This window comes from Streptomyces sp. NPDC019443, from assembly GCF_044389785.1.
Taxonomy (GTDB): Bacteria; Actinomycetota; Actinomycetes; order Streptomycetales; family Streptomycetaceae; genus Streptomyces.
On the sequence record NZ_JBIRYJ010000009.1, the window covers coordinates 227,460 to 319,875 of the forward strand.

The window sequence follows — 92,416 nt, forward strand, 5'->3', positions numbered from 1 at the left end:
AGAGCATGCGCTCGCTGATGCCCGGGATGGCCCGTCGCAGCTCCGCGAAGTGCACAGCGCGCTGCATCAGAACCGAGACGATCAGCCCGGTCCAGCGCTTGCCGAGCAGCTCGAAGACGCGCGTGATGCCCCCATCGACCCTCTTGCACGCCTCTTCGCTGTGTTCCGCCATGCCTCCAGAGTACTGCGCCATCCCCATGAACTTACGAAAGATAAGTACCTATGCTATCTATAGGTGCGTACGGAATTTCATCAAGCACCGCCCCCTCATGGAGAACCTCATGGCCACACTGCTGCACCTCGACTCCGCCGTCTTTCCTCAGGGCTCGGCCTCCCGCGACATCACCGCCTCCTTTGTCCAGGCCTGGCAGGAGCAGCACCCTGAGGGCACGGTCGTCTACCGCGATCTCGCCGCCACGCCCCTGCCCCACCTGGACTTCGCCGCCGTTTCAGCGGGGATAGAGGACGCGCTGCGCGCCGAGCTCGCTGCCGAACTCGAAGCGGCGGACGCCGTTGTGATCGGCGCACCGATGTACAACTTCACGATCCCGTCCACCCTCAAGGCATGGCTGGACCAGGTGATCGTCGTCGGCCACAACGCGGGCCCCGACGGTCCGGTGGCAGGCACCCCGGTCACGGTCGTCGCCAGCCGCGGCGGTTCATACGCTCCGGGCACCCCGCGCGAGGACTACGAATTCGTCCAGAACTACCTGGAGAAGGTGCTGACCGGCATGCTCGGCGCTGAGGTCGACTTCATCGTCCCCGAGCTGACACTGGCTCACTCCAAGCCCGAGATGGCGGAGCTGATTCCGCTCGCCGACGCCTCCCGTACGAAGGCGCTGGACGAGGCCGCCCAGAAGGGCAAGGCCCTGGCTGCGCGTCTCGTCGCCTGACCGCAGGTGACGCGCGCCTGACCACAGGTGCCGCGCGCCGCGGACACCTCACGCGAACGCCCGCGGAGAGTCCAACGTCCGCGGGCGTTTCACGTGAAACACGTCAACGCGAATGTTCCACGTGAAACGTCAGCGCCCGTCAGGACGCCCACAGGCACGCACGACGCCCGCCGCCCGCAAGCAGGCGCCCACGCCCAACCCGCTCACCACCCACCGTCCAGCCCGGCGTCCCGCGCCAGCAGTGCCGCCTGCACCCGGTTCTCGCACTCCAGCTTCGCCAGAATGCGGCTCACATACGTCTTCACCGTGGCCTCGCTCATATGCAGCCGCCTCCCGGCGTCCGCGTTGGAGAGCCCCTCCCCGAGCAGCGCCAGCACCTCCCTCTCGCGGGCGCTCAGCCCGGCAACGCGAGCCCGCGCCTCCTCGCCGCGCGCAGCCGCCCGCCCGGACGCAAGCTGGTCCACCACATGCCGGGTCGCTCCGGGGGAGAGATACGCGTCTCCCGCGGCCGCGGCACGTACCGCCCGGATCAGCTCCGCGGGTGCAGTGTCCTTGAGCAGGAACCCGGCGCCCCCGTGTTCCAGTGCCCGCAGTACGTTCTCCCGCTCACCGAAGGTCGTCAGCACGATCACCCGCGTCGCCGGTGCCGCCCTGCGGAATTCCCCCAGCGCCGTGAGCCCGTCCATCACCGGCATCTGGATGTCGAGGAGCACCACGTCGGCGGTGTGGGAACGTGCCAGGTCGATGGCCTCGCGCCCGTTCGCAGCCTCCGCCACAACCTCTATCTCGCGGTCCGAGGTGAGGATCATCCGGATCCCTGCCCTGATGAGCGGCTCGTCATCAGCGACGACGACCCGGATCGGCGACCCGCTCGGCGACCCTGTCGACGCACCCGTCGGCGACCCCGTCATATGCACCCCCACACCACAGGCACCCCCACGACACATCCGCCCTCACGCCTACCGGCACCCGCCGCCCACCGACCTCAGCGGCTGACCTCGTAGGACTTCTTCTCGATCAGCTTGCCGTCCTTGAAGCAGAACCGGAACACCGGCTCGGTCTCGATACTGTCCCCCACCTCCGAGGACATCAGCACCAAGCACTTGGAGTCCGCAGGCTCCTTCGGGCCCTTGCCGCTCAGCCCCGTCGTCGAGATCGTGTCCCCGCTCGGCAGCTGGTCGCGCACCTCTTCCTCGGACGCCCCGATCTTCACCTGCTCGTACTGGGCCGGGTCGATCATCCCGTCGCTCACCGACCCCACCAGGAAGAACATCCCGAAGACACCCGCCACCACCAGCACAAGCAACGCCGCCAGGGCAATCCCGCATCCCAGCGCGAACCCCCCACCACGGCTCTTCCCACCCATCGCCAACTCCCGCTCCGAAACAGTCCAGTCCATGACCGGATCACCGTTCCCGAGCACGGCCTTCGGCGACTGCTGGCGGAAGTCGTCCTCCGCAGCGACGAACGGCGCGGCCTCCACGACTCCGTACGGCAGCACTCCAGCCACCCGGAAGCCCCCGCCGTCCGCCGGCCCCGCATGCACGATGCCGCCGACCAGCCGCGCCCGTTCGCGCAGCCCGGTCAGCCCCTGCCCGCCGCTGACCACCTCGCCGGGTGCCGACGCCCCAGCCGCCCCGCTGACGATCTCGACGACGACCGAGTCCGGCTCGTATCGCAGCTCCACGTCGATCGGAGCGCCAGGAGCGTGCTTGTACGCGTTGGTCAGCGCCTCCTGCACGATGCGATACGCCGCATGGTCGGCCGCCGCGGCGAGCGCCCGCACCTCGCCCTTGCACCGCAACTCCACCGCGTTGCCCGCCGCCCGCGCGGCCTCCACGAGCCCGCCGATACCGGCCGTCCCACGCGCGACCCGCCCCGACTCGTCAACCGGCGCCGGCCCCTCGACCCCGTCCCGCAGAATCCCGACGACCTCACGCAGTTCATGCATCGCGTTCACCGAAGCGTCCCGCAGCACCCCGACCGCCTCCCGCTGCCGCGGCGTCAGCTCGGGATCCACCTCCAGCGCGCCGGTGTGCACGGAGATCAGCGCCAACTGGTGACCGAGGCTGTCGTGCATGTCCTGAGCGATCCGCTGGCGCTCACGCAGCCGCGCCTGCCCCGCCACCATTGCGCGCTCCCGCAACAGCTGGACGTTGCGCTGCTGCAGGGTGTGCAGCAGGGTCCGGCGCTGCGTCCAGTAACGGCTGGCCAGGCCCGGTACGACCGCCGTCGCAAGGAAGTACAGAGTGGCGAGCAGCACCAGCGTCATCGGCGTCTGCTCGGACCAGGTGTCGACGAGCATGATGCCGACAAAGAGGCCGTACGCGACGGTGAACGCGATCATCGTCCGCCCTGCGCCCACGATCCTGCGCCCCGCCGACCAGCCCACAACCATCAGCAGCGGCGCGAAGCCGCTCATGAGCGGCGCGAGCGCCCCGGTGACCACCAGCACCGGCAGGGGCATCCGGCGCCGCAGCAGCGACAGCAGCGCGGCCGCCGCCCCGACGCCGAGCAGCCGCAGCCCCGCGCTGCCCGTCAGTTCCTCGGTTCCGGCGGCCATGAGACCGAGCACCAGCGCGAGCACCACCTCGCCGACGGTCCGCCTCCGCGACCAAAGCTCGGGTGCCGCCAGCCACGTCCAGCCGGCCCATATCTTCGATGACGCGTTCACGCCCGCACCCTAAGCAGCCCGCCCCGCCGCCCACGGCCCACTTTCGTCTCGCCCCGGAGCGACGAACGTCGCACAGTCGCACATCCCACACTCCGGCAGCCCGCGCGGAGGACACCCCGGGTGGGATGACGGCAACGCAGAAGCCCCGTAGGTCGATGACCTACGGGGCTTCTGATCTGTGCGCGAGGGGGGAGTTGAACCCCCACGCCCTTTCGGGCACTGGAACCTGAATCCAGCGCGTCTGCCTATTCCGCCACCCGCGCATTGGGTACTGCCGCCTTGTGCCCCACCCGTTCGGTGTGACCCCCTGGCGACATCCAGAAGATTAGCACGCGGCACAGGGTGCATTCACACTCGATTGTTTCGGCAGAGCCGACGAAGGAAGAGGGAACGGAGAGCGGTCTCCCCCCACTCCTCTTGGGTGCACCCTGAGTGCGGGACACTGTCAGGAGGCCGCCTCTACGATCCGTGTGAGAGGTGACACTCATCGACGGGGCAGACAAGGGGAACCAGCCGATTTCCCGACGCGTGGATACGATCAGTAAGCAGTACCAGGACGGCAACGACGGAGGAGGTGCCTCATGGGAGTCCTGAAGAAGTTCGAGCAGCGACTCGAAGGTCTGGTCAACGGCACCTTCGCCAAGGTGTTCAAGTCCGAGGTCCAGCCCGTCGAGATCGCGGGCGCGCTCCAGCGCGAGTGCGACAACAACGCGACGATCTGGAACCGCGAGCGGACAGTCGTCCCCAACGACTTCATCGTGGAGCTCAGCGCGCCCGACTTCGAGCGCCTGAGCCCGTACTCCGGCCAGCTCGGCGACGAGCTCTCCGGCCTGGTCCGCGACTACGCCAAGCAGCAGCGCTACACCTTCATGGGGCCCATCAAGGTCCACCTCGAGAAGGCGGAGGACCTCGACACCGGTCTGTACCGGGTGCGCAGCCGCACTCTCGCGTCGAGTACGTCACAGTCGCCCGAGCGGGCCCCCGCCGGCCCCGGGCCGGCCGCAGTCCCTCAGCGCGGCGCCCGCGGCGGCTACGGCTATCCGCCCGCCGGTGCACCTCCCATGCCGGCCGCGCCGCCTCCGGGCGGCGGCCGACCCGGTCCCGCGCCCGCCGCGGACCGCCGTTCGGCACCCGGCCCAGGCCCGATGCCGAGCACTCAAGTACGACGCTGGATCGAGATCAACGGCACCCGCCATCAGATCTCCCGCCCGACGCTGGTGCTGGGCCGCAGCACCGACGCCGATGTGCGGATCGACGACCCCGGCGTATCGCGCCGGCACTGTGAGATCCGGACCGGAACGCCCTCGACGATCCAGGATCTCGGGTCTACCAACGGCATCGTGGTAGACGGGCAGCACACAACCCGCGCTACGCTCCGCGACGGCTCGCGGATCGTCGTGGGCAACACCACCATCGTTTACCGGCAAGCCGAAGGGTGAAGCGGGGGCAATGTCAGAGCTGACCCTTACGGTCATGCGGCTAGGTTTCCTGGCCGTTCTGTGGCTGTTCGTGATCGTGGCCGTTCAGGTCATCCGCAGTGACCTGTTCGGTACGCGCGTCACGCAACGCGGCTCACGCCGCAACGCCGACGCGCGTCCCCAGCAGACGCGCCAGACCGCCGCGCCGCCGCAGCAGCGCCAGCAGGCTGGCGGCGGCCGCCAGCGCCGTGGGGCCCCCACCAAACTTGTTGTGTCCGAAGGCACCCTCACGGGCACCACGGTCGCCCTGCAGGGCCAGACCATCACACTGGGCCGGGCGCACGACTCCACGATCGTGCTGGACGACGACTACGCGTCCAGCAGGCATGCCAGGATCTACCCGGACCGTGACGGCCAGTGGATCGTCGAGGATCTCGGGTCCACCAATGGCACATATCTCGACCGGACCCGACTCACCACCCCGACACCGATTCCGCTGGGCGCGCCGATCCGCATCGGCAAGACCGTCATCGAGCTGCGGAAGTAGTACGACAATGAGCGAGCGGAGCGAGCGAGCCGCAGCGGTCCCGACAGCGGACCGGGACGGGCTCCCGACCGGAGGGTGGGCAGTGTGGCTCGAGACCGGCTGTACCCCGAGCCGACGGGCGAGGTGCGCATGAGTCTGTCTCTGCGCTTCGCCGCCGGATCGCACAAGGGCATGATCCGGGAGGGCAACGAGGACTCCGGCTATGCCGGCCCCCGCCTTCTGGCCATCGCCGACGGCATGGGCGGCCAGGCCGCCGGCGAGGTCGCCTCCTCGGAGGTCATCTCCACGCTCGTCACGCTCGACGACGACGTGCCCGGCTCGGACATCCTCACCTCGCTCGGCAGTGCCGTGCAGCGCGCCAACGACCAGCTGCGGCTGATGGTCGAGGAGGACCCCCAGCTCGAGGGCATGGGCACCACGCTCACCGCCCTGCTCTGGACCGGCCAGCGCCTCGGCCTCGTACATGTCGGCGACTCGCGCGCCTATCTGCTCCGCGACGGCGTGCTGACGCAGATCACCCAGGACCACACCTGGGTGCAGCGCCTCGTCGACGAGGGCCGGATCACCGAGGAAGAAGCCACCACCCACCCGCAGCGCTCCCTACTGATGCGCGCGCTGGGCAGCGGCGACCATGTCGAGCCCGACCTCTCCATCCGGGAGGTCCGCGCCGGCGACCGCTATCTGATCTGCTCCGACGGACTGTCCGGCGTGGTCTCCCACCAGACGATGGAGGAGACCCTCGCCAGCTACCAGGGCCCGCAGGAGACGGTCCAGGACCTGATCCAGCTCGCGCTGCGCGGCGGCGGCCCCGACAACATCACCTGCATCGTCGCCGACGTCCTCGACACCGACTCCAACGACACCCTGGCCGGGCAGCTCAACGACACCCCGGTCGTCGTCGGCGCGGTCGCCGAGAACCAGCTCCAGCTGAACGACGGCGGCGCCATGCAGACCCCTGCGGGACGCGCGGCCGGCCTCGGCCGCCCCTTGCCCCCGCAGGGGAACGGCAGCTTCGGCCCGCCCGGCAGCGGCGACGGCATGGGATACGGCGGCATGCCGCCCGAGGGCAGCTTCGGGGCGTACTCCGACGAGGACTTCGTCAAGCCGCGCGGCAGCCGCAAATGGCTGAAGAGATCCTTCTACATCGTGCTCGCCCTGGCGGTTGTCGGCGGCGGTCTGTACGGCGGCTACCGCTGGACTCAGACCCAGTACTACGTCGGCTCCCAGAATGAGCACGTCGCGCTCTACCAGGGCATCAGCCAGGACCTGGCCTGGGTCTCGCTCTCGAAGGTCGAGAAGGACCATCCCGAGATCGAACTCAAGTACCTCCCGCCCTACCAGCGCAAGCAGGTGGAGGCGACGATCACCGCCGACAGCCTCGGCAAGGCACGCGCGAAGATCGACGAGCTCGCCGTCCAGGCCACCGCCTGCAAGAAGGACGAAGAGCGCCGCGAGGCGGCCGACCGCGCGAGCACCCCGCCGCCCGGCGAGGGCGAGGCCGGTGGCACCACCGGCAAGCCGACCACCCAGAACGCCAAGACCAAGCCGACCGCAGCTACTCCCTCTCCGGGTCCCACCCTCTCGGAGGAGGAGCAGAAGCTGGCCTCGAACTGCGGAAAGCAGTAATCGGCCGTAGGGGGCCTTCTCCACCATGAGCGTTGTCACCAACACCACCACGATCGGCGCGATCGAAGCACCGAGCCGCCGCAACACCGAGCTGGCGCTGCTCGCCTTCGCAGTCGTCATCCCGGTGTTCGCGTACCTCAACGTCGGCCTCGCCCTGAACGGCGAAGTACCGGCCGGACTGCTCGGATACGGGCTCGGCCTCGGCCTGCTCGCCGGCGTGGCCCACCTCGTGGTGCGCAAGTTCGCCAAGTACGCCGACCCGCTGCTGCTGCCGCTGGCCACCCTGCTCAATGGCCTCGGCCTGGTGATGATCTGGCGCCTCGACCAGTCGCCCCGGCTGATCCAGCGGGCGACGACGCTCTTCGGGGGCTTCAGCCCCGACGCCCCCAAGCAGCTGCTGTACTCGGCGATCGGCATCGCCCTCTTCGTCGGCGTACTGATCCTGCTCAAGGACCACCGGATCCTGCAGCGCTACACCTACATCTCGATGGCGGTGTCGCTGGTCCTGCTGATCCTGCCGGTGTTCTTCCCCGCGGTGAACGGCGCGAAGATCTGGATCAGCCTCGGCCCCTTCACCATCCAGCCAGGTGAGTTCGCAAAGATCATCATCGCGATCTTCTTCTCGGGCTATCTGATGGTGAAGCGGGACGCCCTGGCGCTCGCCAGCCGCCGGTTCATGGGCCTGTACCTGCCGCGCGGCCGTGACCTCGGACCCATTCTGGTGGTCTGGGTGATGTCGATCCTGATCCTGGTCTTCGAGACCGACCTGGGTACCTCGCTGCTGTTCTTCGGCCTGTTCGTGATCATGCTGTACGTCGCCACCGAGCGCACCAGCTGGATCGTCTTCGGTCTGCTGATGTCCGCGGTCGGCGCGGTCGGCGTGGCCACCTTCGAGCCGCACGTCCAGCAGCGCGTCGAGTTCTGGCTCAACCCCTTCGCCGAGAAGACCTGGGCGCAGAGCGAGCAGATCGGCCAGGCCCTGATGTCGTTCGGCTCGGGCGGCACGCTCGGCACCGGCCTGGGCCAGGGCGACTCCGACCTCATCGGCTTCGCCGCCAACTCCGACTTCATCCTCTCCACCTTCGGCGAGGAGCTCGGACTCGCCGGGATGATGGCGTTCCTGCTGATCTACGGCCTGATCGTGGAGCGCGGCGTGCGCACCGCCCTCGCCGCCCGCGACCCCTTCGGCAAGCTCCTCGCGATCGGCCTCTCCGGCGCCCTCGCCATCCAGGTCTTCGTGGTCGCCGGCGGTGTGATGGGTCTCATCCCGCTGACCGGTATGACCATGCCGTTCGTCGCGTACGGCGGCTCGTCCGTGATCGCCAACTGGGCCCTGGTGGGCATCCTGATCCGCATCAGCGACACCGCCCGCCGTCCCGCTCCCGCGCCCGCCCCGTCCCCCGACGCCGAGATGACCCAGGTGGTCCGACCGTGAACAAGCCCCTGCGCCGGATCGCGATCTTCTGCGGGCTCCTCGTGCTGGCACTGCTCGTGCGCACGAACTGGCTCCAGTACGTCGAGGCCGAGGAACTCAACACGCACTCGAAGAACCGCCGTGTCCTGATCGAGCGGTACGCCAACGAGCGCGGGAACATCATCGTCGACGGCAAGCCGATCACCGGCTCCGTGGAGACGAACGACACGGACTTCAAGTACAAGCGCACCTACGTCGACGGCCCCATGTGGGCGCCGGTCACGGGTTACGCGTCGCAGGCCTTCGACGCCAACCAGATCGAGAAGCTCGAGGACGGCATCCTCACCGGCAACTCCGATCAGCTCTTCTTCGACCGCACGATGGCGATGTTCACCGGCGACAAGAAGAAGGGCGGCAACGTCGTCACCACCCTCAACGGCGCCGCGCAGAAAGCCGCCTTCGAGCGCCTCGGCTCCAAGAAGGGCGCGGTCGCAGCGATCGACCCGCAGACCGGCAAGATCCTCGCCCTGGCCTCCACCCCCTCCTACGACCCCTCGACCTTCGCCGGCTACTCCGGCAAGGATGAGAAGGCGTGGCTGGCACTGGAGCGGGACAAGGACAAGCCGAAGCTGAACCGCGCGCTGCGCGAGGTCTACCCGCCCGGCTCCACCTTCAAGGTGCTCACCGCGGCAGCGGCCCTGGAGCACGGCGTCGTCGACGACATCAACGCGGCGACGGACACCCCGGAGCCGTACATCCTGCCCAACACCCGCACGCCGATGGTCAACCACGCCAACGGCTGCGAGAACGCCAGCCTGAACCAGGCGCTCAAGGTCTCCTGCAACTCCGTCTTCGCCAGCCTCGGTGACAAGGTCGGCCGGGACAAGATGGTGGAGACGGCCCAGAAGTTCGGCTTCAACAACCCCGAGATCGACACCCCGGTGCGGGCCGCCGCCTCCGTCTACGACAAGACGATGGACCGCCCCGGCAATGCCCTGTCGTCCATCGGCCAGTTCAACACCGCCACCACCCCCCTCCAGATGGCCATGGTCACCGCGGCGATCGCCAACGACGGCAAGCTGATGAAGCCGTACATGATCGACCGGCTGGAAGCGCCCAACCTGGAGGTCATCAAGAACAACGAGCCGCAGGAGATGAGCCGCCCGCTCTCCCCGAAGAACGCGCAGCTCCTCCAGGAGATGATGGAGAACGTCGTCAAGCAGGGCACCGGTGGCAACGCCAAGATCGACGGCGTCGAGGTCGGCGGCAAGACCGGTACCGCCCAGCACGGCGAGAACAACAGCAAGAACCCGTACGCCTGGTTCATCTCGTACGCGAAGTCCGCCGACGGCGGATCCCCGGTCGCTGTCGCCGTCGTGGTCGAGGACAGCGAGGCCAAGCGGGACGACATCAGCGGCGGCGGTCTCGCCGCCCCCATCGCCAAGGCCGTGATGAAGGCGGTACTGGACAGCAAGAAGTGACGCGGATCACGTCTGGCGTCCATACCTGCACATTGCGATACCGGTCGGGTATCAGGTGACGGTCACAGGCGGATCAGGTGCGGCGTGCCCGGTAGCGTATGCGCGAACAGCACACCGCCGGACCACACACGGGTGCGGTCGGGACTGACGGAGAGGGCTGGAACAGTTATGGAAGAGCCGCGTCGCCTCGGCGGCCGGTACGAACTGGGCTCGGTGCTCGGCCGTGGTGGCATGGCAGAGGTCTACCTCGCCCACGACACCCGGCTCGGCCGCACCGTCGCCGTGAAGACGCTGCGGGCCGACCTCGCCCGCGATCCGTCCTTCCAGGCCCGGTTCCGCCGTGAGGCCCAGTCTGCCGCCTCGCTCAATCACCCGGCGATCGTCGCGGTCTACGACACGGGCGAGGACTACGTCGACGGGGTCTCGATCCCGTACATCGTCATGGAGTACGTCGACGGGTCAACGCTCAGAGAGCTGCTGCACTCCGGGCGCAAGCTGCTGCCCGAGCGCACGCTGGAGATGACCATCGGCATCCTCCAGGCGCTCGAGTACTCGCACCGCAACGGCATCGTCCACCGCGACATCAAACCGGCGAACGTCATGCTGACGCGCACCGGTCAGGTCAAGGTGATGGACTTCGGCATCGCCCGTGCGATGGGCGACTCCGGCATGACGATGACGCAGACCGCGGCCGTCATCGGCACCGCCCAGTACCTCTCCCCGGAGCAGGCCAAGGGCGAGCAGGTCGACGCGCGCTCCGACCTGTACTCCACGGGCTGCCTGCTCTACGAGCTCCTCACCGTGCGTCCGCCCTTCGTGGGCGACTCCCCGGTGGCGGTGGCATATCAGCATGTGCGGGAGGAGCCGCAGCCGCCGAGCAACTTCGACCCCGAGATCACGCCCGAGATGGACGCCATCGTCCTGCGGGCCCTGGTCAAGGACCCCGACTACCGCTACCAGTCGGCCGACGAGATGCGCGCGGACATCGAGGCCTGCCTCGACGGCCAGCCGGTCGCGGCGACGGCGGCGATGGGCGCGGTCGGCTACGGCGGGTACGCCCCGGACGACCAGCCGACCACGGCGCTGCGCCAGGCCGACCCGGGCGGCCAGACGTCGATGCTCCCGCCGATGAACCCGGACGACGGGGGCTACAACGGCTACGACGACCGACCGGACCGCCGCCGCCAGAAGAAGTCGAACACCTCGACGATCCTGCTGGTGCTCGCGGGCATCCTGGTGCTGGTCGGCGCGGTGCTGATCGGCAAGTCGGTCTTCAGTGGCAATGACGGCGGCAACAGCGATGTGCCGGTGCCGCAGCTGGTGGGCAAGCCGTTCGAGCAAGCCCAGAGCCTCGCGACCAACGCGGGCGTCAAGGTCGCGCAGTCCGATACGCAACGCTGTGACCAGCCCAAGGGCAGCATCTGCAGCCAGACGCCGGCCGAGGGCAAGATGGCTCAGGGCGAGACGATCCAGGTGGTCGTCTCGGAGGGTGCTCCCAAGGTCGAGGTGCCCGATGTCACGGAGAAGTCCGTGGCGAACGCCAAGGAACAGCTGCAGGGCAAGGAATTCAAGGTCGAGGTCAAGGAAACCGAGTCCGACGAGGAACCGGGCACCGTGCTCGAACAGGACCCCAGGGGCGGCACCCAGGCGGAGAAGGGTTCGACAGTCACCCTCACCGTGGCCAAGCAGTCCAAGATCAACGTGCCCCGGGTCGTGGGCCAGCAGTTCGATGCCGCCAAGGCTCAGCTCGAGACCCTCGAGTTCACTGTCGCGCGGGTCGATGTGGACTCCAACCAGCCTGCGGGCCAGGTCATCGAGCAGTCCCCGTCGGGCGACTCGCGGGCGGCCAAGGGCACGCAGGTCACTCTGAAGGTCTCCAAGGGCCCGCAGCAGACGCTGGTGCCGGTTCCCGAGATCAGGACCAAGAAGGTGTCCGAGGCCAAGCAGATCCTGGCGCAGAGCGGCTTCACGAACATCCAGTTCGCGCCGGGCAGCTCCCCGGACGACAACGCCTTCGTGAGCAACTCCGACCCGCAGCCCGGCACTCCGGTGGACCCGGCGACCACAACGATCACGCTCACGACGGTCGGTGGCAGCGGCGGGAACGGCGGCGGCGGGAACGGCGGCGGCGAGTTCATCGGCGGCGCCGGCGACTAGCCGACCGACAAGGCTCCGTACAGCGTGAAGCCCCGGCACCCACCCAAGGGTGCCGGGGCTTCTTGCGTCCGTTCGTACGGGCTAGCGCAGCTCCTCCGGCAGCGTACGGTCATGGTCGACCTTCTCCGTGCGCGTCAGCTCGCCCCACACGATGTAGCGGTAGTCCGACGTGTACAGAGGCGTGCAGGTCGTCAGCGTGATGTAGCGGCCCGGCTTCGTCTTCCCCGACTCCTTCGGGACCGGCTGCAGCACATCAACGTTGTACTTCGAGGTCTCCGGGAGCCTCTTGTAGACCTTGTAGACGTACCAGGTGTCCCGCGTCTCGAAGACGATCGGGTCGCCGTCCTTCAGCTTGTGGATGTTGTGGAACTTCGCGCCGTGGCCGTCGCGGTGCGCGGCGAGCGTGAAGTTCCCCTTGTCGTCCCAGGGGAGCGCCGACTTGACCGGGTCGGTGTAGTAGCCGGCGATACCGTCGTTCAGGGCCTCGGAGTCGGTGCCCTTCTTCACCAGCACCTCGCCGTTGTTCATGGCGGGTACATGGAGGAAGCCGATGCCGTCCTTGATGTCGAGGGCGCCAGGCCCGCGGCTCGCCCAGCCGTCGCGGATCTGGTCGCCCTGTTTGGAGGCCTCACGGTCGGCGAGAACGTTCGTCCACCACAGTGAGTAGACGACAAAGAGCCCCAGCACCACGCCCGCAGTGATCAGCAGTTCGCCGAAGACACTGATGACGCCGGCGATCCGGCCACGAGCACGTGCCACTGCACCTTTTCCCGTCTTGAAGTCTCACAGCGCTTCAGCGTCTCAGCCGACAAGCGCGTCCGGCTTTCCCTTGCTGCGCGGCCGTTCCTCGACCATTTTGCCCCACACGATCATTCGGTACGTACTCGTGAATTCCGGCGTACACGTCGTCAGCGTGATGTACCGGCCCGGCTCCGTGAACCCGGAACCCGGCGGCACCGGGCCGATCACGCCGATGTTCGACGGCGAGGTCTGGGGGAGGATGTTCGCCATCTTGTACGTGTAGTACGCGTCCTGCGTCTCAACAACGATCGGGTCCCCCGGCTCGAGACGGTTGATGTACCGGAAGGGTTCGCCGTGAGTGTTGCGATGGCCCGCGACCGCGAAATTACCCGATTTGTCCGACGGCATCGCGGTCTTCAGCTTCCCCTCGGCATAGTGCCCGACCATGCCGCGGTCGAGGACCTTGGGCTTGCTGATGCCCTCGGCGATCGGGACGACGACATCCAGCTTGGGGATGTGCATTATGGCGAAGCCCTGCCCGGGCTCGAACACACCGGGCTTGCGGCCGTTCGCCCAGTCGTCCTGGATCTTGTTCGTCGCCTGGTTGGCCTGCTGGCCGGCGCGGATGTTCGTCCACCAGAGCTGGTACGTGACGAACAGCAGCATCAGTACGCCGAAGCTGATGAACAGTTCACCTATGGCGCGGCTGGCGATGACGGCGGGGCTGTCCTTCGCCGCACGCGCGGCACGGCGGGCCTCGACCCGCGAAAGGGGCCTGCCGGACTCGGACGTCGTCGAGGGGGCGGGCTCAGGGCGCTTACGGCCCCGCGCCTTGGCCGCCCGGCGGCGCTCCGCCCGGCCGGGACCCGCGGGGGTCTCCAGCGCGCGACGGGTGTCAGCCGTACGCAGAGCGACGGTCTCGTCGTCCGGTACCGGAATCGGGCCGGACACCGGCGCCGGCTCGGCTATCTGCTGCGGCATCGGCACAGGCTCCGGCTCCGGCTGCGCTACGGCTACTGACCCCGGTTCCGGTACCTGCACCGCTTCAGGCTGGGCGTACCAGTCCCGCTGATAGTCCGCAGGGTCGTCTACGGAGTACTGGCGGTAGTCAGACCACTCCTGCGGGGCGGGCGGGGGCTGCTCCTCCTGCTCCGGAACGCTCGTCGCCCGGAACCACGGCGAGCCGCTCTCCCCCGGCGGCAATGGGTCCGTCAGCGGGTCGTACTCGTACCCGTCCTCAGGGCGTGGACCACTCACGCCACGGCCTTGCCCACCACCGGTGCGAGCCCCGCGGAACGCCCGACCGCCCCGGTGTCGCCGCACTGCTCCAGCCAGTTGGCCAGCATCAGATGCCCGTGCTCGGTCAGGACCGACTCAGGGTGGAACTGCACGCCCTCGACAGCCAGTTCACGGTGGCGCAGCCCCATGATGATGCCGTCCGCGGTCCGTGCCGTGACCTCCAACTCGTCCGGCAGCTCCGCCGGCTCCGCGGCCAGCGAGTGGTAGCGGGTCGCGGTGAAGGGCGAAGGCAGCCCGGCGAAGACGCCCTTGCTCTCGTGCGTGACCAACGAGGTCTTGCCGTGCAGCAGCTCGGGGGCGCGGCCCACCACACCGCCGTACGCCACCGCCATGGACTGCATGCCCAGGCAGACGCCGAAGACCGGGACGCCGGTGTCCGCGCAGTGCCGCACCATCTCGATGCACACACCGGCCTGCTCGGGCGTGCCGGGCCCGGGGGAGAGCAGCACCCCGTCGAAGCCGTCCTGGGCGTGCCTGGGCGCCACCTCGTCGTTGCGCAGGACCTCGCACTCGGCGCCGAGCTGGTACAGGTACTGGACGAGGTTGAAGACAAAGCTGTCGTAGTTGTCGACGACAAGGATGCGCGCGCTCATCGGGCCGCCCCCGCTCCGTCGACCGTCACATCGTTGAACGGAAGCAGCGGCTCCGCCCACGGAAAGACGTACTGGAACAGCACGTAGACGACCGCGAGGGCCAGCACGAGCGAGATGAAAGCCCGCACCCATGCGTTGCCCGGCAGATGCCGCCAGATCCAGCCGTACATGCTGTCCCTTTCCGTTCGGTACCGCACCAGACTAAAGGGCGGCAGGGGCACATGGGTCAGCTGCGCAAAGCTTCCGGTTTGCCGTCGGTCACAGGCTGGGTGGCGTCCAGATGCGCCCAGACGATCAGCCGGTGGCTGCTGCCCCACTCCGGGTCGCAGGTGGTCAGCGTCAGATAGCGCCCCGTCCCGTCGAAGCCGGACTTACGCGGGACGGGGTCGATGACGCCGACGTCGCTCGGCACGGTCCGGTAGGGCTCCTTCTCGATGCGGTACGTGAACCAGGTCGTGCCGTCCGTCAGCACCACCGCGTCCCCGGCGCGCAGCTTCGGGAAGTCCTTGAAGGGATCGCCGTACGTGCGCCGGTGGCCGGCGACCGAGAAATTGCCGCTGTCGCCGAGCGCGGCGGTGGAGGCGTAGTGCCCGAGGCCCTTCTTGAGGGTGCCGGTCCTGGTGCCTTCGAGGACCGGCCAGTCCCAACTCCCGCCAAAGCGGGGGATGTACATGACGGCGAAGGGCTTGCCATCCTCGTACGTCTTCGGAGCCGGCGACACCGTCCGTTCAGGCGCGGCGGCCAGGGCCGGACCCTGCGACCACTCGTCCTGGAGCCGGTCGATCTGGCCGTCCGAGACACTGTCGGCCTTGATACCGGTCCAGAACAGCACATACGCCACAAAGAGCACAATCAACGTGCCGACGGTGATGCAGAGTTCACTGAAGGTCCTGACGACCAGCCGCACCGACACCGACTCCCCCAAGCACTACCCAACGGGCTTCGCGTAGTGGAGATCCACTGTGCCCGAGTAGGCGGGGAGAGTCACCGCCTCACGCTCGCCGACTTTCCAGCCGAGGCCGTACGCCTTCACATACAACTGGTAGTTCTGGATCGCCGGAGAAGCGGCGATCGCGTTCTTGAGCGCGCCCTGGTCACCGACAGCGGTGATCTTGTACGGCGGGGAGTAGACACGGCCCTGCAGGATCAGCGTATTGCCCACACACCGCACGGCGCTGGTGGAGATCAGCCGCTGGTCCATGACCTGGATGCCCTTGGCGCCGCCCTTCCACAGGGCATTGACGACGGCCTGCAGGTCCTGCTGGTGGATGACCAGGTCGTTGGCCTGCGGCTCGGGGTAGCCGGGGGCGGCCTGAGCGTTCGGCGGGGCGTCGTTGAGGGTGACCGTGAGGGCGGGGCCGCTCAGCTTCTTGGTGCCCGCGGCCCACTCCAGGGCGCCGAGCTTCTCGTCCTCGGCCCTGGTGGAGCCGTCGTCGCGCTGGGCGAGGGCGTCAATGTCCCCGCGCAGCGCCGCGGTGGACTCGTTGAGGTCGCCGTTCTTCGCGCTGCGCTGCTGGATGAGGTCGGAGAGCTTCAGCAGCGAGGCGTCCGTACGGATGTTGGTGCCCTTGGCAGTGTTGAAGCTGGTCACGAAGATCAGCCCGGCGAGGGCGAAGACGGCAGCCGTCAACAACCGGACAGTCCCGCCCGCCAGTCGGCCACCACCCTTCATCGGACTTCGCCCACCTTCCTGTCCTTCGAAGCGGTTGACCGGCCCTTGGGGGTGGTCGGCAGAATTGCTCAACGTACCCTTATCTCCTCAGGCGCCGCGGAAGCACTACGCTAACGGACGCCCGGGGGAGGCAGTGGCCCCCCTCGCTCCACCCCCCGGCGCCAGCCACAGTTCCCTGCGCGGTCACGCAGCGCATCGACAGGAGAGTCCCTCGTGCCGAAGTCACGTATCCGCAAGAAGGCCGACTTCACGCCGCCGCCGGCATCGAAGCAGGCGACGAGCATCAAGCTGACCAGCCGTAGCTGGGTGGCACCAGTGATGCTCGCGCTGTTCCTGATCGGTCTTGCCTGGATTGTCCTCTTCTATGTGACCGAGGGCGACCTGCCGATCAAGAGCTTCGGCAACTGGAACATCGTCGCCGGCTTCGGCTTCATCGCCGCCGGCTTCGGCGTCTCCACCCAGTGGAAGTAGCTTTTCCGCAGTCCCGCCGTCAAGCCCTGCCCTGAGGTTATCCACAGCGTTGTCCACAGTGGGGAAAAGGTCAGACGATCTGTGGATAACCCTCGGAGCATTGACGCCGGTGTGACTGCATCGGCCATCTTGGTGAAGCGACCGGCCCCTTGCCCTTACTGGGGAAACCCAGCTCAGCGACAAGGGGCACGCTTGTTCCATACAGCATGCACAAGATCCACCACACGCTGTGGACAACTTTGGGGAAAGGTCTCGCTCAGGTGAGCGAGGCGGTTCTCGCCAGCACGACCACGACGGTCACCAGGAAGACGAGTGCACAGGTCCCGACCTGCACCAGAGTCCGGTGCTCGCGCGGCGCGTAGACGAGGCCGAGGGTGACCAGACCGCCGGCCACCAGGCCGCCGATGTGCCCCTGCCATGAGATGTCCGGCCATGTGAAGGTGAAGAGCAGGCTCAGCGCGAGCAGGGCGACGACCGGCCGCATGTCGAGGTTCGTACGCCGTACGAGCACGGCGAACGCGCCCATGAGGCCGTAGATCGCGCCGGAGGCGCCCAGCGAGGGCTGGTTGGGCGCTGCCAGCAGATAGGCGAGAGCGCTGCCGGCGAGGCCCGAGAGCAGATAGACGGCGAGATAGCGTGTGCGGCCGAGTGCCGGTTCGACGAGCCTGCCCAGGAACCACAGGGTCAGCAGGTTGAACAGGATGTGCGGCACCTGTTGGTGCAGGAACGCCGCGGTGATCAGCCGGTACCACTCGTCGTCCGCCACTCCGACGATTTCGCCGCCGAGCTGTGGACTGCGGGCGAGTCCGATCAGCTCCATCTCGGCGACGAACCGGTCGCCGAGCGCGAGCACCACGCCGTACACCGCGATGTTGACTGCGATGAGGATCTTGGTGACCAGGAAGGGGTCCGCCTCGACGGTGCCGCCCGCGAGCGTCCGCGGCTGGTTGGCGGTGGGGGAATGTCCCGTACCGGATCCGGTACGGACGCACTCCGGGCACTGGAAGCCGACCGAGGCGCTGACCATGCAGTCCGGGCAGATCGGCCGCTCGCAGCGGGTGCAGCTTATGCCCGTCTCGCGGCCCGGATGCCGGTAGCAGCTCGGCAGGCCGTGCGTGCCCTGCGGCTCCTGCGGACTGCCTGGCGCCTGGTCCATGAGGTCCCCACAATCTCTCCGGCTCATCACACCGCCCCGCCCATCCATACGGACGGGCGGGGCGAAAAGGTTCCCTTGGGATCACGCGTGGATCACGACGTGGGATCACACGGGTTCACACGGGATCACACGGGTTCACACCCGGGGATCCGGGAATCAGCCCTCACGGGTCTCGACGACGACCGACTCGATCACGACGTCGTTGACCGGGCGGTCGGTGCGCGGGTTGGTCTGGGTGCCCACGATGGCGTCCACGACCTTCTTCCCGGCCTCGCTCGTGACCTCACCGAAGATGGTGTGCTTGCGGGTCAGCCAGGCGGTGGGCGACACGGTGATGAAGAACTGCGAGCCGTTGGTGCCCGGGCCGGCGTTGGCCATGGCCAGCAGGTACGGCTTGTCGAAAGCCAGGTCAGGGTGGAACTCGTCCTCGAACTCGTACCCCGGGCCTCCTGTGCCGTTGCCCAGCGGGTCGCCGCCCTGAATCATGAAGCCGCTGATCACGCGGTGGAAGACCGTACCGTCGTACAGCTTGTCCGTGGACTTCTTGCCGGTCGCCGGGTGGGTCCATTCACGCTCACCCTTGGCGAGCTCGACAAAGTTCTTGACCGTCTTGGGCGCGTGGTTCGGCAGAAGCCGGATCTCGATGTCGCCTTGGTTGGTCTTCAGGGTGGCGTAAAGCTGCTCGGCCACGATCTGCCTTCCGTAAGTCTTCTCTGACGTTCCCCGATCCTCGCACGGAAGAGCCGCCCGGGGAGAAAGGGCGCCGAGTCGTCGCGCGACCGGCGCGCTGAAGGGCGAACCGTGGCATCGTCGTCCGCAAAGCTCCCTTCATGACCCGGATGCCCGCCCCGCATGCCGAGGCGGCCGTCAACAGGCATGATTTTCAAACGGGTGGAAAGGCGAAACTGTGCCCAACTGGGGATGAACCCCAGCACCCCAGAACGCCACCGAGGAGGAGGATCCCGTGACCCGCATGGACAGCGTGCGCGCCGCGACCGGTACGGCGAAGGAGAGCGTGCTGCACGCCGCGGAAGTGGTGGCGCCCTACGCCGGCACGGCCAAGCACCAAACGGCGCATTATGCACACGAGACTCGCGTACGGCTCGCGCCCAAAGTCTCGAAGGCCGCGAATCAGGCCCGTCATCAGTACGACGCGCGAGTAGCGCCGCATGTGCCGCCCAAGGTCGACAAAGCCGCGCACCGAGCTGCGGTGAAGGCCCGTAAGGCCGCTCGTCAGGCGGCGGATTACACCGTGCCGCGTGTCGAGCACGCGGTGGCCGTCGCTCAGCCCATAGGGGAAGAGGCAGCGGCCCGCTCCACTGCCGCACTGGCCGCTCTGCGCGGGCAGGTGACGTCGAAGGACATTCAGAAGCTGGTGAGGAAGCGCGAACGGCGGTCCAGGGCCGGACGTCTCGCCAAGGGTCTCGCGATCATCGGCGTGCTGGCCGGCGGAGCTTTCGCGGCCTGGAAGTGGTGGGACAAGCAGGCCAACCCCGATTGGCTGGTGGAACCGCCCGCTGCCACGGAGGTCTCCGACCGCGCACCGCTGACGTCCGTAGACGGCACTGGACAGGAAGATCTCGATCCTGAGGTGCAGGCGAAGCAGGCCGAGGCGGAGGCCAGAGACCGCGACGACCGTCGCTGATCGCATACCGCCCCTGTGGCCGGTGGCGTCGGGAGGAGTGTGAGTTCCCGGCGCCTCATGCGGCGGCGAGGGCCAGATCCGCGCCGGGGGCGAAGGCGGTGCTCAGCGCACTGTAGGCGCTGTAGGCGCCGTAGGCGTCGACCACGGGCCGGTGTCTGGTGGCGGGTGAGGAGCCATGGGCCTCGGCGCGGATGCGCTGCTTGATGGTGGGTGGCAGTGACCTGCCGCGCGCGATGGGGCTCCATCGTGTAGTGGGGGCCACTGTCGCCCGGACACCCTGCGGACGCGTCTGCTTCGGCAGGTCCACTCGGCCCGGCATCCGCACGGCCGGCTGCTGAGCGGCGTTTGCGGCGGTGGTCAGACCCACCGACGCAAGCAGCGCAAAGAGCGCGGTGATGAACGCGGCCCACAGATTCTTGACCTTGAAGGCGGCCATGACCCCTCGCTTTCGGGTTGAGCGATCTACATACCTTCCTCATGATGTGTACGCATCTTGGGAAGTGGGGGACCTACGCCGCCGCCGTGCAGTTCTTCGGATGAACACCACCCGTACGGTCCAGTGGCGGCCGTCGCCCGCAGCGGCAAGGACGAGCGGGGGCGGCACACAGCGGTGCAATGACCCGCAGAAGATCGGCGAGGACAACTTCGACTGCAGGCTCCAGAGAGTCCTCGACAGCCTGGAGGCCCGGCCCGGCCCTGCGTACGGGCGGCCAGGCGCGCGGCGACCGGTGAGCCGTGCCCATCGTAAGAGAAAAGACCCCCTCCAACCGCGTTTCCACAGGTCAAAGGGGGTCTTGAAGCGTGGAGCCTAGGGGAGTCGAACCCCTGACATCTGCCATGCAAAGACAGCGCTCTACCAACTGAGCTAAGGCCCCGGAAAGGTGGATACGACCGAGCAGAGACGTGCCTCGGCCACCGCCGCAGACCAGAGTACCGGGTGACCCCCGTGATCCTGCAAAAGGATTAGGGCTCCCGGTCGGCGACCACGCTCCGTAAGATGCTCGGCGTGGTTCGCAGCAGCGAAGCCCGCTTGGGGAAGCGATGGGGAGACGCGATGGACGCCGCACAACAGGAAACGACCGCAAGAGCCAGAGAACTGCAGCGCAGCTGGTACGGAGAGCCACTGGGGGCGCTCTTCCGTCGGCTCATCGATGATCTGGGTCTGAACCAGGCTCGCCTCGCGGCGGTGCTCGGGCTGTCGGCGCCGATGCTCTCCCAGCTGATGAGTGGCCAGCGGGCCAAGATCGGCAACCCTGCGGTGGTCCAACGGGTGCAGGCGCTGCAGGAGTTGTCGAGTCAGGTCGCCGACGGCAGCGTCAGCGCGGTCGAGGCCACCGACCGGATGGAAGAGATCAAGAAGTCGCAGGGCGGCTCCGTGCTGACCGGCACCAGCCAGAGCACGAGCAGCTCCGGCGCGCCGACTGTGCGCCGCGTCGTACGCGAGATCCAGTCGCTGTTGCGCTCCGTCTCGGCGGCGGGCGACATCATCGATGCGGCGGACTCCCTCGCCCCGAGCCACCCCGAACTGGCAGAGTTCCTCCGGGTGTACGGCGCCGGGCGCACGGCGGACGCAGTCGCCCACTACGAGTCGCACCAAAGCTGATCGAGGCAGGACGCCTCACAAGGGAACGGGGAGCGGGCGCAGCGCGATGGGTGAGGTCTTCGCTGGTCGGTATGAACTGATCGACCCGATCGGGCGCGGCGGTGTCGGTGCGGTCTGGCGCGCCTGGGACCACCGGCGCCGTCGCTATGTGGCGGCCAAGGTGCTGCAGCAGAGCGATGCGCACACACTGTTGCGCTTCGTCCGCGAGCAGGCTCTGCGGATCGATCATCCCCATGTCCTCGCCCCGGCCAGCTGGGCCGCGGACGACGACAAGGTGCTGTTCACCATGGATCTGGTGAGCGGCGGGTCGCTGGCGCATGTGATCGGCGACTACGGCCCGCTGCCGCCCCGTTTCGTGTGCACCCTGCTCGATCAGCTGCTGTCCGGTCTGGCCGCGGTGCACGCGGAGGGGGTCGTGCACCGCGACATCAAGCCGGCGAACATCCTGCTGGAGGCCACCGGGACCGGACGGCCGCACCTGCGGCTGTCCGACTTCGGGATCTCGATGCGCAAGGGTGAGCCGCGGCTGACCGAGACCAACTATGTGGTGGGCACGCCCGGTTACTTCGCGCCCGAGCAGATGATGGGCGCGGAGCCGGACTTCACCGCGGATCTCTTCGCGGTCGGCCTGGTCGCGCTCTATCTGCTCCAGGGCCAAAAGCCCGACTCCCGGGCTCTGGTCGAGCACTTCGCCAGCCACGGCACTCCCGGCGCCCCCCAGGGCATGCCGGAACCGCTGTGGCAGGTGCTGGCCGGTCTGCTGCAGCCCGACCCGCAGGCCCGGTTCCGTACTGCCACGGGTGCGCGCAAAGCGCTCACGGCGGCTGTCGAGATGCTGCCGGAGGCCGGCGCCGGCGACGAGCCGGTCGAGGTCTTCGACCAGATCGGGCCGCTCCCCGCGGGGTTCGGCCCCACCGGTCCCGTAACCGACCCCCAGGCAGGCCAGCAGGCAGGTCAGCAGGGAGCGCAGGCTCCCGTGCAGCAGCCGCTCCCCCCGTCGGAGACCGGCAGTTTCCATCTGGCCCCGCCGCCCCAGCAGCCGCCCGTACAGCAGCACAACACACAACTGCCGTACGCGGCGCAGCCGTCCACGCCTCCCCCCATGCCTGCGGCCGCGGAGCCAACGCCGACCCCCACTCCGATCCCCGCCCCCACACCCGTACCAGCGCACAGCGCCTCACCCCCTTACGCCCCAGTGCCCGAGCAGCCAGCGCAGTCGCAGACCGCTCCGACCGCCCCGGTGCAGTACGAACAAGCTCTTACTCGTGCTTACACCGCTCAGAGACCGCAGGTTCCGCTCCCGCACGCACCGATTCCGACGGCGGCCACAAAGCGACCGGGACCGCCCCCGAAGGTTGCGGTCCCGGTGCTGCTCGTTGCTCTGCTCTGTTTCGCGGTCGGCATCTGGGCGCTGACCCAGTCCTGAGCCGCCAGTCCTGAACTACCAGGAGGGCGGCGGCCCGTACTGCCCCGGCCCGGGCGCCTGCCCCGGCCCGGGCGCCTGCCGCGGCGCTGGCGCCTGCCCGGGCACCTGTCCCTGACCAACAGGACCCGGCGTCGGCGCCGCCCCCAGCCCCGCGGTCGCCGTCGCCGTCCGCCGCCGTGCCAGCAGCGTCCACACCCCGAGTCCGAGCACCAGCACGATCCCGGCGCCGATCCCCGCGGCGGCGACCAGCTGCATCGTGTCGCTCTTCGCCGCCTCCGGCGCGCTCTTCCCGCTGTCCGCGGCCTCCTGGTCGTCCTTGGTGACCTCGAAGTCCCCCGCGGGCCCCGCGTACGCCGGAGCGCTCTCCGCCTCGCCCTCGACGTTCACCCGCAGGGTCAGCGGGATCGCCGTCTCGCCGAACTCCTCGCCGACTTCCGGGTTGAGCGTGACCGAGAGGTAGTACCAGCCGGCGAACCGCATGGCGCTGGTGGAGGGGTCGGAGTCGTAGCGGTTCTCGTACGCCACCGGCGGCACCGGATCCATCGCCAGCGACTTCTGCTTACCGTCGTAGTACACGCTCGACGCGTCCTGCACGATCCCGCGGGCCGGGTTGTGCAGAGCCAGCACGAGGGCGTTGCCGACGCCCTGCGCGCTGTCGTCCGCCGCGCTGGTGCCGAGGTCGGCGCTGGCGAAGATCTGCTGTCCCCAGTCCACCGGCACCCGGTAGAAGAGCGTCTGGCCGGGCGTGATCTTGTCCTGCCACTCGCCCTGCGTGAGGCCGGTGGCGTCGGTAAAGCTCGTGCCGCCGTGCCGCTTCTCCGGGCCGCCGCCGGGCGCGGCGGGCGATGCGGACGGCCAGCTCTCGGGCGGTGCCGTCGGGCCGGCGGACTTCAGACCCGGCTCCGAGGCGAAACGGATCTCCACGTCCCATGGCTCGGGCGTCGACGTGCCCTCACTGGAACGCTCCAGAAGCACGTAGTACGCGCCCGCCTCCTGGCAGCTGCTGCTGTCCTTGTCGATCGTCCGGTCCGCGTACGCGGCGACCGGCCTGACGTACGTGGCGGAGCCGAACTGGGCGTCGTCGTCACCGCACTTGGTGCCGGATCGGTCCTCGATACTCACCGTCAGCTTGTCCGCGTACCCGACCTTGGTGGCCAGCTTGGGGACGGCTACCGCCGAGACGTACGCATTGGTCTTGGCGTCCAGGTCGACACGGTAGTAGCGCTTCTCGCCGGGCCTGATCGTGTCCTTGTAGGTCGATCCGGCCGTCAGGGGCGGCCCATCGCTGTTGACCGCCGAGCCCCGCACCGCCTTGGCCTCGCTGTCGAAGGCGTACGGATTGGGCTCGCCGACCGCCCACGCCTGCCCGGGCAGCGCCGCCACCGCGCACATCGCCGCCATGCCGGCCAGCGCCACCCGGCCCCTGCCGCGCTGCCTCTTCACGCGCTTCTCCTTGGTGTGGTCGTGTCCGTGGCGGTGCCCGTCGCCGGCTTGCGCCGTACCAGTACGAGCACCAGGCCCGCGATCAGGATGACCGCCCCGCCTGCTGCTGCGGCGATCGCGGTGCCGGTCCATCCTGCCCCGCCAGTCGCATCGCTGTCTGCGCGGGCAGCCGAATCACCCTTCTTGTCCGCCTTGTTCGCGAGGGCTGGCGCGTTGTGCTGCGGCCCGGCCAGCTCGTCGCCCATCACCGCCACCCGCAGCACCACACCGATCTGCGGGTTCTCGGCGATCTCGGCAGCCTTCGCGCCGAGCGTGACGGCGATGTAGAAACCGCCCTTGGTGTGCACCGGGACGACATTGGGGTGGGACTCGTGGCGGTTGGTCCAGGCGACCGGCACGGTGCCCATCTCCAGCGCCATGGGCCGGCCGTTGTAGATGGCCTGCGGGCCGAACTCCCCGGTGCCGCCGCCGACCGGCGCCCGCCCCGGCGTGAAGACCTGCGTCGCTCCGTAGGACCACACCGACGAAGAGCCGTCCACAGTGGGCTCGTTGGCGAACTCCACGTCGTACCGCAGCTGCTGCCCCCAGCCGACCGGAACCTTGTACCAGAGCGTCTGCGACGGCAGCACCTTGTCCCGCCACACCCCCTGCCCGATCTCCTTGGCGTCGTTGAAGCCGGTGCCGCCCGTCACATCGCGCGGGTCCCCGGTCGGCAGCAGGGCGTCCTTGTCGCCCTTCCCGTACTCAGGCTGCGACTGAGCCGGCGTCACATCCTCGGGCAGCGGCTGCTCGACGCCGTACGTCAGCTCCAGCGGCCAGCGCGCGGCGTCCGAGTTCTTCTTGCTCTCCCGCTCGACGACCAGCCAGTACCGGCCCGCCTTGTCGCAGCCCCTTGTGCCCTTCTCGCTCGGAATCCTGGCTACGGCCGAGGTCAGAGGGGTCGCTCCCTCCTTCTGGAAGAAGTGCTCGGTGCTGGTGGCGCAGGCACTGTCAGTGCCGTACGCAATCCTGGTGCGCAGGACGTCGAAGGTGTCGACCGCCGCCCCGGGCTGCGGCACCGCCGTCGCGGAAAACTCCACAGTGGATTCGGCATCCAGGTCGACCGCGTAGTACCGCCTCTCGCCGGGTCCTATCGTGTCCAGATACTGCCCCGGTACGAGAGAGGGCGCCGCGTCCCGGCGCAGCGCGCCCTCGACCCGCTTGCCACGGAAGCGGTATCCGTCGGCCGACAGCTGGGCGGAGCGCTGAAGCTGGCGGGCGAGCGCCTTGGCGTCGGGTGCGTCGTAGTAGCGCCCGTTGCCCGCCTTCGCGATGCACTCCAGCTGCTGCCGCGCCGCGCCCCGCACCTGGAATCCGACCGTGTCGACGCGCAGCCCGACTCCGTCCCTGGAGAGCTGCTCGGCGACCTCACAGGGCGGCGGAGAGCCGCAGTTGTCGTCACCGTCGGAGATGAGCAGGATCGTACGGGTCCCGATCGCGCCGTCGGCGGGTTTCGGGAGGTCCTCGGCGGCCTTCTGCAGCGAGAGCCCGATGGGGGTGTCGCCCTTGGGCCGCAGTGCCCCCACGGCCTGCTTCATGCCCGCACGGTCGAGCGGCTCGACAGGCCGGACCAGCCGGGTGTCTGTGCAGCCCTTGGGCCGATCGGCGCCGTAGACCCGCAGACCGGTGGGAAAGCCGTCGGGGAGGGCGTCGACCACGGTCCCGACGGCCGCGCGGGCGGAGGCCATCCGGGTCTGCCCGCTGCCGTCGTCGTCGGCCATGGAGCCGGAGGAGTCGAGCACCATCACCAGGCCGCTTTTGCCGTCCGGCGCTTCAGTCTGCCGCGCTTGCCCCGCCCGACTCGCCTCCCCCGCCTGCCCGTTCCGCCCCGCTTGCCCGACCTGCGCAGCCGCACTCGCCGCCGGCAGCGGGCCCGCAGCCAGGGCGAGCAGCGCCGCGCCGATCATTGCCACCGTCGTACGGCGGCCCAGTCGTGCCTTCACCCGTGTTCCCCTCCCCAGCCCCCGAAGTTTGCTCTTGCAATCTAATGATTTGCTTCGGTGAATTCAAGAGCAAGATTGTCACGGTCACGCCACAGCGGGGGAGGTTGTGTGCAGCGGGCAGGCTGCGGGCAGCAGGAAGCCCCGGCCGCTTCAGCGACCGGGGCTTCGTACCAAGACTGCTGCGTCTCACACACCCGAACCTGCGGGTACGGAGTCGGTCGCCTCCGTCCACAGATCCTGCTCGGCGCGATCCGCCTGGATCTGGCGGTACACGAGGAGCCCGCCGATGGCGGCCAGTGCGACCAGGAGAAGCTTCTTCACCGCGCGACCTCGTCTTTCCTTGACGTATGAGGACTTCTGGCGCCCGACTATACACACCGACCGATACCGATCGGTGACCTACGTACGACGTGCGAGGGACCGCCGAACGCCCCAACTCGAGCCCCGGACAAAGCGATCGGCCCGGACGGAGAAGCTCCGTCCGGGCCGAATCACAACTGTGGGGCTAACAGGATTTGAACCTGTGGCCTCATCCTTATCAGGGATGCGCTCTAACCAACTGAGCTATAGCCCCGCCGCGCTGCGCGCTGACCTCTGAAGATTAGCGCACGTCCGGGGCAGTACCAAAATTGCTTACTCGTCCTCCGCCAGGGTCAGCTCCACGCCACCGACGAAACCCGCGGACAGGTTGTAGATGAACGCGCCGAGCGTCGCGAGAGCCGTGGCCAGCACCACATCGATCACCGCGATGACCGAGGTGAAGATGAGCACCCGCGGCAGCGAAAGGAACGACTGAAGGTCGAAACCATTGCTCTCGTTGGAGCCGGTGGCCTCGCTGATCGTCCCGCCGACCGTGGAGAAAACGCCCATCGCGTCCATGACCATCCACAGCACCGCGGCCGCGATCACCGTGCAGATGCCCAGCGCGATGGAGAGCAGGAAGCTGACCTTCATCACCGACCACGGGTCGGCCTTGGCCACCCGCAGCCTCGCCTTGCGGGTGCGCGGCGTCGTACGCGCCCCGGTCCGCGGCCGGCGCACAGCGCCACCCGCCTGCGGCACGCCGCCACCGCCCTGGGGCGAGGGATACGCCTGCGGCGGGTGGTACGGCTGCCCGGCCTGCTGCGGCGCCGGCTGCTCGCCGCCAAATCTCTCGTACGGGGGTGTGTGCCCCCGGGTGTCCGTCACCGTAACCCCTTGGGAGTCCGCGGCAGGGCCACGAGCACCGTTCGCTCCGGAATCGGCCGATCCGGCGCCCGTGGCTCCACTCACGCTTTACTCCTCGTGCTCCCCGGTCGAAGGCTCCGTGCCCTCGACCACCGCCTCGACCGCCTCACCGTCGGCCTCTTCGGTCCCGTCGACCTCTTCGGCCTCGCGACCCGCCTCGGCGTTACGCGCGATACCGACCACGGCGTCGCGCTTGCCCAGGTTGATCAGTTGGACGCCCATGGTGTCACGGCCCGTCTCCCTGACTTCGTTGACTCGCGTACGAATCACACCGCCCCCGAGGGTGATGGCGAGGATCTCATCCGTCTCCTCGACCACCAGCGCACCCACGAGCGAACCACGGTCCTCCACAATCTTGGCGGCCTTGATGCCGAGGCCGCCGCGACCCTGGACGCGATAGTCGTCGACGGCGGTCCGCTTCGCGTACCCACCATCGGTGGCAGTGAACACGAACGTACCGGGCCGGACGACATTCATCGAGAGCAGTTCGTCGCCCTCACGGAAACTCATGCCCTTCACACCCGACGTCGCACGCCCCATCGGACGCAGCGCGTCGTCGGTCGCGGTGAACCGGATCGACTGCGCCTTCTTGCTGATGAGAAGCAGATCGTCCTCGGCCGACACCAGCTCGGCGCCGATCAGCTCGTCGTCGCTGCCGTCCTCCGTCTCACGGAGATTGATCGCGATGACGCCACCCGAGCGGGGCGAGTCGTAATCCTTCAGAGACGTCTTCTTCACCAGACCGCCCTTGGTGGCGAGCACCAGGTAAGGCGCGGCGTTGTAGTCGCGGATCGCCAGGATCTCGGCGATCTGCTCGTCCGGCTGGAAAGCCAGCAGGTTGGCGACATGCTGACCGCGCGCGTCGCGGCCGGCGTCGGGGAGTTCGTACGCCTTGGCGCGGTAGACACGGCCCTTGTTGGTGAAGAACAGCAGCCAGTGGTGCGTCGTTGAGACGAAGAAGTGGTCGACGATGTCGTCTTCCTTCAGCTTCGTGCCGCGTACGCCCTTGCCGCCGCGTTTCTGCGAGCGGTAGTCGTCCGTCTTCGTGCGCTTCACATAGCCGCCGCGCGTGATGGTGACGACGATGTCCTCCTCGGCGATCAGGTCCTCCATGGACATGTCGCCGTCGAAGGGCACCAGCTTGGAGCGCCGGTCGTCGCCGAACTTCTCGACGATGACGGCCAGTTCCTCGCTGACGATCCGACGCTGCTTCTCGGGCGAGGCCAGGATCGCGTTGTACTCGTTGATCTTCGCCTGCAGTTCGTCGTGCTCGGCGACGATCTTCTGGCGCTCCAGGGCGGCCAGTCTGCGCAGCTGCATCTCGAGGATGGCGTTGGCCTGGATCTCGTCGATCGTGAGCAGGCCCATCAGGCCCTCGCGCGCGACCTCGACCGTGTCACTGCGCCGGATCAGCGCGATGACCTCGTCGATCGCGTCCAGCGCCTTGAGCAGACCGCGCAGGATGTGCGCCCGCTCCTCCGCCTTGCGCAGGCGGAACTTCGTACGCCGGACGATGACCTCGATCTGGTGGTGCACCCAGTGGCGGATGAAGGCGTCCAGCGACAGCGTGCGCGGCACGCCGTCGACCAGCGCCAGCATGTTCGCGCCGAAGTTCGTCTGCAGGTCGGTGTGCTTGTAGAGGTTGTTCAGCACGACCTTGGCGACCGCGTCGCGCTTGAGCACGATGACCAGGCGCTGGCCCGTACGGGAAGAGGTCTCGTCGCGGACATCCGCGATGCCGCCGATCTTGCCGTCCTTCACCAGGTCGGCGATCTTCTGCGCGAGGTTGTCCGGGTTGGTCTGGTACGGAAGCTCGGTGACCACCAGGCACTGCCGGCCCTGGATCTCCTCGACCTCGACGACCGCGCGCATCGTGATGGAGCCGCGGCCGGTGCGGTACGCCTCCTCGATGCCCTTGCGGCCCACGACCAGCGCACCGGACGGGAAGTCCGGGCCCTTGATCCGCTCGATGAGCGCGTCGAGCAGCTCCTCGTGGGTGGCCTCGGGGTGCTCCAGTGCCCACTGTGCGCCGGCCGCGACCTCGCGCAGATTGTGCGGCGGGATGTTGGTGGCCATGCCGACCGCGATCCCCGCCGAGCCGTTGACCAGCAGGTTCGGGAAGCGCGCCGGCAGGACCGTCGGCTCCTGGTTACGGCCGTCGTAGTTGTCCTGGAAGTCGACGGTCTCCTCGTCGATGTCCCGGAGCATCTCCATCGACTGCGGCATCAGCTTGCACTCGGTGTACCGCATGGCGGCGGCCGGGTCGTTGCCCGGGGAACCGAAGTTTCCGTTGGAGTCCACCAGCGGCATGCGCATCGACCACGGCTGGGCGAGACGTACGAGCGCGTCGTAGATCGAGGAGTCGCCGTGCGGGTGGTACGTACCCATGACGTCACCGACGACGCGGGCGCACTTGTAGAAGCCCTTCTCGGGCCGGTAGCCACCGTCGTACATCGCGTACAGCACGCGTCGGTGGACCGGCTTGAGGCCGTCCCGTACGTCGGGCAGCGCACGCGAGACGATGACGGACATCGCGTAGTCGAGATACGAGCGCTGCATCTCGGTCTCGAGCCCGACAGGCTCGATCCGCAGCGTCGGCTCTTCTTCTTCAGTTGTGGCGGGAGTGTTCTCGTCGGCCATTGCTGGTCAAAATCCTTTCGAAGCGGTCAGCGACAGACCGACTCAGATGTCGAGGAAGCGGACGTCCTTGGCATTGCGCTGAATGAACGAGCGCCGCGCCTCGACGTCCTCGCCCATCAGCACCGAGAACAGGTCGTCGGCCTGCGCCGCGTCGTCGAGCGTGACCTGGCCGAGCACGCGGTGGTCCACGTCCATCGTGGTGATGCGCAGCTCCTCGGCGTTCATCTCGCCGAGACCCTTGAAGCGCTGGATCGAGTCTTCCTTGATCCGCTTGCCGTTCTGCTTGCCGAGCTCGACGAGCGCGTCGCGCTCACGGTCCGAGTACGCGTACTCGAAGTCGTCCCGACCCCACTTGATCTTGTAGAGCGGCGGGCGCGAGAGATAGACGTGCCCGGCCTCGACCAGCGGCCGCATGAAGCGGAACAGGAAGGTCAGCAGCAGCGTGTTGATGTGCTGGCCGTCGACGTCGGCGTCCGCCATCAGGATGATCTTGTGATAGCGGAGCTTCTCGATGTCGAAGTCCTCGTGGACTCCGGTGCCGAAGGCCGAGATCAGCGCCTGGACCTCGGTGTTCTGCAGGATCTTGTCGATCCGGGCCTTCTCGACGTTCAGGATCTTGCCTCGGATGGGCAGGATCGCCTGGTACATCGGGTTACGGCCGGACTTCGCCGAGCCGCCGGCGGAGTCACCCTCGACGATGAAGATCTCGCACTTCGTCGGGTCGTTGGACTGGCAGTCGCTCAGCTTGCCCGGCAGCGAAGCCGACTCCAGCAGGCCCTTGCGACGGGTCAGGTCGCGGGCCTTACGGGCCGCTACGCGCGCCGTCTGCGCCTGGATGGACTTGCGGATGATGTCCGCGGCCTCGTTGGGATTGCGGTCGAACCAGTCGGTGAAGTGCTCGTGCACGACCTTCTGGACGAAGGTCTTCGCCTCCGTGTTGCCCAGCTTGGTCTTGGTCTGGCCCTCGAACTGCGGCTCGCCCAGCTTGACCGAGATAATCGCGGTCAGACCCTCGCGGATGTCCTCGCCGGAGAGGTTGTCGTCCTTCTCGCGCAGCAGCTTCTTGTCGCGCGCGTAACGGTTGACCAGGCCCGTGAGCGCGGCCCGGAAGCCCTCTTCGTGCGTACCGCCCTCATGGGTGTGGATCGTGTTCGCGAAGGAGTACACACCCTCGGTGTACTGGGAGTTCCACTGCATGGCGATCTCGACAGAGAGCATCCGCTCCTTGTCCTCTGCCTCGATGTCGATGACAGTCGGGTGGATCAGATCGCCCTTGCGGGAGTTCAGGTACTTCACGAAGTCGACGATGCCGCCCTCGTAGTAGTACGTGACCGTCCTGGCGGGCGGCTCCTCGTCCGGCTCCTCGGGGGCGTCCGCGCCCGCGGTGGCCTTGGCCGACTCTCGCTCGTCGGTCAGCGTCAGGGACAGGCCCTTGTTGAGAAAGGCCATCTCCTGGAAACGGCGGGAGAGCGTCTCGAAGGAGTACTCGGTCGTCTCGAAGACGTCGCCGTCGGCCCAGAACGTGACCGTGGTGCCGGTCTCGTCGGTGGGCTCGTTCCGCTGGAGGGGGGCGGTGGGGACGCCGAGCTTGTAGTCCTGCGTCCAGCGGTAGCCGTCGCGCTTGACCTCGACGGAGAGCTTGGACGACAGGGCGTTGACGACCGATACGCCGACGCCGTGCAGACCGCCGGAGACGGCGTAGCCGCCGCCGCCGAACTTGCCGCCGGCGTGGAGAACGGTCAGCACGACCTCGACGGCCGGCTTGCCCTCGGACGGGACAATGTCCACCGGGATACCGCGGCCGTTGTCGACCACGCGTACGCCACCGTCGGCAAGGATCGTGACGTCGATGTTGTCCGCGTGCCCGGCGAGAGCCTCGTCGACGGAGTTGTCGACGACCTCTTGCACAAGGTGGTGAAGTCCACGCTCACCGGTCGAGCCGATGTACATACCGGGGCGCTTGCGGACCGCGTCCAGACCCTCGAGGACTGTGATCGCGCTGGCGTCGTACGAGGCGGATACCTCGCCGTTTCCACCGGCAGGAGTGGACGGAATGTTCTCGTTGGGGTTGCCGGAATCGGCCACGAAGCGCCCTTTCTGGCACAGCACAAGCCGTTCTCCGGGCAGGCGGGAGCGGCTGCGTCGTTCGACATGTTCCGCGAGTGGGCGGGATTGTCCACCAGTCTACCGGTACCGCCGACACGAATGGGGGTTTGCCGGTGGCTGAGTCCGCATGTGCCGCCCTGAACCGTGATGGTCCGACTCCCCATATCCAGGAAGGGGCTCCAGGAGGCTCACACGGGCGTTGAGCGCTTCGGCCTGTCAACCACTCGCTACGGTCTGACTATGTTCTGGCTGTGGTGAGAGACGCGTCACACAACTCGTGGGGGTTTCGCTCGTTACGGGTGGGCGTGGCCGCCGAAAATCCTGGCGGTCCGGGCGCAGCCCCGGTTTCGGGAAGGGGTGGGGGTGGGGAGAGACACCCCTCAGCCGTACGTGTCGCCCGGCCCCACACTCCCTGGCGCCCTCAGCGGCCCGTACCCACACTGCGGCCCCCCGGGCCCCAGCACCTTGATCAGCCGTACCGTCCCGTGCCCCAAGTCCTCGTTCAGCCGCGCCACCAGCCTCGGCGCCAGCAGCCGCAGCTGCGTCGCCCACGCCGTCGAGTCGCACTGCACCGTCAGCACGCGCTCGTCAGGATCTTCGTCGTACTTCAACGGCACACAGTGGTTCGCCAGGTCCTCGCCCACGATCTGTGGCCAGCGCCCCATCACCCCGCCCACCGCGGCCGGTGTCTCCCAGCCCCGCTCGGTGATCAGCCGGTTGATCGCCGCACCCAGCGGGAGCGGATCGCGGCCGTCCGCATGCGCCCCCGACCGCAGCCCCCCGCCCCGCCTGGCCTGCTTCTTCTGCTGCGCCGCCGCACCCCGCGCCTTCGCCTGCTCCTTCGCCGCGCGCAGCGCGACCCGCGCCAGGTCGACACCCGACGACTCGGGCACCTTCGGCATCTGAACGGGCTCGCCGCCGTGGTCCTGGCTCATACGCGTTCCACCGCACCGTCCGCCACCGCGTACCGCGTCCCCGCCAGCACCCCCGGCACATCGTCCTCGACCGCCGCGGTCACCAGCACCTGCTCACCCGGAGCCACCAGTTCCGCCAGCCGCTCCCGACGCCGCGCATCCAGCTCCGCGAAGACGTCGTCGAGCACCAGCACGGGCTCATTGCCCTCCGCCCGGAGCAGGTCGTACGAGGCCAGCCGAAGCGCCAGCGCGTACGACCAGGACTCGCCATGGCTGGCGTACCCCTTCGCCGGCAGCTGCCCCAGCTTGAGCACCAGGTCGTCCCGGTGCGGCCCGACCAGGGTCACGCCCCGCTCGATCTCCTGCTTGCGCACCTCCGTCAGCGCGCCGATCAGCTGCTCGTACAGCGCGTCGCGCCCCTGCACCCCGGCAGCACCCGCACCGCCACCGGCGGAGGAACGGTACTCCAGCGCTACCGGCCCGCCCCCCGGCGCAACCTGCTCGTACGCCTTCTCCGCCAGCGGCTCCAGCGCGGCGATCAGTTCGATCCGCTGCGCCAGCAACTCGGCGCCCGCCCGCGCCAGATGCTGGTCCCACACATCCAGCGTCGACAGATCCGCCCCGCCGGACTTCGTCCCGGGAGCTGCCCCCACGCGCCCGCCGTGCCGCCGCGCCATCGCCGCCGACTTCAGCAGGGTGTTGCGCTGTTTGAGCACGCGCTCGTAGTCGGACCGCACCCCCGCCATCCGCGGCGACCGCGCCGTGACCAGCTCGTCGAGGAACCGCCGCCGCTCGCCGGGATCGCCCTTGACCAGCGCCAGATCTTCCGGCGCGAACAGCACCGACCGCACTATCCCCAGCACATCACGCGGTCTGACCTGCGAAGACCTGTTGATGCGGGCCCGGTTAGCCTTCCCCGGATTGAGCTCCAGCTCGACCAGCTGGGAACGCTCGCCCTGCGTGACAGCGGCCCGGATCACCGCCCGGTCCGCCCCCATCCGCACCAGCGGCGCGTCCGAGGAGACCCGGTGACTGGCCAGCGTCGCCAGATAGCCGACCGCCTCGACGAGATTGGTTTTGCCCTGCCCGTTCGCCCCCACGAACACGGAGACGCCCGGATCGAGCGGGACCTCGACCCGGGCGTACGAGCGGAAGTCGGCCAGCGACAAATGCGTAACGTGCATGGATGGACGCCGACCTCCCCCGGCTCAGGGCTACTTCTTGTTCTCGACCGCGTGGCCGCCGAACTGGTTGCGCAGCGCCGCGACCATCTTCATCTGCGGGGAGTCGTCCTGACGAGACGCGAACCGCGCGAACAGCGACGCGGTGATCGCGGGCAGCGGCACCGCGTTGTCGATCGCGGCTTCCACAGTCCACCGGCCCTCGCCGGAGTCCTCTGCATAACCGCGCAGCTGGTCCAGGTGCTCGTCCTGGTCCAGCGCGTTGACCGCCAGGTCGAGCAGCCAGGAACGGATGACCGTGCCCTCCTGCCAGGAGCGGAAGACCTCACGTACGTCGGTGACCGAGTTGACCTTCTCCAGCAGCTCCCAGCCCTCGGCGTAGGCCTGCATCATGGCGTACTCGATGCCGTTGTGGACCATCTTCGCGAAGTGGCCCGCGCCGACCTTGCCCGCGTGCACCGAGCCGAACTCGCCCTCCGGCTTCAGCGCGTCGAAGACCGGCTGCACCTTCGCGACGTGCTCGGCATGGCCGCCGTACATCAGCGCGTAGCCGTTCTCCAGGCCCCAGACGCCGCCGGACACACCGCAGTCGACGAAGCCGATGCCCTTGATGCCCAGCTCTACAGCGTGCCTCTCGTCGTCCGTCCAGCGGGAGTTGCCGCCGTCGACCACGATGTCGCCGGGGGACAGCAGCTCGGCCAGCTCGTCGATGGTGGACTGGGTCGCGGATCCGGCCGGCACCATCACCCAGACAACCCGAGGGCCCTTCAGCTTGCCCACAAGCTCTTCGAGGCTGTGGACATCGGCGACGTCCTGGTTGCGGTCGTAGCCGATGACGGTGTGGCCTGCGCGGCGGATGCGCTCGCGCATATTGCCGCCCATCTTGCCGAGGCCGACGAGACCGAGCTCCATCACAAATTCCTTAAGCGTTGTATGCCGATTCGTACCCGGATCCGAGCCTACGCCCGGCCGGTACCGACGGCCCGACGGGCCCGCTCGGGCGTGAGCAGGCCCGTCGGGATCAGCCCTCGGGCGGTCCAAGCGGACTCAGCCGGACAGCCGCACAGGCATGATCAGGTACTTGTACGCCTCGTCCGCCTCGGCATCCACAGCCGGCTTGCCGCTCAGCAGCGCCGGCTTGGTGGAGGTGGTGAACGAGAGCTGGGCGACCGGCGAGTCGATGGCGCTCAGGCCGTCGAGCAGGAAGGTCGGGTTGAAGGCGATCGAGATGTCGTCGCCCTCGAGGTTCGCGTCGACGCGCTCCACAGCCTGTGCATCATCGCTGGAACCGGCCTCCAGGATCAGCACGCCCTGCTCGAAGCTGAGCCGCACCGGGGTGTTCCGTTCGGCGACCAGAGCCACCCGCTTGACGGCCTCGACGAAGGGCGCGGTCTCGATCACGGCAACCGAGTTGAACTCGGTGGGGAACAGCGTCCGGTACTTCGGCAGATCGCCCTCGAGCAGCCGGGTGGTGGTCCGCCGCCCGGCGCCCTCGAAACCGATGAGCCCCTCGCCCGCACCCGAGCCGGAGAGCGCGAGGGTGACCGTGTCACCGCTGGTCAGCGCCTTGGCGGTGTCCAGCAGCGTCTTGGCGGGCACCAGCGCGACAGCGGACGCGTCCGGGTTCTCCGGCTTCCACAGGAACTCGCGGACAGCGAAGCGGTAGCGGTCGGTGGAGGCCAGCGTGACGGTGTCGCCCTCGATCTCGATACGTACGCCGGTGAGCACCGGGAGCGTGTCGTCGCGGCCGGCGGCGATGGCGACCTGCGCGGCGGCGGAGGCGAAGACCTCACCGGGCACGGTGCCGGTCGCGGTCGGCATCTGCGGCAGCGCCGGGTACTCCTCCACAGGCAGGGTGTGGAGTGTGAATCGCGAGGAGCCGCAGACGACGGTCGCCCGTACACCGTCTGTGGAAATCTCCACCGGCCGGTTGGGGAGGGCGCGGCAGATGTCTGCAAGCAGTCGGCCGGAGACCAGGACGGTGCCGTCCTCGTCCACCTCCGCCTCCACGGAGACGCGGGCCGAGACCTCGTAGTCGAAGCTCGAGAAGCTGAGGGCGCCGTCCTCCGCCTTCAGAAGAAGGCCCGCGAGTACGGGCGCCGGCGGACGGGCCGGGAGGCTCCGGGCCACCCAGGCCACCGCCTCCGCGAGTACATCGCGCTCCACCCGGATCTTCACCGGAACCGCCTCCTGCTGTTGCTGGCTCGCCCTTGCTGGCCTTCGTCGTCGACTGTGTCGCCGGGGACCAGTCTGACGTACGGCACCGACAGTCGGTGCGGGTCGGGGTCAAGTCGTGGCAAGAGGTGTGGGGCGCTCCGGGCTCGAGTTGTGCACAGGGCCTTCTTCGAAGCGAATTCCCCGGTAACTCTAAGTGGGAGTAGTAGTAGGGCCTGTGGAAACGGTGGATAACACCATCCATGCAGGTCAGACCCATTTTTTTGTCCACCGGGCCTGTGGGCGGAGCCGGTGGAAAACCCGGTGGTTCTGTGGACGCCCGAAAGTTCTGCACATCCGGTACACAGCCCGGGGGGACTTCTCCCCAGTGCTGTCCCCAGCTTTACCCACGTTCCCCACAGGCCAACCGACCTCGTTGGTGTGACGCCTTTCACTCGACACAGTGATCCCGGGTGTTTCGTTGCCGAACAGTGGACAGGGGTGTGGGAAAGCTGTGGGCAACGCGGCGCTGCCTGTGGGCTGCCGGTGGACAACGTTGATCGAGCCCTGTGGAGGGCTTCTGTGTCCACAGTCTGTGGAGCACGGTTGGCCACAAATCCACAAGCGTCTGACCTGGTGTGATGAAGTCTCAGCAACGGCCCCTGTGGACGCAATCTGGACAACTTTCCAGTCCCCAGGCTGTGGACGGAAAGTCGTCCCCAGATCTGTGGAGAACACCTCCCGGTCGCCGACTATTCGAACACCGGACATCTGGAGGAGAGGTGCGGGAGGGGTGCCGCGATGCCTCTGGAACGACGAAGGGCGCCCCGGGACCTCGTCCCGGGGCGCCCTCGAAGGCCTCTTGGGTGGCTGCCTCAGCCGTTCTTGATGCGGTTGGTGAGCTCGGTGACCTGGTTGTAGATGGAGCGCCGCTCGGCCATCAGCGCGCGGATCTTGCGGTCCGCGTGCATCACGGTCGTATGGTCGCGGCCGCCGAATTGCGCGCCGATCTTCGGCAGCGACAGGTCGGTGAGCTCACGGCACAGATACATCGCGATCTGGCGGGCGGTCACCAGCACCCGGCTGCGTGACGATCCGCAGAGATCCTCCACCGTCAGACCGAAGTAGTCGGCGGTCGCCGCCATGATCGCGCTCGCGGTGATCTCGGGAGCCGCGTCCTCCCCACCCGGGATCAGATCCTTGAGCACGATCTCGGTGAGCCCGAGATCCACCGGCTGCCGGTTGAGCGAAGCGAACGCGGTCACCCGGATCAGCGCGCCCTCCAGCTCGCGGATGTTGCGCGAGATCCGGGAGGCGATGAACTCAAGCACCTCCGGCGGGGCGTTGAGCTGCTCCTGCACCGCCTTCTTACGGAGGATCGCGATCCGCGTCTCCAGCTCCGGCGGCTGTACGTCGGTGGTCAGACCCCACTCGAAGCGGTTCCGCAGCCGGTCTTCCAGCGTCACCAGCTGCTTGGGCGGCCGGTCCGAGGACAGCACGATCTGCTTGTTGGCGTTATGGAGCGTATTGAAGGTGTGGAAGAACTCCTCCTGCGTCGACTCCTTGCTCGCCAGGAACTGGATGTCGTCGACCAGCAGGATGTCCACGTCGCGGTAGCGCTTGCGGAACGTGTCGCCCTTGCCGTCGCGGATCGAGTTGATGAACTCGTTGGTGAACTCCTCCGAGCTCACATACCGCACCCTGGTGCCGGGGTAGAGGCTGCGCGCGTAGTGCCCGATGGCGTGCAGCAGGTGGGTCTTGCCGAGCCCCGACTCCCCATAGATGAACAAGGGGTTGTACGCCTTGGCCGGCGCCTCCGCGACCGCGACCGCCGCGGCGTGCGCGAACCGGTTGGAAGCGCCGATGACGAAGGTGTCGAAGAGGTACTTCGGGTTCAGGCGGGCATGCGGCTCACCGGGACCGGGCGCCGGCGAGGGCTGAGCGCCCAGCGGTCCGGGTGGGCCCCCGGGAATGCTGCGATGGGGTGCCTGCCGATCGGGAAGGTCGTGGCGCTCCGGGCGCGGCTGCTCGTACTGCTGGCGCTCGGACGGCTGCGGCTGCCGGTAGTCGTGCTGGGGCTGTCGCGGTCTGGCGGTGGCGTACGGGTCGCGGTCCTGGAAGCCACCGAGCCGCGGCTGCTGCCAGGACAGGTCCTCCTGTGTACGCGGCCAGGCGCCGGGCTCAGGGCGCAGCTGCTGATGCTGCTGGTACTCGGGGTAGGCAGGACGGACGTTCGGCAGCCGGTCGTCGTCGGGCCGGTGGCCGTAGTCGTCATAGGGGTCGTTCTGCCGCTCGTCGCGCTGCGGGCCGCCCTGATAGCGAGGAGCCTGCTGTTGCGTGGGGGGCGACTGCGGAGCCGGAGGTTCGCCCACGGAGTCGTCCACGGTGATGGCGATCCGGATCGGCCGACCGCACTCACGGCTGAGGGTCTCGCTGATCAACGGGGCGAGTCGGCCCTCGAGGACGCGCTTGCCCCATTCATTGGGCACGGCGAGGAGCGCGGTGTCGGCCACCAGTGCGAGTGGCTGGCAGCGCTCGATCCACTGCTTGTCCTTGGGCTCGATGCCCTGCTGGCCCTCCGCGAGGAGCTGTTCCAGCACTCGTGGCCACACTGCGGCAAGATCGGCAGGTACGTCAGCCACAAGGCACGCTCTCTCGCAGGTCCCACGAATGTGTGGTTCTCGGGACGGGATGGGAAGACAGGCAGGAAAGGAATTGGAGTTCAGCCACGGTAGTCAGGGCGACCCGCGCGGTTCAAGTTGTTGTCCACAGCCTGTGCACAGTGGAGCACGCCGTGACCCTGGTTTGACCGGATGGCGCAGCCGCGCGTACCGTAACCAGGTCGAGTTGTCGATGGCTGCTGCCGCCTGCCTCCGATGGGCAAAGATCACGGTCTGTGATCGTGAAGCGGTGCACTCGGGCGTAAACGCGAGCTACTCGTGGGCGCACGGTGACAGCCAGGCGATGTCCCGCCACCAACGAATCATTTCTGGAGCCCCCGAGTGAGCAAGCGCACCTTCCAGCCGAACAACCGTCGTCGCGCCAAGACCCACGGCTTCCGCCTGCGGATGCGCACCCGTGCCGGCCGCGCGATTCTCGCGAACCGCCGTGGCAAGGGTCGCGCCAGCCTGTCCGCCTGATCGCGTACAGGTCATGACGTGCTGCCTACCGAGAATCGGCTGAGGCGGCGCGAGGACTTCGCGACCGCGGTACGCCGAGGACGCCGGGCAGGCCGCCCGCTCCTCGTCGTCCATCTACGCAGCGGTGCAACGGACCCGCACGCGCCTGGGGAGAGCGCTCCCCCGACGTGTGCGGGTTTCGTTGTAAGCAAGGCTGTGGGCGGGGCGGTCGTACGCAACAAGGTCAAGCGGAGACTGCGCCACCTGATACGCGACCGGCTCGCCGAGCTGCCCCCCGGTAGCCTGGTGGTCGTACGGGCGCTGCCCGGCGCGGGCGACGCCGACTATGCACAGCTGGCCCGAGACCTGGATGCCGCTCTTCAGCGGCTGCTGGGAGGGGGCGCGCGATGAAGTACCCGCTGCTGGCTCTGATCAAGCTGTACCAGTGGACGATCAGCCCGCTGCTGGGGCCTGTCTGCAGGTACTACCCGTCGTGTTCGCACTACGGATATACGGCCATCGACCGGCACGGCGCGGTCAAGGGCACAGCACTGACCGCCTGGCGCATCCTGCGATGCAATCCATGGTCGCCGGGTGGCGTGGATCATGTGCCGCCGCGCAAGCGTCCGCGATGGCATGAAATGCTGCGCGACGCCTTGCGTGGCAGCAAGGGCGGGCACTCCGCCGCCGATGTGCCTCCCCGGGAGTCGACACCCGAACCCCCGAGTGCGGCCGCAGAGACCTCGCCCAATGCTCAAGGAGCCTGATTAGTGGACACGATTGCCAGTCTCTTCAGCTTTATCACCACACCTGTTTCGTGGGTCATCGTCCAGTTCCACACGCTCTACGGGGCGATCTTCGGCCCCGACACGGGCTGGGCCTGGGGACTGTCGATCGTGTCGCTGGTGATCCTCATCCGGATCTGTCTGATCCCGCTCTTTGTGAAGCAGATCAAGTCGACCCGGAACATGCAGGCGCTCCAGCCGAAGATGAAGGCGATCCAGGAGCGCTACAAGAGCGACAAGCAGCGTCAGTCCGAAGAGATGATGAAGCTGTACAAGGAGACGGGTACCAACCCGCTCTCCTCGTGCCTTCCGATCCTCGCGCAGTCGCCGTTCTTCTTCGCCCTGTACCACGTGCTCTCCAGCATCGCCTCGGGCAAGACCGTCGGTGTTATCAATGAATCGCTGCTGGACAGCGCCCGTCAGGCGCACATCTTCGGTGCCCCTCTGGCGTCGAAGTTCACGGACAGCACGGAGAAGGTCGCCGCACTCAACGCCTCGCTGACCGATGTGCGCATCGTCACCGCGATCATGATCGTCCTGATGTCGGCGTCGCAGTTCTACACCCAGCGCCAGCTGATGCAGAAGAACGTCGACCTGACGGTCAAGACGCCGTACATGCAGCAGCAGAAGATGCTGATGTACATCTTCCCGGTCATCTTCGCCGTGATGGGCATCAACTTCCCCGTCGGTGTCCTCGTCTACTGGCTGACCACCAACGTGTGGACCATGGGCCAGCAGATGTACGTCATCAACCAGAACCCCACGCCGGGCAGCAAGGCCCAGGACCACTACCTGCAGCGTCTGCTGAAGAGCGTCACCGCCCACAGCGAGGTTCGGTCGCGTCGCAAGCGCAATGTCATCCAGGCGATCGTGGCCAAGGGTGCGGACCGCAACGAGAACGAGCGTCGGTTCATCACAGGCCTGGCCAAGGCGGGCTTCGCAGCCCAGCCGGACGGCACGGTGGCCAAGAGTGACACGGCAGTCGCCGAGGCCGATGGCGGCCCCGCACAGAGGCGGCAGCAGCCCAAGCGTCAGACCAAGTCGAAGCGTCAGTCCGCCGCTGCGCAGCAGGGCGCAGCCAAGAGCTCCGAGTCCGCCGACTCCGAGTCGAGGCTCTCGCTCGAGAAGGATGCGCGCTCCGGGAGTGCCTCCGAGGCCGGAGGCTCTGGGGGAGACACCAAGCCGAAGCCGGCGGGGAAGCCTGCCTCAGGTTCCGCACGCCAGCAGCCCAAGTCCGGACAGCGCAAGGGCCAGCAGCGGCCCAAGCACCCGTCGTCCAAGAAGTAAGAAGGAGTCCATCCGTGACGGAAGGCACCATCTCCGCCGCCGCCGAGGGTGGCGACACCCTGACCCGCCTCGAGCAGGAAGGGGAGATCGCGGCCGACTACCTCGAGGGTCTGCTCGACATCGCCGATCTCGACGGTGACATCGACATGGACGTCGAGGCCGACCGGGCCGCGGTCTCGATCATCAGTGACTCGGGCAGCCGGGATCTGCAGAAGCTCGTGGGCCGTGACGGCGAGGTCCTGGAGGCGCTCCAGGAACTGACGCGGCTCGCCGTGCACCGGGAGACGGGGGACCGCAGCCGGCTGATGCTGGACATCGCGGGCTTCCGGGCCAAGAAGCGCACGGAGCTCGCCGAGCTCGGCGCCAAGGCCGCCGACGAGGTGAAGGGCACCGGTCAGCCGGTGAAGCTGGACCCGATGACGCCGTTCGAGCGCAAGGTCGTGCATGACGCGGTCGCCGCGGCGGGTCTGCGCAGCGAGTCCGAGGGCGAAGAGCCGCAGCGCTTCGTCGTCGTACTCCCCGCCTGACCTCCATCGTTCCGTCGGCCCCGTCTGTTCGCAGGCGGGGCCGATCTTTGTCAGCCTGATAGTCAGCCAGCCACCACAGTCCACAGTGCGACAGTGCGGTACGGAAGGACGGTTCCCGTGACGGAGGCAGCAGAGCTTCCCCAGGCGCCCGAAGAGGCGCGGACGGTATTCGGAGAGTTCTTTCCGGAGGCCGTGCGGTATGCGGAGCTGCTCGCGAACGTCGGAGTCAAGCGTGGCCTGATCGGTCCCCGTGAGGTGCCGCGGCTGTGGGAACGGCATCTGCTGAACTGTGCGGTGCTCTCCGAGGTCGTACCGGAGGGTGTCACGGTCTGCGACGTGGGCTCGGGGGCCGGCCTACCGGGCATTCCGCTGGCGCTGGTGCGTCCGGATCTGAAGATCACGCTCCTTGAACCTCTGCTGCGGCGCACAAACTTCCTTCAGGAAGTCGTCGAGCTGCTGGGCCTGGACCATGTGACCGTGGTCCGTGGTCGTGCCGAAGAGGTCCTGGGCAAGCTCCCGCCGGTGCATGTGGTGACGGCGCGTGCCGTGGCGCCGCTGGACCGGCTGGCGGGCTGGGGGGTGCCCCTGCTGCGTCCCTACGGAGAGATGCTCGCGCTCAAGGGCGACACCGCCGAGGAGGAGATCCAGGGAGCCCGGGCCGCACTGAGCAAGCTCGGCGTCGTGGAGACCTCGGTGCTGCATGTCGGTGAAGGCCTCGTCGATCCGCTGTCCACTGTGGTGCGCGTGGAGGTCGGGGAGAGCCCGGGTGGAGTGCGCTTCGCAGCGAAGCGGGCCAAGGCCGCCCGGACCAGCCGAACCCGTCGGCGTCGCTGATCCATAGCAGTTCGTAACTGTCTATCAGCGATGCTCCATACAAGCTGCCATACGTACCCATTTCGGAGTGTCGTGCACCCGTAGTCCCGCGTCGCGTGCATCGTGTTTCACGTGAAACGTCGCTCACTGCTGCAGGGAATCATCAGCCGCGGCCGTGCTGCCGCCCCGATGCGGGACCGCAAGCCCTTCGCGAGGGCTACGGAATTGTCCACAGAGGTGGATTCATCCACAGAACCACGGGCCTCGCTGGTTCACGACCCCGAAAGCATGGCAGGCTCTGCTTATTGCGAGCCTGATGTCGAGGAGAGTGAATCCTTGCGGTCCGACGCCAACATCGCGGGACCGATGACCGATCCGGTCCCCGGTCCCCGTACCGAGTCCCCGGGGGACGATGTTTCACGTGAAACACCGCCCCCGATGGACGACACCCCCATTGGTCGAGCTGCCCAGCTGGCCGTGGAGGCGCTGGGGCGTGCCGGTGAAGGTCTGCCCCGACCTGAGCAGACGCGCGTCATGGTTGTCGCCAACCAGAAGGGCGGCGTAGGGAAGACCACCACCACGGTCAACCTTGCCGCCTCGCTCGCGCTGCACGGCGCGCGCGTTCTGGTGGTCGACCTGGATCCACAGGGAAACGCCTCCACGGCGCTGGGGATCGATCACCACGCCGAAGTCCCCTCGATCTATGACGTCCTGGTGGAGAGCAGGCCGCTCTCCGATGTGGTCCAGCCGGTCCCGGACGTCGAAGGCCTCTTCTGCGCCCCCGCCACCATCGATCTCGCCGGTGCGGAGATCGAGCTGGTGTCGCTGGTGGCGCGGGAGAGTCGACTGCAGCGAGCCATCCAGGCTTACGAGCAGCCGCTGGACTACATCCTCATCGACTGCCCGCCGTCGCTCGGTCTGCTGACCGTCAATGCGCTGGTCGCCGGTGCGGAGGTGCTGATCCCCATCCAGTGCGAGTACTACGCGCTGGAGGGCTTGGGACAGCTGCTCAGGAACGTGGACCTGGTGCGTGGGCATCTCAACCCGACCCTGCATGTCTCGACGATTCTGCTCACCATGTACGACGGCAGAACTCGTCTTGCCTCGCAGGTGGCTGATGAGGTGCGCAGCCACTTCGGTGACGAGGTGCTGCGGACGAGCATCCCGCGCTCGGTGCGTATTTCCGAGGCCCCTAGCTACGGACAGACGGTGCTGACCTACGATCCGGGTTCCAGCGGCTCCCTGTCGTATCTTGAGGCGGCTCGTGAGATCGCGCTGCGTGGGGTCGGGATTCACTACGACCCGCAGCAAGCCCATGTGGGCAGTCAGAACAGCCAGCAGAACATGTCGGAGGGGATCCAGTGAGCGAGCGACGTAGAGGATTGGGGCGTGGGCTCGGTGCACTGATCCCTGCCGCTCCCCAGGAGAAGCAGGTGCCCCCTTCCGGGGCTTCGAGCCTCCCGGGAGCGGCTCCGGTGCTGACCGCGGAACGGGGTGTGGCAGCAGCCAAGGTGACGACGCTACCGGCGGCCGCCCCTGCTCCCGAGGTGATCACGCCGGCACCGGAGCACGAGGAGGCAGCGCTGCCCGCTGAGCCGGCCGGCGCGCACTTCGCCGAGCTGCCGCTCGACGCAATCACGCCCAACCCGCGCCAGCCGCGTGAGGTCTTCGACGAGGACGCCCTCGCGGAGCTGGTCACGTCCATCAAGGAAGTGGGGCTTCTCCAGCCTGTCGTCGTACGGCAGTTGGGGCCCGAGCGCTACGAGCTCATCATGGGCGAGCGCCGCTGGAGGGCCTGCCGCGAGGCCGGTCTGGAGCGCATTCCAGCGATCGTCCGGCACACGGACGACGAGAAGCTCCTGCTGGACGCGCTGCTTGAAAACCTGCACCGCGCACAGCTGAACCCGCTGGAGGAGGCTGCCGCCTACGACCAGCTGCTCAAGGACTTCAACTGCACACACGACCAACTGGCCGACCGGATCGGACGCTCGCGTCCGCAGGTGTCCAACACGCTGCGTCTGCTGCGTCTGTCGCCTCCCGTCCAGCGCAGGGTCGCCGCCGGTGTGCTCTCGGCCGGTCATGCGCGGGCGCTGCTCTCGGTGGAAGACTCCGAGGAGCAGGACCGGCTCGCCCACCGGATCGTGGCCGAGGGGCTCTCGGTGCGGGCGGTCGAAGAGATCGTGACGCTGATCAACTCGAGTCCGAAAAGCACGTCCAAGCCGAAGAGCCCGCGGGCCGGAGCGCGGCTGTCGCCGGCGCTCACGGACCTCGCCTCTCGGCTCTCGGACCGCTTCGAGACCCGGGTGAAGGTCGATCTCGGCCAGAAGAAGGGAAAGATCGTCGTCGAGTTCGCTTCGATAGACGATCTGGAGCGCATCCTCGGCACTCTCGCTCCAGGCGAGGGACGGGTCCTGGAGAAGGGACTCGCCGAGGAGTCCGAGGAGGACGACGAGGGCTGAGGCCCGCACAGTGTCGCAAAGGGCGGGTCGTCTCCGGTTGGCTGACCGGACACGACCCGCCCTTTGCCGTAAGACAGTATCCGTGCCAGGGCTGGGTGGATACGATGCGTTCTGGTATGACGCATCCACCTTGATCCACCTCAGAGGGACGGCGAGGGCAATGCGAACGGTGAGCCGCAGCCAACTGGTGACAGCAGGCCTGGGCCTTGGGGCAGTCGGAGGTTTCATCAGCAGCCTGCTCCAGGAGCGGAGCGCGCTGGCAGCCGCCCGTAGCGCGGCAGGTGAGGGAAGCGAGGAACAGCCTTCATGGGGCGTCGGCTTGTACCGCTCACGTTGGACAACCTTTCGGACCTTCCCAAGCGTTGTCGTGCGTGCGTCTTCTGGGAGCTTGATCCGGTCAGCGGCGAAGCCGCGGTAAAGGCGGGCACGCCCGAGCTGGAGAAGGAGGCCTGGATCTCCGCCGTGCTCCTGGAGTGGGGCTCTTGCGGCCGGGTTGTCTATGTCGACGAGGTGCCGGTCGGCTTCGTTCTGTACGCGCCTCCGGCCTATGTGCCGCGCTCCACGGCCTTCCCCACGAGCCCTGTCTCACCAGATGCCGTCCAGCTGATGACCGCCTGGATCAGTCCGGGCTATCAGGGACAAGGGCTCGGCCGGGTCATCGTGCAGACAGTGGCCAAGGATCTGCTGCGGCGAGGCTTCCGCGCGATCGAGGCATTCGGCGATGCCCGCTGGAAGGAGCCGGCCTGCGTGCTGCCCGCCGATCATCTGCTTGCCGTGGGCTTCAAGACGGTCCGTCCGCACCCGACGTATCCCCGACTGAGGCTGGAGCTGCGGACCACCCTCTCCTGGAAGGAAGACGTGGAGCTGGCTCTGGACCGGCTGCTGGGCGCTGTACAGAAGGAGCCGGTGCTGCGGCCGCTGTGACTCCGAACGCGAAAATGGGCTCATCCCCTGAGGGATGAGCCCATTCGTGTTTCACGTGAAACAACCGAGCTGACTGCTCGGACTACTCGCCGATGAACCCCTCAAGGTCGCGGACGATCGCGGCCTTCGGCTTGGCACCGACGATCGTCTTGGCGACCTCGCCGTTGTGGTAGACGTTCAGCGTCGGGATGGACATGACGCCGTACTTGGCCGCGGTGGCCGGGTTTTCGTCGATGTTGAGCTTGACGATCTCGATCTTGTCGCCATGCTCCGCCGCGATGGCCTCGAGGGAGGGCGCGATCTGACGGCAGGGACCGCACCAGGCGGCCCAGAAGTCCACCAGCACAGGCTTGTCGCTCTTGAGGACATCCTCTTCGAAGGTGTCATCTGTCACGTTCTTCAGGGCGCCGGCCACGGCGGCCTCCTTACTTCTTTGCGGGGTGGGAGGGGGATGGTTCAGGGGGTCAGACCGCGGGGGTCTTCTCCGGCTCGGCGATCTTCTCCGGCTTGGCCGCCTTCTCGCTGTCGGCGAGCGCGGCGAGGTAGCGCTCGGCATCGAGGGCGGCGGAGCAGCCGGTGCCGGCGGCGGTGATGGCCTGACGGTAGGTGTGGTCGACGACGTCACCCGCTGCGAAGACACCCGTCAGGTTGGTGCGCGTCGACGGCGCATCGACCTTCAGATAGCCCTCGTCGTCCAGGTCCAGCTGGCCCTTGAAGAGCTCGGTGCGCGGGTCATGGCCTACGGCGATGAACAGCCCGGTGACCGGAAGCTCAGAGGTCTCGCTGGACTTGGTGTTGCGCAGAGTCAGACCGGTGAGCTTCTGCTCGCCATGGATCTGGGCGACCTCGCTGTGCCAGGCGAAGGAGATCTTCGGGTCGGCGAAGGCGCGGTCCTGCATGGCCTTGGAGGCACGCAGGGTGTCGCGGCGGTGGACGATGGTGACGGACTTGGCGAAGCGGGAGAGGAAGGTCGCTTCCTCCATCGCGGTGTCGCCACCGCCGATCACGGCGATGTCCTGGTCTTTGAAGAAGAACCCGTCGCAGGTGGCGCACCAGGAGACGCCGCGTCCGGAGAGCGTGTCCTCGTTGGGCAGGCCGAGCTTGCGGTGCTGGGAGCCGGTGGTGACGATGACAGCCTTGGCCCGGTGGACGATGCCCGCGGTGTCAATGACGGTCTTGATCTCGCCGGTAAGGTCGACGGAGACGACATCGTCCGGAACGAGTTCGGCGCCGAAGCGCTCGGCCTGGGCGCGCATGTTGTCCATCAGATCCGGACCCATGATGCCGTCGCGGAAGCCGGGGAAGTTCTCCACCTCGGTCGTGTTCATCAGCGCACCGCCGGCGGTGACTGCACCCTCGAATACCAGCGGCTGCAGCGAGGCGCGCGCTGTGTAGAGCGCCGCCGTGTAGCCGGCCGGCCCGGAGCCGATGATGATCACGTTACGGACGTCGCTCACGGGTTTCTTCCTCGTCTCTGCGGACTGTCTGCTGCCTACGGGGGCCGGTCAATGACTCTCACCCCACCCAACGGATCCTACGGGGCTTGCATTCCCGGGATGTCCGAGCGGCGCAGCGGCGTGTGTCAGCGGCGAGGGTAGGAGTTGGTCAGCAGCAGCTTCCCGGTGGACGCGGGCGCGGTGTTGGTGCAGGCTGCATCGATCACATACGCCTGGACCTGCTCGCTGTCCGTGGAATGCGGCAGCACCACGAGGTAGGCATTGTCGCCCTCGTACTGGCCGCGCTCCGCGGCGATCGGAGCATCGGTCCGGCCGGTGCCCTTCTGGATACAGGGCGGTACCGCGACGTCCGGTGTGCGCTTCGGCGAATTGGAGTTGGAGTGGCTGTCGATGGACGGCCCCTTCTCCATTCGTGGCTCTGCTTGGGTCGGGCTCGTGGTGATGAGCGCCTGTACGCGATCCTCGAGACTCGCCGCAGAGAATTCGTGGGAGTCGCCGGCCGCGGAGCTGACGCTCGCATCCTTCTGGGCGGAGCTGTTGGTCGCGGACTGGAACGACTGGAGGAGCAGAACGCTCATACCGACTGCCGCCGCCCCGAGGACGGCACCCAGGACAACCTTGCGTCGCCGCCGGGTCTGGCGGCCGGGACCGGTGGCAGCGCGTGCGTGCCCTGCTGGCCGGTCGGCAGGAGCGGTCTCCGCCAGCTGTGCAGCGGGCACTGCAGCGGGCTCTGTTTCACGTGAAACATCCGCGCTCTGTTCGGGCGTGGTGGATTCCAGCAGAGCCTCGGCGGCCAGCGCGGCATCGATGCGGCCGACGACATCGGCGGGCATCCGGTGGGCACCGGGGAGCGTGCCGAGGAGTCCGCGGATTTCCTCGAGAGACGCACGTACATCGGCGCACAGCGAACAGCCGTCCAGATGCTGTCGAACGTCGGCTGTGCGGGACGGAGTGAGGAGCCCCTCGGTGAGGTCGGAGATTTCCGAGACGTCCGGGTGCTGAGTCGTATCGGCCGTGGATGTCACGCGCGCCCACCTCCGCCCTTCACAGCTGCAGGATCACTTGGCCCTGCGTCCCTTTGTCCCGACGCCGGTGGGACGGATGCCCCCGGCGTCCGGTTCCTTCCCATGCCGAGCTCGGTGCTATCCCCGGCATCACCGCGCAGATGAGTGAGCATCGGCAACAGCCGTGCCCGACCGCGCGCACAGCGGCTTTTGACGGTCCCGATCGGCACATCGAGGACGCTGGCCGCCTCCGCCACCGGGTAGCCCTGCATGTCCACCAGAACCAGCGCTGCCCGCTGGTCGAGGGGAAGCTTTGCCAGCGCGGCCAGGAGCTCGCGGTGCAAATCCTGACGCTCCGCCGGGGCCTCGGCGGATTCATGAGGCTCGAGGAGTTGCTCCAGGCGCTCGGTGTCGTCCACAGGGGAGGTCTTTCGCGAGGCTGCCTTGCGGGCCCGGTCGAGACACGCATTGACGGTGATGCGGTGGAGCCAGGTGGTCACGGCAGACTGGCCGCGGAAGGTGTGGGCGGCCCTGAAGGCGGACACCAGGGCGTCCTGAACCGCGTCCGCGGCCTCCTCGCGGTCCCCCAGGGTGCGCAGGGCGACAGCCCAGAGTCTGTCGCGGTGGCGCCGTACAACCTCACCGAAGGCATCCGGGTCCCCCGCGACGTGGCGGGCCAGAAGGTCCTGGTCGCTTGTGTCGCCGAGTGTCGCGTCGTCCAACGGTGAGCCCCCTCCCCTGATGCCGTCAGCTGGTGATCTTGATCTCCGAGACCTTGCCCCGGAAGTTGCCCTCGTCGGTCTGCGGCAGTTCGGTCAGCCAGACCAGAACGTACCGTGCCCGTACCGGCTTGCCGGGCTTGAGGGACACATTCGAACCGGATCCGTCGGAGACCTTGGTGAAGCCGTCGAGGGTCGTCGGCTCGGACGAGGCGTCCTCGGGCGCGGTCCGCAGTTCTACAGAGGTCTCGCCACCGAGGAAGGACACGTCCACGGTGCCGACCTGCTGGACCTTGCCGAGGTCCAGAACGATGCCTACGCCCGCCTTCAAACGGCCGAAGTCCGCGCTGAAGTAGCCATCGGTGTTCCAGTAGGTGCCCGGGTCGCCGTCGTAGCTGTTCTTTATCCCGGCAGGCTTCTCGGAGCCGTCACTTCCGAGCGGGTCGAAGTCATGGGCGCTGGTGATGGCGACCGGCTTGCCGGTCTGGACCCCGTTGTTCTTCTCGCCGTTGTTCGTCTGCGAGGTGCCCGGATCGACCGGGTCCTTGTCGCGGTCGATCAGCTTGTCGGCGACCTGCCAGCTGCCAAGTCCCAGCGCGGCGATGAGCAGAGCCGCCACCGTCCATTTGAGGACCTTGCCGGTACGGCTCTGGAGCGGCGCGGGCGGGCTGGGTACCGGCTGAGGGGCCGTGGCGTTCGGACGGGGGGCAGGACGGCCATACGTGCCCTGCTGGTACGTGGTGCGCTGGTACTCAGGCGGTGAGGTGAACGCAGGCTCCGGCGGCCGGATGCGAGGCATCGCAGCGACGGCCTTCGCGAGTTCGTCGGGGGTGGTGCACGGTGGCTCCTGGCGGGACGCTGTGGCGCCGTCGTTGACCAGAGCTCGCATGGCGAGCTCCGAGAGCCCGCGGTGGACACCGGCCCGCACTTGGTCGGGGGCGATGAGCCCGACGCCCTTGGGCAGCCCGGAGAGGCCGTATGCGTCGTTCTCGTATGGCCAGCGCTGAGTCAGCGCGGCGTACAGCAGGGCGCCGATCGCCTCGGTGTCGGCGCGCTGCGGACCATCAGCGGTGATCCCGCGCAGGGCGGCATTCACCGCGAGACCGCGGATCCGGTACTGCCCGGTCGAGGTCCGCAGCACCGCGCCGGGCGTCAGTTTGAGATGGGCCAGCCCCTCACGGTGCGCCGCGGCCATCGCCTGGGAGAGCTGGTCGACGAGCTGGTACGCGTCGTGCGGCTCCATGGGGCCCATGGCAAGCAGCGCGGTGAGCTCCGTCGCGTCCGGAAGCCACTCGTGGACGACGTAGACGAGGTCGTTCTCCTCGACGGCGTCGAGGACTTGTACGAAGCGAGGGTCGCCGAGAAGCGCCGAGGAGCGGGCCGCCGCGAGTACGGAGCGGGCTCGCGGATGGTCGGCAGGGAGTAGATGGACGCCGACAGCACGGCGCAATTTCTCGTCGACTGCGCGCCAGCTGCTGAAACCGTCCAGACGGGTGACGCACTCCTCGAGTCGGTAGCGTCTGGCGAGTTTGTGACCACTGTGCAGTTCGGGCGTGGCGATGGCGGGTTCGGTCTCCTGCCGTTCGCTGCCCGTGTCCGGTGCGGTCTTCTCCGCCGAGTCCTGGGATTCCGCCGCCCCGTCGGTCGTGGCCTTGCCCGCCTGGGCGGTCAGCGGATCGTCTCCGCTGTTGTCGGCCACGTCGACGGCAGCCGTGCTACGTTCCGCCACCGTCGCTCCTGCCTCCCCATCCGTTGCGCATATTCAACAGCCATGCCAATTGTGCCCACAGTCGGCCGCTATGCACGACACACAACGGCCGACGATGGTTGTGCGGGACTACGCGCCCGCTAGCGGCCGAGGCGGCCGCGCACCATGCCGACCAGGGTGTTGAGCTCCCCGATGCGCATCCGCTTCGCGGCGACGAAGAAGACGCCCAGCAGCACGATCCCGCCGCCGGCCAGCGCGGCGAGCGAGCCGAGGGCGCCGCTCCCGAGCCCCTTGACGATGACGAAGGCGACCGCGCCGGCGGCCGCCGCCGCGGGGACGGAGGCCAAGCAGAGACGTGCATACGTGCGCATGACGTGTGCGCCGTCCAGATCGCCGCCGAGGCGGTTCTTGAGTCGGCGCCAGGCGATGCCTACGCCGACGGCGTAGGCGAGACCGTAGGAGGCTGCCATGCCGACGACTGCCCAGCGGGCGGGCAGCACGACATAGCAGGCGGCGGAGGCGGCGGCGTTGACCGCTGCGACGATGACCGTGTTGTAGAAGGGCGTCCTGGTGTCCTCGTACGCGTAGAAGCCACGCAGCACGACGTACTGCACGGAGTACGGGATGAGGCCAAGGCCGAACGCCATCAGGATGAAGCCCATGCCGCGGGCGGCTTCCTGGCCGCTGGAGGCGAACAGCAGGCTGGACATCGGTACGCCGAGAGCCAGGAACGCGAAGGCCACCGGAACGATCGCGACTGCGGAGTTGCGCAGCCCCTGAGAGATGTCGTCGCGCACCGCGCCCGGGTCGTCGTCGTGGGCGGCGCGGGAGATCCGCGGCAGCAGGGCGGCCATGACCGAGACGGTGATGATGGCCTGCGGCATGCCCCAGATCAACTGGGCGTTGGTGTACGCGATGAAGCCCGCGCCGTCCCTGCCGGACGCCTCACCGGCGGCGGTGGCGAGCTGGGTGACGACCAGCACGCCCGCCTGGTTGGCGAGGACGAACAGCACGGTCCACTTGGCCAGCTTGACGGTCTTGCCGAGACCGTGGCCCTTCCAGTCGAACCGCGGGCGGAACCGGAAACCGGTCTCACGCAGGTACGGGATCATCGCCAGGGCCTGGACCACGAGGCCCAGCAGAGTGCCGATGCCCAGCAGCCGCACGCCCTCCGGCGGAATCGTCTGGACGCCCATCTGCGACTCGGCGGAGGTGCCGTACACCCAGATGAACAGGCCGAACGTGGTGATCATGACGATGTTGTTGAGGACCGGGGTCCACATCATCGCGCCGAACTTCCCGCGGGCGTTGAGGATCTGTCCCATGACCACGTGCACGCCCATGAAGAAGATCGTGGGCAAGCAGTAGCGGGCGAAGGTGACGGCGACACTGTCTGCCGCCGCATTGGAGGCGATGGTGTCCGACATGAGCTGGATCAGCAGCGGAGCCGCGAACACCGCGATGGCGACGATGGCGCCGAGCGCCACCATGACGAGCGTCAGTAGCCGGTTGGCGTAGGCCTCGCCGCCGTCCTCGTCGTTCTTCATCGCCCGCACCAGCTGCGGTACGAACACAGAGTTGAGGCCGCCTCCGACGGTGAGGATGTAGATCATCGTCGGCAGGGTGTACGCGACGGTGTAGGTGTCACCGAGCAGGGCGGCGCCGAGAGCAGCGGTGATCACCAGGCTGCGTACAAAACCGGTGAGGCGGGACACCAGCGTGCCGGCCGCCATCACTGCGCTGGACTTCAGCAGGCCGGAGGCCCGGCCGCCGGACTTCTTGGGGGCCGGTGCCGCCGGGATGGGTTCCGGGGGCGGGGTGGGGCGGCCGGAGGCCTGCTGGTCCCGGAAGAGGTGTGCGAACGCGTCGGGCTCCGGCTCCTCCTCGCCGGCCCGGGTGACCAGGTCATCCACGCCGGTGAACTGGGTGGTCCTGGCGTCGTCCCCGTATGGCAGAAGACGGGAGGGGCCGGCCGGCTCGGGCGGCGGGGTCTGCGCCCAGATGCGGGGGTCCGGTGCGTGCTGCGGTGTCGAGGGCTGCTGGTACAGCGGCTGGGGCTCCTGGTACGTGCCGGGGGGCGGCGGCGGGTGGGATGCGCGGTCGTACAGCGCCTCGGTCACGGGGTCCTGGGTGGACAGATCCTGCGCCCGGTAAGGATCACGGTCGTAGGCGTCCTGGATGTACGGATCCTGAGTGTATGGGTCAGGGTCCGGTTGTGGCGGCGGAGGACCCTGGCCCGGCAGCGGGGGATCGGGGGTCGGGCCCGGAGGAGGCACTGCTCCGTCCGCGCCCTGACCGCGGTCACCGTCGTACGGCGCGTTCATTGCAACCCCACCTCATCGTCCCCGGCCCACCGGCCACGACATCGCTCAACGGTCCACTTTCTCACCCGTGCCCGACGGGTCGCCGCTGCCCGGTCCGGTGTCCGGTGTCAGGTCACTCGCCTGCCCGGGATCGGGGCTGCTGATGTCACCCTCTGAACCTTCTGACGCGGAGCCCTCTGACTCTGAGCCCTCTGAGCCTTCCGTATCCTCCGCAGCCGTGTCTCGCGCAGCCGCGCGCTTGCGCTGGGTGTACATCCTGACGCCTGCCAGGACGAGCAGCAGCACACCGCCGGCGATGACGAGCATCACGGTGGGAGTGATCTCGGAGACCTTCACCGTGAACCTCATTGGGTCGCCGTACGGCTTTCCGTCCTCGGTGAAGAGCTGGGCCGTCATCTGCACCGGGCCGTTTGCATTGGCCGCCGCGGCGAACTTCACCGACTGGCTGTGGCCGCCCTCGACCTTGATCGGCTGATGGGCGGTGGCCTTGTCCTGGTCGAGGTTGAGGCGGGTGGCGTTGTCCGACGTCAGCCGCAGCACCAGATGGTCGATCCCCTGGACCAGTCTGTTCTGCACGGTGACCGGGATCGTCGCACTGCGCCCCGACAGGGTGATGGCCGACTTCTCAATCAGCTGCACCTCTTCGGTGAGGCTCCGCAGGTAGGCCCGCACACCGTCGCGGTACAGCTGGGCCCCCACCGGGTTGCCACGCCAGGAGGTGGACATCTCCCTGTCGATCGCCCTGCCGAACGGGGTCTCCACCCGGTCCTGCGCGGTGAGGATGACCTTGAAGTTGTCGAGGGTGTTCTGCGTGTTCCTGATGTCGCGGAACGCCTGGGGCGGCAGCTCCTGCTTGCGCAGCTGCTCGGGATAGCGAGAGCTGCCGGGCACCTTGGTCTCGGCATTGGCATCGGGCTTGGCGCCCGCGGCAGCGACCAGGTCGAGCGGCTGCGTCCAGCGCTGGGCTTCGAGAGCTTGCAGCGCGCGTGCCATGGACTGGGCCTGGGACGCGCTCGGGATCCGTTGCGGGGCGACGACGATGCTCCGCTGCTTGCTGGGGGCCTGGAGGTTCAGCGCAAGCGTCTGGGCGAGGAACTCCTGAACCGCGAGGGTGGAATTCCCGGTCTTGATCATGTCGCCCTGAAAGGCGGTGGAGAGCCGGGCGTCGGCGACCACTGCCGTTGTCCCGCCGCCGATGGGGCGCGCCGCGCTGGGCGTGTACGACAGGTCGTCCCGCAGGCTGTCGCTGCGGGAGATCACTTTGTGGGCGCCGGCCGAGGTGGCGACATCGACGATCGAGGAGTCGATGGCGCCGTCGACGGGCCACGCGAAGTCGATTGACGGCTTCACATGGAGGATCGTCTCCACGGTCGTCTCGGCGACCTTGGTGGCCGACTGCAGATGGCTGAGGGATCCGGAGATGTTCTTTCCGCGGTGCGCAAGGGACGCCAGATCAGGGTCGGCGAACGGCAGCGCGACCACCTTGCGGCCCTGGACGGCGGCCTCGACGGCGCTCAGCCACCGCTTGGCAACGGCCTGGTTCTTGCCCGGGACAATGGTGGCCCCACTCTTGACCTGATAGTTCCTGGTCATCGCATCGACGCTGGCCAGTAGATCCGGGTCGACGACCCAGGTGACGGGCAGATCGGTACCGAGGGAGACGAGCTGGTCCAGCCGTCCGCCCGGGGCGAGCTCAGTGGCCAGCGTCTCGTCCTCGAAAACCGGAGTCTGCTGCTCGTCCGATCCCGTCTCCGAGGTGAGGTGGGTCGAGGAGATCAGCGGCCAGAGATAGGTGAACTGGGTCTTCTTCTCCACAGCCTCGGGCTGCCACGGGAGGAGGGTCCGCTCGATGCCCAGGACCTGGTCGAACGGCTCGTCCGGGGTCTGGCCCGACAGGGAAACACCGAGCTGGTAGACGCCGTCGTCGTCGAGCTCGAGCTCATTTACCGGGATGGAGAGCGTGAACTCGCGGCTGATGCCGGAGACGAGCCTGGGGATCTTGACTGTGTACTTGTCGCCGACCGGCGAGCCATCGGTGCCCGGCGCATAGCCGGTCTGCTGGGCGACGCGGTCGATGGCGGCCCTGCTGGACAGCTTGGGCCCCACCCGTAGATCGAGTTCGGCATCGGTGATGGTCTGCTTGCCCTTGTTGATCACCGTGCCGGAGATCGTGAGCGTGTCGCTCTTGCCGGGGGCGGTCGGCGTCAGAGTGTCGAGAGACACATCGACTGTGTGGGAGTCCGAGGCGTTCTCGGCCGCTTGCGCGGCTGGCGCGGCCGGGCCGCACAGCAGTCCGGCCACAAGCGGGACGCCGAGGATCACGGAGGCTGTGCGCCGGAGCCACCGGCGGGCAGGAGAAGGATTCATCCCCTGGAAGTCTGCCGCCTCGGCCACGCGCTCGTCCGTCCTCGTTGTCTGCTGCCGTTGGTGGGTGTCGCTGATTGCGTCCACGCATGGTAACGAGGTGCGCTGTGTCGAAGTGCCGCGGAGTGCCCCACATGATCGGATCGGCGTCATAAACAGGGGCGCTGCGGTCGGCGGGGCACGTACCCTTTTCTGTTGTGCCGAACGCCAATGAAGACAACCCCACTGCACTGAGTCAGGTGCAACGCCGCGCGGTGAGCGAACTGCTGCGGGTGTCCCCTGTCGCCGACGACCTTGCCCGCCGCTTTCAGGAGGCCGGGTTCAGTCTTGCCCTGGTCGGCGGATCGGTCCGGGATGCGCTCCTCGGCCGGCTCGGCAATGACCTGGACTTCACGACGGAAGCCCGCCCCGACGACGTGCTGAAGATCGTCCGTCCGTGGGCGGACTCGGTCTGGGAGGTCGGGATCGCCTTCGGCACGGTCGGCTGCCAGAAGCAGGGCTACCAGATCGAGGTCACGACGTACCGCTCGGAGGCGTACGACAGAACTTCGCGCAAGCCCGAGGTGTCCTACGGCGACTCGATCGACGAAGACCTTGCCCGGCGCGACTTCACCGTGAACGCGATGGCCGTGGCGCTGCCGGAGAAGGAGTTCATCGATCCGCACGGCGGTCTCGAGGACCTTGCCGCGCGAGTACTGCGGACCCCGGGTACGCCCGAGGAGTCCTTCTCCGACGACCCGCTGCGCATGATGCGGGCCGCCCGCTTCGCTGCGCAGCTGGACTTCGAGGTGGCAGCCGAGGTCGTCACCGCGGTGAAGGAGATGGCAGACCGGATCGACATCGTCTCCGCCGAACGGGTACGCGACGAGCTGAACAAGCTGATCCTCTCCGCCCACCCTCGCAAGGGGCTGGCGCTGCTCGTCGACTCCGGCCTGGCCGACCATGTGCTGCCCGAGCTGCCCGCGCTGCGTCTGGAGAGTGACGAGCACCACCGCCACAAGGATGTGTACGAGCACTCTCTGACCGTCCTGGAACAGGCGATGGATCTGGAGGAGGACGGCCCGGATCTGGTGCTGCGACTGGCCGCGCTTCTCCATGACATCGGAAAGCCACGGACACGGCGCTTCGAGAGCGACGGCCGGGTCTCCTTCCATCACCACGAGGTGGTGGGCGCGAAGATGACCAAGAAGCGGATGACCGCGCTCAAGTACTCCAATGACATGATCAAGGACGTCTCGCGGCTGGTGGAGCTTCATCTGCGCTTCCACGGCTACGGGACCGGGGAGTGGACGGACTCGGCAGTGCGGCGGTACGTACGTGATGCCGGGCCGCAGCTGGAGCGGCTGCACAAGCTGACCCGCTCGGACTGCACCACACGGAACAAGCGCAAAGCCACCGCCCTCTCCCGGGCCTATGACGGGCTTGAGGAGCGCATCGCACAGTTGCAGGAGCAGGAGGAGCTGGACGCGATCCGGCCCGACCTGGACGGCAATCAGATCCAGGAGATCCTGGGTGTGGGCCCCGGCCCGGTGATTGGCAAGGCGTACGCGTTCCTGCTGGAGCTGCGCCTGGAGAACGGGCCGATGGAGCATGATGCGGCGGTCGCGGCCCTTAAGGAGTGGTGGGCGACGCAGGGCTGAGCGTGAAACGGCTCCATGTTTCACGTGAAACATGGAGCCGGATCGATGGGCGAAGGGGCGATGTTTCACGTGAAACATCGCCCTTCGGTGTATGCGACTACTTCTTGATCTCATCCAGGCAGAGCACGAACCGCTTGCCCGAGCTGCGCCGCCCGCCACTCGTCTGCTCGAAGTGGCCAAGGTCGGACTTGCCTTTGCAGAGGTTCCTGTCCGTCGTGTCGGGGTGCACCTCGACCACCTTGTACCCGACCTTCGTGCTGCGCGTACGGATCAAGGTGCTCGTACGCGCCTTGGCGCCCTGCTGCGGCGGATAGGTCATGCGGGAAGTCTTCCCGTAAACGTGTGCGATCCATTGTTTGACGCGTGCACGCTATATCACCGTGCCAATACGGCTCCAACGGGACATAGTTGCCGCGACGGATGCGTAGATGACCGCCACTACGACCACCAGGTGGACCGACCGGCCGTCAGGCGGCAGCATCAGCGCGGCGATGGCCGCCGCGCCCACGAAGGCGACGTTGAACAGCACGTCGTAGAGGGAGAAGATTCTGCCCCGGTAGGCGTCGTCCACCGATGTCTGCACCACCGTGTCCGTGGCGATCTTCGCTCCCTGGGTGATGAGCCCCAGGATGAACGCGGCGACCAATATCGGCTCGGGCTCGAACGGCAGCCCCAGAGCAGGTTCAAGAACGGCTGCCGCCGCCGCGCACGCCACCATCCATCCGAACTGGCCGAGCCGGCCGACCGCCCACGGGGTCACCACTGCCGCCGCGAAGAACCCCGCGCCCGAGATGGCGATGGCCAGACCCAGCAGGGCCAGGCCGTCCGACTCCTTCTCGGACCAGGCATACCGGCAGAGCATCAGCACCATGACCGTCAGCGCCCCGTAGCAGAAGCGCATCAGCGTCATAGCGGCCATCACACGGGCCGCCGCCCGGCGCTCGGTCAGGTGCCGCAGTCCGCCCACCAGTCCGCGCACGGTGGAGGCCAGGGCGGCGGCCAGTCGCGGCTGCACCAACTCCTGCTCGGGACCGAGTAGTTCACGTGGCATCCGGAGCGAGGCCAGGGCCGAGCAGAGATAAAGCGCGGCACCCAGCAGAACCACCGCGGCGTCGGAGTCCGCGGACACCAGCCGTACGGCGAAGGCGAGTCCGCCGCCCGCGGTCGCGGCAAGTGTGCCGGCCGTCGGAGACAGAGAGTTGGCCATGACGAGCCGGTCGGAGTCGACCACCCTGGGCAGTGAGGCGGAGAGCCCGGCCAGTACAAAGCGGTTGACGGCTGTGACGGACAGGGCCGAGGCGTAGAAGAGCCAGTCGGGTACGGAGGCGAGAATCAGGACCGCCGTCCCGCTCGCGAGGAGCGCCCGCAGCAGATTCCCGTACAGGAAGACCTGCCTGCGCTGCCAGCGGTCCAGCAGGACGCCGGCGAAGGGGCCGATCAAGGAGTACGGCAGCAGCAGTACCGCCATGGCCGAGGCGATCGCGGTCGGCGAGGTCTGTTTCTCCGGGGAGAACACGACGTACGTGGCGAGCGCGACCTGATAGACGCCGTCGGCGGACTGGGAGAGGAGCCGGACCGCCAGAAGTCGGCGGAAGTTCGTCAGGCGCAGGAGTACGCGCAGATCACGTACGACAGGCATGCGATCAAGCGTCACATACGAGGAGGGTCCCCGGGCGGATTACCAGGGGACCCTCCTCGGTCGAGCAGGCGAATGCTTAGCGCTCGACCTCGCCCTTGATGAACTTCTCGACGTTCTCGCGGGCCTCGTCGTCGAAGTACTGGACCGGCGGGGACTTCATGAAGTACGAGGACGCGGAGAGGATCGGGCCGCCGATACCGCGGTCCTTGGCGATCTTCGCGGCGCGCACGGCGTCGATGATGATGCCTGCGGAGTTCGGGGAGTCCCAGACCTCGAGCTTGTACTCGAGGTTCAGGGGCACCTCGCCGAAGGCACGGCCCTCAAGGCGGACGTACGCCCACTTGCGGTCGTCGAGCCAGGCCACGTAGTCCGACGGACCGATGTGGACGTTGTCCTCGCCCATGTCGCGGTCGCGGATCTGCGAGGTGACGGCCTGCGTCTTGGAGATCTTCTTGGACTCAAGGCGCTCACGCTCGAGCATATTCTTGAAGTCCATGTTGCCGCCGACGTTCAGCTGCATCGTGCGGTCCAGGATGACGCCCCGGTCCTCGAAGAGCTTCGCCATCACGCGGTGCGTGATCGTGGCGCCGACCTGCGACTTGATGTCGTCACCGACGATCGGGACACCCGCCTCGGTGAACTTGTCCGCCCACTCCTTGGTGCCGGCGATGAAGACCGGGAGAGCGTTGACGAACGCGACCTTGGCGTCGATGGCGCACTGCGCGTAGTACTTCGCAGCGTCCTCGGAACCGACGGGCAGGTAGCAGACCAGGACGTCGACCTGCTTGTCCTTGAGGGTCTGGACGATGTCGACCGGTGCCTCGGCGGACTCTTCGATGGTCTGGCGGTAGTACTTGCCAAGGCCGTCGAGGGTGTGGCCGCGCTGCACGGTGACGCCGGTGTTCGGCACGTCGCAGATCTTGATGGTGTTGTTCTCGCTGGCGCCGATGGCATCCGAGAGGTCGAGGCCGACCTTCTTGGCGTCAACATCGAAGGCGGCCACGAACTCGACGTCGGAGACGTGGTAGTCGCCGAACTGAACGTGCATCAGACCCGGCACCTTGCCGGCCGGGTCGGCGTCCTTGTAGTACTCGACGCCCTGCACCAGCGAGGCGGCGCAGTTGCCCACGCCGACAATGGCTACGCGAACCGAACCCATTCCGGTTGCTCCCTGTTTGATCTCGGTATTCCGGATGAAACCCTGCGGACCGCAAGGCATCACTTGGCGGTGTCCTCGGACGGATCCGGCGGGATGGAGTGCCCGGGGGGTGTTCCCCCGGAGGACTCGGCACCCCTGTGCCGGGGCAGGCCGCCCGTCTCTCCAGATGTGTTGTCCTGCTGAGGTGAGCTCTCGGAGGCGGGCTGTCGCTGATCCCGCCCCGCCCGCTCGCTCTCAATGAGCTCGTTCAGCCAGCGCACTTCGCGCTCCACGGACTCCATGCCGTGTCGCTGCAGCTCAAGCGTGTAGTCGTCGAGGCGCTCGCGGGTGCGTGCCAGGGAGGCGCGCATCTTCTCCAGACGCTCCTCCAGCCGGCTGCGGCGGCCCTCCAGCACCCGCATCCGCACCTCGCGCTCCGTCTGCCCGAAGAAGGCGAAGCGAGCAGCGAAGTGCTCGTCCTCCCAGGTGTCCGGGCCGGTGTGGGAGAGCAGCTCCTCGAAGTGCTCCTTACCTTCCGCCGTCAACCGGTAGACGATCTTTGCGCGGCGCCCTGCGAGTGACGCGGCGAGCGCATCCTCGGGAGCGCTACCCGGCTCCTCGATCAACCAGCCGTTGGCGACCAGCGTCTTGAGACAGGGGTAGAGGGTCCCGTAACTGAAGGCCCGGAAGATTCCCAGCGAGGTATTGAGCCGTTTCCGCAGCTCGTACCCGTGCATCGGGGCCTCACGGAGCAGACCCAGCACGGCGAATTCGAGGATGCCGGAGCGCCTGCTCATCGTCGCCTCCCTCGCCGTCCCGGTCGCTTATGTCGTGCTGATGTATCGACTCGATACATCAGCACGATAGAACGACGTTGCTGCTGCGACAAGAGGGGCCATGGTGAACGGCGTCACATCGTCAATTCGTAGCGAGCAAGTTGCCCGATTTGGGGTGAACTTTGGCACTAGGTGGGTTTTGACCGTGCGTAGTCTGTGCGCCATGCAGACCACCGGGAACCACGGGACGCCTGAGAGCGTCATCGCCGGGGATGCACAGCGGATGAGCCCTTCACGGGGCTGGTCCGTATCCATTTCGGGGGGACCGGAACTCAACTGCCGCTTCCAGGCGTCTCGCCTGCCCGAGGAGTAGTCGTTCGATGAGCGAGCACCGTCGCAAACCGCCGCAGTCGCAGGGTGGCGGACGTGCCGCGGCCAGGCGCGCCGCCCCGCAGCCGTCTGGCCGCCGCGCAGCCCCGTCCCGGGGTACCACCGCAGGGTCTCCTTCCGTTTCGTCCGACGAGGAGCGTCCGTACGGCAGCCGGGCCGAGGCCCGCCGCGCCGCACAGCGCAACGGCGGTGGTCGCCGGCGCGTGGACGAAGGCGCGGGCGCCGGCCACGGAGGCCGGGGAGGCGGCCGCCGCGGAGGCGGCGGCGGGGGCCACGACGGTCCCGGCCGTGGTCACGGCGGGCGGCCGTCCAAGAAGCGGATGATCGACTACCCGCGCCACAACAGGTATGGATGGCGCCGGTGGGTGCCGTCGTGGAAGCTGGTCACCGGGCTCTGTCTGGGCTTCGTCGGCAGCCTGATGGCCGCCGCGACGATTGCGTACGCCATGGTGGAGGTCCCTGACCCGGACAAGACGGCTCAGGCGCAGAACAACGTCTACTACTGGGCGGACGGCAGCCAGATGGCCGCCACCGGTGGAGAGATCAACCGGCAGATCGTGGGCATCGAGCAGATCCCCGAAGCCATGCAGAACGCGGTGATCTCGGCGGAGAACAAGACGTTCAAGACCGACTCGGGAATCGACCCGATGGGCATCGGCCGGGCCCTGTTCAACATGGCCAAGGGCGGGCAGACCCAGGGTGGCTCCACCATCACCCAGCAGTACGTGAAGAACGCGCGGCTCGGCGACCAGTCCCAGACCCTGAGCCGTAAGTTCAAGGAGCTGTTCATCTCCATAAGGGTCGGCACCGACATGGACAAGCCGGAGATCATGGCCGGCTACCTGAACACCTCGTACTACGGACGCGGCGCCTACGGCATCCAGGCCGCGGCCCGTACGTACTACAACAAGAACGCCAAGGATCTGGACGCCAGCGAGTGTGCGTTCCTCGCCTCGCTGCTGAAGGGCGCGACGTACTTCGACCCGGCCGGCAGCGAGGACATCGACCGCGCGGCGACACCGGCGGCCAACAAGGCTCGCGCTACCGAGCGCATGAACTGGATCCTCGACGAGATGGTCAAGGACAACCACCTCAGTGCCGCCGAACGGGCCAAGTTCACCAAGCTCCCGAAGATCGACCCGCCCAAGAAGAACGCACAGTTGGGCGGCCAGGTGGGTTACTTGGTGGCTCTGGCCAAGTCGAACTTCCTCAACAACAACGACAAGGGCATCAAGGCCGACGACCTCGCGCGTGGCGGCTACGAGATCCACACGACCTTCGACGAGGACAAGGTCAAGAAGCTCGCGACCGCGGTCAAGAAGGTTCGGGATGCCAACATCAAGCCGGACAAGCGCCCGAAGACCGACACCTTCGTCCAGTTCGGCGGCGCCTCGGTAGAACCGAAGACCGGCAAGATCGTCGCCATCTACGGTGGCGAGGACGCCACCAAGCACTTCACCAACAACGCCGACCAGACCGGCGCCCAGGTCGGATCGACCTTCAAGCCGTTCGTACTGGCCGCGGCGATGCGGGACGGCGTGCGCGACCCGCGTGAGCCCGAAGACCAGGGAGACGAGTACCGCAGCAAGATCGACCCTGACAAGACCGTGTACAACGGCAAGAACAAGCTCAAGATCAAGAACTACGACGGCACCGTCTGGCAGAACGAGGAAGGAAAGGAGTGGCTGCAGCGCAACGACGGCGATGAGTCGTACAAGAACATCAACTTGCGTGAAGCCATGATCCACTCCGCCAACTCGCCCTTCGTGCAGCTGGGCATGGACGTCGGCATTCCTAAGGTCAGGGAGGCCGCCATCAACGCAGGCCTGCTCGATTCCTCCCTGTCGAAGTCGGACGTCCCCTCCTTCTCGATCGGTATCTCGGACCCCAGCGCGATCCGGATGGCCGGCTCCTACGCGACCTTCGCGGCCAACGGCGAGCAGATGGATCCGTTCTCCGTTACCAAGGTCGACTACGAGGGCCGGACGGTCTACAAGCACGACGACAAGCCCGAGCAGGCCTTTACCAGTGCCGTCGCGAGCAATGTGACCGATGTGCTGAGGGATGTCGTCGACGACGACGAGGGCACCGGCAAGAACGCCCGGCTCCCCGGCCGCGAGGTCGCCGGCAAGACAGGTACCACCGACGGCAACAAGTCGGCGTGGTTCGTGGGCTACACGCCCCAGCTGTCGACCGCCATCGACATGTACCGGCTCGACGACAACGAGAAGAGCAGCAAGAAGCGCGAGTTCCTCGAGATGTACGGCACCGGTGGCCAGGACAAGATCCACGGTGCGTCGTTCCCGTCCGAGATCTGGCAGTCGTACATGTCGGAGGCGCTCAAGGGCGCGCCGAGGCTGACCTTCCCGGAGCCCGAGCCCCTCGACGCCGAGGCTTACTGGGGCGGCGGTGCCTCGAGCCCGCCCCCGTCGCCGTCCAGCACGCCCTCCAGCACCCCGTCCTCGACGCCGTCGGGCACGCCGTCCACCACGCCTTCGGGCAGCCCCGACCCGAGCCAGTCCTGCAAACCGTGGGAGGACTGGACCTGCGGTACCACGGCTGGCAATGGCGGCAATGGCGGAAGCGGCGACCCGACCGGCACCCCGTCGATCAGTCCGACGACAACGTCACCGGGAACCAACGGCAACGGTGGCGGCAACGGCAACGGAGGGTTCATCGGAGGCCCGAGCAGTTAGCGGCCGCCGGTCCAAGCTCCCGCAACGTCATGAGGGCCGCCGCACCCGGTACGCACAGCACCTGTGCGCTCCGGGGGCGGCGGCCCTCGCCGTATCCCAAACCCCGTACGGCAGGATGTGCACCATGCCCAGCGCAGAAGAGACGAGCGTGTACCAGGACCGACCGGGCCGACCGGAGCGGCCGGAGCGGCCTGATGTACGGCCCACACGGCGTGACTCCGTCGCCGCGTCCGGCAGCGAGCTGATCGGTGGTCCGGCCGGCCGCTGGGCCTGGCGAGGCAGCAGTGGCTGGCTCACTCCTGTACGTGTCATCGCATTGGTGGCAATCGGCATGTTTGCGCTCGGCATGGTGCAGAAGATGCCCTGTTACAACTGGGCCTGGTTCCGGGGCACGAGCTCCCAGTACACCCACGCCTGCTACTCCGACATTCCGCACCTCTACCTGGGGCGTGGTTTCTCCGAAGGTCTCATCCCGTACTTCGACCGGCTGCCCGGCGACATGGAGTACCTCGAGTACCCGGTCCTCACGGGTGTCTTCATGCAGGTCGCGTCGTGGCTCAATCTGGCCGGCGGCTCCATGCAGAACCAGGAGCAGATGTACTGGATGGTCAATGCGGGCATGCTGATGATCTGCACCGCGGTCATCGCCGTCTGTGTGGCCCACACACACCGCCGCCGCCCCTGGGACGCCCTGCTGTTGGCTCTGGCGCCGGCCTTCGCGCTCACCGCCACCATCAACTGGGACCTGCTGGCCGTGGCGCTCACAGCCGCCGCGATGCTCATGTGGTCACGCGGCCGGGCGCTGGCCTTCGGCATCCTCATCGGGCTCGCGACCGCCGCCAAGCTCTATCCCGTACTGCTGCTGGGTCCGTTGCTCCTGCTGTGCTGGAGGGCAGGCAAATGGCGAGAGTTCGCCACCGCGGCGCTCGGCGCGGCTGGTGCCTGGCTGGTGGTGAACCTGCCCGTGATGCTGATGGCGCCGGAGGGGTGGAAGAAGTTCTACACCTTCAGCCAGGAGCGGCAGGTCGATTTCGGCTCGTTCTGGCTGATCATCACGCAGCGCACGGGTGAGCCGCTGGAAGTCGACTCCGTGAACACCTACGCGACGCTGCTGATGATCCTGGCGTGCGCGGGCATCGCGGCGCTGACGCTGAGTGCGCCCCGGCGGCCCCGTTTCGCTCAGCTCGTCTTCCTGGTCGTCGCGGCGTTCATCATCACCAACAAGGTCTACTCGCCGCAGTACGTACTGTGGCTGATTCCGCTCGCCGCACTGGCCAGGCCGCGCTGGCGGGACTTCCTGATCTGGCAGGCCTGCGAGGTCATTTACTTCCTGGGGATCTGGATGTACCTCGCGTACACGACCAGCCCCAAGCACCAGGGGCTGCCGCCCGAGGGCTATCAGGTGGCGATCGCCCTTCATCTGCTGGGGACGCTGTATCTGTGCGCCGTGGTCGTACGGGACGTCCTGATGCCGGAACGGGACGGCGTACGGAAGGACGGCTCGGACGATCCGTCGGGCGGGGTTCTCGACGGGGCCGTGGACGTCTTCGTGGTGGGGCAGGCGGCGCATCCGCCGCGGCACGCGGCGCACGCGGTGGAGGGGCCGCGGGTGGAGTGGGGGGCGCAGCCCCATGGATCCGGCGGGGCGCAGCCGTCGGCTTAGCAGTCGGCGCTCGGGGTCCCGCTCGCGGAACCCCAGCGGGCCTCTCAAGGCGCCTCAGCAGGCCTCTCAGCGCGTCTCAGCGGCCGACTCCAGGCGGCCTCGGCAGGCCCCCTCCGGGCGCCTCCGGGCGCCTCAGCGGTCGACGAGCCGGTCGAACTGCGTCGTGGTGTGGCGCAGATGCGCCACCAGCTCGTCGCCGACCTTCGGCTCCTGCGATTCCGCCGGCACGAACAGGATCGACACCTGCATGTGCGGCGGCTCGGCGAACCAGCGCTGCTTGCCCTCCCAGACGAACGGCGACAGGTTGCGGTTGACGGTCGCCAGACCCGCGCGGGCGACACCCTTGGCGCGCGGCATCACGCCGTGCAGGGCCTTCGGGGCCTCCAGGCCGACGCCGTGGGACGTGCCGCCGGCGACGACAACCAGCCAGCCGTCGGATGCGGCCTTCTGCTGGCGGTAGCCGAAGCGGTCGCCCTTGGCGACACGGGTGACGTCCAGGACGGCGCCGCGGTACTCGGTCGCGTCGTGGTCGCCCAGCCACAGCCGCGTACCGATGCGGGCGCGGAATCGGGTCTGCGGGAACTGCTGCTGGAGGCGGGCCAGTTCCTCGGCGCGCAGATGGCTGACGAACATGGAGTGCAGCGGCAGCCGGGCCGCACGCAGCCTGTCCATCCACCCGATGACCTCCTCGACCGCGTCGGAGCCGTCCGTACGGTCGAGGGGCAGGTGCAGGGCGAAGCCCTCCAGGCGTACGTCCTCGATGGCGGCGTGCAGCTGGCCCAGGTCCTGCTCGGCGATGCCGTGGCGCTTCATGGAGCTCATGCACTCGATGACCACGCGCGCGCCGACCAGCGCGTGCACACCGTCGACCGACGAGACCGACCGGATGACCCGGTCCGGCAGCGGAACTGGTTCCTCACCGCGCCGGAAGGGGGTCAGGACCAGGAGGTCACCGCTGAACCAGTCCTTGATCCGGGCCGCTTCGTACGTCGTGCCGACGGCCAGCATGTCGGAGCCGAAGCGGGAGGCCTCGTCGGCGAGGCGCTCATGACCGAAGCCGTAGCCGTTGCCCTTGCAGACCGGTACGAGACCGGGGAACTGGTCGATCACGGACTTCTGGTGCGCCCGCCAGCGCGCGGTGTCGACGTAGAGGGAGAGCGCCATGGCCGGCCCGGAACCTTTCTGGTGGCTGCGGTGTATCAGAGGTATGTACGAGATTTACGAGGTTACGGCGTCGGCCGCGGCACCGTCAGCGGCGCGACATGTAGATGTCGAGCGCCTTGTGCAGCAGCTTGTTGAGCGCGAAGTCCCACTCGCCGACGTACTCGACGGCCTCGCCGCCGGTGCCCACCTTGAACTGGATCAGGCCGAAGAGGTGGTCGGTCTCGTCGAGGGAGTCGCTGATGCCGCGCAGGTCATAGACGGTCGCGCCCATCGCGTAGGCGTCGCGGAGCATCCGCCACTGCATCGCGTTGGAGGGCCGGACCTCGCGGCCGATGTTGTCGGAGGCGCCGTACGAGTACCAGACATGCCCCCCGACGACCAGCATCGTAGCCGCGGACAGGTTCACACCGTTGTGCCGCGCGAAGTACAGCCGCATCCGGTTCGGATCCTCGCTGTTCAGCACCGTCCACATGCGCTGGAAGTACGAGAGCGGGCGCGGCCGGAAGTGATCGCGTACAGCGGTGATCTCGTACAGCCGCTGCCACTCGGCCAGATCCTCGTAGCTGCCTTGGACAACCTCGACACCGGCCTTCTCGGCCTTCTTGATGTTGCGCCGCCACAGCTGGTTGAAGCCCTTGAGGACATCGTCGAGCGATCGGTTCGCCAGCGGCACCTGATAGACGTACCGCGGCTGTACGTCACCGAAGCCGGCGCCGCCGTCCTCGCCCTGCTGCCAGCCCATCTTCCGCAGTCGGTCCGCCACTTCGAACGCACGAGGCTCGATATGCGTCGCCTCGATGTCGCGCAGCCGCTTCACATCCGGGTCCTGGATTCCGGCCTTGATCGCGGGCGCGTCCCAGCGGCGGATGACGACCGGCGGGCCCATCTTCACGGAAAAGGCGCCCTGCTGCTTGAGGTGGGCGAGCATCGGCTGCAGCCAGTCGTCCAGGTTCGGCGCATACCAATTGATCACCGGGCCCTCGGGCATGTAGGCGAGATAACGCTTGATCTTCGGCAGCTGGCGGTACAACACCAGGCCTGCGCCCACCAGTTCACCGCTCTTGTCGAACCAGCCCAGGTTCTCCGAGCGCCATTCCGTCTTGACATCAGCCCACGCCGGGACCTGGCAGTGACTTGCCGCGGGCAGGCTCTGGATGTACGCCAGATGCTGCTCGCGGCTGATGGTCCTCAGGGTCAAGCTCATGCGGGGCGCTCCTCGGCAGGTGTGTCCCCATGGGTACAGGGGCTCCGGCTCTCGCGCCGAAGCCTACTGCGCTGGGGGAGCGCCCCGAATGGCTGCTGGGAACCCGGCCCAGGACTCCGCCTAGCCCAGGACCCCGCCGAAGAGTCCGCCGTGGGCCATGCCGAGGAAGAAGCCGAACGCAGAGGCGCCGAGACCGATGATCAACGCGAAGCGTTCGCGGGTCGTCACCGAGATGAACTGGCCGTAGGCGCCTGTGAGGATCCCCACCAGCCCGGTCCAGGAGCTGAGCAGATGGAGGCTGTGGAACATCGCCGAGACGAAGGCGATAACGCCGAGCACCAGAGTCACCGCGAGCAGGGTGTCCTGGAGGGGGTGAGGCTTGCCGTCTGTGGCGAAGAGGGAGACGGAGGAACGACGTCGCATTGCCTGTGCCATGGGGCACCTCCTGGCGTTGCCGGAAGGCGGCGCACTGTAGCGCCGCGCACACCCGATGTGTACAGATTGCGTCCCCAGGCCACCGGATTTCAACCGGAAGCCTGTCTGCGGGTACTCTGTACGGTCTGCACCGGTGTCTGTCCAGGCCAGAAAGCAATCCCCCCGGATTGTCAGTGGCGGCCGATACCGTTGCGTACGCATCACGACCCTCCTGCCACGGAACGACCGTGGCCGCTGAGTCCAAAGGAGGTGGGTTCCACATGCGTCACTACGAGGTGATGGTCATCCTCGACCCCGATCTCGAGGAGCGCGCTGTCTCCCCGCTGATCGAGAACTTCCTCTCCGTCGTCCGTGAGGGCAACGGAAAGGTTGAGAAGGTCGACACCTGGGGCCGTCGTCGTCTCGCTTACGAGATCAAGAAGAAGCCCGAGGGCATCTACTCGGTCATCGACCTGCAGGCCGAGCCTGCGGTCGTCAAGGAGCTCGACCGCCAGATGAACCTGAACGAGTCGGTCCTCCGGACCAAGGTCCTCCGTCCCGAGACCCACTGAGCGCCTAGCTCAGAAGTCATCGGGTTCGAGTAGCAGCAAGCAGCCAGAAGCAATCCCCGCCGAGAGGTTCACCCATGGCAGGCGAGACCGTCATCACGGTCGTCGGCAATCTCGTCGACGACCCCGAGCTGCGCTTCACCCCGTCCGGTGCGGCGGTCGCGAAGTTCCGCGTCGCGTCCACTCCCCGCACCTTCGATCGTCAGACCAATGAGTGGAAGGACGGCGAAAGCCTCTTCCTCACCTGCTCGGTCTGGCGTCAGGCGGCGGAGAACGTCGCTGAGTCGCTCACACGCGGCATGCGCGTCGTCGTGCAGGGTCGGCTGAAGCAGCGGTCCTACGAGGACCGCGAGGGCGTCAAGCGCACGGTCTACGAGCTGGACGTCGAGGAAGTCGGCCCCAGCCTCAAGAACGCCACGGCCAAGGTCACCAAGACCACCGGTCGCGGTGGCCAGGGTGGCTATGGCGGCGGTCAGCAGCAGGGCGGCGGCAACTGGGGCGGCGGCCCCAGTGGCGGTGGTCAGCAGCAGGGCGGCGGCGGTGCACCCGCCGACGATCCCTGGGCCACCAGCGCGCCGGCCGGCGGCGGCCAGCAGCAGGGCAGTGGGGGCAGCTGGGGCGGAAGCTCCGGCGGTTCCGGCGGCGGCTACTCGGACGAGCCTCCCTTCTAAGGGCAGCTCGTACCCCACTTCTTGATCACACAGGAGATACATCATGGCGAAGCCGCCTGTGCGCAAGCCGAAGAAGAAGGTCTGCGCATTCTGCAAGGACAAGACCGTATACGTGGACTACAAGGACACGAACATGCTGCGGAAGTTCATTTCCGACCGCGGCAAGATCCGTGCCCGCCGCGTTACCGGCAACTGCACGCAGCACCAGCGTGACGTCGCCACGGCCGTGAAGAACAGCCGTGAGATGGCGCTGCTGCCCTACACGTCCACCGCGCGATAAGGGAAGGGTGACCGAATCATGAAGATCATCCTCACCCACGAGGTCACTGGCCTCGGTGCCGCCGGCGACGTCGTTGACGTCAAGGACGGTTACGCTCGCAACTACCTGGTCCCGCGTGGTTTCGCGATCCGCTGGACCAAGGGTGGCGAGAAGGACGTGGCGCAGATCCGCCGCGCCCGCAAGATCCACGAGATCGCGACCATCGAGCAGGCCAACGAGGTCAAGGCCAAGCTCGAGGCCGTAAAGGTGCGTCTGGCTGTTCGCTCCGGCGACGCCGGCCGCCTCTTCGGCTCCGTCACCCCGGCCGACATCGCCTCGGCGATCAAGGCTGCCGGTGGTCCGGAGGTCGACAAGCGTCGCGTTGAGCTCGGTTCGCCGATCAAGACCCTGGGCTCGCACCAGGTGTCTGTGCGTCTGCACCCCGAGGTTGCCGCGAAGCTCGGCGTCGAGGTCGTCGCCGCCTGAGCGTGGCTCTCGACTGAGCAGCTCTGAGCAGTACGAAGGGCCGCACCCGTCGGGTGCGGCCCTTTCGCTTTGCCGTCCGGCTCTGCCCTGTTTCACGTGAAACATCGATGCTGAACATCGAACTGGGGTCAGCGCGTGGCGCCGGTGACGAGCCAGCGGCCGGAGCGCATACGGAGCCAGAGCGTCAGCATGCGGACCGTCATCATCAGCGTCATGGCCCACCACAGAGCCGTCAGTCCGCCGCCGAAGGTGGGGACGAGCAGAGCGACGGGTGCGAAGACCGCCAGCGTCACGAGCATCGCTCCGGCGAGGTAGGTGCCGTCACCAGCTCCCATCAGTACGCCGTCGAGTACGAAGACCACGCCCGCGATCGGCTGGGAGACGGCGACCACCAGCAGGGCGGGGAGCAGCGTGTCGTGCACGGCCGAGTCGCTGGTGAACAGCGGGATGAAGAGCTGCCGCGAGGCCACGATCAGGATGCCGAGCACCACGCCGGAGGCAATGCCCCACTGCACCATGCGGCGGCAGGCCTGGCGGGCTCCCTCGGCGTCATCGGCACCGAGATAGCGGCCGATGATCGCCTGCCCGGCGATGGCGATCGCGTCGAGCGCGAAGGCCATCAGGCTCCAGAGGGAGAGGACGATCTGGTGGGCAGCGATATCGGTGTCGCCAAGGCGGGCGGCGACGGCTGTGGCGATCAACAGGACGGCGCGTAGCGAGAGCGTACGCACCAAGAGGGGGGCGCCGGCCTGTGCGCTGGCTCGAATGCCCGCGGCGTCGGGGCGCAGAGAGGCGCCGTGGCGCCGTGCTCCCCGAACGACGACGACCAGATAGGCGGCGGCCATGGCGACCTGGGCGATGACGGTGCCCCAGGCGGAGCCCGCGATGCCGAGGCTGGCGCCGTAGACGAGCCCCGCGTTGAGCCCGGCGTTGGCGGCGAAGCCGCCGATGGCGACGTACAGCGGGGTCCGGGTGTCCTGGAGGCCACGGAGTACTCCGGTCGCGGCGAGCACGATCAGCATCGCCGGTATGCCGAGGCTGGAGATCCGTAGATAGGTGGTGGCGTACGGAGCGGCGGTGTCGGACGCTCCGAATGCCCCGACAAGCCAGGGTGCCGTGGGCAGGGTGACGGCGATGATGGCGACGCCGAGGAGCAACGCGAGCCAGATGCCGTCCATCCCCTGGCGGATGGCTGCCGCGAGATCACCCGCGCCGACGCGTCGAGCGACGGCGGCAGTGGTGGCGTAGGCGAGGAAAACGAAGATGCTTACGGCGGTCGTCAGCAGGGCGGCTGCGACTGCCAGTCCGGCGAGCTGCGGGGTGCCGAGATGGCCGACGATGGCGCTGTCGACCATCACGAAGAGTGGCTCGGCGACGAGGGCGCCGAAGGCGGGGACGGCGAGCGCGACGATCTCTCGATCGTGGCGTCGTCGGACGGCCTTCGGCGCCGCGGGTGCCTGTGTCATGGCAGCAATCTAGTCTTCCACAGGTAAGAGATGCAATGTCATTGCAGTCCTTACCGATCCACCAGTTGCACGTTCTGCTGTGCGCCCTTTGTTCTGATCTTGGTCCAGTTGGGAAAGTTTTTCTCCCCCACAGCCGGTGGACGGAAAGAGTCCAGGTCAGATGCCATGCGGTGGGGTGGCCATGAACTTGTCCACAGTGCTGTCCCCCGGTCCGTGCACAGGTTCTGCGGGGTTCTCCACAGCATCTGGTCGGTCGTCCACATGGCCTGTGGATAACCAGATTGGCTGACGGTGCCGACGGGCCTACCGTGGACCGTCGCCCGACCCGCCGGAAGCGGAGTCTGGCCGTTCGTTTTGTCAGTGCTGTGCCGTAGAAAAAGGGTGGCACGGCTAGGTCCGCGGAGCGGACGGGAGGAGGTGGCCCGGGTGAGCATTTCCGAGCCTTTGGACGACCCCTGGGCGGCCGAGGGCGCCCCCGGTGACCGTCTGCCCGTCTCCCGCCAGCGCCGCAACGACGGCCGTGGTGGCCGCGAGGACCAGCACGAGCGCGGCAGGGACAACGGAGGCTGGGACGGTGGCTCCCCCGGCTTCGAGCGCGTACCTCCGCAGGACCTGGACGCCGAGCAGTCCGTCCTCGGCGGCATGCTCCTCTCCAAGGACGCCATCGCCGACGTCGTGGAGATCATCAAGGGCCATGACTTCTACCGGCCCGCCCACGAGACCGTCTATACGGCGATCCTCGACCTCTATGCCAAAGGCGAGCCGGCCGACCCCATCACCGTTGCCGCCGAGCTGGTCAAGCGGGGCGAGATCACCCGGGTCGGCGGGGCGCCGTACCTCCACACCCTGGTCCAGTCGGTCCCCACCGCGGCCAACGCCTCGTACTACGCGGAAATCGTCCATGAGCGCGCCGTGCTGCGCCGCCTCGTGGAGGCCGGCACCAAGATCACGCAGATGGGATACGCCGCCGACGGCGACGTGGACGAGATCGTCAACTCAGCCCAGGCCGAGATCTATGCCGTCACCGAGCAGCGCACCAGTGAGGACTATCTGCCGCTGGGCGACATCATGGAGGGCGCGCTCGACGAGATCGAGGCGATCGGGTCGCGCAGTGGCGAGATGACCGGTGTGCCGACCGGGTTCACGGACTTCGACTCGCTCACCAATGGCCTGCACCCGGGCCAGATGATCGTCATCGCGGCCCGACCCGCGATGGGTAAGTCCACCCTTGCGCTGGACTTCGCCCGGGCCTGCTCGATCAAGAACAACCTGCCGAGCGTGATCTTCTCCCTCGAAATGGGCCGCAACGAGATCGCGATGCGCCTGCTGTCCGCCGAGGCGCGGGTGGCGCTGCACCATATGCGCTCGGGGACGATGACGGACGAGGACTGGACCCGGCTGGCCCGCCGTATGCCGGATGTGTCGCAGGCCCCGCTCTATATCGACGACTCCCCGAACCTGTCGATGATGGAGATCCGGGCGAAGTGCCGGCGGCTGAAGCAGCGCAACGACCTGAAGCTGGTCGTCATCGACTATCTGCAGCTGATGCAGTCCGGCGGTTCGAAGCGCGCCGAGAGCCGCCAGCAGGAGGTCTCGGACATGTCCCGAAACCTCAAGCTGCTGGCCAAGGAGCTGGAGCTCCCAGTGATCGCGCTCTCCCAGCTGAACCGTGGTCCCGAGCAACGTACGGACAAGAAACCGATGGTCTCCGACCTGCGTGAATCCGGCTCCATCGAGCAGGACGCGGACATGGTCATCCTGCTGCACCGCGAGGATGCGTATGAGAAGGAGTCGCCGCGCGCGGGCGAGGCGGACCTGATCGTGGCCAAGCACCGAAACGGTCCGACGGCGACGATCACGGTCGCCTTCCAGGGCCACTACTCCCGCTTTGTGGACATGGCGCAGACCTGATCAGGCGGTTCGAATTGAGACCTGTAGGGCCTCAAATCTCGCTGCACAGTCTCAGAGCTGGCTGCCATATCAGCAGCATCTATGTCGCTACCGTGAGCTCGCAGCTCAGAGTGCTAACCCTTTCGGGTGACGGTCAAAGAGACACGCACCGTTTGGAGTCCGGCACTGGATCCTCGGCTACGCGGGCAATTCACCGCGGGCTGGGGTGCACAGTGGCGATATTGAAGCAACTGTCAGCGTTCGTCGCCGATGCGGTCAGACGGTTGAAGACGGAGCTTGGAGTACAGAGGCTGCCAAGTTCTTGGCTTCGGCCACGCCGTGGCGGACGTTCCGCTGGTACAAGGCCAGAAACACTACTCCGGCACCTACTGGTCCGCGAGGAAGCGCGACCACGTGATCTACGAGTCTCGCCTAGAGCTATCGCGGTGACTCTTCGCCGACTTCGATGCCTCCGTACAGAGCATCACGGCACCGAGAAGACAACCTAGACCCCGGCCTCCTACGGAAGGCCCTCACCAGCCCCTATGCCTGGCAACGCGTCGAACGTTTCCTGGCTGCCTCCGCCTGTCCCACGATCGGTGAGGCCGCACGGGCCCTCGGCATCAACCAGCCGACGTTGGTGATCCAGATCAACCGGCTGGAAAGGGACCTGGGACAGCCTCTGCTTGAGCGCGCCGAACGCGGCAGAGCCATGAAGCTGACCGCCTCCGGTAAGGAGGTCGCCGCCGCAGCCGGGAATATCCGGGGACAGGCCAGTGGCAGGGTACTAAAGTCCGAGGCAGGAGAGGGGGACGATGGCGCTGAACAAGAAGGGGTCCCGGCGCATAACCGTTGATGGGCTCGAGTACCGCTGGCGAATCCGCAGGAAGAGCTCCTACATGCAGGGACTCTGCTGGACACCAATGACCTACGCGGTCGAGGTCGCCAACGTCGACCAGCCGGGCACGACCTTGATCGTCACCAGCGGCCAGGCCCATCCCAGTAACCGGTTGGGTGCGGAGGCTGAGCCCATTCGGCCGGCTCACGTCGCTGCGAGCATTCGGGAAGCGCGGAGCCAAGGCTGGGATCCAATGCCGGCCGGTTCTCCGTTCCAGCTCGACCGATCCGCGGGATTCATCCCCCAGCCATGAAACACAGTGGAGAAGCCCGGCGCACCCCGGATGAGCTCCCTCAGAGGCTCCAGACCTGGTTCGACGAGCACGAGGAACGCTTGCGATCGTGCGGAATCACAGGTGGCGTCCAGCGATCTCCCGAGGACGGTCGAACCAAGACCAGCACCTGGGTGACGCTGGAAACGGATGACCATGTCGCCGTGCTCATCGTCTGGAGCAGCGGTGAAGTGGAACTTGAGTGCGGGGACGTGGCAACAGGTCGGGTTCGTCGGCAGCATCGTGGTCTCCGCACCGTCGAGGAGCTTCTCGACGCCATCGAGACCATCCGTGAGTGGATCCAAACGAAAGGCGAGCGGCTCACGGAAGGGTGACCTGATCGGCCGAGTTGCGGAGCCTCTGCGGTTTCGAATTGCGAGCCGATGTTGTTCCACATGAAAGCGTCCCGCCAGTCACCCCTGCCGGCGCGGTGCTCTATGCCATGAGCTGCGAGATCCTACAAGACCCGTACGCGGGGGACATCAGCTCGTAGAGGGGCACAGCGGGTGATCGGGTCCGGCCGTTGTCGGGGGTGACTGGGTCGTTTCCGTACGGGATGGCGGCGGCCCGGAGGCGGGCGAGGACCGCGTCGAAAGTGGCCGGGTCGACGTCGAAGGCGAGATGGCTGCCGGGGGGCTCGGGCACGGTCAGGAAGTCCAGGGTGAGGGACTCGTTCACCCGCACGGGAGCGAAGTGCCGGTCGGGGTCGGTGTATTCGAGGCCCATCACGGTGGCGAAGAAGCGTGCGGCCCGCTCTCCTTCAGCCCGCCGCATAATGAACTCGACCGAGGCGGGATGGCACCGATAGACCTGCCTTATGACCTCACCTTTTGATGAGCTTCTCCCGGCCACGCAGCGCGCCCTACTGCATCGCATTGCGGTCGCCCAGTCCGAAGGGCGCGCACCCTCGTTCGTCGCCGGAGTGGAGCGCGACGGGCAGCTGGTCTGGACGGGCTCCCGCAGCTCGGTCGACGGGCATGGGCCGGACGCCGACACCCAGTACCGCATCGGCTCGATCACCAAGACCTTCACGGCCGTCCTGGTCCTGAGGCTCCGCGACGAGGGTCTGCTCGATCTGAACGAGCCCCTGGAGAAGCACCTTCCTGGCACGGGCGTGGGGGATGTGACCATCGCACAGCTCCTCGGCCACAGCGCCGGACTGAGCGCGGAAGCTCCGGCGCCCTGGTGGGAGCGGACGCCGGGCTCGCTCCGCCCCGAACTCGCCGATGTCCTCGGTGACCAGTCGCGGATGCATCCCACCGGCCGCCGTCACCACTACTCCAACCCCGGCTATACGCTGCTCGGTTCGCTGGTCGAGGCGGTACGCGGGGCGTCCTGGGAGGACGTGCTGCGCCGCGAGATCCTTGAACCGCTCGCCCTGCACCGTACGAGCGCGCAGCCCCAAGCTCCGCATGCCGGTGGCTGGGCGGTGCATCCCTGGGCCGATGTGATGCTGCCCGAGCCCTCCGAGGACCTCGGTCTGATGGCCCCGGCCGGACAGCTCTGGTCGACGGTGGCCGACCTCTGCCGCTTCGCCACGTTCCTTGCCGAGGGCGACGAGGGCGTGCTGAGCGCTGCGTCCGTGCGGGAGATGCGTACGCCCTCCGTGCCGCCAGAGGCCGGGGAGTGGGACAGCGCCTACGGCCTGGGGGTGCAGATCGTACGGAAGGACGGCCGCACCCTCGCGGGGCACACGGGCTCGCTGCCCGGCTTCGTCGCGGGTCTCTGGGTGAGTGTGGACGATGGAGTGGCAGCCGTCGCGCTCGCCAATGCCACCTCGGGGCCGCTCACGGGGGTCGTCGCCGCCGATCTCGTACGGATCGTGGCCGAGGCTGAGCCGCCCATCCCCGAGCCCTGGAGGCCGCTGCCGGAGGTCGACCAGGAGCTCCTGGAGCTGACGGGGCCCTGGTACTGGGGGACGTCCCCCTTCGTTCTGCGCCTTGACGCAGACCGCGGCGTGGAGCTGCAGCCGCTCCGAGGGAACGGCCGCGGGTCGCGCTTCGTAGCGGAGGCGGACGGGACCTGGACCGGTCTCGATGGCTACTACGCCGGGGAGACACTGCGCGTGGTGCCTCGGGAGGACGGCTCGGTGAGCCATCTCGACCTGGGGTCATTCGTCTTCACCCGTGAGCCGTACGAGCCGGGGGCACCGGTTCCGGGAGGTGTGGACAAGGAAGGCTGGCGCGGACTCCAGACGTGAAACGCAGGTGATGTTTCACGTGAAACGGGCGCGGCGTCGGTGGCGTGCAGGGCGACCACCGCATCGGCGGCCGCCACCGGCGAGTCCGCACGTACCGACGGGGCCAGCAGATGGCGGCGGACGAGCCGGGTGCGGCGCTGCTCGTCACTGATCCGGTGCACCCTGAACTCCCTTGGTCAGAGCTGGAGTTTGAAACCCACATGGGATGGCTCGAAGCCGAGCCGCTCGTAGAAGCGGCGGGCGTCGGTGCGGGAGGCATCCGAGGTCAACTGCACCAACTGGCAGTCGTGGCGGCGGGATTCGTCGATGGCCCATTCGATGAGCCGGGTGCCCAGACCGCTGCCGCGCTCCTCGGTGTGGATACGTACACCTTCGATGATCGAGCGGGTCGAGCCGCGCCGCGACAGCCCGGGGATGATTGTGAGCTGGAGAGTCCCAACGACGCGGTCCTCGCGTACGGCGACGGCCTGGATCTGGTTCGGGTCCCGGGACAGCCGCTCGAAGGCGGCGGTGTACGGGGTGAGGTCATCGGGCGATTCACGCCTGGCGCCCAACGGGTCGTCGGCGAGCATCGCCACGATCGCCGGAATGTCGTCGATTTCCGCGGGCCGTATTTCCAGGTCGCTCATGATCGGCAGATTACGCGGGGACCCGCAGTTCCTCGACAGTCCTGACCAGGGGAGCCAACTCGGGGTTCTTGGCGGCCTCGTCGAGGGCTTCGCGCAGCGCCGTGTCATTGGTCGGTCGGGCCTCCGCCAGCAGGGCAAGGCCGGACTCGGTCACGTCGGTGTAGATGCCGCGGCGGTCGGTGTCGCAGAGATAGCGGGTCAGTAGGCCGCGGTCCTCGAGGCGCGTGACGAGGCGGGTGGTGGCGCTCTGGCTCAGCATGACTGCATCGGCCACCTGCTTCATCTGCAGATGGCCGCCCGGCCCGTTGTGCTGGCGGCTGAGGACGTCGAGGAGTGAGTACTCGCGCATGCTCAGGCCGTGCTTGGTCTCGAGTGCGCGCTCGATGTGCGCCTCGATCTTCCCGTGGAGCAGGGAGAGGGCACACCAGCTCTGGGAGAGCGCGGTGAGTGCGGGGTCGGTCGCGGTCATCTGTCCTCCTCCTGCCGGAGCGGCTTCTCTCCAGGATAGACGACTAATGCAATATCCCGCGCTTGCAATTATCCCGCTCCCATTCAACGCTCCCACTCAAAGGCGACTAGCCTGCCGCGACCGACAGCGGGGCGAAGCGGCGGGTCCAGTCGCCCGGGAGATCCGGGATGCCATAGGTCATCACCGCATTGAAGGCGATCGTCTTCAGGCCGTGTCCCTTCACCCAGGCCAGCAGCTCCTCGTGCCGTACGTCGATGTCCGTACGGAGCGGCCTGCCGGTCCCGGCCGCCAGGGAGGTGATCAGAGCCTTCGCCGTCCGAGTGTCCCGGGCGATCAGCGGGCCGACGACATGGGTCTCCATGTTCGGCCAGGCCGCCGCGAAGCCCGTCAGGACTCCGTCCTCCTCCGCCACCCGGAACTGGTCGGCGAAGGCCGGCAGTCGCGTGATCATGTGGGTACGGTCCAGGCCGAAGACCTCGGTGTCCAGGCGCAGCACTGCCGGGAGATCATCGGCGGTCGTCGGGCGGGTGGTCACCCCCGCCTCGGCAGCCGGGACTTGGAGATGACCACGGACCATCTCGGCCCGGCCGACGTTGACGAAGCCCAGCTCCTCGTAGAGCGGCTGCCCGTACGGGGTGGCATGCAGCGTGACCGGGGTGTCCCCGGCCTCCGCCAGCGCGTGCTTCATCAGTCGGCGGCCGACGCCCTGGCGGGCGTACCGCTCGGCGACGAGCATCATCCCGATCGCGGCGAGCCCGCGTTCGTACGACGTCACTACACAGGCGGTCACCAGCCCCTTGCCCCCAGGGTCATCGATGCCGTACCCCGTCCCTGCCGCAAGAAGCAGGCCCCATTTGTGCTCCTCGCGCGGCCACCCCCGGTCCGCGGAGAGATCGGCGCAGGACACGAGGTCGTCCGTGGTCAGACGGCGGATGGGCAGCTCGGAGAGCGGTGTCGACATACGGGTCAGGCTGTCGGACGCAGTGATCGTTCGTCCAGTGCTTTCCGAGAAGTGGCCAAGGGGCGCAACCGCCGGCCGTGTCGCGTGAGACCCCATGGCTTGAGGACGGAGATGACCGTCATGAAGAGGTACGCCGAGAAGGAAACGACCGGTCCCATCACCAGGTCGAGGGGGTCTGCCAGAGGGGTGCCCGCTGCGACGGTGTCAACTACGTCATTGACAGCCGGACGCAGTGCAAAGATCGATGCGGTGAGGGTGATGAGAGTCAGCCAGAACTTTGTATAGACCCAGCGGTGCCTGGCAAGGCCCCACTTGGTGCCGAGCGACAGAAAGAGACCGCTGAGCAGAGTCGCCAGCCCGATGGGAATCACCAGCCAGTCCGTGAAGACCTTCATCGAGCGGCAGGCAGCCTCGATCATGGGTGCGGCTTCCGTGCCGACTGCGGTGAGGGCAAGCGCGAGCAGGCCGAGCGTGAGCCCGAGCCAGCCGGCGGACGCGGCGACATGGACGACGAGGAGGGCCCGGCGAGCGGGCCGCTTGAGTGGTTTCACGTGAAACACCGTGCCGGGCGGGGGCGCCGCACCGCGTCTGACGACGGGAGTAACTGCGGGTACTAACCTCGGCGTACATGGCGTACAGGGAGAGAACGCGCAGGCTGCATATCTTCGATCTCGACGGCACGCTGATCCGTGGATCGGCGGCGCCGGTGGAGATATCGCGGCAGCTGGGGCTGCTGGAAGAGATCGGCGAGCTGGAGCGTGACATGATCGCCCGTCGAATAGGTCCGCCGGAATATGCGGTGCGGGTGCACGCTCTCTGGAGCGACCTCACCGACGCGCATGTTGCGGCGGCCTTCGAGTCAGCGCCCTGGCTCGACGGCATCCAAGAGGTATGGCGGGAGATCCGCGAAGGCGGCGACTACTGCGCAGTAATTTCCCTCTCGCCGTCCTTCTTCGTTGAGCGGCTGCTGGGCTGGGGAGCCCATGCGGCGCACGGCTCACGCTTTCCCGAGTTGCCCTTCACTCAGCCCGTGGACCCATCGGGCATTCTCAGCGCGGCCGCGAAAGTGAAGATCGCGGACGAGCTCTGTGCAGAGTTGGGGGTTGGTCTGGACGCTTGTGTTGCATACGGTGATTCCATGTCCGACGCGGAGATCTTCACGGTAGTGCCCACAACGGTGGCGATGAATGCCGATCAGCATCTGTCAGGTCTGGCCACACACACTTATACGGGGGGCGATCTGCGCGAGGCCTATGAACTGGTGCGATTCCGCAGGTAGTTCAGGAGCCCGGGGGCGGTCCGGGAGTTCCGGACATGGACATGGGGGCACCGGAGCCTAACGGGAATGCCGGTTCGGATGCCCGGACTTTCCACTCTTTGTCACCTCCGGTGGTGCTGCCTGGCATGCTGCGACGACGGGCGCTGCGGGCAATGTCACATTCCGGGCCCAGTCGTCCCGATTCAGCTTGCGGTCATGGTTAGTGTGGGCTGGCAGTAGTCCTGAGGCAGAGCGGGGAATTGAGGCACGTTCCGAGCCAGCGGAAGTGCGTGGACCGACCGAAAGATGTTCGAGGCGAGGCACACAATGGACGCTCCGACCACCACGTCGGCCGACAACGGCACTTCCGGGGACAACAACGGGGGCGGATGGTTCACCCCTCGTAAGCCGCCGGGCCAGGGTCGGCCCGCCCCCGGTGAGGGGGCTTCCACAGGTGACGCAGATCAGGAACGAATAGCTGCCCCGAGGCGGTCAGTCGCCTCCATACGCCCGGTGGGCTCCGGTACGTCTCGGCCCGCCCCGCCGCCGGTCGGGGATGCGAGGGAGCCCGCGGCTCCCACGGACGAGACCCCGCTGGACGAGGCCCCAGCCGACGACCTGCCGGCCGAGCACGCGCCCGCCGAGCACCACCCGGCCGAGCGGGTGCAGGATCAGCGCCGTCGGTCTCAGGGACCCTACGAAGGGCACACGACCTACGAGAGCGCCGGTCGCCGTGAGGAGCCCGGCGGCCGCGAGAGTCACGAGGCCGCTCCTGGGGTACCGAGCCCTCGCGAAGCCGCTCACCTCAGCGAAGCCCCCTACCCCCGCAAGGCCGCTCACCGCAGCGAAGGCGCTCACCCCAGCGAAGGCGCTCACCTCCGCGAAGCGCCTTGGCCCCGTGAGGCGACTGGGCACCGCGAGTCGGCAGGACGACTCCATCTGGCGGGCCAGCCGCACGAAGCCGCAAATCCGCACGAAGCCGTAAAGCGTCCCGAACCCGCGGCCGGACCCCGCGAAGCCCTCGGGGCTCGCGAAACTCCGGCCCACCACGGCCCTCCCGGAGAGCACCAGGCCCACCACCCGCAGCCCGCCGCCCCCGCGGACGACGCGTCCCCCGACGCCATCCTCATCCGCCGCACCATGGCGGAGATCGCGCCGGTCGCGGACAAGGTCACCTCGTACTTCTATGCCTTGCTCTTCGTCCGCCACCCCGAGCTGCGGGGCCTCTTCCCCGCTGCCATGGACTCCCAGCGCGACCGGCTCCTCAAGGCGCTGCTCACCGCCGCCGAGCACATGGACAACGCGGCCGTGCTGACCGACTATCTGCAGCACCTGGGTCGCGGCCACCGCAAATACGGCACCCAGCCGGCGCATTACCCTGCCGTCGGCGAGGCCCTGCTCGGCGCGCTGACCCGGTACGCCACGACGACCTGGGACGAGGAGACCGAGGCCGCCTGGGTGCGGACGTACACCACGATCTCCCAGATCATGATCGACGCGGCGGCCGAGAACGAGCGGGAGGCGCCCGCCTGGTGGCATGCCGAGGTGGTCTCGCACGACCTCCGGACCCCGGACATAGCGATCATCACCGTCCGCCCGGACCAGCCGTACGCCTTCCTGGCCGGGCAGTACACGAGCCTGGAGACGCCCTGGTGGCCGCGGATCTGGCGGCACTACTCCTTCGCCGGCGCACCCCGTACCGACGGTCTGCTCTCCTTCCATGTCAAGGCGGTGCCGGCCGGCTGGGTCTCCAACGCCCTGGTCCACCACGCCCGCCCCGGCGATGTGCTGCGCCTCGGACCGCCCGCCGGCTCGATGACCGTCGACCACACCACCGACAACGGCTTGCTCTGTCTGGGCGGCGGGACCGGCATCGCCCCCATCAAGGCACTGGTCGAGGATGTCGCCGAGCACGGTGAGCGGCGCCCGGTGGAGGTCTTCTACGGGGCGCGCACCGATTACGACCTGTACGACATCGACACCATGCTGCGGCTCCAGCAGACCCACCCGTGGCTCTCGGTCCGCCCGGTGGTGGACGACCGGGCGCAGTTCCCGGACGCCGTGCGCGAGTTCGGCCCGTGGTACGAGTACGACGCCTACCTCTCCGGCCCGCCAGGCATGATCCGCAGCGGCGTCAACGCGCTGCGGGGCCTCGGCATCCCGTTCGACCGGATCCGCCACGACTCGCTCGAAGAACTCGTCGCGGCAGGCGACTAGGACGCGAGAGCGAAAGACGAGTCAGCCCAGGTCAGGGGCGTGCATCGCCCGAACGCCTTCGATATTGCCGTCCAGGTAGTGCCGCAGCGACAGCGGTACGAGATGGACGGCTGCGATCCCGACCCGGCTGAACGGCACCCGTACGATCTCGTACTCCCCGCAGGGCTCGTCGATCTCCGGGCCATGCCGTCGCGCGGGGTCCATGGACTCCAGTCGGCAGACGAAGAAGTGCTGGACCTTCACCCCCGTCACACCGCCGTCCGCGATGTGTTCGACGGTGTCGACGAAGCAGGGCACCACATCAGTGATCTTGGCGCCGAGCTCCTCGTCCACCTCCCGGTGGAGCGCGTCGACGACGGTGGAGTCCTCGGGCTCGACCCCGCCGCCGGGCGTGAGCCAGTAGGGATCCACGCCGGGTTTGGTGCGCTTGATGAGGACGAGGTCGTCGCCGTCGAGCAGGATGGCGCGTGCGGTGCGCTTGACCACTGGCCGTTCGGTCATGGCTAGAAAATGGCCCGCGACGGAGCTTCTGAAACTCCTGGCCGCCGGGCGGTCACCATTCGACGGCGGCGCGCAGCAGCCACTCGTGCGCCCGCGCGATGTGTGGCAGGGCGAGTGTGCCGGTGCGTACGACGAGAAAGTAGGTACGCAGCGGAGGCACCGGAGGATCGAGGAGCGCCACCACCCGTCCGTTCTGAAGAGCCTCCTCGCACAGATAGCGCGGCAGTACGGCGAGCCCCGCGCCAGAGGCCGCGGTCTCCAGGACGGCCCGCAGGTCGGGGGCTATGACGGCGCCAGCGGCGGCCGGCCGGGAGTCGAAGACGGCGGACCAGTAGCGCGAGACCAGTGGCAGGGACTCGTGGACCTCCACCACGGGCAGCTGCTCGAGCACCACATGGCCGGCGCGCAGCACTCCGGGCCCCAGCCGGGCCGCCCAGCGCGGGGAGGCGACCAGCACGTGCTCCTCGTCACAGAGCGGGGTCGCCGTGAGCAGTGAGCCGCGCGGCCGGGCCGTGGTGATGGCCAGATCGTGATGCCCGGCGGCCAGCCCCTCCAGCGTCTCCTCGGCGGTCCCGAACGAGGCCCGCAGCGCGAGCCCCTGCGAGATCAGCGGGGTGAGGGCGGGCAGGGCGCGCAGCGAGGTGAACTCCGGGGGACCGGCGAGATGCAGGGTCCGTACGCCCGACTCCTCGTCGAGGCCGCTCTCGGTGATCTCCACCAGGGCGTCCAGATGCGGCGCTGCCCGGTGCGCGAGCTCGTCGCCGATGGTTGTGGGGGTCACGCCGCGGGCCTGGCGCAGGAACAGTGGCCGCCCCAACTGTCGCTCCAGCGTGCGGATCTGACCGGTCACCGCGGGCTGGGAGAGACCGAGGAGCGCGGCGGCGCGGGTGAAGGAGCCGGCCCGGTGCACCGTGACGAATGTGCGCAGCAGGGCCAGATCCATGCCATCCCCTCTCGACCGACGATGCCCGCGGACTCGGACAACTATAAATATGTCGATAGGTCGCTGTCGCTACAGTGATTGGACACTGACGCAGAGTCAACTAGCCTTGGTCACACGGTTCTTCGTGTGGGGAACCGAGGGCGGTCCGAGCCATGAGGGGGGAGGCTCGGGCCGCCCGTTGTACGTAACCGGGCTCAGCGTCCGACGTACCCCGGCGTACGCCCCCGTCCACCGCGCAGCCTCGCTCCGCGCCCCGGCTCGCACCTCCCGACGGCCGGAAAGCGCCCAACCCGCGCGCCCCCAGCGAACGGCGCTACCGCGCCGCCTCGTCCAGCGCCCGCAGCACATCCGCCACCAGGTCCTCCGCGTCCTCCACGCCCGCCGAGAAGCGGATGAAACCCTCCGGCACCGCGTCGCCGCCCCAGCGACCGCGCCGTTCCGCCGTGGAGCGCACCCCTCCGAAGCTCGTCGCGTCGTCCACCAGTCGCAGGCCCTCCAGGAAGCGCTCCGCGTGCCCGCGATCGGGCAGCACGAACGAGACCACGCAGCCGAAGCGCCGCATCTGCTGTGAAGCGATCTTGTACGAGGGGTCGCTCGGCAGCCCGGGGTAGCGCAGCCCTGTCACTTCGTCGCGACCGCCCAGTGCCTCAGCGAGCGCCAGCGCATTGGCGCACTGCCGCTCGATCCGGAGCTGCAGCGTGGCCAGCGAACGGTGCGCGAGCCATGCCTCCATCGGCCCCGGAATCGCCCCGACGACCTTGCGCCAGCGCCGTACTCCGGCCGCCAACTGAGGATCACGGCAGGTCACATGGCCGAGCAGGATGTCGCCGTGGCCCGTCATGCCCTTGGTGTCGCTGGCCACGGAGAAGTCCGCGCCCAGGTGCAGCGGGCGCTGCCCGAGCGGCGTCGCGAGGGTGTTGTCGACCGCGACCAGCGCGCCGGCCGCGTGCGCGGCCTCCGTCAGCCGCCGCACGTCGCACACATCGAGCCCCGGATTGGACGGAGTCTCGATCCAGAGCAGTTGCGCCCCGTCCAGGACGGAAAGCTGTGCGTCGTCGCCGGTCGGGGCGGTCCTGACCTCGACGCCGTACGCCTCGAGCCGTTCGCGTACGAGCGGTAGCGCCTGATAGCCGTCATTCGGCAGCACCACCGTGTCCCCGGCCTTCAGCTGGGAGAAGAGCACGGCTGAGATCGCCGCCATCCCCGAGGCGAAGGTCACGGTCTCGGCGGGTTCCCCCGGCGTCTCCAGTTCGCCGATCGCCCGCTCCAGATGAGTCCAGGTCGGATTCTCGTCCCGCCCGTAGGTGTACGGCCCGGCGGGCTCGCCCGGCAGATGGAAGTAGGCAGCGAAGACCGGTCCCGGCAGGGTCGGTTCGTACTTCACCGGCACGGGCAGCCCCGCGCGTACCGCCCGGGTTCCTTCCCCTGCCTCCGCCGGGACACCGTTTCCTTCGCTCATGCCGCACGCTCCTCGACTGCCGTCCGTACCGCGTCGAGCAGACCCTCGCTCGCCGCCTCCACCATCTTCAGGCACTCCCGAAGCCGCAGACGCGATACCCAGACCTCACGCGGCGTTCAGTCCTTGTCGGGCAGGGCGACATTCATTGCCCACGAAACGACCGAGATGATCAGCCCGCCGAGCACGGCGGTCCAGAAGCCCTCGACATGGAAGTTCAGATCGACCGCGTCGGCCAGCCAGGAGGTCAGCAGCAGCATGAGGGCATTGATGACCAGCGTGATCAGCCCCAGGGTGAGGATGAACAGCGGTAGCGTGAGCAGCTTCACGACGGGCTTGACGAGGAAGTTGACCAGCCCGAAGAGCAGCGCCACCAGGATCAGGGTCAGCGCCTTCTTGCCGGTGCTGTCACCGGTCAGGGTTATGTCCTGCAGCACCCAGATGGCCACGGCCAGGGCTGCGGCGTTGGCGATCGTCTTGACTACGAAATTCTTCATGTGTCTGATCGTGGCAGACGTGATCGGACCAAGGGCAGGGGCGGGCGGACGATGAAGGCATTCCGACTGGACGAGCTGGAGGCGGAGCGCGCCGCCAATGACGGCGCGTATCTGCAGTTCCTTCGCGAACGGAATATGTCGGTCGGGCTGTACGCACTGGACGCCGGCGAGCTGGACCCGCAGCTGCCCCACCGCCAGGACGAGGTCTACTTCGTCGTCAGCGGCCGCGCCGCCATCACGGTGGGGATGGAGACGACGCAGGTAGGACGCGGCAGCGTGGTCTACGTCCCGGCCGGAGTGGCCCACAAGTTCCATCACATCACCGAGGATCTGCGGGTGATGGTGGTCTTCTCTCCCCCTGAGAGCTGACCGGAAGCACCGCCGATCCCTAGGGGTTCGGTCAGGGGAGATCGAGGGCTCGCGGGCCCCGCACACCACCCCCTCCCGCCTAGCATCGAGGCAGGAACCCAATGAAACGAGGTAAGGACGATGGCTGTGCGGGAAGTATTCGCGGGGATGCCGTGGTGGATCAAGTGGGTCGCGGTGCCCGTCATCGCCCTTGTCGTATTCGGAGGACTGATCACGAGCGTCGTCGGCTTTGTGATCGGACTGCTCTTCAAGATCCTTGTCTTCGTCGCCTTGGTCAGTGGACTCGTCTTCGTCGTACGGAAGTTCATGTCGTCATCGAGCTCACGAAGCGACTGGTAGCCCGTGCCCGTCCGGGCGTTAGCCCGGGCGGGGGAACGCCCCGACAAACCCCCACTGCCGCACGGGAACGGCCATTACAGTGACAACCCCGCTGCCGCCCCATGGAAAATCCGCCTTTGGGAAATACGCGCGGCGGGCCGCGGGGGCGGCCCCCGCAAGCGGGCGCGCTGCCCGTCACCATGCCTGGGGGTGACCTTTGGCCACGGCTACGAACGCTCCTGCCCCTACCCTGATCGTTTCGGTGCAACGGGCGATGAGGCTGCTGGAGACCGTGAGTTCCCATCCGGACGGGGCCCCCGCGAAGCAGCTCGCGCGCGAGGCGGGTCTTCCCCTTCCCACCGCGTACCACCTGTTGCGCACCCTGACGCACGAGGACTATCTGCGCCGCGAGAAGGGCGTGTTCATCCTCGGTGACGCGGTCGAGCGGCTCGCGATCGGCGGCGCTCTGCGGAATCGTCGCACCACGCTCGTGGACTCGCTCGCGCACTGGCGGGACGCCATCGGAGTCCCGGTCTACTTCGCGGCCTACCGCGAGGGCGAGATCGAGATCGTCGCCGTCGCCGACACCCCGTATGCGCCCGCCGTCGCCGAGTGGGCCGACTTCCGTGAGACCGGACATGCCCATGCGCTCGGCCAGTGTCTGCTGAGCCAGCTCGACGAGCAGGGCCGCAGCGACCATCTGGACCGCCACCCCGTGCAGCCGGTCACCCCTTGTTCCGTAAGGGACCGGCGCGCGCTGCTGGAGCGGCTCGCGTCGAAGGAGCGGATGCAAACGGTCGTGGAGCGACAGGAGTACGCGCTCGGTACCGTCTGTGCCGCCATTCCGATCACGGCCGGATCCGGTGCCGCCGCGATGGGCATTTCGCTCCCGCTCCACCAGGAAGAACGCTTGTTTGAGGCGGTCGAACAACTACGTAACGCGATCGGAGGACTTCTGGGCTCCATAGCGTTCTCTATCAGTATCTGAAAAATCACTCCTTGTGATCTACAAGTCCTTACAGGACGATTACGTCAAGAGGCCATGGGGATCGTTCCTGGCCGTTTTCAGCTGAGTTCTTCACTGCTTCATCTGCTGCGGGGTACATGATGCGCGAGTCGGTCCAGGCCGAGGTCCTGATGAGTTTCCATGTCTCCGAGGAGCTCTCTTTCCGGATCCCGGTGGAGCTCCGGTACGAGACGGGGGATCCGTACGCGGTGCGGATGACCTTCCATCTTCCCGGCGATGCCCCTGTGACCTGGGCCTTCGGGCGCGAGTTGCTGCTGGACGGCATCAATGCGCCGAGCGGCGACGGTGATGTGCACATCGCTCCGACCGGTCTCCAGGGGCTGTCCGACGTCACCATCCGGCTCCAAGTCGGCGCCGACCGGGCGCTGTTCCGGGTGAGCGGGGCCCCGCTCGTGGCCTTCCTCGACCGCACCGACAAGCTGGTGCCACTGGGGCAGGAGCGTACGCTCGCCGACTTCGAGGACAATCTGGACGTGGCGCTCGGGCGCATTCTCGCCGAGGAGAACGCCGGCTGAGCAGTCGACGCCGCTACTTCTTGCGGCGGCGGCCCCTGCCGCCCCGAACCGGTGATCCACTCCGTGCCGGTGATTCGTCCGCCGCTGCGATTCCCGGCCGGTCGGCGGAGACCACCAGGCTCGCGAGTGCGGTGGTCACCGGTACGGCGGCGACAAGTCCGATCGACCCCACCAGGGTCCGTACGATTTCCACCGCCACCAGCTCGCTGTTGGCCACCGTCCCCACACTGCTCTGCGCGATCGAGAAGAGCAGCAGCAGCGGCAACGCGGCGCCCGCGTAGGCCAGTACGAGAGTGTTGACGACGGAAGCGATGTGGTCCCGGCCGATCCTGATCCCGGCCCGGTAGAGCGCCCGTGGGCCCATGCCCGGGTCCGCCTGACGCAGTTCCCAGACCGCCGAGGTCTGGGTCACCGTCACATCGTCGAGCACGCCGAGCGAGCCGATGATGATGCCGGCCAGCAGCAGACCGCTCATGTCGATGTTCGGATACAGACCGTGAATCAGACCGGTGTTGTCGTCGGTGTTGCCGGTCATGCTCGCCCAGCCGATGAAGAGTGAGCCGAGCAGCCCGGTCAGCAGCAGCGAGATCAGCGTGCCGAGGGCCGCGACCGAGGTGCGGGCGGTGAGGCCGTGGCACAGATAGAGCGAGACCAGCATGATGGCGCTCGCCCCGATCACCGCGACGATCAGCGGATTCGAGCCCTGCAGGATTGCGGGCAGGATGAACAGGGTCAGTACGGCGAACGAGACGGCCAGTGCGATCAGCGCCATCACGCCCTTCATTCGTCCCACCAGCACCACTGCGAGCGCGAAGATCCCGGCCAGCAGCACCATCGGCAGCTCACGGTCCACATCGGTCACGGAGTACTGCAGGTCACGGGGCGCGTCGGGGGCGTACGCCACCACCACGCCCTGCCCCTTGTCCAACTGCCGCGACGCGTCCGGCTGGACGATCTCGGTGAACGTACGGCCCTTGTCCTTGCCGCTGGTGACCTCGATCGTCGCCTTTTCACAGCTGCCTCGCTGGGCATTGACCGCCTCGCGCCCCTCGGGCGTGGAGGTGTCGCCGGTCGGCGGTACCTGCGCGGCGTTCACGTCCTTGCAGTTGACCTTCTCGACCCGCACCACCTTGCCCTGCTCGGTCTGCCGGTCGAAACCGACACCTGTGCGCTCATGCCCGGGCGCACCGCCCGGCCAGAGCACGACAAGGCCCACGACGACCGCGGTGGCGAAAGGAATCAGCACCGCGGCGATGACCTTGCGGAGATGCTGCGAAACAGGCGCGGCGGGCCCATGGCTGTGCGAGTGGCCGCGGGGTTCGGGCGTCTGCGGCGAGGGGGTCGGCGAGTAGGTCACCGACCGATCATCGCAAGAACGAGGGGGGCCCACTGTTCAGCGCGCCAGAAATGACGCTAGCGTGGTGTCACCTTTGCACACGCGGGAGCTCGGAGCACCGGGCTGAGAGGGCGCTGACCTCCGCATTCGCCGACTGGCCGAAGCCAGTACGCCGTTTACGGAAGCCGCTGCGTCGACCGCCGAACCTGTTACCGGGTAATGCCGGCGTAGGGAGTAGGTCTCATGACCGTATCGGATGCACGCACGCCTGCCTCGAATGAGAACGACGAGGGCGGCAAGTCCATCGGCTGGCACAAGGGATACGTCGAGGGCTCGCGCCCCGACCTCCGGGTGCCGGTCCGCCAGGTGCACCTGACCAACGGCAAGGACGTGACGCTGTACGACACGTCCGGCCCATACACCGACCCCACCGTCGAGACCGACGTCCGCCGCGGCCTGCCGCCGCTGCGGGAGAACTGGATCGTCGGCCGCGGCGACACCGAGGAGTACGCGGGCCGCCCGGTCCGCCCCGAGGACGACGGGATCAAGCACACCTCGCCGAGGGGCGGTCTGCGCAACCTCGACGCGGTCTTCCCGGGCCGCCCGCGCCAGCCCCGCCGGGGCCGGGCCGGACAGGCGGTGTCGCAGCTCGCGTACGCCCGCCGTGGCGAGATCACGCCGGAGATGGAGTACGTCGCGATCCGCGAGAACGTCTCGCCCGAGGTGGTGCGCGAGGAGATCGCCGCGGGCCGGGCCGTCCTGCCCGCCAACGTCAACCACCCCGAGATCGAGCCGATGATCATCGGCAAGCGGTTCCTGGTGAAGGTCAACGCCAACATCGGCAACTCCGCTGTCACCTCCTCCATCGAGGAGGAGGTCGAGAAGATGACCTGGGCGACCCGCTGGGGCGCGGACACGGTCATGGACCTCTCCACCGGCCGCAACATCCACACGACCCGCGAATGGGTGCTGCGCAACTCCCCGGTGCCGATCGGCACCGTGCCGCTCTATCAGGCGCTCGAGAAGGTCGACGGCAAGGCCGAGGACCTGACCTGGGAGGTCTACAAGGACACGGTCATCGAGCAGGCCGAGCAGGGTGTCGACTACATGACGGTCCACGCGGGCGTGCTGCTGCGGTATGTGCCGCTGACGGCCCGCCGCAAGACCGGCATCGTCTCGCGCGGCGGCTCGATCATGGCGGCCTGGTGCCTGGCGCACCACAAGGAGTCGTTCCTGTACGAGAACTTCGAGGAGCTCTGCGAGATCCTCGCCTCGTACGACGTGACGTACTCCCTCGGCGACGGTCTGCGGCCCGGCTCGATCGCGGATGCCAACGACGAGGCGCAGTTCGCGGAGTTGCGCACGCTCGGGGAACTCAACTCCATCGCCAAGCGTTTCAATGTGCAGACGATGATCGAAGGACCCGGTCACGTCCCGATGCACAAGATCAAGGAGAACATCGACCTCCAGCAGGAGATCTGCGAAGAGGCCCCCTTCTATACGCTCGGCCCGCTCACCACGGACGTGGCCCCGGCGTATGACCACATCACCTCCGGCATCGGGGCGGCAATGATTGCCTGGTGGGGAACGGCGATGCTCTGCTATGTCACGCCCAAGGAGCACCTGGGCCTGCCCAACCGTGATGACGTGAAGACCGGCGTCATCACCTACAAGATCGCGGCGCATGCGGCAGATCTCGCCAAGGGGCACCCGGGTGCGCAGGAGTGGGACGACGCGCTGTCCGACGCGCGCTTCGAGTTCCGGTGGGAGGACCAGTTCAATCTGGCCCTCGACCCGGACACGGCACGGGAGTTCCACGACGAGACGCTCCCGGCGGAGCCGGCGAAGACCGCGCACTTCTGCTCGATGTGCGGCCCGAAGTTCTGCAGCATGAAGATTAGCCAAAGCATCACAGAGCGGTTCGGCGGGACTGCGGCTGACGGCGCGTCGGCTGAGGAGGTCGCGGAGGGGATGCTCCAGAAGTCGCAGGAGTTCGCCGAGGCGGGGAACCGGGTGTATCTGCCGCTGGCGGACTGAGGCTCACGCGCAGACGGCCCGTGCATCCGTGGTTCTCAGGCCAACTCGGAGGCGCGGGCCCTGCCCGTCTCGCAGACGAGCCGCGTCAGCGTGGTTCTATCTGGCGACCTCACGATGCCCCGGATACCAAACCACCCGCCCTGCCGAGCCGCGCCTGGAGCCGCTCTCGGCCAGACACCGCTGTGCCTTGCCTACGGGGCGCCAACGGGGAGTTCGCCTCGTAGGCACCTCTGGCTGGGTTGGGAGCGTCTGCTCCTGCACAACAGGGAGATAGGCCCCCTCGACCTCGCGCCGTGGTCGCTGATGGTGTCCTCGGGGCCGGTGTGGTCCCCGTGCCCGTCGCGGTCGGCGGGGTTGTACTTCTGGTCACCCAAAGGCGTGCGCCGGTTGATCGCGTGCGACTAAAGCGTGTTGCAGAAGGCCGTGATCTGGGCATTTCCCGTGTATGCGTGGGGTGTTGAGGGCTGAACCGCTGTGGGTGGAGACGTTCACCGGG

General features: G+C 67.7%; 88 protein-coding genes, 3 tRNA genes and 1 riboswitch (1 of these 92 running past the window's edge). Of the genes, 39 read left to right on the forward strand and 52 right to left on the reverse strand.

What is annotated here, in order from left to right:
- A protein-coding gene (locus ACH492_RS26775; RefSeq protein WP_398990228.1) for a winged helix-turn-helix transcriptional regulator crosses the window boundary here: on the reverse strand, positions 1–172 show its start. The gene continues 179 nt to the left of window position 1, outside the view; 172 of the gene's 351 nt are visible here — the first part of the coding sequence; it begins with the start codon at positions 170–172; the stop codon falls past the left edge of the window.
- Between the two features lie 109 nt (positions 173–281).
- Here ACH492_RS26775 and ACH492_RS26780 point away from each other — a divergent pair, with 109 nt between their 5' ends.
- Positions 282–893 (forward strand): FMN-dependent NADH-azoreductase, encoded by a 612-nt coding sequence (locus ACH492_RS26780; protein ID WP_398990229.1) that lies wholly within the window; start codon positions 282–284, stop codon positions 891–893.
- A gap of 203 nt (positions 894–1,096) precedes the next feature.
- On the opposite strand, the gene ACH492_RS26785 is transcribed toward ACH492_RS26780, so the two are convergent.
- The 3 genes from ACH492_RS26785 to ACH492_RS26795 form a co-directional block, all read right to left on the reverse strand.
- Entirely contained in the window at positions 1,097–1,804 is a 708-nt protein-coding gene (locus ACH492_RS26785) for a response regulator (protein ID WP_398990230.1), read from the reverse strand.
- A 74-nt stretch (positions 1,805–1,878) separates the two neighbouring features.
- Positions 1,879–3,567, reverse strand: coding sequence for a sensor histidine kinase (locus ACH492_RS26790; RefSeq protein WP_398990231.1), 1,689 nt, complete (start codon positions 3,565–3,567; stop codon positions 1,879–1,881).
- Positions 3,568–3,746: 179 nt separating this feature from the next.
- Positions 3,747–3,830, reverse strand: a tRNA-Leu gene (locus ACH492_RS26795).
- Between the two features lie 318 nt (positions 3,831–4,148).
- Between ACH492_RS26795 and ACH492_RS26800 the strand changes: the two genes are divergently transcribed.
- The 6 genes from ACH492_RS26800 (at position 4,149) to pknB (ending at position 12,210) form a co-directional block, all read left to right on the forward strand.
- On the forward strand, positions 4,149–5,006 hold the full coding sequence (locus tag ACH492_RS26800; RefSeq protein WP_398990232.1) for an FhaA domain-containing protein: 858 nt from the start codon (positions 4,149–4,151) through the stop codon (positions 5,004–5,006).
- 10 nt (positions 5,007–5,016) lie between these two features.
- The gene (locus tag ACH492_RS26805) at positions 5,017–5,532 is read left to right on the forward strand and encodes an FHA domain-containing protein (protein ID WP_307662304.1); all 516 of its coding nucleotides are present in this window, start codon (positions 5,017–5,019) and stop codon (positions 5,530–5,532) included.
- A gap of 129 nt (positions 5,533–5,661) precedes the next feature.
- The gene (locus ACH492_RS26810) at positions 5,662–7,158 is read left to right on the forward strand and encodes a PP2C family protein-serine/threonine phosphatase (protein WP_398990233.1); all 1,497 of its coding nucleotides are present in this window, start codon (positions 5,662–5,664) and stop codon (positions 7,156–7,158) included.
- Positions 7,159–7,183: 25 nt separating this feature from the next.
- Entirely contained in the window at positions 7,184–8,593 is a 1,410-nt protein-coding gene (locus ACH492_RS26815) for an FtsW/RodA/SpoVE family cell cycle protein (RefSeq protein WP_398990234.1), read from the forward strand.
- Positions 8,590–10,053, forward strand: a complete 1,464-nt coding sequence (locus tag ACH492_RS26820) for a peptidoglycan D,D-transpeptidase FtsI family protein (protein WP_398990235.1) — start codon at positions 8,590–8,592, stop codon at positions 10,051–10,053. Before ACH492_RS26815 ends, ACH492_RS26820 begins: the two co-directional genes overlap by 4 nt.
- 168 nt (positions 10,054–10,221) lie before the next feature.
- The gene (gene pknB, locus ACH492_RS26825) at positions 10,222–12,210 is read left to right on the forward strand and encodes a Stk1 family PASTA domain-containing Ser/Thr kinase (protein WP_398990236.1); all 1,989 of its coding nucleotides are present in this window, start codon (positions 10,222–10,224) and stop codon (positions 12,208–12,210) included.
- 81 nt (positions 12,211–12,291) lie between these two features.
- Here the strand turns inward: pknB and ACH492_RS26830 are convergent, their stop codons facing one another.
- Genes ACH492_RS26830 through ACH492_RS26855 form a run of 6 tightly spaced genes read right to left on the reverse strand, consistent with a single transcriptional unit; the run spans position 12,292 to position 16,587 of the window.
- Complete coding sequence (locus tag ACH492_RS26830; RefSeq protein ID WP_398990237.1) at positions 12,292–12,969, reverse strand: class E sortase; 678 nt, start codon at positions 12,967–12,969, stop codon at positions 12,292–12,294.
- A 42-nt stretch (positions 12,970–13,011) separates the two neighbouring features.
- Complete coding sequence (locus ACH492_RS26835) at positions 13,012–14,208, reverse strand: class E sortase (RefSeq protein ID WP_398990238.1); 1,197 nt, start codon at positions 14,206–14,208, stop codon at positions 13,012–13,014.
- Positions 14,205–14,843 (reverse strand): aminodeoxychorismate/anthranilate synthase component II, encoded by a 639-nt coding sequence (locus ACH492_RS26840; RefSeq protein WP_398990239.1) that lies wholly within the window; start codon positions 14,841–14,843, stop codon positions 14,205–14,207. Before ACH492_RS26840 ends, ACH492_RS26835 begins: the two co-directional genes overlap by 4 nt.
- A complete protein-coding gene (locus ACH492_RS26845) occupies positions 14,840–15,013 on the reverse strand; it encodes a hypothetical protein (protein WP_307662312.1) in 174 nt (57 codons plus the stop codon). The genes ACH492_RS26840 and ACH492_RS26845 overlap by 4 nt, the downstream gene beginning before the upstream one ends.
- 56 nt (positions 15,014–15,069) lie before the next feature.
- Entirely contained in the window at positions 15,070–15,756 is a 687-nt protein-coding gene (locus tag ACH492_RS26850) for a class E sortase (protein ID WP_398990240.1), read from the reverse strand.
- A gap of 15 nt (positions 15,757–15,771) precedes the next feature.
- Positions 15,772–16,587 (reverse strand): DUF881 domain-containing protein, encoded by an 816-nt coding sequence (locus ACH492_RS26855; protein ID WP_398990241.1) that lies wholly within the window; start codon positions 16,585–16,587, stop codon positions 15,772–15,774.
- 141 nt (positions 16,588–16,728) lie between these two features.
- On the opposite strand from ACH492_RS26855, the gene crgA reads away from it, so the two are divergent.
- On the forward strand, positions 16,729–16,986 hold the full coding sequence (gene crgA / locus ACH492_RS26860) for a cell division protein CrgA (RefSeq protein ID WP_142214706.1): 258 nt from the start codon (positions 16,729–16,731) through the stop codon (positions 16,984–16,986).
- Between the two features lie 256 nt (positions 16,987–17,242).
- Here crgA and ACH492_RS26865 read toward each other — a convergent pair whose 3' ends face one another.
- Positions 17,243–18,142 (reverse strand): rhomboid family intramembrane serine protease, encoded by a 900-nt coding sequence (locus ACH492_RS26865; protein ID WP_398990242.1) that lies wholly within the window; start codon positions 18,140–18,142, stop codon positions 17,243–17,245.
- 156 nt (positions 18,143–18,298) lie between these two features.
- Positions 18,299–18,832 (reverse strand): peptidylprolyl isomerase, encoded by a 534-nt coding sequence (locus ACH492_RS26870; RefSeq protein ID WP_398990243.1) that lies wholly within the window; start codon positions 18,830–18,832, stop codon positions 18,299–18,301.
- 274 nt (positions 18,833–19,106) lie between these two features.
- On the opposite strand from ACH492_RS26870, the gene ACH492_RS26875 reads away from it, so the two are divergent.
- Positions 19,107–19,787 (forward strand): DUF5324 family protein, encoded by a 681-nt coding sequence (locus ACH492_RS26875; RefSeq protein ID WP_398990244.1) that lies wholly within the window; start codon positions 19,107–19,109, stop codon positions 19,785–19,787.
- 55 nt (positions 19,788–19,842) lie between these two features.
- Here ACH492_RS26875 and ACH492_RS26880 read toward each other — a convergent pair whose 3' ends face one another.
- A complete protein-coding gene (locus tag ACH492_RS26880) occupies positions 19,843–20,223 on the reverse strand; it encodes a DUF6344 domain-containing protein (RefSeq protein ID WP_398990245.1) in 381 nt (126 codons plus the stop codon).
- Positions 20,224–20,589: 366 nt separating this feature from the next.
- Positions 20,590–20,662: transfer RNA gene (locus ACH492_RS26885), tRNA-Ala, on the reverse strand.
- A gap of 179 nt (positions 20,663–20,841) precedes the next feature.
- On the opposite strand from ACH492_RS26885, the gene ACH492_RS26890 reads away from it, so the two are divergent.
- The gene (locus ACH492_RS26890; RefSeq protein WP_356223380.1) at positions 20,842–21,390 is read left to right on the forward strand and encodes a DNA-binding protein; all 549 of its coding nucleotides are present in this window, start codon (positions 20,842–20,844) and stop codon (positions 21,388–21,390) included.
- A 46-nt stretch (positions 21,391–21,436) separates the two neighbouring features.
- The gene (locus ACH492_RS26895; protein WP_398990246.1) at positions 21,437–22,816 is read left to right on the forward strand and encodes a serine/threonine-protein kinase; all 1,380 of its coding nucleotides are present in this window, start codon (positions 21,437–21,439) and stop codon (positions 22,814–22,816) included.
- Positions 22,817–22,831: 15 nt separating this feature from the next.
- Here ACH492_RS26895 and ACH492_RS26900 read toward each other — a convergent pair whose 3' ends face one another.
- The 12 genes from ACH492_RS26900 to dnaA form a co-directional block, all read right to left on the reverse strand.
- Positions 22,832–24,259: a hypothetical protein gene (locus ACH492_RS26900; RefSeq protein WP_398990247.1), complete on the reverse strand. Its 1,428-nt coding sequence runs from the start codon at positions 24,257–24,259 to the stop codon at positions 22,832–22,834.
- Complete coding sequence (locus ACH492_RS26905) at positions 24,256–26,205, reverse strand: VWA domain-containing protein (protein ID WP_398990303.1); 1,950 nt, start codon at positions 26,203–26,205, stop codon at positions 24,256–24,258. Before ACH492_RS26905 ends, ACH492_RS26900 begins: the two co-directional genes overlap by 4 nt.
- 222 nt (positions 26,206–26,427) lie before the next feature.
- A complete protein-coding gene (locus tag ACH492_RS26910) occupies positions 26,428–26,562 on the reverse strand; it encodes a DLW-39 family protein (RefSeq protein WP_003958712.1) in 135 nt (44 codons plus the stop codon).
- A gap of 179 nt (positions 26,563–26,741) precedes the next feature.
- A tRNA-Ile gene (locus tag ACH492_RS26915) sits at positions 26,742–26,815 on the reverse strand.
- Positions 26,816–26,874: 59 nt separating this feature from the next.
- Entirely contained in the window at positions 26,875–27,429 is a 555-nt protein-coding gene (locus tag ACH492_RS26920; RefSeq protein ID WP_398990248.1) for a DUF3566 domain-containing protein, read from the reverse strand.
- A gap of 87 nt (positions 27,430–27,516) precedes the next feature.
- Positions 27,517–30,108: a DNA gyrase subunit A gene (gene gyrA / locus ACH492_RS26925; RefSeq protein ID WP_398990249.1), complete on the reverse strand. Its 2,592-nt coding sequence runs from the start codon at positions 30,106–30,108 to the stop codon at positions 27,517–27,519.
- A 42-nt stretch (positions 30,109–30,150) separates the two neighbouring features.
- Positions 30,151–32,217, reverse strand: coding sequence for a DNA topoisomerase (ATP-hydrolyzing) subunit B (gyrB, locus tag ACH492_RS26930; protein WP_398990250.1), 2,067 nt, complete (start codon positions 32,215–32,217; stop codon positions 30,151–30,153).
- Between the two features lie 377 nt (positions 32,218–32,594).
- Positions 32,595–33,149 (reverse strand): DUF721 domain-containing protein, encoded by a 555-nt coding sequence (locus tag ACH492_RS26935; protein ID WP_398990251.1) that lies wholly within the window; start codon positions 33,147–33,149, stop codon positions 32,595–32,597.
- Positions 33,146–34,312: a DNA replication/repair protein RecF gene (recF, locus tag ACH492_RS26940; protein WP_398990252.1), complete on the reverse strand. Its 1,167-nt coding sequence runs from the start codon at positions 34,310–34,312 to the stop codon at positions 33,146–33,148. Before recF ends, ACH492_RS26935 begins: the two co-directional genes overlap by 4 nt.
- 30 nt (positions 34,313–34,342) lie before the next feature.
- Positions 34,343–35,221, reverse strand: a complete 879-nt coding sequence (gene gnd, locus ACH492_RS26945; protein ID WP_398990253.1) for a phosphogluconate dehydrogenase (NAD(+)-dependent, decarboxylating) — start codon at positions 35,219–35,221, stop codon at positions 34,343–34,345.
- Positions 35,222–35,356: 135 nt separating this feature from the next.
- Positions 35,357–36,487: a DNA polymerase III subunit beta gene (gene dnaN / locus ACH492_RS26950; RefSeq protein WP_398990254.1), complete on the reverse strand. Its 1,131-nt coding sequence runs from the start codon at positions 36,485–36,487 to the stop codon at positions 35,357–35,359.
- A gap of 851 nt (positions 36,488–37,338) precedes the next feature.
- Positions 37,339–39,105 (reverse strand): chromosomal replication initiator protein DnaA, encoded by a 1,767-nt coding sequence (gene dnaA, locus ACH492_RS26955; RefSeq protein ID WP_398990255.1) that lies wholly within the window; start codon positions 39,103–39,105, stop codon positions 37,339–37,341.
- Positions 39,106–39,465: 360 nt separating this feature from the next.
- On the opposite strand from dnaA, the gene rpmH reads away from it, so the two are divergent.
- From rpmH to ACH492_RS27000, 9 genes are all read left to right on the forward strand, one after another.
- Entirely contained in the window at positions 39,466–39,603 is a 138-nt protein-coding gene (rpmH, locus tag ACH492_RS26960) for a 50S ribosomal protein L34 (protein WP_006381191.1), read from the forward strand.
- Between the two features lie 18 nt (positions 39,604–39,621).
- Positions 39,622–39,993 (forward strand): ribonuclease P protein component, encoded by a 372-nt coding sequence (gene rnpA, locus ACH492_RS26965; protein ID WP_307662332.1) that lies wholly within the window; start codon positions 39,622–39,624, stop codon positions 39,991–39,993.
- Positions 39,990–40,349, forward strand: a complete 360-nt coding sequence (gene yidD / locus ACH492_RS26970) for a membrane protein insertion efficiency factor YidD (protein WP_307662333.1) — start codon at positions 39,990–39,992, stop codon at positions 40,347–40,349. Before rnpA ends, yidD begins: the two co-directional genes overlap by 4 nt.
- Before the next feature lie 3 nt (positions 40,350–40,352).
- A complete protein-coding gene (gene yidC, locus ACH492_RS26975; protein WP_398990256.1) occupies positions 40,353–41,654 on the forward strand; it encodes a membrane protein insertase YidC in 1,302 nt (433 codons plus the stop codon).
- Positions 41,655–41,668: 14 nt separating this feature from the next.
- Positions 41,669–42,181, forward strand: a complete 513-nt coding sequence (locus ACH492_RS26980) for a R3H domain-containing nucleic acid-binding protein (RefSeq protein ID WP_356223347.1) — start codon at positions 41,669–41,671, stop codon at positions 42,179–42,181.
- A 117-nt stretch (positions 42,182–42,298) separates the two neighbouring features.
- Complete coding sequence (rsmG, locus tag ACH492_RS26985; protein ID WP_398990257.1) at positions 42,299–43,015, forward strand: 16S rRNA (guanine(527)-N(7))-methyltransferase RsmG; 717 nt, start codon at positions 42,299–42,301, stop codon at positions 43,013–43,015.
- 267 nt (positions 43,016–43,282) lie between these two features.
- On the forward strand, positions 43,283–44,359 hold the full coding sequence (locus ACH492_RS26990) for a ParA family protein (protein ID WP_307665892.1): 1,077 nt from the start codon (positions 43,283–43,285) through the stop codon (positions 44,357–44,359).
- The gene (locus tag ACH492_RS26995; protein WP_398990258.1) at positions 44,356–45,453 is read left to right on the forward strand and encodes a ParB/RepB/Spo0J family partition protein; all 1,098 of its coding nucleotides are present in this window, start codon (positions 44,356–44,358) and stop codon (positions 45,451–45,453) included. Before ACH492_RS26990 ends, ACH492_RS26995 begins: the two co-directional genes overlap by 4 nt.
- Positions 45,454–45,759: 306 nt before the next feature.
- Positions 45,760–46,377 carry a GNAT family N-acetyltransferase gene (locus tag ACH492_RS27000; protein WP_142214726.1) on the forward strand — a complete coding sequence of 206 codons (618 nt, stop codon included), beginning with the start codon at positions 45,760–45,762 and terminating at the stop codon, positions 46,375–46,377.
- An 82-nt stretch (positions 46,378–46,459) separates the two neighbouring features.
- Here ACH492_RS27000 and trxA read toward each other — a convergent pair whose 3' ends face one another.
- From trxA to ACH492_RS27035, 7 genes are all read right to left on the reverse strand, one after another.
- On the reverse strand, positions 46,460–46,792 hold the full coding sequence (gene trxA, locus ACH492_RS27005) for a thioredoxin (RefSeq protein ID WP_307662338.1): 333 nt from the start codon (positions 46,790–46,792) through the stop codon (positions 46,460–46,462).
- Positions 46,793–46,841: 49 nt separating this feature from the next.
- Positions 46,842–47,834, reverse strand: coding sequence for a thioredoxin-disulfide reductase (gene trxB / locus ACH492_RS27010; RefSeq protein ID WP_398990259.1), 993 nt, complete (start codon positions 47,832–47,834; stop codon positions 46,842–46,844).
- 125 nt (positions 47,835–47,959) lie between these two features.
- Positions 47,960–48,859 carry a hypothetical protein gene (locus tag ACH492_RS27015; protein ID WP_398990260.1) on the reverse strand — a complete coding sequence of 300 codons (900 nt, stop codon included), beginning with the start codon at positions 48,857–48,859 and terminating at the stop codon, positions 47,960–47,962.
- Positions 48,856–49,560: an RNA polymerase sigma factor SigM gene (gene sigM / locus ACH492_RS27020; RefSeq protein WP_398990261.1), complete on the reverse strand. Its 705-nt coding sequence runs from the start codon at positions 49,558–49,560 to the stop codon at positions 48,856–48,858. The genes ACH492_RS27015 and sigM overlap by 4 nt, the downstream gene beginning before the upstream one ends.
- 25 nt (positions 49,561–49,585) lie before the next feature.
- Positions 49,586–51,286, reverse strand: coding sequence for a protein kinase family protein (locus ACH492_RS27025; RefSeq protein ID WP_398990262.1), 1,701 nt, complete (start codon positions 51,284–51,286; stop codon positions 49,586–49,588).
- A 119-nt stretch (positions 51,287–51,405) separates the two neighbouring features.
- A complete protein-coding gene (murJ, locus tag ACH492_RS27030; protein ID WP_398990263.1) occupies positions 51,406–53,589 on the reverse strand; it encodes a murein biosynthesis integral membrane protein MurJ in 2,184 nt (727 codons plus the stop codon).
- 45 nt (positions 53,590–53,634) lie between these two features.
- Complete coding sequence (locus ACH492_RS27035; protein ID WP_398990304.1) at positions 53,635–55,983, reverse strand: DUF6049 family protein; 2,349 nt, start codon at positions 55,981–55,983, stop codon at positions 53,635–53,637.
- A 167-nt stretch (positions 55,984–56,150) separates the two neighbouring features.
- Here ACH492_RS27035 and ACH492_RS27040 point away from each other — a divergent pair, with 167 nt between their 5' ends.
- Positions 56,151–57,593, forward strand: a complete 1,443-nt coding sequence (locus ACH492_RS27040) for a CCA tRNA nucleotidyltransferase (RefSeq protein ID WP_398990264.1) — start codon at positions 56,151–56,153, stop codon at positions 57,591–57,593.
- 97 nt (positions 57,594–57,690) lie between these two features.
- Here the strand turns inward: ACH492_RS27040 and ACH492_RS27045 are convergent, their stop codons facing one another.
- The 4 genes from ACH492_RS27045 to ACH492_RS27060 all read right to left on the reverse strand — a co-directional run bounded on the left by ACH492_RS27045 (position 57,691) and on the right by ACH492_RS27060 (position 61,167).
- On the reverse strand, positions 57,691–57,912 hold the full coding sequence (locus ACH492_RS27045) for a hypothetical protein (RefSeq protein ID WP_398990265.1): 222 nt from the start codon (positions 57,910–57,912) through the stop codon (positions 57,691–57,693).
- 51 nt (positions 57,913–57,963) lie between these two features.
- Positions 57,964–59,232: an MFS transporter gene (locus ACH492_RS27050; RefSeq protein WP_398990266.1), complete on the reverse strand. Its 1,269-nt coding sequence runs from the start codon at positions 59,230–59,232 to the stop codon at positions 57,964–57,966.
- Between the two features lie 76 nt (positions 59,233–59,308).
- Complete coding sequence (locus ACH492_RS27055; RefSeq protein WP_398990267.1) at positions 59,309–60,391, reverse strand: inositol-3-phosphate synthase; 1,083 nt, start codon at positions 60,389–60,391, stop codon at positions 59,309–59,311.
- A gap of 59 nt (positions 60,392–60,450) precedes the next feature.
- Positions 60,451–61,167, reverse strand: a complete 717-nt coding sequence (locus tag ACH492_RS27060; protein ID WP_398990268.1) for a helix-turn-helix transcriptional regulator — start codon at positions 61,165–61,167, stop codon at positions 60,451–60,453.
- Positions 61,168–61,526: 359 nt separating this feature from the next.
- On the opposite strand from ACH492_RS27060, the gene ACH492_RS27065 reads away from it, so the two are divergent.
- Positions 61,527–64,232 (forward strand): transglycosylase domain-containing protein, encoded by a 2,706-nt coding sequence (locus ACH492_RS27065; RefSeq protein WP_398990269.1) that lies wholly within the window; start codon positions 61,527–61,529, stop codon positions 64,230–64,232.
- A 124-nt stretch (positions 64,233–64,356) separates the two neighbouring features.
- Positions 64,357–65,895, forward strand: coding sequence for a glycosyltransferase family 87 protein (locus ACH492_RS27070; RefSeq protein ID WP_398990270.1), 1,539 nt, complete (start codon positions 64,357–64,359; stop codon positions 65,893–65,895).
- Positions 65,896–66,027: 132 nt separating this feature from the next.
- Here the strand turns inward: ACH492_RS27070 and ACH492_RS27075 are convergent, their stop codons facing one another.
- From ACH492_RS27075 to ACH492_RS27085, 3 genes are all read right to left on the reverse strand, one after another.
- Positions 66,028–67,059: an alanine racemase gene (locus ACH492_RS27075; RefSeq protein ID WP_398990271.1), complete on the reverse strand. Its 1,032-nt coding sequence runs from the start codon at positions 67,057–67,059 to the stop codon at positions 66,028–66,030.
- Positions 67,060–67,144: 85 nt separating this feature from the next.
- On the reverse strand, positions 67,145–68,263 hold the full coding sequence (locus ACH492_RS27080; protein WP_398990272.1) for a lipid II:glycine glycyltransferase FemX: 1,119 nt from the start codon (positions 68,261–68,263) through the stop codon (positions 67,145–67,147).
- Between the two features lie 120 nt (positions 68,264–68,383).
- Positions 68,384–68,698: a hypothetical protein gene (locus tag ACH492_RS27085; protein WP_398990273.1), complete on the reverse strand. Its 315-nt coding sequence runs from the start codon at positions 68,696–68,698 to the stop codon at positions 68,384–68,386.
- 260 nt (positions 68,699–68,958) lie between these two features.
- On the opposite strand from ACH492_RS27085, the gene rpsF reads away from it, so the two are divergent.
- The 4 genes from rpsF to rplI all read left to right on the forward strand — a co-directional run bounded on the left by rpsF (position 68,959) and on the right by rplI (position 70,662).
- On the forward strand, positions 68,959–69,249 hold the full coding sequence (gene rpsF, locus ACH492_RS27090; protein ID WP_004950685.1) for a 30S ribosomal protein S6: 291 nt from the start codon (positions 68,959–68,961) through the stop codon (positions 69,247–69,249).
- 74 nt (positions 69,250–69,323) lie between these two features.
- Positions 69,324–69,917: a single-stranded DNA-binding protein gene (locus tag ACH492_RS27095; protein WP_398990274.1), complete on the forward strand. Its 594-nt coding sequence runs from the start codon at positions 69,324–69,326 to the stop codon at positions 69,915–69,917.
- A gap of 43 nt (positions 69,918–69,960) precedes the next feature.
- Positions 69,961–70,197 carry a 30S ribosomal protein S18 gene (gene rpsR / locus ACH492_RS27100; protein ID WP_003956534.1) on the forward strand — a complete coding sequence of 79 codons (237 nt, stop codon included), beginning with the start codon at positions 69,961–69,963 and terminating at the stop codon, positions 70,195–70,197.
- 18 nt (positions 70,198–70,215) lie between these two features.
- Positions 70,216–70,662 (forward strand): 50S ribosomal protein L9, encoded by a 447-nt coding sequence (gene rplI / locus ACH492_RS27105; RefSeq protein ID WP_307662355.1) that lies wholly within the window; start codon positions 70,216–70,218, stop codon positions 70,660–70,662.
- Between the two features lie 128 nt (positions 70,663–70,790).
- Here rplI and ACH492_RS27110 read toward each other — a convergent pair whose 3' ends face one another.
- A complete protein-coding gene (locus ACH492_RS27110; RefSeq protein ID WP_398990275.1) occupies positions 70,791–72,128 on the reverse strand; it encodes an MATE family efflux transporter in 1,338 nt (445 codons plus the stop codon).
- 444 nt (positions 72,129–72,572) lie between these two features.
- Here ACH492_RS27110 and dnaB point away from each other — a divergent pair, with 444 nt between their 5' ends.
- From dnaB to ACH492_RS27130, 4 genes are all read left to right on the forward strand, one after another.
- Positions 72,573–74,039: a replicative DNA helicase gene (dnaB, locus tag ACH492_RS27115; RefSeq protein ID WP_398990305.1), complete on the forward strand. Its 1,467-nt coding sequence runs from the start codon at positions 72,573–72,575 to the stop codon at positions 74,037–74,039.
- Between the two features lie 445 nt (positions 74,040–74,484).
- On the forward strand, positions 74,485–74,874 hold the full coding sequence (locus ACH492_RS27120) for a LysR family transcriptional regulator (protein WP_398990276.1): 390 nt from the start codon (positions 74,485–74,487) through the stop codon (positions 74,872–74,874).
- Entirely contained in the window at positions 74,834–75,169 is a 336-nt protein-coding gene (locus tag ACH492_RS27125; protein ID WP_398990277.1) for a hypothetical protein, read from the forward strand. Before ACH492_RS27120 ends, ACH492_RS27125 begins: the two co-directional genes overlap by 41 nt.
- Positions 75,166–75,522 carry a hypothetical protein gene (locus tag ACH492_RS27130; protein ID WP_398990278.1) on the forward strand — a complete coding sequence of 119 codons (357 nt, stop codon included), beginning with the start codon at positions 75,166–75,168 and terminating at the stop codon, positions 75,520–75,522. Before ACH492_RS27125 ends, ACH492_RS27130 begins: the two co-directional genes overlap by 4 nt.
- 100 nt (positions 75,523–75,622) lie before the next feature.
- Here ACH492_RS27130 and ACH492_RS27135 read toward each other — a convergent pair whose 3' ends face one another.
- Positions 75,623–75,961: a VOC family protein gene (locus ACH492_RS27135; protein ID WP_398990279.1), complete on the reverse strand. Its 339-nt coding sequence runs from the start codon at positions 75,959–75,961 to the stop codon at positions 75,623–75,625.
- A gap of 43 nt (positions 75,962–76,004) precedes the next feature.
- Here ACH492_RS27135 and ACH492_RS27140 point away from each other — a divergent pair, with 43 nt between their 5' ends.
- Positions 76,005–77,387 (forward strand): serine hydrolase domain-containing protein, encoded by a 1,383-nt coding sequence (locus ACH492_RS27140; RefSeq protein WP_398990280.1) that lies wholly within the window; start codon positions 76,005–76,007, stop codon positions 77,385–77,387.
- 176 nt (positions 77,388–77,563) lie between these two features.
- Here ACH492_RS27140 and ACH492_RS27145 read toward each other — a convergent pair whose 3' ends face one another.
- The 4 genes from ACH492_RS27145 to ACH492_RS27160 form a co-directional block, all read right to left on the reverse strand.
- Complete coding sequence (locus ACH492_RS27145) at positions 77,564–78,016, reverse strand: GNAT family N-acetyltransferase (protein ID WP_398990281.1); 453 nt, start codon at positions 78,014–78,016, stop codon at positions 77,564–77,566.
- A gap of 10 nt (positions 78,017–78,026) precedes the next feature.
- Positions 78,027–78,485 (reverse strand): MarR family winged helix-turn-helix transcriptional regulator, encoded by a 459-nt coding sequence (locus tag ACH492_RS27150; RefSeq protein WP_398990282.1) that lies wholly within the window; start codon positions 78,483–78,485, stop codon positions 78,027–78,029.
- 106 nt (positions 78,486–78,591) lie between these two features.
- Positions 78,592–79,446, reverse strand: a complete 855-nt coding sequence (locus ACH492_RS27155; RefSeq protein ID WP_398990283.1) for a GNAT family N-acetyltransferase — start codon at positions 79,444–79,446, stop codon at positions 78,592–78,594.
- Between the two features lie 5 nt (positions 79,447–79,451).
- Positions 79,452–79,997 carry a DUF2269 domain-containing protein gene (locus tag ACH492_RS27160; protein ID WP_398990284.1) on the reverse strand — a complete coding sequence of 182 codons (546 nt, stop codon included), beginning with the start codon at positions 79,995–79,997 and terminating at the stop codon, positions 79,452–79,454.
- Positions 79,998–80,074: 77 nt separating this feature from the next.
- Here ACH492_RS27160 and ACH492_RS27165 point away from each other — a divergent pair, with 77 nt between their 5' ends.
- Positions 80,075–80,725: an HAD family hydrolase gene (locus ACH492_RS27165; RefSeq protein WP_398990285.1), complete on the forward strand. Its 651-nt coding sequence runs from the start codon at positions 80,075–80,077 to the stop codon at positions 80,723–80,725.
- 471 nt (positions 80,726–81,196) lie between these two features.
- Here ACH492_RS27165 and ACH492_RS27170 read toward each other — a convergent pair whose 3' ends face one another.
- Entirely contained in the window at positions 81,197–81,466 is a 270-nt protein-coding gene (locus tag ACH492_RS27170) for a hypothetical protein (RefSeq protein ID WP_398990308.1), read from the reverse strand.
- Here ACH492_RS27170 and ACH492_RS27175 point away from each other — a divergent pair.
- Positions 81,368–82,921: a globin domain-containing protein gene (locus ACH492_RS27175; RefSeq protein ID WP_398990306.1), complete on the forward strand. Its 1,554-nt coding sequence runs from the start codon at positions 81,368–81,370 to the stop codon at positions 82,919–82,921. The genes ACH492_RS27170 and ACH492_RS27175 overlap by 99 nt on opposite strands.
- 21 nt (positions 82,922–82,942) lie before the next feature.
- On the opposite strand, the gene ACH492_RS27180 is transcribed toward ACH492_RS27175, so the two are convergent.
- The 4 genes from ACH492_RS27180 to ACH492_RS27195 all read right to left on the reverse strand — a co-directional run bounded on the left by ACH492_RS27180 (position 82,943) and on the right by ACH492_RS27195 (position 86,318).
- Positions 82,943–83,422 (reverse strand): NUDIX domain-containing protein, encoded by a 480-nt coding sequence (locus tag ACH492_RS27180; RefSeq protein ID WP_398990286.1) that lies wholly within the window; start codon positions 83,420–83,422, stop codon positions 82,943–82,945.
- Between the two features lie 52 nt (positions 83,423–83,474).
- Positions 83,475–84,365: a LysR family transcriptional regulator gene (locus ACH492_RS27185; protein ID WP_398990287.1), complete on the reverse strand. Its 891-nt coding sequence runs from the start codon at positions 84,363–84,365 to the stop codon at positions 83,475–83,477.
- A gap of 313 nt (positions 84,366–84,678) precedes the next feature.
- Entirely contained in the window at positions 84,679–85,824 is a 1,146-nt protein-coding gene (locus ACH492_RS27190; RefSeq protein WP_398990288.1) for a cystathionine gamma-lyase, read from the reverse strand.
- Positions 85,825–85,940: 116 nt separating this feature from the next.
- Positions 85,941–86,318 carry a phage holin family protein gene (locus tag ACH492_RS27195; RefSeq protein WP_307662368.1) on the reverse strand — a complete coding sequence of 126 codons (378 nt, stop codon included), beginning with the start codon at positions 86,316–86,318 and terminating at the stop codon, positions 85,941–85,943.
- 51 nt (positions 86,319–86,369) lie between these two features.
- On the opposite strand from ACH492_RS27195, the gene ACH492_RS27200 reads away from it, so the two are divergent.
- The 4 genes from ACH492_RS27200 to ACH492_RS27215 all read left to right on the forward strand — a co-directional run bounded on the left by ACH492_RS27200 (position 86,370) and on the right by ACH492_RS27215 (position 88,547).
- A complete protein-coding gene (locus ACH492_RS27200) occupies positions 86,370–86,687 on the forward strand; it encodes a cupin domain-containing protein (RefSeq protein WP_108150174.1) in 318 nt (105 codons plus the stop codon).
- Positions 86,688–86,813: 126 nt separating this feature from the next.
- Positions 86,814–87,026: a DUF5326 family protein gene (locus tag ACH492_RS27205; RefSeq protein ID WP_356225928.1), complete on the forward strand. Its 213-nt coding sequence runs from the start codon at positions 86,814–86,816 to the stop codon at positions 87,024–87,026.
- 196 nt (positions 87,027–87,222) lie between these two features.
- Positions 87,223–87,993 (forward strand): IclR family transcriptional regulator, encoded by a 771-nt coding sequence (locus ACH492_RS27210; protein WP_398990289.1) that lies wholly within the window; start codon positions 87,223–87,225, stop codon positions 87,991–87,993.
- Positions 87,994–88,112: 119 nt separating this feature from the next.
- Positions 88,113–88,547, forward strand: coding sequence for an SsgA family sporulation/cell division regulator (locus ACH492_RS27215; RefSeq protein WP_398990307.1), 435 nt, complete (start codon positions 88,113–88,115; stop codon positions 88,545–88,547).
- A gap of 13 nt (positions 88,548–88,560) precedes the next feature.
- On the opposite strand, the gene ACH492_RS27220 is transcribed toward ACH492_RS27215, so the two are convergent.
- Entirely contained in the window at positions 88,561–89,904 is a 1,344-nt protein-coding gene (locus ACH492_RS27220; protein WP_398990290.1) for a YibE/F family protein, read from the reverse strand.
- A gap of 71 nt (positions 89,905–89,975) precedes the next feature.
- Positions 89,976–90,134: riboswitch (TPP riboswitch) on the forward strand.
- Between ACH492_RS27220 and thiC the strand changes: the two genes are divergently transcribed.
- Entirely contained in the window at positions 90,127–91,920 is a 1,794-nt protein-coding gene (gene thiC / locus ACH492_RS27225; protein ID WP_398990291.1) for a phosphomethylpyrimidine synthase ThiC, read from the forward strand. Its footprint overlaps the riboswitch before it by 8 nt.
- The last annotated feature ends 496 nt before the right edge of the window (positions 91,921–92,416 follow it).

What these genes read in the sequence shown, in the direction of transcription:
- ACH492_RS26805 (WP_307662304.1), top strand. Translation starts at nt 5,017, where the DNA reads ATGTCAGAGCTGACCCTTACGGTCATGCGGCTAGGTTTCCTGGCCGTT.
- ACH492_RS27060 (WP_398990268.1), bottom strand. Translation starts at nt 61,167, where the DNA reads ATGAGCAGGCGCTCCGGCATCCTCGAATTCGCCGTGCTGGGTCTGCTC.
- ACH492_RS27215 (WP_398990307.1), top strand. Translation starts at nt 88,113, where the DNA reads ATGCGCGAGTCGGTCCAGGCCGAGGTCCTGATGAGTTTCCATGTCTCC.
- murJ (WP_398990263.1), bottom strand. Translation starts at nt 53,589, where the DNA reads ATGAACGCGCCGTACGACGGTGACCGCGGTCAGGGCGCGGACGGAGCA.
- ACH492_RS27070 (WP_398990270.1), top strand. Translation starts at nt 64,357, where the DNA reads ATGCCCAGCGCAGAAGAGACGAGCGTGTACCAGGACCGACCGGGCCGA.
- ACH492_RS27140 (WP_398990280.1), top strand. Translation starts at nt 76,005, where the DNA reads ATGACCTCACCTTTTGATGAGCTTCTCCCGGCCACGCAGCGCGCCCTA.
- ACH492_RS26800 (WP_398990232.1), top strand. Translation starts at nt 4,149, where the DNA reads ATGGGAGTCCTGAAGAAGTTCGAGCAGCGACTCGAAGGTCTGGTCAAC.
- ACH492_RS26890 (WP_356223380.1), top strand. Translation starts at nt 20,842, where the DNA reads ATGGACGCCGCACAACAGGAAACGACCGCAAGAGCCAGAGAACTGCAG.
- ACH492_RS27135 (WP_398990279.1), bottom strand. Translation starts at nt 75,961, where the DNA reads ATGCGGCGGGCTGAAGGAGAGCGGGCCGCACGCTTCTTCGCCACCGTG.
- yidD (WP_307662333.1), top strand. Translation starts at nt 39,990, where the DNA reads ATGAAGTACCCGCTGCTGGCTCTGATCAAGCTGTACCAGTGGACGATC.
- ACH492_RS27180 (WP_398990286.1), bottom strand. Translation starts at nt 83,422, where the DNA reads ATGACCGAACGGCCAGTGGTCAAGCGCACCGCACGCGCCATCCTGCTC.
- ACH492_RS27075 (WP_398990271.1), bottom strand. Translation starts at nt 67,059, where the DNA reads ATGGCGCTCTCCCTCTACGTCGACACCGCGCGCTGGCGGGCGCACCAG.
- recF (WP_398990252.1), bottom strand. Translation starts at nt 34,312, where the DNA reads ATGCACGTTACGCATTTGTCGCTGGCCGACTTCCGCTCGTACGCCCGG.
- ACH492_RS27110 (WP_398990275.1), bottom strand. Translation starts at nt 72,128, where the DNA reads ATGACACAGGCACCCGCGGCGCCGAAGGCCGTCCGACGACGCCACGAT.
- ACH492_RS26780 (WP_398990229.1), top strand. Translation starts at nt 282, where the DNA reads ATGGCCACACTGCTGCACCTCGACTCCGCCGTCTTTCCTCAGGGCTCG.
- gnd (WP_398990253.1), bottom strand. Translation starts at nt 35,221, where the DNA reads ATGGAGCTCGGTCTCGTCGGCCTCGGCAAGATGGGCGGCAATATGCGC.
- ACH492_RS27145 (WP_398990281.1), bottom strand. Translation starts at nt 78,016, where the DNA reads ATGAGCGACCTGGAAATACGGCCCGCGGAAATCGACGACATTCCGGCG.
- ACH492_RS27125 (WP_398990277.1), top strand. Translation starts at nt 74,834, where the DNA reads ATGGCGCTGAACAAGAAGGGGTCCCGGCGCATAACCGTTGATGGGCTC.
- ACH492_RS27055 (WP_398990267.1), bottom strand. Translation starts at nt 60,391, where the DNA reads ATGGGTTCGGTTCGCGTAGCCATTGTCGGCGTGGGCAACTGCGCCGCC.
- rpsR (WP_003956534.1), top strand. Translation starts at nt 69,961, where the DNA reads ATGGCGAAGCCGCCTGTGCGCAAGCCGAAGAAGAAGGTCTGCGCATTC.
- ACH492_RS27200 (WP_108150174.1), top strand. Translation starts at nt 86,370, where the DNA reads ATGAAGGCATTCCGACTGGACGAGCTGGAGGCGGAGCGCGCCGCCAAT.
- ACH492_RS27120 (WP_398990276.1), top strand. Translation starts at nt 74,485, where the DNA reads ATGCCTCCGTACAGAGCATCACGGCACCGAGAAGACAACCTAGACCCC.
- ACH492_RS26840 (WP_398990239.1), bottom strand. Translation starts at nt 14,843, where the DNA reads ATGAGCGCGCGCATCCTTGTCGTCGACAACTACGACAGCTTTGTCTTC.
- ACH492_RS26895 (WP_398990246.1), top strand. Translation starts at nt 21,437, where the DNA reads ATGGGTGAGGTCTTCGCTGGTCGGTATGAACTGATCGACCCGATCGGG.
- ACH492_RS27155 (WP_398990283.1), bottom strand. Translation starts at nt 79,446, where the DNA reads ATGTCGACACCGCTCTCCGAGCTGCCCATCCGCCGTCTGACCACGGAC.
- ACH492_RS27095 (WP_398990274.1), top strand. Translation starts at nt 69,324, where the DNA reads ATGGCAGGCGAGACCGTCATCACGGTCGTCGGCAATCTCGTCGACGAC.
- ACH492_RS27150 (WP_398990282.1), bottom strand. Translation starts at nt 78,485, where the DNA reads ATGACCGCGACCGACCCCGCACTCACCGCGCTCTCCCAGAGCTGGTGT.
- ACH492_RS26880 (WP_398990245.1), bottom strand. Translation starts at nt 20,223, where the DNA reads ATGGCCGCCTTCAAGGTCAAGAATCTGTGGGCCGCGTTCATCACCGCG.
- ACH492_RS27000 (WP_142214726.1), top strand. Translation starts at nt 45,760, where the DNA reads ATGGGGCGTCGGCTTGTACCGCTCACGTTGGACAACCTTTCGGACCTT.
- ACH492_RS27050 (WP_398990266.1), bottom strand. Translation starts at nt 59,232, where the DNA reads ATGCCTGTCGTACGTGATCTGCGCGTACTCCTGCGCCTGACGAACTTC.
- ACH492_RS27130 (WP_398990278.1), top strand. Translation starts at nt 75,166, where the DNA reads ATGAAACACAGTGGAGAAGCCCGGCGCACCCCGGATGAGCTCCCTCAG.
- ACH492_RS26785 (WP_398990230.1), bottom strand. Translation starts at nt 1,804, where the DNA reads ATGACGGGGTCGCCGACGGGTGCGTCGACAGGGTCGCCGAGCGGGTCG.
- ACH492_RS26865 (WP_398990242.1), bottom strand. Translation starts at nt 18,142, where the DNA reads ATGGACCAGGCGCCAGGCAGTCCGCAGGAGCCGCAGGGCACGCACGGC.
- thiC (WP_398990291.1), top strand. Translation starts at nt 90,127, where the DNA reads ATGACCGTATCGGATGCACGCACGCCTGCCTCGAATGAGAACGACGAG.
- ACH492_RS26810 (WP_398990233.1), top strand. Translation starts at nt 5,662, where the DNA reads ATGAGTCTGTCTCTGCGCTTCGCCGCCGGATCGCACAAGGGCATGATC.
- ACH492_RS27195 (WP_307662368.1), bottom strand. Translation starts at nt 86,318, where the DNA reads ATGAAGAATTTCGTAGTCAAGACGATCGCCAACGCCGCAGCCCTGGCC.
- ACH492_RS27190 (WP_398990288.1), bottom strand. Translation starts at nt 85,824, where the DNA reads ATGAGCGAAGGAAACGGTGTCCCGGCGGAGGCAGGGGAAGGAACCCGG.
- ACH492_RS27165 (WP_398990285.1), top strand. Translation starts at nt 80,075, where the DNA reads ATGGCGTACAGGGAGAGAACGCGCAGGCTGCATATCTTCGATCTCGAC.
- ACH492_RS26845 (WP_307662312.1), bottom strand. Translation starts at nt 15,013, where the DNA reads ATGTACGGCTGGATCTGGCGGCATCTGCCGGGCAACGCATGGGTGCGG.
- ACH492_RS26905 (WP_398990303.1), bottom strand. Translation starts at nt 26,205, where the DNA reads ATGATCGGCGCGGCGCTGCTCGCCCTGGCTGCGGGCCCGCTGCCGGCG.
- rplI (WP_307662355.1), top strand. Translation starts at nt 70,216, where the DNA reads ATGAAGATCATCCTCACCCACGAGGTCACTGGCCTCGGTGCCGCCGGC.
- ACH492_RS26815 (WP_398990234.1), top strand. Translation starts at nt 7,184, where the DNA reads ATGAGCGTTGTCACCAACACCACCACGATCGGCGCGATCGAAGCACCG.
- pknB (WP_398990236.1), top strand. Translation starts at nt 10,222, where the DNA reads ATGGAAGAGCCGCGTCGCCTCGGCGGCCGGTACGAACTGGGCTCGGTG.
- ACH492_RS27185 (WP_398990287.1), bottom strand. Translation starts at nt 84,365, where the DNA reads ATGGATCTGGCCCTGCTGCGCACATTCGTCACGGTGCACCGGGCCGGC.
- ACH492_RS26990 (WP_307665892.1), top strand. Translation starts at nt 43,283, where the DNA reads ATGGCAGGCTCTGCTTATTGCGAGCCTGATGTCGAGGAGAGTGAATCC.
- ACH492_RS26935 (WP_398990251.1), bottom strand. Translation starts at nt 33,149, where the DNA reads ATGAGCCAGGACCACGGCGGCGAGCCCGTTCAGATGCCGAAGGTGCCC.
- ACH492_RS27065 (WP_398990269.1), top strand. Translation starts at nt 61,527, where the DNA reads ATGAGCGAGCACCGTCGCAAACCGCCGCAGTCGCAGGGTGGCGGACGT.
- rpsF (WP_004950685.1), top strand. Translation starts at nt 68,959, where the DNA reads ATGCGTCACTACGAGGTGATGGTCATCCTCGACCCCGATCTCGAGGAG.
- ACH492_RS27085 (WP_398990273.1), bottom strand. Translation starts at nt 68,698, where the DNA reads ATGGCACAGGCAATGCGACGTCGTTCCTCCGTCTCCCTCTTCGCCACA.
- ACH492_RS27080 (WP_398990272.1), bottom strand. Translation starts at nt 68,263, where the DNA reads ATGAGCTTGACCCTGAGGACCATCAGCCGCGAGCAGCATCTGGCGTAC.
- gyrA (WP_398990249.1), bottom strand. Translation starts at nt 30,108, where the DNA reads ATGGCCGACGAGAACACTCCCGCCACAACTGAAGAAGAAGAGCCGACG.
- ACH492_RS27045 (WP_398990265.1), bottom strand. Translation starts at nt 57,912, where the DNA reads ATGACCTATCCGCCGCAGCAGGGCGCCAAGGCGCGTACGAGCACCTTG.